The sequence below is a fragment of the Geodermatophilus sp. YIM 151500 genome (assembly GCF_025716945.1).
Lineage (GTDB): Bacteria > Actinomycetota > Actinomycetes > Mycobacteriales > Geodermatophilaceae > YIM-151500.
On sequence record NZ_JAOVZT010000001.1, the window covers coordinates 468,271 to 580,540 of the forward strand.

Annotated in this window: 111 protein-coding genes, 3 pseudogenes and 1 riboswitch (1 of these 115 cut by a window edge); of the genes and pseudogenes, 47 read left to right on the forward strand and 67 right to left on the reverse strand. The window is 74.2% G+C overall.

Annotated elements, in window-relative coordinates:
- Positions 1 to 38 precede the first annotated feature (38 nt).
- Both OF117_RS02120 and OF117_RS02125 read right to left on the reverse strand, forming a co-directional pair.
- Positions 39 to 734, reverse strand: coding sequence for a response regulator (locus OF117_RS02120; protein ID WP_263551137.1), 696 nt, complete (start codon positions 732 to 734; stop codon positions 39 to 41).
- Positions 731 to 2,335, reverse strand: coding sequence for a sensor histidine kinase (locus OF117_RS02125; protein ID WP_263551138.1), 1,605 nt, complete (start codon positions 2,333 to 2,335; stop codon positions 731 to 733). The genes OF117_RS02120 and OF117_RS02125 overlap by 4 nt, the downstream gene beginning before the upstream one ends.
- 182 nt (positions 2,336 to 2,517) lie before the next feature.
- Between OF117_RS02125 and OF117_RS02130 the strand changes: the two genes are divergently transcribed.
- Genes OF117_RS02130 through OF117_RS02140 form a run of 3 tightly spaced genes read left to right on the forward strand, consistent with a single transcriptional unit; the run spans position 2,518 to position 5,626 of the window.
- Entirely contained in the window at positions 2,518 to 3,525 is a 1,008-nt protein-coding gene (locus OF117_RS02130) for a Bug family tripartite tricarboxylate transporter substrate binding protein (protein WP_263551139.1), read from the forward strand.
- Positions 3,525 to 4,040, forward strand: a complete 516-nt coding sequence (locus OF117_RS02135) for a tripartite tricarboxylate transporter TctB family protein (RefSeq protein WP_263551140.1) — start codon at positions 3,525 to 3,527, stop codon at positions 4,038 to 4,040. Before OF117_RS02130 ends, OF117_RS02135 begins: the two co-directional genes overlap by 1 nt.
- Positions 4,040 to 5,626: a tripartite tricarboxylate transporter permease gene (locus OF117_RS02140; protein ID WP_263551141.1), complete on the forward strand. Its 1,587-nt coding sequence runs from the start codon at positions 4,040 to 4,042 to the stop codon at positions 5,624 to 5,626. Before OF117_RS02135 ends, OF117_RS02140 begins: the two co-directional genes overlap by 1 nt.
- Positions 5,627 to 5,696: 70 nt before the next feature.
- Here OF117_RS02140 and OF117_RS02145 read toward each other — a convergent pair whose 3' ends face one another.
- Both OF117_RS02145 and OF117_RS02150 read right to left on the reverse strand, forming a co-directional pair.
- The gene (locus OF117_RS02145) at positions 5,697 to 7,109 is read right to left on the reverse strand and encodes an MFS transporter (protein WP_263551142.1); all 1,413 of its coding nucleotides are present in this window, start codon (positions 7,107 to 7,109) and stop codon (positions 5,697 to 5,699) included.
- A 213-nt stretch (positions 7,110 to 7,322) separates the two neighbouring features.
- Complete coding sequence (locus OF117_RS02150) at positions 7,323 to 8,210, reverse strand: SDR family NAD(P)-dependent oxidoreductase (RefSeq protein WP_263551143.1); 888 nt, start codon at positions 8,208 to 8,210, stop codon at positions 7,323 to 7,325.
- A gap of 277 nt (positions 8,211 to 8,487) precedes the next feature.
- Here OF117_RS02150 and OF117_RS02155 point away from each other — a divergent pair, with 277 nt between their 5' ends.
- Complete coding sequence (locus tag OF117_RS02155; RefSeq protein WP_263551144.1) at positions 8,488 to 8,883, forward strand: spore germination protein GerW family protein; 396 nt, start codon at positions 8,488 to 8,490, stop codon at positions 8,881 to 8,883.
- Between the two features lie 41 nt (positions 8,884 to 8,924).
- On the opposite strand, the gene OF117_RS02160 is transcribed toward OF117_RS02155, so the two are convergent.
- On the reverse strand, positions 8,925 to 9,338 hold the full coding sequence (locus OF117_RS02160; RefSeq protein WP_263551145.1) for a hypothetical protein: 414 nt from the start codon (positions 9,336 to 9,338) through the stop codon (positions 8,925 to 8,927).
- Positions 9,339 to 9,469: 131 nt separating this feature from the next.
- On the opposite strand from OF117_RS02160, the gene OF117_RS02165 reads away from it, so the two are divergent.
- From OF117_RS02165 to OF117_RS02190, 6 genes and pseudogenes are all read left to right on the forward strand, one after another.
- Complete coding sequence (locus OF117_RS02165; protein ID WP_263551146.1) at positions 9,470 to 10,135, forward strand: hypothetical protein; 666 nt, start codon at positions 9,470 to 9,472, stop codon at positions 10,133 to 10,135.
- A 124-nt stretch (positions 10,136 to 10,259) separates the two neighbouring features.
- Complete coding sequence (locus OF117_RS02170) at positions 10,260 to 10,535, forward strand: DUF2277 domain-containing protein (protein ID WP_263551147.1); 276 nt, start codon at positions 10,260 to 10,262, stop codon at positions 10,533 to 10,535.
- 167 nt (positions 10,536 to 10,702) lie between these two features.
- Entirely contained in the window at positions 10,703 to 11,236 is a 534-nt protein-coding gene (locus OF117_RS02175; RefSeq protein WP_263551148.1) for a hypothetical protein, read from the forward strand.
- Between the two features lie 336 nt (positions 11,237 to 11,572).
- Positions 11,573 to 12,301, forward strand: a pseudogene (locus OF117_RS02180) (DUF222 domain-containing protein); the annotation flags it as partial.
- 167 nt (positions 12,302 to 12,468) lie between these two features.
- Positions 12,469 to 12,654: a hypothetical protein gene (locus OF117_RS02185; RefSeq protein ID WP_263551149.1), complete on the forward strand. Its 186-nt coding sequence runs from the start codon at positions 12,469 to 12,471 to the stop codon at positions 12,652 to 12,654.
- Positions 12,655 to 12,719: 65 nt separating this feature from the next.
- Positions 12,720 to 13,208 (forward strand): GNAT family N-acetyltransferase, encoded by a 489-nt coding sequence (locus tag OF117_RS02190; protein WP_263551150.1) that lies wholly within the window; start codon positions 12,720 to 12,722, stop codon positions 13,206 to 13,208.
- A gap of 28 nt (positions 13,209 to 13,236) precedes the next feature.
- Here OF117_RS02190 and OF117_RS02195 read toward each other — a convergent pair whose 3' ends face one another.
- Positions 13,237 to 14,301: a glycosyltransferase gene (locus OF117_RS02195; RefSeq protein ID WP_263551151.1), complete on the reverse strand. Its 1,065-nt coding sequence runs from the start codon at positions 14,299 to 14,301 to the stop codon at positions 13,237 to 13,239.
- Positions 14,298 to 15,374 carry a glycosyltransferase family 9 protein gene (locus tag OF117_RS02200; RefSeq protein WP_263551152.1) on the reverse strand — a complete coding sequence of 359 codons (1,077 nt, stop codon included), beginning with the start codon at positions 15,372 to 15,374 and terminating at the stop codon, positions 14,298 to 14,300. Before OF117_RS02200 ends, OF117_RS02195 begins: the two co-directional genes overlap by 4 nt.
- Positions 15,375 to 15,446: 72 nt before the next feature.
- Between OF117_RS02200 and OF117_RS02205 the strand changes: the two genes are divergently transcribed.
- The 5 genes from OF117_RS02205 to OF117_RS02225 all read left to right on the forward strand — a co-directional run bounded on the left by OF117_RS02205 (position 15,447) and on the right by OF117_RS02225 (position 21,687).
- Positions 15,447 to 16,805, forward strand: coding sequence for a glycosyltransferase (locus OF117_RS02205; RefSeq protein WP_263551153.1), 1,359 nt, complete (start codon positions 15,447 to 15,449; stop codon positions 16,803 to 16,805).
- The gene (locus OF117_RS02210) at positions 16,802 to 18,715 is read left to right on the forward strand and encodes a glycosyltransferase family 2 protein (protein ID WP_263551154.1); all 1,914 of its coding nucleotides are present in this window, start codon (positions 16,802 to 16,804) and stop codon (positions 18,713 to 18,715) included. The genes OF117_RS02205 and OF117_RS02210 overlap by 4 nt, the downstream gene beginning before the upstream one ends.
- Before the next feature lie 103 nt (positions 18,716 to 18,818).
- Entirely contained in the window at positions 18,819 to 19,361 is a 543-nt protein-coding gene (locus OF117_RS02215; RefSeq protein WP_263551155.1) for a DUF6328 family protein, read from the forward strand.
- Positions 19,358 to 20,227: a hypothetical protein gene (locus OF117_RS02220; RefSeq protein WP_263551156.1), complete on the forward strand. Its 870-nt coding sequence runs from the start codon at positions 19,358 to 19,360 to the stop codon at positions 20,225 to 20,227. The genes OF117_RS02215 and OF117_RS02220 overlap by 4 nt, the downstream gene beginning before the upstream one ends.
- Positions 20,228 to 20,247: 20 nt before the next feature.
- On the forward strand, positions 20,248 to 21,687 hold the full coding sequence (locus tag OF117_RS02225) for a glycosyltransferase family 39 protein (protein ID WP_263551157.1): 1,440 nt from the start codon (positions 20,248 to 20,250) through the stop codon (positions 21,685 to 21,687).
- Between the two features lie 9 nt (positions 21,688 to 21,696).
- Here OF117_RS02225 and OF117_RS02230 read toward each other — a convergent pair whose 3' ends face one another.
- From OF117_RS02230 to OF117_RS02255, 6 genes are all read right to left on the reverse strand, one after another.
- On the reverse strand, positions 21,697 to 22,377 hold the full coding sequence (locus OF117_RS02230) for a glycosyltransferase (RefSeq protein ID WP_263551158.1): 681 nt from the start codon (positions 22,375 to 22,377) through the stop codon (positions 21,697 to 21,699).
- Positions 22,374 to 23,279, reverse strand: a complete 906-nt coding sequence (locus OF117_RS02235) for an NAD-dependent epimerase/dehydratase family protein (RefSeq protein ID WP_263551159.1) — start codon at positions 23,277 to 23,279, stop codon at positions 22,374 to 22,376. Before OF117_RS02235 ends, OF117_RS02230 begins: the two co-directional genes overlap by 4 nt.
- Positions 23,276 to 24,106, reverse strand: coding sequence for an aldolase/citrate lyase family protein (locus OF117_RS02240; protein ID WP_263551160.1), 831 nt, complete (start codon positions 24,104 to 24,106; stop codon positions 23,276 to 23,278). The genes OF117_RS02235 and OF117_RS02240 overlap by 4 nt, the downstream gene beginning before the upstream one ends.
- Positions 24,107 to 24,181: 75 nt before the next feature.
- On the reverse strand, positions 24,182 to 25,315 hold the full coding sequence (locus tag OF117_RS02245; RefSeq protein ID WP_263551161.1) for an ABC transporter ATP-binding protein: 1,134 nt from the start codon (positions 25,313 to 25,315) through the stop codon (positions 24,182 to 24,184).
- A 10-nt stretch (positions 25,316 to 25,325) separates the two neighbouring features.
- A complete protein-coding gene (locus OF117_RS02250) occupies positions 25,326 to 26,828 on the reverse strand; it encodes an ABC transporter permease (RefSeq protein ID WP_263551162.1) in 1,503 nt (500 codons plus the stop codon).
- A 98-nt stretch (positions 26,829 to 26,926) separates the two neighbouring features.
- Positions 26,927 to 27,937 (reverse strand): iron ABC transporter substrate-binding protein, encoded by a 1,011-nt coding sequence (locus tag OF117_RS02255; RefSeq protein WP_263551163.1) that lies wholly within the window; start codon positions 27,935 to 27,937, stop codon positions 26,927 to 26,929.
- Between the two features lie 115 nt (positions 27,938 to 28,052).
- On the opposite strand from OF117_RS02255, the gene OF117_RS02260 reads away from it, so the two are divergent.
- The 4 genes from OF117_RS02260 to OF117_RS02275 are packed head-to-tail and all read left to right on the forward strand — an operon-like array spanning position 28,053 to position 30,067.
- Positions 28,053 to 28,508 (forward strand): GNAT family N-acetyltransferase, encoded by a 456-nt coding sequence (locus OF117_RS02260; RefSeq protein ID WP_263551164.1) that lies wholly within the window; start codon positions 28,053 to 28,055, stop codon positions 28,506 to 28,508.
- Positions 28,509 to 28,550: 42 nt separating this feature from the next.
- Complete coding sequence (locus tag OF117_RS02265; protein ID WP_263551165.1) at positions 28,551 to 29,180, forward strand: TetR/AcrR family transcriptional regulator; 630 nt, start codon at positions 28,551 to 28,553, stop codon at positions 29,178 to 29,180.
- 9 nt (positions 29,181 to 29,189) lie between these two features.
- A complete protein-coding gene (locus OF117_RS02270; protein WP_263551166.1) occupies positions 29,190 to 29,696 on the forward strand; it encodes an SRPBCC family protein in 507 nt (168 codons plus the stop codon).
- Positions 29,693 to 30,067: a hypothetical protein gene (locus OF117_RS02275; protein ID WP_263551167.1), complete on the forward strand. Its 375-nt coding sequence runs from the start codon at positions 29,693 to 29,695 to the stop codon at positions 30,065 to 30,067. Before OF117_RS02270 ends, OF117_RS02275 begins: the two co-directional genes overlap by 4 nt.
- A 25-nt stretch (positions 30,068 to 30,092) precedes the next feature.
- Here OF117_RS02275 and OF117_RS02280 read toward each other — a convergent pair whose 3' ends face one another.
- Both OF117_RS02280 and OF117_RS02285 read right to left on the reverse strand, forming a co-directional pair.
- A complete protein-coding gene (locus OF117_RS02280; protein ID WP_263551168.1) occupies positions 30,093 to 31,379 on the reverse strand; it encodes an RNA polymerase sigma factor in 1,287 nt (428 codons plus the stop codon).
- 58 nt (positions 31,380 to 31,437) lie between these two features.
- Complete coding sequence (locus OF117_RS02285) at positions 31,438 to 31,851, reverse strand: YciI family protein (RefSeq protein ID WP_263551433.1); 414 nt, start codon at positions 31,849 to 31,851, stop codon at positions 31,438 to 31,440.
- A gap of 289 nt (positions 31,852 to 32,140) precedes the next feature.
- On the opposite strand from OF117_RS02285, the gene OF117_RS02290 reads away from it, so the two are divergent.
- Both OF117_RS02290 and OF117_RS02295 read left to right on the forward strand, forming a co-directional pair.
- Positions 32,141 to 33,406 carry a cation:proton antiporter gene (locus OF117_RS02290; protein WP_263551169.1) on the forward strand — a complete coding sequence of 422 codons (1,266 nt, stop codon included), beginning with the start codon at positions 32,141 to 32,143 and terminating at the stop codon, positions 33,404 to 33,406.
- A gap of 9 nt (positions 33,407 to 33,415) precedes the next feature.
- Positions 33,416 to 33,928 (forward strand): DUF421 domain-containing protein, encoded by a 513-nt coding sequence (locus tag OF117_RS02295; RefSeq protein WP_263551170.1) that lies wholly within the window; start codon positions 33,416 to 33,418, stop codon positions 33,926 to 33,928.
- Between the two features lie 90 nt (positions 33,929 to 34,018).
- Here OF117_RS02295 and OF117_RS02300 read toward each other — a convergent pair whose 3' ends face one another.
- The 4 genes from OF117_RS02300 to OF117_RS02315 all read right to left on the reverse strand — a co-directional run bounded on the left by OF117_RS02300 (position 34,019) and on the right by OF117_RS02315 (position 36,485).
- The gene (locus tag OF117_RS02300; protein ID WP_263551171.1) at positions 34,019 to 34,252 is read right to left on the reverse strand and encodes a hypothetical protein; all 234 of its coding nucleotides are present in this window, start codon (positions 34,250 to 34,252) and stop codon (positions 34,019 to 34,021) included.
- A 178-nt stretch (positions 34,253 to 34,430) separates the two neighbouring features.
- A complete protein-coding gene (locus OF117_RS02305; protein ID WP_263551172.1) occupies positions 34,431 to 34,847 on the reverse strand; it encodes a hypothetical protein in 417 nt (138 codons plus the stop codon).
- 149 nt (positions 34,848 to 34,996) lie between these two features.
- Complete coding sequence (locus OF117_RS02310) at positions 34,997 to 35,983, reverse strand: ferritin-like domain-containing protein (RefSeq protein WP_263551173.1); 987 nt, start codon at positions 35,981 to 35,983, stop codon at positions 34,997 to 34,999.
- Positions 35,984 to 36,287: 304 nt separating this feature from the next.
- Complete coding sequence (locus tag OF117_RS02315) at positions 36,288 to 36,485, reverse strand: hypothetical protein (RefSeq protein ID WP_263551174.1); 198 nt, start codon at positions 36,483 to 36,485, stop codon at positions 36,288 to 36,290.
- Positions 36,486 to 36,766: 281 nt separating this feature from the next.
- Here OF117_RS02315 and OF117_RS02320 point away from each other — a divergent pair, with 281 nt between their 5' ends.
- Complete coding sequence (locus tag OF117_RS02320; protein ID WP_263551175.1) at positions 36,767 to 42,832, forward strand: DUF4011 domain-containing protein; 6,066 nt, start codon at positions 36,767 to 36,769, stop codon at positions 42,830 to 42,832.
- Positions 42,833 to 42,859: 27 nt separating this feature from the next.
- On the opposite strand, the gene OF117_RS02325 is transcribed toward OF117_RS02320, so the two are convergent.
- The 9 genes from OF117_RS02325 to OF117_RS02365 form a co-directional block, all read right to left on the reverse strand.
- Positions 42,860 to 43,828, reverse strand: coding sequence for a 2-hydroxyacid dehydrogenase (locus tag OF117_RS02325; RefSeq protein ID WP_263551176.1), 969 nt, complete (start codon positions 43,826 to 43,828; stop codon positions 42,860 to 42,862).
- On the reverse strand, positions 43,825 to 44,511 hold the full coding sequence (locus OF117_RS02330) for an RraA family protein (protein WP_263551177.1): 687 nt from the start codon (positions 44,509 to 44,511) through the stop codon (positions 43,825 to 43,827). The genes OF117_RS02325 and OF117_RS02330 overlap by 4 nt, the downstream gene beginning before the upstream one ends.
- 154 nt (positions 44,512 to 44,665) lie before the next feature.
- Complete coding sequence (locus OF117_RS02335) at positions 44,666 to 45,832, reverse strand: iron-containing alcohol dehydrogenase (RefSeq protein WP_263551178.1); 1,167 nt, start codon at positions 45,830 to 45,832, stop codon at positions 44,666 to 44,668.
- Positions 45,833 to 45,882: 50 nt separating this feature from the next.
- The gene (locus tag OF117_RS02340) at positions 45,883 to 47,346 is read right to left on the reverse strand and encodes an aldehyde dehydrogenase family protein (protein ID WP_263551179.1); all 1,464 of its coding nucleotides are present in this window, start codon (positions 47,344 to 47,346) and stop codon (positions 45,883 to 45,885) included.
- On the reverse strand, positions 47,333 to 48,940 hold the full coding sequence (locus tag OF117_RS02345; RefSeq protein WP_263551180.1) for an FGGY-family carbohydrate kinase: 1,608 nt from the start codon (positions 48,938 to 48,940) through the stop codon (positions 47,333 to 47,335). The genes OF117_RS02340 and OF117_RS02345 overlap by 14 nt, the downstream gene beginning before the upstream one ends.
- On the reverse strand, positions 48,937 to 50,223 hold the full coding sequence (locus tag OF117_RS02350) for a TRAP transporter large permease (RefSeq protein ID WP_263551181.1): 1,287 nt from the start codon (positions 50,221 to 50,223) through the stop codon (positions 48,937 to 48,939). Before OF117_RS02350 ends, OF117_RS02345 begins: the two co-directional genes overlap by 4 nt.
- Positions 50,220 to 50,846: a TRAP transporter small permease gene (locus OF117_RS02355; protein WP_263551182.1), complete on the reverse strand. Its 627-nt coding sequence runs from the start codon at positions 50,844 to 50,846 to the stop codon at positions 50,220 to 50,222. Before OF117_RS02355 ends, OF117_RS02350 begins: the two co-directional genes overlap by 4 nt.
- A gap of 8 nt (positions 50,847 to 50,854) precedes the next feature.
- Positions 50,855 to 51,901 carry a DctP family TRAP transporter solute-binding subunit gene (locus OF117_RS02360; protein WP_263551183.1) on the reverse strand — a complete coding sequence of 349 codons (1,047 nt, stop codon included), beginning with the start codon at positions 51,899 to 51,901 and terminating at the stop codon, positions 50,855 to 50,857.
- Positions 51,898 to 52,605, reverse strand: coding sequence for a GntR family transcriptional regulator (locus OF117_RS02365; RefSeq protein ID WP_263551184.1), 708 nt, complete (start codon positions 52,603 to 52,605; stop codon positions 51,898 to 51,900). The genes OF117_RS02360 and OF117_RS02365 overlap by 4 nt, the downstream gene beginning before the upstream one ends.
- A gap of 303 nt (positions 52,606 to 52,908) precedes the next feature.
- Here OF117_RS02365 and OF117_RS02370 point away from each other — a divergent pair, with 303 nt between their 5' ends.
- The 3 genes from OF117_RS02370 (at position 52,909) to OF117_RS02380 (ending at position 55,787) form a co-directional block, all read left to right on the forward strand.
- Entirely contained in the window at positions 52,909 to 53,730 is an 822-nt protein-coding gene (locus OF117_RS02370) for a DeoR/GlpR family DNA-binding transcription regulator (protein ID WP_263551185.1), read from the forward strand.
- A 67-nt stretch (positions 53,731 to 53,797) separates the two neighbouring features.
- Entirely contained in the window at positions 53,798 to 54,841 is a 1,044-nt protein-coding gene (locus OF117_RS02375; RefSeq protein ID WP_263551186.1) for an alcohol dehydrogenase catalytic domain-containing protein, read from the forward strand.
- A gap of 46 nt (positions 54,842 to 54,887) precedes the next feature.
- Positions 54,888 to 55,787: a class I fructose-bisphosphate aldolase gene (locus OF117_RS02380; RefSeq protein ID WP_263551187.1), complete on the forward strand. Its 900-nt coding sequence runs from the start codon at positions 54,888 to 54,890 to the stop codon at positions 55,785 to 55,787.
- A gap of 61 nt (positions 55,788 to 55,848) precedes the next feature.
- Here OF117_RS02380 and OF117_RS02385 read toward each other — a convergent pair whose 3' ends face one another.
- The 3 genes from OF117_RS02385 to OF117_RS02395 form a co-directional block, all read right to left on the reverse strand.
- Entirely contained in the window at positions 55,849 to 56,817 is a 969-nt protein-coding gene (locus tag OF117_RS02385; RefSeq protein WP_263551188.1) for a TIGR03557 family F420-dependent LLM class oxidoreductase, read from the reverse strand.
- A gap of 104 nt (positions 56,818 to 56,921) precedes the next feature.
- On the reverse strand, positions 56,922 to 59,285 hold the full coding sequence (locus OF117_RS02390; RefSeq protein ID WP_263551434.1) for a SpoIIE family protein phosphatase: 2,364 nt from the start codon (positions 59,283 to 59,285) through the stop codon (positions 56,922 to 56,924).
- Positions 59,171 to 59,524, reverse strand: coding sequence for an STAS domain-containing protein (locus OF117_RS02395; protein WP_263551435.1), 354 nt, complete (start codon positions 59,522 to 59,524; stop codon positions 59,171 to 59,173). The genes OF117_RS02390 and OF117_RS02395 overlap by 115 nt, the downstream gene beginning before the upstream one ends.
- A 59-nt stretch (positions 59,525 to 59,583) precedes the next feature.
- On the opposite strand from OF117_RS02395, the gene OF117_RS02400 reads away from it, so the two are divergent.
- Entirely contained in the window at positions 59,584 to 60,036 is a 453-nt protein-coding gene (locus tag OF117_RS02400; RefSeq protein WP_263551189.1) for an ATP-binding protein, read from the forward strand.
- A gap of 124 nt (positions 60,037 to 60,160) precedes the next feature.
- On the opposite strand, the gene OF117_RS02405 is transcribed toward OF117_RS02400, so the two are convergent.
- The 6 genes from OF117_RS02405 to OF117_RS02430 form a co-directional block, all read right to left on the reverse strand.
- Positions 60,161 to 60,829, reverse strand: coding sequence for a hypothetical protein (locus OF117_RS02405; RefSeq protein ID WP_263551190.1), 669 nt, complete (start codon positions 60,827 to 60,829; stop codon positions 60,161 to 60,163).
- Between the two features lie 32 nt (positions 60,830 to 60,861).
- Entirely contained in the window at positions 60,862 to 61,812 is a 951-nt protein-coding gene (locus tag OF117_RS02410; RefSeq protein ID WP_263551191.1) for a D-2-hydroxyacid dehydrogenase family protein, read from the reverse strand.
- 115 nt (positions 61,813 to 61,927) lie between these two features.
- Positions 61,928 to 62,098 carry a hypothetical protein gene (locus tag OF117_RS02415; RefSeq protein ID WP_263551192.1) on the reverse strand — a complete coding sequence of 57 codons (171 nt, stop codon included), beginning with the start codon at positions 62,096 to 62,098 and terminating at the stop codon, positions 61,928 to 61,930.
- An 81-nt stretch (positions 62,099 to 62,179) separates the two neighbouring features.
- Complete coding sequence (locus OF117_RS02420) at positions 62,180 to 62,503, reverse strand: DUF202 domain-containing protein (RefSeq protein WP_263551193.1); 324 nt, start codon at positions 62,501 to 62,503, stop codon at positions 62,180 to 62,182.
- 19 nt (positions 62,504 to 62,522) lie between these two features.
- Complete coding sequence (locus OF117_RS02425) at positions 62,523 to 62,906, reverse strand: YidH family protein (protein ID WP_263551194.1); 384 nt, start codon at positions 62,904 to 62,906, stop codon at positions 62,523 to 62,525.
- Positions 62,903 to 63,703 carry an enoyl-CoA hydratase/isomerase family protein gene (locus OF117_RS02430; RefSeq protein ID WP_263551195.1) on the reverse strand — a complete coding sequence of 267 codons (801 nt, stop codon included), beginning with the start codon at positions 63,701 to 63,703 and terminating at the stop codon, positions 62,903 to 62,905. Before OF117_RS02430 ends, OF117_RS02425 begins: the two co-directional genes overlap by 4 nt.
- Positions 63,704 to 64,149: 446 nt before the next feature.
- A riboswitch (cyclic di-AMP (ydaO/yuaA leader) is annotated at positions 64,150 to 64,305 on the forward strand.
- Between the two features lie 12 nt (positions 64,306 to 64,317).
- Between OF117_RS02430 and OF117_RS02435 the strand changes: the two genes are divergently transcribed.
- Both OF117_RS02435 and OF117_RS02440 read left to right on the forward strand, forming a co-directional pair.
- Complete coding sequence (locus OF117_RS02435) at positions 64,318 to 64,839, forward strand: C40 family peptidase (RefSeq protein ID WP_263551196.1); 522 nt, start codon at positions 64,318 to 64,320, stop codon at positions 64,837 to 64,839.
- Between the two features lie 137 nt (positions 64,840 to 64,976).
- Positions 64,977 to 66,026, forward strand: coding sequence for a transglycosylase domain-containing protein (locus OF117_RS02440; protein ID WP_263551197.1), 1,050 nt, complete (start codon positions 64,977 to 64,979; stop codon positions 66,024 to 66,026).
- 9 nt (positions 66,027 to 66,035) lie between these two features.
- Here OF117_RS02440 and OF117_RS02445 read toward each other — a convergent pair whose 3' ends face one another.
- On the reverse strand, positions 66,036 to 66,623 hold the full coding sequence (locus tag OF117_RS02445) for a TIGR03086 family metal-binding protein (protein WP_263551198.1): 588 nt from the start codon (positions 66,621 to 66,623) through the stop codon (positions 66,036 to 66,038).
- 73 nt (positions 66,624 to 66,696) lie between these two features.
- Here OF117_RS02445 and OF117_RS02450 point away from each other — a divergent pair, with 73 nt between their 5' ends.
- A complete protein-coding gene (locus OF117_RS02450; protein WP_263551199.1) occupies positions 66,697 to 67,611 on the forward strand; it encodes a carbohydrate kinase family protein in 915 nt (304 codons plus the stop codon).
- 40 nt (positions 67,612 to 67,651) lie between these two features.
- Here OF117_RS02450 and OF117_RS02455 read toward each other — a convergent pair whose 3' ends face one another.
- A complete protein-coding gene (locus tag OF117_RS02455) occupies positions 67,652 to 67,813 on the reverse strand; it encodes a hypothetical protein (RefSeq protein WP_263551200.1) in 162 nt (53 codons plus the stop codon).
- A 105-nt stretch (positions 67,814 to 67,918) separates the two neighbouring features.
- Between OF117_RS02455 and OF117_RS02460 the strand changes: the two genes are divergently transcribed.
- A complete protein-coding gene (locus OF117_RS02460; protein ID WP_263551201.1) occupies positions 67,919 to 68,437 on the forward strand; it encodes an HAD domain-containing protein in 519 nt (172 codons plus the stop codon).
- A 3-nt stretch (positions 68,438 to 68,440) separates the two neighbouring features.
- Here the strand turns inward: OF117_RS02460 and OF117_RS02465 are convergent, their stop codons facing one another.
- From OF117_RS02465 to OF117_RS02485, 5 genes are all read right to left on the reverse strand, one after another.
- Positions 68,441 to 68,755 carry a DUF3303 domain-containing protein gene (locus OF117_RS02465; RefSeq protein WP_263551202.1) on the reverse strand — a complete coding sequence of 105 codons (315 nt, stop codon included), beginning with the start codon at positions 68,753 to 68,755 and terminating at the stop codon, positions 68,441 to 68,443.
- Between the two features lie 99 nt (positions 68,756 to 68,854).
- Positions 68,855 to 69,814, reverse strand: coding sequence for a D-2-hydroxyacid dehydrogenase family protein (locus OF117_RS02470; protein ID WP_263551203.1), 960 nt, complete (start codon positions 69,812 to 69,814; stop codon positions 68,855 to 68,857).
- Positions 69,815 to 69,933: 119 nt separating this feature from the next.
- Complete coding sequence (locus OF117_RS02475; protein ID WP_263551204.1) at positions 69,934 to 70,896, reverse strand: histone-like nucleoid-structuring protein Lsr2; 963 nt, start codon at positions 70,894 to 70,896, stop codon at positions 69,934 to 69,936.
- A gap of 40 nt (positions 70,897 to 70,936) precedes the next feature.
- Entirely contained in the window at positions 70,937 to 71,428 is a 492-nt protein-coding gene (locus OF117_RS02480) for an NUDIX domain-containing protein (RefSeq protein WP_263551205.1), read from the reverse strand.
- Positions 71,429 to 71,723: 295 nt separating this feature from the next.
- Positions 71,724 to 72,938: a cytochrome P450 family protein gene (locus tag OF117_RS02485; protein WP_263551206.1), complete on the reverse strand. Its 1,215-nt coding sequence runs from the start codon at positions 72,936 to 72,938 to the stop codon at positions 71,724 to 71,726.
- Between the two features lie 86 nt (positions 72,939 to 73,024).
- Here OF117_RS02485 and OF117_RS02490 point away from each other — a divergent pair, with 86 nt between their 5' ends.
- A complete protein-coding gene (locus tag OF117_RS02490) occupies positions 73,025 to 74,293 on the forward strand; it encodes a hypothetical protein (protein ID WP_263551207.1) in 1,269 nt (422 codons plus the stop codon).
- 304 nt (positions 74,294 to 74,597) lie between these two features.
- On the opposite strand, the gene OF117_RS02495 is transcribed toward OF117_RS02490, so the two are convergent.
- Entirely contained in the window at positions 74,598 to 75,122 is a 525-nt protein-coding gene (locus OF117_RS02495) for an HNH endonuclease signature motif containing protein (protein WP_263551208.1), read from the reverse strand.
- A 934-nt stretch (positions 75,123 to 76,056) separates the two neighbouring features.
- On the opposite strand from OF117_RS02495, the gene OF117_RS02505 reads away from it, so the two are divergent.
- The gene (locus OF117_RS02505; protein ID WP_263551209.1) at positions 76,057 to 77,520 is read left to right on the forward strand and encodes an FAD-dependent oxidoreductase; all 1,464 of its coding nucleotides are present in this window, start codon (positions 76,057 to 76,059) and stop codon (positions 77,518 to 77,520) included.
- Positions 77,521 to 77,590: 70 nt separating this feature from the next.
- On the opposite strand, the gene OF117_RS02510 is transcribed toward OF117_RS02505, so the two are convergent.
- Positions 77,591 to 77,761: a hypothetical protein gene (locus tag OF117_RS02510; RefSeq protein ID WP_263551210.1), complete on the reverse strand. Its 171-nt coding sequence runs from the start codon at positions 77,759 to 77,761 to the stop codon at positions 77,591 to 77,593.
- Positions 77,762 to 77,977: 216 nt separating this feature from the next.
- Between OF117_RS02510 and OF117_RS02515 the strand changes: the two genes are divergently transcribed.
- On the forward strand, positions 77,978 to 78,886 hold the full coding sequence (locus OF117_RS02515; protein ID WP_263551211.1) for a phosphorothioated DNA-binding restriction endonuclease: 909 nt from the start codon (positions 77,978 to 77,980) through the stop codon (positions 78,884 to 78,886).
- A gap of 35 nt (positions 78,887 to 78,921) precedes the next feature.
- On the opposite strand, the pseudogene OF117_RS02520 reads toward OF117_RS02515, so the two are convergent.
- The 7 genes and pseudogenes from OF117_RS02520 to OF117_RS02550 all read right to left on the reverse strand — a co-directional run.
- Positions 78,922 to 79,125 (reverse strand): annotated as a pseudogene (locus tag OF117_RS02520) (hypothetical protein); the annotation flags it as partial.
- Between the two features lie 48 nt (positions 79,126 to 79,173).
- Positions 79,174 to 79,674: a DUF1772 domain-containing protein gene (locus tag OF117_RS02525; RefSeq protein WP_263551212.1), complete on the reverse strand. Its 501-nt coding sequence runs from the start codon at positions 79,672 to 79,674 to the stop codon at positions 79,174 to 79,176.
- Between the two features lie 104 nt (positions 79,675 to 79,778).
- Complete coding sequence (locus OF117_RS02530) at positions 79,779 to 80,468, reverse strand: maleylpyruvate isomerase family mycothiol-dependent enzyme (protein WP_263551213.1); 690 nt, start codon at positions 80,466 to 80,468, stop codon at positions 79,779 to 79,781.
- Positions 80,469 to 80,472: 4 nt separating this feature from the next.
- Positions 80,473 to 81,798, reverse strand: coding sequence for a wax ester/triacylglycerol synthase domain-containing protein (locus tag OF117_RS02535; protein WP_263551214.1), 1,326 nt, complete (start codon positions 81,796 to 81,798; stop codon positions 80,473 to 80,475).
- Positions 81,799 to 81,853: 55 nt separating this feature from the next.
- Positions 81,854 to 82,630, reverse strand: coding sequence for a plasmid pRiA4b ORF-3 family protein (locus OF117_RS02540; protein WP_263551215.1), 777 nt, complete (start codon positions 82,628 to 82,630; stop codon positions 81,854 to 81,856).
- On the reverse strand, positions 82,513 to 82,986 hold the full coding sequence (locus OF117_RS02545; RefSeq protein WP_263551216.1) for a hypothetical protein: 474 nt from the start codon (positions 82,984 to 82,986) through the stop codon (positions 82,513 to 82,515). The genes OF117_RS02540 and OF117_RS02545 overlap by 118 nt, the downstream gene beginning before the upstream one ends.
- 14 nt (positions 82,987 to 83,000) lie before the next feature.
- Complete coding sequence (locus OF117_RS02550) at positions 83,001 to 83,477, reverse strand: GyrI-like domain-containing protein (RefSeq protein ID WP_263551217.1); 477 nt, start codon at positions 83,475 to 83,477, stop codon at positions 83,001 to 83,003.
- A 580-nt stretch (positions 83,478 to 84,057) separates the two neighbouring features.
- Between OF117_RS02550 and OF117_RS02555 the strand changes: the two genes are divergently transcribed.
- From OF117_RS02555 to OF117_RS02565, 3 genes are all read left to right on the forward strand, one after another.
- Complete coding sequence (locus tag OF117_RS02555; RefSeq protein ID WP_263551218.1) at positions 84,058 to 84,819, forward strand: N-acetylmuramoyl-L-alanine amidase; 762 nt, start codon at positions 84,058 to 84,060, stop codon at positions 84,817 to 84,819.
- Positions 84,820 to 85,102: 283 nt separating this feature from the next.
- A complete protein-coding gene (locus OF117_RS02560) occupies positions 85,103 to 85,333 on the forward strand; it encodes a ribbon-helix-helix protein, CopG family (protein WP_263551219.1) in 231 nt (76 codons plus the stop codon).
- A complete protein-coding gene (locus tag OF117_RS02565) occupies positions 85,333 to 85,761 on the forward strand; it encodes a TA system VapC family ribonuclease toxin (RefSeq protein ID WP_263551220.1) in 429 nt (142 codons plus the stop codon). Before OF117_RS02560 ends, OF117_RS02565 begins: the two co-directional genes overlap by 1 nt.
- 47 nt (positions 85,762 to 85,808) lie before the next feature.
- Here the strand turns inward: OF117_RS02565 and OF117_RS02570 are convergent, their stop codons facing one another.
- From OF117_RS02570 to OF117_RS02590, 5 genes are all read right to left on the reverse strand, one after another.
- Complete coding sequence (locus tag OF117_RS02570) at positions 85,809 to 85,949, reverse strand: hypothetical protein (RefSeq protein WP_263551221.1); 141 nt, start codon at positions 85,947 to 85,949, stop codon at positions 85,809 to 85,811.
- Between the two features lie 323 nt (positions 85,950 to 86,272).
- A complete protein-coding gene (locus OF117_RS02575) occupies positions 86,273 to 86,608 on the reverse strand; it encodes a DUF86 domain-containing protein (protein WP_263551222.1) in 336 nt (111 codons plus the stop codon).
- Between the two features lie 43 nt (positions 86,609 to 86,651).
- Positions 86,652 to 87,236, reverse strand: coding sequence for a helix-turn-helix domain-containing protein (locus tag OF117_RS02580; protein WP_263551223.1), 585 nt, complete (start codon positions 87,234 to 87,236; stop codon positions 86,652 to 86,654).
- A gap of 459 nt (positions 87,237 to 87,695) precedes the next feature.
- Complete coding sequence (locus OF117_RS02585; protein WP_263551224.1) at positions 87,696 to 88,253, reverse strand: Uma2 family endonuclease; 558 nt, start codon at positions 88,251 to 88,253, stop codon at positions 87,696 to 87,698.
- A gap of 384 nt (positions 88,254 to 88,637) precedes the next feature.
- Positions 88,638 to 91,886, reverse strand: a complete 3,249-nt coding sequence (locus tag OF117_RS02590) for a TM0106 family RecB-like putative nuclease (RefSeq protein ID WP_263551225.1) — start codon at positions 91,884 to 91,886, stop codon at positions 88,638 to 88,640.
- A 510-nt stretch (positions 91,887 to 92,396) separates the two neighbouring features.
- Between OF117_RS02590 and OF117_RS02595 the strand changes: the two genes are divergently transcribed.
- Together OF117_RS02595 and OF117_RS02600 are read left to right on the forward strand one after the other, a co-directional pair.
- A complete protein-coding gene (locus OF117_RS02595) occupies positions 92,397 to 92,633 on the forward strand; it encodes a ribbon-helix-helix domain-containing protein (RefSeq protein ID WP_318014209.1) in 237 nt (78 codons plus the stop codon).
- Positions 92,633 to 92,950 (forward strand): type II toxin-antitoxin system PemK/MazF family toxin, encoded by a 318-nt coding sequence (locus OF117_RS02600; protein ID WP_263551226.1) that lies wholly within the window; start codon positions 92,633 to 92,635, stop codon positions 92,948 to 92,950. Before OF117_RS02595 ends, OF117_RS02600 begins: the two co-directional genes overlap by 1 nt.
- A gap of 216 nt (positions 92,951 to 93,166) precedes the next feature.
- Here the strand turns inward: OF117_RS02600 and OF117_RS02605 are convergent, their stop codons facing one another.
- A complete protein-coding gene (locus OF117_RS02605; protein ID WP_263551227.1) occupies positions 93,167 to 94,543 on the reverse strand; it encodes a hypothetical protein in 1,377 nt (458 codons plus the stop codon).
- A gap of 418 nt (positions 94,544 to 94,961) precedes the next feature.
- On the opposite strand from OF117_RS02605, the gene OF117_RS02610 reads away from it, so the two are divergent.
- The 3 genes and pseudogenes from OF117_RS02610 (at position 94,962) to OF117_RS02620 (ending at position 99,459) form a co-directional block, all read left to right on the forward strand.
- Positions 94,962 to 96,014 (forward strand): IS110 family transposase, encoded by a 1,053-nt coding sequence (locus OF117_RS02610; RefSeq protein ID WP_263551228.1) that lies wholly within the window; start codon positions 94,962 to 94,964, stop codon positions 96,012 to 96,014.
- Between the two features lie 861 nt (positions 96,015 to 96,875).
- Positions 96,876 to 97,835, forward strand: a pseudogene (locus OF117_RS02615) (DEAD/DEAH box helicase family protein); the annotation flags it as partial.
- A gap of 382 nt (positions 97,836 to 98,217) precedes the next feature.
- The gene (locus OF117_RS02620) at positions 98,218 to 99,459 is read left to right on the forward strand and encodes a DUF3427 domain-containing protein (RefSeq protein WP_263551436.1); all 1,242 of its coding nucleotides are present in this window, start codon (positions 98,218 to 98,220) and stop codon (positions 99,457 to 99,459) included.
- Between the two features lie 18 nt (positions 99,460 to 99,477).
- Here the strand turns inward: OF117_RS02620 and OF117_RS02625 are convergent, their stop codons facing one another.
- From OF117_RS02625 to OF117_RS02635, 3 genes are read right to left on the reverse strand one after another with little or no spacing between them, the layout of a single operon-like run.
- Complete coding sequence (locus OF117_RS02625) at positions 99,478 to 100,299, reverse strand: GIY-YIG nuclease family protein (RefSeq protein WP_263551229.1); 822 nt, start codon at positions 100,297 to 100,299, stop codon at positions 99,478 to 99,480.
- 29 nt (positions 100,300 to 100,328) lie between these two features.
- Positions 100,329 to 100,499, reverse strand: coding sequence for a hypothetical protein (locus tag OF117_RS02630; protein ID WP_263551230.1), 171 nt, complete (start codon positions 100,497 to 100,499; stop codon positions 100,329 to 100,331).
- Positions 100,477 to 101,385 carry a CocE/NonD family hydrolase gene (locus tag OF117_RS02635; RefSeq protein WP_263551231.1) on the reverse strand — a complete coding sequence of 303 codons (909 nt, stop codon included), beginning with the start codon at positions 101,383 to 101,385 and terminating at the stop codon, positions 100,477 to 100,479. The genes OF117_RS02630 and OF117_RS02635 overlap by 23 nt, the downstream gene beginning before the upstream one ends.
- A 28-nt stretch (positions 101,386 to 101,413) precedes the next feature.
- Here OF117_RS02635 and OF117_RS02640 point away from each other — a divergent pair, with 28 nt between their 5' ends.
- The 4 genes from OF117_RS02640 (at position 101,414) to OF117_RS02655 (ending at position 107,669) form a co-directional block, all read left to right on the forward strand.
- On the forward strand, positions 101,414 to 101,572 hold the full coding sequence (locus OF117_RS02640; protein ID WP_263551232.1) for a hypothetical protein: 159 nt from the start codon (positions 101,414 to 101,416) through the stop codon (positions 101,570 to 101,572).
- A gap of 439 nt (positions 101,573 to 102,011) precedes the next feature.
- Positions 102,012 to 103,265: a DNA cytosine methyltransferase gene (locus tag OF117_RS02645; protein ID WP_263551233.1), complete on the forward strand. Its 1,254-nt coding sequence runs from the start codon at positions 102,012 to 102,014 to the stop codon at positions 103,263 to 103,265.
- Positions 103,262 to 105,073 carry a site-specific DNA-methyltransferase gene (locus tag OF117_RS02650; RefSeq protein WP_263551234.1) on the forward strand — a complete coding sequence of 604 codons (1,812 nt, stop codon included), beginning with the start codon at positions 103,262 to 103,264 and terminating at the stop codon, positions 105,071 to 105,073. The genes OF117_RS02645 and OF117_RS02650 overlap by 4 nt, the downstream gene beginning before the upstream one ends.
- Positions 105,074 to 105,080: 7 nt before the next feature.
- A complete protein-coding gene (locus OF117_RS02655; protein WP_263551235.1) occupies positions 105,081 to 107,669 on the forward strand; it encodes a DEAD/DEAH box helicase family protein in 2,589 nt (862 codons plus the stop codon).
- A 267-nt stretch (positions 107,670 to 107,936) separates the two neighbouring features.
- On the opposite strand, the gene OF117_RS02660 is transcribed toward OF117_RS02655, so the two are convergent.
- From OF117_RS02660 to OF117_RS02665, 3 genes are all read right to left on the reverse strand, one after another.
- Positions 107,937 to 108,425 (reverse strand): very short patch repair endonuclease, encoded by a 489-nt coding sequence (locus OF117_RS02660; protein ID WP_263551236.1) that lies wholly within the window; start codon positions 108,423 to 108,425, stop codon positions 107,937 to 107,939.
- 31 nt (positions 108,426 to 108,456) lie between these two features.
- Positions 108,457 to 109,056 (reverse strand): LexA family protein, encoded by a 600-nt coding sequence (locus OF117_RS22205; RefSeq protein WP_411969402.1) that lies wholly within the window; start codon positions 109,054 to 109,056, stop codon positions 108,457 to 108,459.
- 1,034 nt (positions 109,057 to 110,090) lie between these two features.
- Positions 110,091 to 110,282, reverse strand: coding sequence for a hypothetical protein (locus tag OF117_RS02665; RefSeq protein ID WP_263551237.1), 192 nt, complete (start codon positions 110,280 to 110,282; stop codon positions 110,091 to 110,093).
- A gap of 133 nt (positions 110,283 to 110,415) precedes the next feature.
- Between OF117_RS02665 and OF117_RS02670 the strand changes: the two genes are divergently transcribed.
- Both OF117_RS02670 and OF117_RS02675 read left to right on the forward strand, forming a co-directional pair.
- Positions 110,416 to 110,709, forward strand: coding sequence for a DUF1330 domain-containing protein (locus OF117_RS02670; protein ID WP_263551437.1), 294 nt, complete (start codon positions 110,416 to 110,418; stop codon positions 110,707 to 110,709).
- Between the two features lie 2 nt (positions 110,710 to 110,711).
- Positions 110,712 to 110,963, forward strand: a complete 252-nt coding sequence (locus OF117_RS02675; protein WP_263551238.1) for a hypothetical protein — start codon at positions 110,712 to 110,714, stop codon at positions 110,961 to 110,963.
- Between the two features lie 79 nt (positions 110,964 to 111,042).
- On the opposite strand, the gene OF117_RS02680 is transcribed toward OF117_RS02675, so the two are convergent.
- Positions 111,043 to 111,807, reverse strand: a complete 765-nt coding sequence (locus OF117_RS02680; RefSeq protein WP_263551239.1) for a 3-oxoacyl-ACP reductase — start codon at positions 111,805 to 111,807, stop codon at positions 111,043 to 111,045.
- On the reverse strand, positions 111,807 to 112,270 hold the 3' portion of the coding sequence (locus OF117_RS02685; protein ID WP_263551240.1) for an aldehyde dehydrogenase family protein. The gene runs 904 nt beyond the window's last position; only the last 464 of its 1,368 coding nucleotides appear in the window; its start codon lies beyond the right edge, outside the window; the stop codon is at positions 111,807 to 111,809. The genes OF117_RS02680 and OF117_RS02685 overlap by 1 nt, the downstream gene beginning before the upstream one ends.

The following is a 112,270-nucleotide window of genomic DNA, read 5'->3' on the forward strand; positions in this document are numbered from 1 at the left end:
GCATAGGAAGCTTTGCCCCGGGCCGTCCGGCGTCATCGTCAGCCGGGACGGCGGCCGGCGCGGAGCGTGAAGCGGCGTTCGGGCCGACCGGCGGTGCCGTACCGCTGGCGGACGTCGGCCGCCTGCTCGCTGACGAGCTGCTCGAGGTAGCGGCGGGCGCTGACCCGGGCCAGGCCCGTGCGCTCGCTGCACTCGCTGGCCGACAGCCCCTCCGGCCCGGCCTCGGCCAGCGTCCGGCGGACCAGCTGCAGGGTCTCCGGCGCGATGCCCTTCGGCGTCTGGGTGGCCCGCGGCGGTTCGCCGCGGGACAGCCCGAACACCCGGTCGACGTCGCCCTGCCCGGCCTCCCCCAGCTCCGCGAGCTCGCCGCGCAGCGCCGCGTAGTCGGTGAGCCGCGCCTCGAAGGTGCGCCGGTCGAAGGGCTTGACCAGGTAGTGCAGCACCCCGCCGTGCAGCGCGCTGCGGATGCTCTCCACGTCGCGGGCGGCGCTGATGACCATCACGTCGACCGGCGTGCGGGCGCTGCGCAGCCGGTGCAGCACCTCCAGGCCGGTCATGTCGGGCAGGTAGACGTCGAGCAGCACCAGGTCCGGCCGCAGCCGCTCCACCTCCGCCAGCGCCTGGGCGCCGGTCGAGGCGGTGCCGACCACCTCGAAGCCCGCCAGCGCGGCGACGAAGCCGGCGTGCACCTTGGCCACCATGAAGTCGTCGTCCACGACCAGGACGCCGATCACGAGACCACCAGCGTGGGCTCGGCGGGCAGCCGGGCGGTGAACGTCGAGCCGCCGTCGGTGCTGGCCGTCGCCTCGCCGCCGCGCCGCGTGCAGACCAGGTGCACCAGCGACAGCCCGATCCCCCGCTCGCCGTGCGCGCCGCTCTTCGTCGACACGCCGCGCCGGAACACCTCCTTCTCCATGCCCGGCGGCACCCCGTCACCGGAGTCGCGGACGACGACCTCCACCTCGCCGTCCACGAGCCCCAGCGACACCTCGACCCAGCGCTGCGCCGACGCGGCGGCGGCGTCCAGCGCGTTGTCGACGAGGTTGCCGACGACGGTGGCGACGTCGGAGCTCAGCTCGTCGGGCAGCGCGGGCAGTTCGGAGTCGTCGTCGACGCGCAGCTCCACGCCCAGCTCGACGGCCTGGCTGGCCTTGGCGATCAGCAGCGCCGCCACCGACGGGTCCTGCACCGCCGCGGTCACCACGCCGCTGAACTGCGACCGGCTGGAGCTGACCCGGTGCACGAAGCGGACCGCCTCCTCGGCCTCGCCGAGCTCGATCAGCCCGGCGATGGTGTGCAGCCGGTTGCTGAACTCGTGCGCCTGGGCGCGCAGCGTGTCGGTGACGTGCCGGGTGAGGTCGAGCTCGCGGCGCAGCTCGAGCAGCTCGGTGCGGTCGCGGAGCGTGGTCACCGACCCGATCGGCCGCCCCCGGCTGGAGATCGGCAGTCGGTTGACCACGAGCACGCGACCGGCGCTGGCCACCACCCGGTCGCGCTCCTCGTCGCCGTGCAGCAGCGCCTCGCGCACCTCCTCGCCGACGCCGAGCTCGCCCAGCTCACGGCCGAGGGCGTCGCCCGGGATGCGCAGCAGCCGGATGGCCTCGTCGTTCACCAGGGTCACCCGCCCGCGGGGGTCGAGACCCACGACGCCCTCGCGGATGCCGTGCAGCATCGCGTCGCGGTGCTCGACCAGCCCGGCGATCTCCGCGGGTTCCAGGCCGAGGGTCTGCCGCTTGACCCGGCGGGCGACCAGCAGCGAGCCGACGATGCCGATGCCGCTGGCCAGGCCGAGGTAGGTGAGCAGGTTGGGCGCGGCCGCGGCGAGCCCGTCGAGGACGGAGGGCTGCGGACGGCGGACGGCGACGAACCCGAGCGTCGCCCCCTCGTCGGACAGCACCGGCGCCATCGCGACCGCGTAGTGCGCGTCGTCCCGCTCGCGGACGCCGGTCCAGCCGCGCCCCTCCAGGACCGGGCTCTCCCCGACGTCGTACCGGCCGCCGAGCTCCGCGGGATCGGCGCTGGCCAGCACGGTCCGATCGGGGAGCGCCACGACCACCGAGTCCGAGCCGGACGTGCTGCGGGACTGCTCGGCGGCCACGCGCACGTACGTGAGGGCGGCGTCGGAGAGCACGGACCCGCGTGGCTGGATCGCGGTCCGCAACGCCTGGCTGTTGGCCAGGGTCTCCGCCACGGCCTGCGCCCGCCGGCCCTCGGTCTCTGCAGCGCGCTTGGTCGACTGGGCGACGGTCACCGCGGCGACGCCGACGAGGACGACGCAGATGATCACCACCTGCAGCGCCAGGAGCTGGCCGGCCAGCGACAGCCGCCGCTTCACGGTCGCCTCCTGGGGTCGTCGGGCGGGGGGACGCCGCCCAGTCCAGCACGCCGCCGGTGCGCTGTGGCCGTGACCACAACGACCACAACGCCCATTGCGCACGCAAGCGTGACACGCGCCACTCGCCCTCCGCACTGTTCCTCCCGAGCGGCGGGACCCCGCCCGACACCGAGGAGGAACACATGCGCACTGCTTCCCTGTGGAAGCTCACCGCCGGCGGGCTGGCCGCCGGGCTGGTGCTCACCGGCTGCGGCACCACCGCCGAGGGCGGCGCGGCCGCGGGCGGCGGCACCGAGGAGGGCGCGATCACCGGCCTGCAGGTGATGGTCCCCAACTCCCCCGGCAGCGGCTACGACACCACCGCCCGTGCGTGGGCCCAGGTGCTCGAGGACGAGGGCCTGGCCGAGTCGATCGAGGTCTTCAACCTCGAGGGCGCCGGCGGCACGGTCGGCCTGCAGCGGCTGGTCAACGAGGAGGGCAACGCCGGCATGCTCATGCAGATGGGCCTGGGCGTGGTCGGCGCGCAGTACAGCAACAACTCCGAGGCCACCCTCGACCAGACCACCCCGATCGCCCGGCTGATCGAGGAGGCCGAGGCGATCGTCGTCCCGGCGAACTCGGAGTTCCAGACCCTCGACGACCTGATCGCCGGCTGGCAGGCCGACCCGGGCGGCACGCCGGTCGGCGGCGCCTCCAACCCCGGCGGCCCGGACCACCTCACCCCGATGCTGCTGGCCCAGGAGGTCGGCGTGACGCCGACCGACGTCAACTACGTCCCCTACGACGGCGGCGGCGAGCTGCTGGCCGGCATCCTCGGCAACGACGTCGACTTCGCTGCGACGGGGATCGGCGAGGTCGCCGAGTCCGCCGCCGCGGGCGACGTCCGGATCCTCGCCGTCACCAGCGAGGCGCCCGTCGAGGGCGTCGACGCCCCGACCCTCACCGAGGCCGGCGTCGACCTGACCTTCACCAACTGGCGGGGCGTCGTGGCCGCCCCCGGCATCTCCGACGAGGAGCAGCAGCGCTTCGTCGACGCCGTCACCGCCATGGCGGAGAGCGACGCCTGGCAGCAGGTGCTCGAGGACCAGGGCTGGACCGACGCCTTCCTCAGCGGGAACGAGTTCAGCTCGTTCCTGCAGGAGGAGAGCGACCGGGTGGCCGGCGTCCTGGGCGAGCTGGGCCTGACCTGATGACCGCCACCTCCGCGGGAGGCGGCACCCGGGAGCAGGGCCGCTCCGAGTACGGAGTGGCCCTGTTCCTGGGGGCCCTCGGCCTCCTCGTCGTCGTCTCGGCCCTGCTCCTCCCCGAGAGCCGGATCACCCGGGGCCCGGTCGGCCCCGCGGCCGTCCCGATCGTGGTCGGCGGCCTGCTGGTCGTCACCTCCGTGTTCCTCGCCGTCGACGTCCGGCGCGGCGGCCGGGGTGAGCCGGAGGGTGGCGAGGACGTCGACCTCACCGCCCGCAGCGACTGGCGCACCGTCGGCCTGCTGGCTGCGGCGTTCGTCGCCAACGCGCTGCTCATCGAGAGCCTCGGCTGGGTGATCTCCGGCGCCGTCCTCTTCTGGGGCTCGGCCTTCGCGCTGGGCAGCCGGCACTACGTGCGCGACCTGCTCATCGCCGTCGGCCTGTCGGTCGGCTCCTTCTACCTGTTCGCCCTCGGGCTGGGCATCGTCCTGCCCCCGGGCATCCTGAGGGGGATCCTCTGATGGACGCCTTCGCCGACCTGGCCGGCGGCTTCGCCACCGCGCTGACGCCGACGAATCTCGCCTTCGCCCTGCTCGGGGTGCTGCTGGGGACGGCGATCGGCGTGCTCCCCGGCATCGGCCCGGCCATGACCGTCGCGCTGCTGCTGCCGCTCACCCGCGGGCTGGACGTGCAGCAGGCGCTGATCATGTTCGCCGGCATCTACTACGGCGGCATGTACGGCGGGTCGACCACGTCGATCCTGCTCAACACCCCCGGTGAGAGCTCGTCGGTGGTCACCGCGATCGAGGGCAACCGGATGGCCCGCGCCGGCCGGGCCGCCCAGGCCCTGGCCACCGCCGCCATCGGCTCGTTCGTCGCCGGCACCATCGCCACCCTGCTGCTGGCGCTGCTGGCGCCCACCGTCGCCGACCTCGCGGTGCAGATCTCCCCCGCCGACCGCTTCGCGGTCATGGTGCTGGCCTTCATCGCGGTGACCTCGGTCCTCGGCAGCTCCCGGGTCCGCGGCCTCGCCGCCCTGGGCCTGGGCCTGACGATCGGCCTGGTCGGCATCGACTTCACCTCCGGCCAGCAGCGGCTGACCTTCGGCATCGCCGAACTGGCCGACGGCATCGACGTCGTCGTCGTCGCGGTCGGCCTGTTCGCCGTCGGGGAGGCGCTGTGGACGGCGGCCCACCTGCGCCGCCGTCCGCTCGAGGTGATCCCGGTCGGCAACCCGCGGATGAGCCGGGCGGACTGGCGCCGGTCGTGGAAGCCGTGGCTGCGCGGCACCGCCATCGGGTTCCCGTTCGGGGCGGTCCCGGCCGGCGGCGCGGAGATCCCGACCTTCCTCTCCTACGTCACCGAGAAGCGGCTGTCCAAGCACCCCGAGGAGTTCGGCAAGGGCGCGATCGAGGGCGTGGCCGGCCCCGAGGCCACGAACAACGCCTCGGCGGCCGGTGGCCTGGTGCCGCTGCTCACCCTCGGCATCCCGACGACGGCGACGGCCGCGGTCATCCTGTTCGCCATCGAGAGCTACGGCATCCAGCCCGGGCCGCGGCTGTTCGACACCGAGCCGGAGCTGGTCTGGGGCCTGATCGCCAGCCTGTTCATCGGCAACGCGGCGCTGCTGCTGCTCAACCTGCCGTTGGCGCCGCTGTGGGCCAAGCTGCTGCGGATCCCGCGCTCCTACCTGTACGCGGGCATCCTCTTCTTCGCCAGCCTCGGCGCCTACGCGGCCAACGCCAACCAGTTCGACCTGTTCCTCCTGCTGGTCATCGGCGCGCTGGGCTTCATGATGCGGCGCTACGGGCTGCCGCTGCTGCCGGCGATCATCGGCGTCATCCTCGGCCCCTACGCCGAGGAGGAACTGCGCCAGGCGCTGCAGATCAGCAACGGCGACCTGGGCGGGCTGTTCGACCCGATGTCCGTGGTGGTCTACGCGATCGTCGCGCTGGTGCTGCTGTGGCCGCTGGTCCGCCTCGCGCTGCCCCGCAGGGCCACGGTGCCCGTCCTCGGCGAGGCCGTGCACGAGATCGAGGAGGCCCACCACCACACCGGCCTGACCGAGTCGGTCTCGGTCGAGCGGCACACCCGCCGGGAGGAGTGACCCACCCTCCGGAGTGCGGAGTGCCACGGCGCAGGTGTCCTGCGCCGTGGCACTCCGCTGTGCTACCGGGTCACCGCGACGGATCTCCTCCGCTCGGGAGCAGGGTGGTCAGCTCGCGGACGTAGACGCCGGTGCCGTGGCCGAAGCCGGAGACCACGGGCTGCAGCCGCTCGCCGACGCGCGTCACCCGGCGGGTCACCGCCCCGGCCGGCGCGGTGACCAGGACCCGGTCGCCGACGACGGTGAGGACGAGGAAGCCGGCCGCGAGCGCCAGCAGGGCGACCGAGCCCAGGGCGGCCGGCAGGCCGGCGTGCTCGGCGACCAGCCCGATCAGCGGCGGACCGCCGAGCAACCCGGTGTACCCGACGGTCGTGGCCAGCGCGATGCCCGGGGCACCGCCGATCAGGCCCGCGCGGGCGATGGCCAGCGGGAAGACGTTCGACAGCCCCAGGCCGACGACGACGAAGCCGGCGAGCGCGACCCACAGGACCGGGGTGGTCACCGCGACCGTGGCACCGACGGCCGCCAGCAGCGCGCCGCCGGCCAGCAACCGCCGCTCTCCCAGCGTGAGCAGGAGCCAGCCGCCGGCGAGCCGGCCGCCGGCCATCGCCGACGCGAAGCCCGCGTAGCCGAGGGCGCCCAGGGTGGCCGGGGCGCCGAGCTCCTCGCGGAGCAGCAGCGCCCCCCAGTCGGTCAGCGCGCCCTCGCCGAAAGCGGTGCACCCCGCGACGGCGCCGAGCACGACCAGCGCGGCGGTGCGGCGGCGGGCGGCCGGCCCGTCCCCGGGCGCGGCGTCCGGCCCGTCCGCGGGCGCGGCGTCCGGGGCCGGCCCCGGCGCCGGCAGGGGGGCGCGGGGGGCACCCAGCAGGGCGGGGAGCGCCCACGCGGTGGCGGCCAGCCCGGCGGCCGCGACCAGCGCCAGGTGCGGCGCGACGCCGAGCACCGCGGCGGCGGCGCCGCCGACGAGGGCGCCGGCCAGGCCACCGAGGCTGAAGCCGGCGTGCAGGCCCGACAGCAGCGGCCGCCCGACCCGGGCCTCGACCTGGACGCCGAGGGCGTTCGCCGCCACGTTGACCATGCCGGTGGCGGCGCCGAAGACCAGCAACGCGGCGCACAGGACCGGCACGGAACCGGCCAGGCCGGGCAGCAGCGCCGACAGGCAGACGGCGACGCCGGCGGCCGCACTCACCGGGCCGGCGCCGAAGCGGGCGCACCAGCGGCCGGTGAGCCGCATGCAGACCAGCGCGCCCAGCGACAGGCACAGCAGCGCGACGCCGAGCGCGGTGTGGCCGGCGCCGACCTGGGCCGCCACGCCGGGCACGCGGGCGGCCCAGCTGCCGAAGACGGCGCCGTCGAGCACGAAGAGCACGGTGACGGCGGCCCGCAGCCGGGCCGCCGACGGTTCGGGCAGGCGGGCCCGGGTGCTGCGCGCCAGCCCGGCGACCGGCGTGCGGGCACGCGAGAACAGGGCAGGAGTGGACATGGGAGGAAGACCTCGGGGGGACGCCGGCCACCGGCTCGTGCGGTGGCCTCGAGGGGCAGGGAGAAGAGCACACGACCTCGGGCACCCGCGTCCCACCGTGCCAGCCGGGGGCGCGCCCCGCCGTCCGGACACGTCTCCCACCGCCGTGAGAACCGCCACGGCCCGCTGGGCCGGAGCGGGACGGCGGCCGTCCTTCTCCCCGGCGGAGCTCGGTCAGATGCCGCGCCAGCGCCCCTCGGTCGCGTTCCCCTCCGGCCGGCTCCGGAAGACGTTGCCCTCGGACGGCGGGACGTCGTCCCGGGCGAGGGCGAAGACCTTGAGCAGCGGCCCGACCAGCGCGTCGTAGACCGCCGGCAGCAGCCGGAAACCGGCGATGACCAGCGGGTTCAGGACACCGGACTGGGTCAGCCGCCGTGGTCGGTCGAGCCTGGCGACCACGGCGCGGGCGACCCGGTGCGGCGAGTAGACCGGCGGCGGCGGGCGGCCGGTGCTGCCCGCCCACGTCCCGGCCTGGGAGTAGATCGGCGTGTCCGTGCCGCCCGGCGCGACGGCGGAGACCGTGATCCCGGGCACGTCTCGGGTCTCCAGCTGCAGGGTGCGCACCAGCCCGAGCTGCCCCCACTTCGCCGCGACGTAGGAGCCCATGAGCGGGGTCGCCACCGACGCCAGCAGCGAGCTGACGACCACCAGGTGGCCGGTGCCCTGCCGGCGGAAGAGCGGCAGCACCACCCGGGCGACGTTGGCGGTGCCGTGCAGGGAGGTGTCGACGACCGTCTCGAACGCCTCGCGGGGCACGTCCTCGATGCGGCCGTAGGCCATCACCTGCGCCGAGTGGACGACGGCGTCGAGCCGGCCGAAGCGGCCGAGGGCGGCCTCCACGGCCCCGCGGACCGCGGCCTCGTCACCCACGTCGCCGGGGCACACGAGGACGTCGGCGGCCCCGGCCTCGCGCAGCTCCGCGGCGGTCTCCTCGAGCGAGGTGCGGCCGCGGGCCACCAGGACCAGGCGGGCGCCCCGGCGGGCCAGCAGCAGCGCGGTCGCCCGGCCGATGCCGCTGGAAGCGCCGGTGACCAGCACGTTCGAGGAGGGCGTCTCGCTCATCCGGGTGGCCTGGCTCCTGATCGCTCACGACGGGAGGCCGCCGGCCCCGCACCGCCTCGGCTCGGTCGTCGCGAGCGGCCCTACCCGGCCACCCCGGGCGTCATGCCACCCAGCACCCCGTCGTGCGCGGCCGGTCGCCACCGCCCAACGGCATCCGCGAATCCCTGCCCGACCCGGGACGTTCGCCCGTTCTCCCCGGCATCCCCCGCCCGTGAGGCTGTCCCCGGAGCCGTGACGCGACCGGCGCCGCGGTGCCGACCTGCGAGGAGGGACCGACATGCAGCTGAAGGAAGTGCTCTCGACGGCGCAGGACGCGATCGCGGTCCGCCGGGTGTTCGCCGAGCCGTACGAGAAGGACGGGATCACGCTGATCGCCGCCGCCCGGATCGGCGGAGGCGTCGGCGGAGGCGGTGGCCACGACGAGACCGGCCAGGAGGGCGAGGGCGGCGGCTTCGGCATGGGCGGCCGCCCGGCCGGGGCCTACGTCATCGAGGACGGCTCGGTCCGGTGGATGCCGGCCGTCGACCCCGCCCGCATGCTCACCGTCCTGGGCGCGGTCGTGGTCGCGGTCGTGCTCTCACGGGCGCGGGTGGAGACCACGCGCGCCCTCGCGGCCGGCGCCGGGCCGCGCCACCGGAGCCGGCGGCGGCGGCGCCGGGCGCACGTCCGCTGAGGAGCCGCTCCCCCGGAGCCACCAACCGGAGCCACCAGCCGTCAGGAGCGGTCGTCGGGTGCGACCGGCGGCAACTGCTCGAGCAACCACCCCGGCCCGGCGAGCCCAGCGGCCCCGGGCAGCCGGGCCCGGAGACCGCGGTCGGCGGTCACCACCACCAGCGCGGCGCCGTCCGTCGCGAGCCGCTGGGCCTCGGTCACGATGATGTCGTCGCCGCTGCCCGGGGCGCGCACGACCGTGACGCCGTCGACGTCGGCCACGTCGCGGGCCCGGCCCTCGACGACGGCGACCACGGCGGTGCACTCCAGCGGGCCGCCGTCCGGCCCGGGGAGCCGGCGGCCGGGCAGCCCGGCCAGCCGGCCGAGCAGCCGGGCGGTGGCGCCGGCGCGGTCGCGCCACCAGCCGTCGGGCCGGGAGCCGACCACGTTGGCGGCGTCGACGAGCAGGGTGGTCACGACCGGCCGCCGTCCCGCCCGATCGCCCGATCAGGCGACCGAGCAGCCCGTTTGGCCGTGCGCCGGCCGGGAACCCTGCACGGCACACGACGGGGGATCACTGCGGCACGCCCGCACGGAGGAGGCCCACCATGGCGACCGACCGCTCCAAGCACGACCCCACCTCCCAGGACCCGACCTCCTACGACCGCGACGCCACCGTCACCGCCCCGGTCCCGCCCGAGGGCCCCCGCGTCACGCGGGGCGCCGCCCGTGACGCCGTCGCCGCGCAGAAGGCGCGCTTCGGCGGGCTCAAGGTCGGCGCCGCGTTCTTCGGCTGGCTGTCGGCCAACGGCCTCGCCGTCATCCTGCTCGCCCTGCTGTCGGCCGGCGGGGTCGCCCTCGGCCTCGCTCGCGGGGTCGACAGCGTCGACGCCGCCGCGCAGCAGGCCGGGACGGTGGGCATCGGCGGCGCCATTGCCGTGCTCGTCGTCCTGTTCCTCGCCTACCTGGCCGGTGGCTACGTCGCCGGGCGCATGGCGCGCTTCGACGGCGTCCGCCAGGGCGTCGCCGTGTGGGTGATCGGCCTGGTGGTGGTGCTGCTGCTCGCCGTGGCCGGCGCGATCCTCGGCGCCGAGTACAACGTGCTGCAGCAGCTCAACCTGCCGCGGATCCCGGTCGACGAGGGCGCCGCCACCACCGCCGGCATCGTCACGCTGGTCGCGATGATGCTGGTGACCCTCGTGGGCGCCGTGCTCGGAGGCAAGCTCGGCGACCGCTACCACCGCAAGATCGACCGGGCCGGCTTCGCCGTCTGACCCGACCGGCCGCTCCGGCCCGCAGCCCCCGGACGACCCGCCTTCCGGGGGCCGCGGTCCGCTCTCCTCGCCGGCCTGCCGGACGCCGTTCCGCGCCGGGTCGCGCGCTCCTAGGCTTCCGGTCATGTGCCGCAACATCCGCCCGCTGTCGAACTTCGAGCCACCGGCCACGGACGACGAGATCGCGGCCGCCGCGCTGCAGTACGTGCGGAAGATCAGCGGCACGACCCGGCCGTCGAAGGCGAACCAGGAGGCCTTCGACCGGGCGGTCGCCGAGGTCGCGGCGGTCTCGGCGCGGCTGCTCGACTCGCTGGTGACGACCGCGCCCCCGAAGGACCGCGCGGTCGAGGCCGCCAAGGCGCGGCAGCGGGCCGCCGTCCGGTACGGCGCGGCGGTGTAGCCGCCCCGGCATGCGGCGGCGCGGCCTGCTGCGGCCCGCGGCGGCGCGGCCTGCTGCGGTACGGCGGTGGGGCCTGCTGCGGTACGGCGGTGGAGCGGAATCCCGGCATGGCCGGTCGGACGGCGGGTAGGTGCTGACCCCCATCGACCCGACCGAGGAGTCCGACCATGGCTCGCAACACCCTGTCCCGCTCGCTGCACGACCTGGGCCTGGCCGCCTGGTTCGGCGGCACGCTGGCCAATGCCGTCGCGCTGAACGCGGCCGCCGAGGAGGCCGGCGGTGACACGAGCAAGGTGGCCAACGTGGGGTGGGACCGCTGGACGCCGGTCAACGCCGCCGCCATCGGCACCCACCTGGTGGGCAGCTTCGGCCAGCTGGTCGCCAACCGCGGCCGGGTCGCCCAGCAGCAGGGTGTGGCCGGTATGTCGACGCTGAAGACGCTGCTCACGGTCGCCGCCCTCGGTGCCACGGCGTACAGCCGGGCGCTCGGCGCCAAGCTCTCGGCGGCCGGCAACCCGTCGGCGAGGTCGGGCACCAAGCCCACCAAGCTGACCAAGGGCGAGCTGGCCGACGCGATGGACCAGCTCGACCGTCTCCAGTGGGTCATCCCGGCCCTGACCGGAGCCCTCGTCGTGGTCAGCTCCTACGCCGGGGAGCAGCAGCGGCCGAGCGAGGTCGCGCGCGGCGTCGCCAACCGCTGACCCTCGCGGTTCTGGTGGTGGCCGGCCACTGCGGCAGGCGGTGGCCGGCCACCACCGCGGGCCCGCGCCGGGGGCGCCGGTGCGACCTCCCACCAGTCCTCCCGGACACTCCCACAGGGCGCCTGACCTGCGCATTCGCCTTGCCAGGCAGCGCTCCGGCGGCTATCATCGAACACACGTTCGAGTCGTCGGGGAGGTGCCGTGGGCGAACTGGCATCCGCGCTCGACGGGCTCGCCGCCGACGACCTGCACGCCCAGTTCGGCCCGCAGCTGCTCGACCGGCTCGGTCAGCTGCTGGCCGCGCAGAACCGGCTCGCCGCCGAAATCGTCCGCACCGTGCGCGAGGCCGACCTGACGTCGGCCAGCGAGCACGACGGGCTGCCGACCATGCAGTCCTGGCTGCGCGGCCGGGCCCGGATGTCGGCCGCTGCCGCCGCCCGTCTGGTGCGCGGCGGGCGGGCGCTGGAGCACCTGCCTGCGGTCGCCGCGGCCTTCGCGGCCGGACTCGTGTCGGCCGAGCAGGTCCAGGCCGTCGCCCCGGTCGCTACCGAGGAGGCGAGGCAACGCGCCGCCGCGCAGCAGATCGACCTCGCCGAGGTCGACACCACCCTGACCGAGGTGGCCGCCGAACAACCCCACGCCGCCCTGACGCAGGTGGTGACCCACTACCTGGACCGGCTCGATCCCGATGGGCCCGAACCCGACCCCACCGAGGAACGCGCGCTGACCCTGTCCCGGCATCCCGACGGGAGCTGGACCCTCCGCGGCACGCTCGACGGGTTCGGCGGGGAGAAGGTGGCCACCGCGCTGGAGTCCATCGCCGCTGCCGGCTGGTCCGCCGGCGACACCCGCACCCGCGCCCAGCGGACGGGCGACGCGATAGTCCAGCTGGCCGACTCAGCGCTGGCCGCCGGCGACCTGCCGGTGCTGCGCACCGTCAAGCCCCACGTGATCCTGACCCTCGGCGTGGCAGATCTGGCCGATCCGGCCACCGGACCGCACGCCGCCCGGACCGGGATGGGCGCCACCCTGTCGGCCGCCCGGGCCCGCTGGGCCGCCTGCGACGCCACCATCACCCGGATCGTGCTCGACCCCGACGGCCTGCCGCTGGACGTCGGTCGTCGGCCCCTGCGCAGGGGCCCGCCGCGTGCGGAGCGCGTGGCGGGGGGCGCAGGGGTCCTTCAGTCGCCGGCTGTGGCGCGCCGACCCACTGGTGCGACGTCCACCACCTGGTGGAGTGGATCAACGGCGGCGAGACGTCGCTCGACAATTCCGCGCTGCTGTGCGAACGCCATCACACGAAGGTCCACCACGGCTTCCGGGTCGATCGCGACGACATGACCGCACCCGGACGCCGATGGCGCACCTATCGGCCCGACGGCACCGAGATCACGATCTCCCCGCCGCTGCGGATCTGAGCCGCCCCTCGAGCGGCCGGAAATCCGGTGGTGCCCGGCCGGGTCCTTCGCCGACGCTGCACGGCGTGCACACCACCATCCGGCGGCTGGAGGAGGCGGACGTGGCCCCCGTGGTCAGGTTGTCCCTGACCGCTTGGGAGCCCGTGTTCGCGAGCTTCGAAGCCCAGCTCGGTCCGACCGTCTACCGCATGCTGTTCCCGGACTGGCGGAGCGCCCAGGCGCGCGCCGTCGAGACCACCTGCCGGGCACCCGACCACGACGTCTGGGTCGCCGACGCCGACGGGCGACCGGTCGGCTTCGTGGCCGTGACGGAGATCGAGGAGGACGCCGCCCGTGCCGGCGAGATCGTGATGACCGCCGTTGACCCGGCCGTCCAGGGGGCCGGCGTCGGCACGGCCCTCCTGGACCACGCGGTCGGGGAGATCTCCGCGCGCGGTCTCCGGCTGGCGGTCGTGGCGACCGGCGGGGATCCGGGGCACGCCCCCGCCCGGGCGCTCTACGAGCGGCGGGGCTTCCGGCCGCTCCCGCTGGTCCGCTACTACCGGCCGCTCTGACCGCCCTCCACCGGGTCTGCGCCGTCCCTCACGAACGGACGACCTCGGCGAGCACGGCGAAGGTCCGCCGGGCCATGAGCGCCGCGTCGAGGCTCGCCTCGGCCCGCCGCCGGGCGGCGGCCGCCGCGGCCGCCCGGCGCGCCGGGTCGGTGAGCAGCGGGTGCAGGGCCGCGGCGAGCGCGCCGGCGTCCTCGACCGGCACGACGGCGACCTCCTCCCCCACCACCGCCCGGACGTCCCCCACGTCGGTCGCCACGCACGGCAGGCCCTCGGCCATCGCCTCCAGCAGCGCCAGCGGCAGCGCGTCGCGACGCGAGGACAGGCAGAAGACGTCCAACCCGCGCAGGAAGCCCCGGACGTCGTCCACGAAGCCGGTGAAGGTGACCGGCAACCCCTCCGCCGCGGCGCGCAGCGCGGCCTCGTCGCGGCCGGCCCCACCGATGACCAACTCGACGGGCACGCCGTCGTCGACCACCCGGCGGGTCGCCGCGAGCAGCACGTCGAACCCCTTCTGCGCGACCAGCCGGCCCAGCGCGCCCAGCCGCGGCACGGCGGCAGCCGCCGGGCCGGCCGGGTCGGCGGGCAGGTCCACGCCGTTGTGCACCACCCGGGCCCGGTCGGGCGGCACCCCGAGGTCGGCGAGCAGCTGCGCGCGGATGACCGAGGAGGGCGCGAGCACGGCGGCCAGCCGCCGGTAGCGCGCGGCCAGCGCCTCCCGTTCCGCGCCGGACCGGGTGTCGCCCTCCAGGTGCAGCGTGGCCACCGTCGGGGCGACGGCCAGCGCGGCGTCGACCGCCGCGGCGTTCGACGCCGGGTCGACCAGGTTGACGGCGACCACGTCGGGCCGCGAGGCGCCCACGGCGTCCCGGACGGCGGGCGCCTCCCGCGTGTGCCGGGCCAGTGGCACGACCGCGACCCGGTCGGGCGGCAGCAGCCCGGCGAAGCCCGCCGCCACCGGCTCGGCCACCACGAGCGACGCCGTCCACCCGTTCTCGTCGGCCCGCCGCAGGTGGTGGGTCAGGTAGACCTCCGCGCCGCCCCAGGCGTCGGAGTCGCAGACGAACGTGACGCGGCGACGCGCCCGGGCGCTCACCGGGCGACCGGTCCGACGGCGGCCAGCGCGCGGGCGGAGGCGGCGACGTCCTCGGGCCGCACCGACTCCGCGCAGCGGAACTCGATCGGGCAGGCCAGGTGCGGGCACGGCGCGCACGGCACGTCGGCGGCGTGCACCCGGTGCCGCTCCCCGCGGTGCGCCCAGCGGACCGGGTCGCCGGGCAGGAAGACGGTGACGCTGCGGGCGCCCACCGCGGCGGCCAGGTGCGCCGAGCCGGTGTCGTTGCCGACGAGGACGGCGCAGTCGCGCAGCAGCGCGGCCAACCCGCCGAGGCCCGTCGACCCGGTCAGGTCGACCGCCGGCGCCCGCATCGCGGCCACCAGGCGCGCGCCGGTGTCCCGCTCGCCGGCGGTGCCGGTGACGACGACGGCCAGCCCCTCGGCGGCCAGCGCGTCTCCGACGGCGGCGTACCGCTGCACCGGCCACCGGCGGGTCGGCGCCGACGCGCCGGGGTGCAGCACGGCGTACCGCCCCGGCGCCAACCCGGCCGCGGCCAGCGTCGCGGCGTGCTCGGCCTCGTCGTCGGGCCGGATCGGGAAGGAGAGGACGGGCGGCCCGGACGGCGGCAACCCCAGGTGCTCGAGGAGCCGGACGTGCCGCTCGGCCTCGTGCAGGCGCACCGGGTAGCGCAGGTGCAGGTGCTCGGTGCCCGCCGGCGGCCGCCAGCCGGTCGGGGCGAACCCACCGGTGAGCCGCGCACCCACCGCGGCGGCCACCTCGTTGGCCGCGGGCCGGTCGCCGTACACCTGCAGCGCGAGGTCGAACTCCCGCTCGGCGCAGGCGGCGAGGAAGGGCGCCCATCCGGCCGGGTCGGGCGTCCGCTCCGGGATGCCGGCGGCACCGGGGAACGGCAGCAGCTCGTCGACCGCGTCGCCCAGCCGGTCGACCACCGGGGCCATCTCCGGCCAGGTGATCAGGCTGACGGCGAGCTCGGGCCGTGCCTCTCGCAACCGCTGGAGCGCGGGCTGCGAGCACAGCAGGTCGCCGAGGCCGACGCGGAGCCGGACCAGGGCCACGCGGCGGACGGCCGGGTCGGCCAGGGGCGGGTGCACGGCGGGCAGACTGCCCAGGTCAGCACCCTGCTACACCGGCGGGACGGCGGAGGGTGTGCGACCGTGGCGGGCGTGCCGTCCTCGCCCGCCACCGCCGCCGGGCTGCACGTGCTCCGGCTGTGCAGCGTCTTCGAACCGCTCCCGGCCGATCCGCCGCCGTCCCCGGCCGATCCGCCGCCGTCCCCGACCGGCCCGGCGGTGACGGCCATGGACGCCGGGCCGGACCCGGAACCGGACGACGGGCCGGCCGTCCTGCGCGGCTCGCTGCCGCCGGGAACGGCCCGGTTCGACCCGATCGGCGGCATGCAGAACCACACCGCCTGCCTCACCCGCGCGCTCGACGGGCAGGGCTGCGCGCAGACGGTGCTCACCTCCCGGCTGGCCGGTCCCCGCGGCACCGCGCGGCTGGGGCGTGCGGCGCTGGTGCACCGCACGGGGGTGCCGGTGCCGGTGCTGCGCCAGCTGTGGGCGCTGGCCGCGCTCCCCCGGGCGCTGCGGCGCGGGCGGCCGGTCGACGTGGTGCACGCCCACCAGGGCGAGGACGTCGCCACGCTGGTGCTGGGCCGGCTGGCCGCGCACCGGCACCGCTGCCCCCTGGTGGTCACCGTGCACTGCAGCGTCCGGCACACCCTGCGCGGCGGGTCGCTCCGGGCCCGGCTGCTGCGCCTCGTCGGCGGGGAGCTCGAGCGCCGGACGCTGCGGCGCGCGGACGCGGTCGTCGTCCTGACCGCCCGCACCGCGGCCGAGCTGGCGCGCGACGGCGTCCCGGCGGAGCGGATCTCGGTGATCCCGTCCGGCTTCGACCCCGAGCTGTTCGCCGCCGCCGGGCGCGCGGGCGCCCGCGCGATCGCCGGCCGGCCGCGCATCGGCTACGTGGGGCGGCTGGCCGCGCAGAAGCGCGCCGACCTGCTGGTCGAGGCCTTCGGCCGGATGACCGAGGACGCCGACCTGCTCGTGGTGGGCGACGGGCCCGACCGGCCGCGCGTCGAGGCGGCGGCCGCCGCGACCGGCGACGCCGCCGCGCGCATCACCCTGGCCGGCTTCGTCGAGCACTCCGCCGTCCCGGGCGTGCTCGCCCTGCTCGACGTGCTCGTGCTGCCGTCGGCCTACGAGGAGATGGGCTCGGTGCTGGTCGAGGCCATGGCCGCCGGGCTGCCGGTCGTCGCCAGCGACGTCGGCGGCATCCCCGAGGTGGTCGCCGACGGGCGGACCGGCCTGCTCGTGCCGCCCGGCGACGCCGGGGCGCTCGCCGCCGCCCTCGACCGGATCACCGGGGACGCCGGGTTGCGCGCCCGGCTGGCCGCCGGCGCCCGGGCGCGGGCGGCCGAGTACGGCTGGCCGCGGCTGGCCGAGCGGGTCGCGGAGGTCTACGCGCGCGTCCTCGGCGCGGAGGACGCCGTGCCCGGACCGGCCGAGCCCGCGGCCGCGTGACCGCGGCCGCCGGTCGCGCGGGCGGTCCGGACCGGGACGGCGGGACCGACGGGGACGGCGGCGGGCCGGCGCCGGCCCGGGTCGCCGTGCTGGTGCCCGTGCACGACCAGGCCGCGTTCCTGCCGCGGGCGCTGGGCAGCCTGCTCGACCAGACGGTGACCGACTGGGAGGCCGTCGTCCTCGACGACGGCTCCCCCGACCCGGACGCCGTCGCGGCGGTGCTCGCCGGGCTGCCCGACGCGCGGCTCCGGGCGACCGGCTGGCGCGCCAACCGCGGCCTGGGGGCCACCCTGAACACCGGCCTCGACGCGACCACGGCCCCGGTCGTCGCATACCTCCCGGCCGACGACGTCTGGGCGCCCGACCACCTGGCCGCCCTGCTCGCCCGGCTGGCCGACCCGGCGGTGCCGATCGCCTGCTCCGAGCTCGACGAGCCCTCCGGCACCGGGTACGCACAGCTGGTCCAGGTGGCGCACCGCCGCACCGCCGACCGGTGGACCGAGCGGGCGGAGCTGGAGACCGACGACCTCGACCGGCTGTTCTGGCACCGGCTGCGCCGGGGTGCGCCGGCGGCGGGCACCGACGCGCCGGCGGCGGGCACCGGCCGGGTCACCTGCACGTGGACCCGGCACCCCGGGCAGCGCTCCCGGGCGATCCGGTCGGCCTTCGACGGCGGGCTGAACGTCTTCCGCAGCCGTTACCGGGTGCGCGAGCCGCTGCGCCTCGCCTCCACCGACGGTGCCGACGTCGACGAGGTCGCCCGGTACGCCCGCTTCCGCCACCGGCCGTACCGGCCCTCGCCCGACGGGCTGTCGGTGCTCGTGGTCGGGGAGCTGGCCTTCAACCCCGAGCGGGTGCTGGCGCTGGCCGAGCGCGGCCACCGGCTGACCGGGCTGTGGACCCGCGACGGCCTCGGCGACTCCACCGTGGGGCCGCTGCCGTTCGGGCACGTCGCCGACCTGCCCGGAGCCGACGCGCCGGACGGCGACTGGCGCGCCGAGGTCCGGGCGCTGCGCCCGGACGTCGTGTGGGCGCAGCTGAACTGGCGGGCGGTCCCGCTGGCGCACGCCGTCCGCAACGCCTGTCCCGACCTGCCGTTCGTCTGGCACTTCAAGGAGGCCCCGCAGCGCTGCATCGTGCGCGGCGAGTGGCCGCTGCTCGCCGACCTCGTCACCGGCGCCGACGCGTGCCTGCTGGCCACCGACGAGGAGCGGGACTGGTTCGCGGCGGCGCTGCCGGGCCGGGTCGAACCGGCCCGGCTCGGGGTCCTGGACGGCGACCTGCCGCTGCGCGAGTGGCAGCGGGGCACTCCGCGACCGAAGCTCTCCGACGCCGACGGGTGCCCGCACGCGGTCGTCGCCGGCCGCCCCTCCGGCCTGGACGCCGGCTGGCTGGTCGCGCTGGCCCGCCGCGGCGTGCACACCCACCTCTACGGCCAGGTGCGGGCGCCGGGGCCGGCCGCCGGCTGGGCCGCCGAGCTCGACCGGGCGCGCGCGGCGGCCCCGGGCTTCGTGCACCTGCACCCGCCGGTCGGGCCGGAGCGCTGGGTCGAGGAGCTCTCCCGCTACGACGCCGGCTGGCTGCACCGGTTCACCAGCCGCAACGGCGGCGACCTGCGCCGGGCCGGCTGGGACGACCTGAACTCCCCCGCCCGGCTGCCGGTGCTGCTCTCGGCCGGGCTGCCGGCGCTGCAGCAGGCCAACCCGGGTGCGCTGGTCGCGGTCGAGCGGCTGCTGCGCGCCGACGGGACCGGCCTGTTCTACCGGTCGGCCGACGAGGTGGCCGACGTGCTCGCCGCCGAGGTGGCCGGACGCCGCGGTGCGGCCGCGGCGCTGGCCGTGCGCGAGCGGCACACGTTCGACGCGCACGCCGACCGGCTGGTCGAGCTGTTCCGCTCGCTCGCGCGCTGACCGCGGGTCAACCGCGCTCGACCACCCGGAGCGGGGGAAGGACGACGTGTGCCGCGGGCGGGACCGGTCGAAGATGAACCCACGGGGACGGGAGGAGGACGCCGTGAGCGAACTCGGTGCCACACGCCGGCGCCGCGAGGACGCGCCCGAGGAGACCCGCAAGGAGCGCATCGACCGCGAGCTGCTCGAGCTGCTCAACGAGCTGCGGGTGGCCCTCCCCGGGGTGCAGTTCCTCTTCGCCTTCCTGCTCATCGTGCCGTTCCAGCAGACCCGCGACACGTTGGACGACTTCCACCGGGACGTCTACTACGTCGCGCTGCTCGGCGCCGCGGTGGCCACCGGACTGCTGATCGCCCCCGCGGCTCAGCACCGGGTGCTGTTCCGGCAGAAGGACAAGGAGCGGCTGCTGCGGCGCAGCAACCGCTCCGCGCTGTGCGGGCTCATCGCCCTCGTCGTGGCGATCTGCGCCTCCCTGCTGCTCGTCACCGACGTCCTGTTCAGCCGCGGCCAGGCCTGGCTGACCGCCGGTGGGGTCGCCGCGCTGCTCGCCTACTGGTGGATCGCCATGCCCTTCTGGCGCCGCGCGCGCACGGAGCTGGACGAACCGCCGGCCGAGCACCGGGAGCAGGCGCGCCACCGGTCGTGACCGGCCCCCGCGGACCGGACGACCCGCTCGGGGCCGCCGACCTCCTCCGCCGGCCGGTGGCCTATCCCGGCACGGCGCTGACCGGGTCGGTGCTGCTCGGCGTCCCCGCCGACGGCCGGGACGGCGGCCGGTGGGCACCGCTGCTGGCGTTCCCGGAACCCGGCGCGCTGCGCGTCCGGCGAGCCGGCGGGGACCGACCGCTCGACGACGTCCTCCGCGACCACGGCGCCGCGCCGGCCGCAGCCCGGACGCCGGTGGCCGCCTTCGGCAGCAACGCCGATCCGCGGGTGCTGCACCGCAAGCTCGCCGCGGCGGCCGTGTCGACGCTCGTGCCGATGCGCGCCGGAAACCTGGCGGGTGCCCGGCTCGCCGCCTCGGCCCACGTCAGCTCTCCGGGGTACCTCCCCGCAGCGGCGGCTGCCGCCCCGGGCCGGTCGCTCCCGGTCGTGGTCGCCTGGCTCGACGACGACCAACTGCGCTGCGTCGACGCGACCGAGCCGAACTACGAGCGGGTGGTGCTCGACGGCACGGTGCACCCGGTGGTGCTGCACGACGACGGCCGGCCCCGGCGCGAGGTGGCCGTCTACGCGACCCGGTGGGGCGTGCTGCTCGTCGAGCCGGCCGCTCCGGGCCAGATCGCGCTGTGGCAGGCCGTGCTCCGGGCGCAGCCCGCGGTCGCCGCGGTGCTGGGGGCGGCGGTGCCCGTCGACGGCGCCGCGGTCCGCGCGGCGATGCAGCGGCTGGCGGGCGACCCGGCGCTGCGCGGGGCGGTCCGCGAGCTGCTGGCGGCGGCCGCCCGGCCGTCGGGCCTCGCCACCGCACCCGGCACCGGCACCGGCACCGGCACCGGCACCGGCACCGGCTGAGGCTCGCCTAACCTGGCCCGGTGACCTCGTCGGCGATCCGCGTCCGCGTGCCGCCGTCCTCCGGCCCCGCGGCGGCGGTCCGCTGGTCACCCTGGGAACTGCTGCCGGTGGCGGTCGTCCTCGCCCTCGGCGCGCTGCTGCTCCGCCCGGGCCACGGCCTGTGGTTCGACGAGCTGTTCACCGCCGAGGTCGGCCGGCTGCCGCTCGGCGACATCGTCTCGGCGATCGTGCGCGGTGAGGGGACGACGAACTACCTGGCGGGCGTGCCGCCGTCCTACAACGCCCCGTACTACCTCGTCGTCCGGGCCTGGACGGCGCTGCCCGGCCTCGGCGGCGACACCTCGCTGCGGGTGTTCTCGCTGCTGGCGACCGCGGGCGGGCTGGCGCTGGCGACCCGGGCGGTCGCCCGGCTGGCCGGCCGGACGGCGGGCGTGCTGGCCGGCGCCGTGCCGGCCGCCAGCCCGCTGCTGCTGGAGCAGGCCGTCGAGGCGCGCAGCTACGGCCTGGTCGTGCTGGCCACCGGCGGCGCCGTCCTGGGCCTCGTCCGCTGGCTGCAGGAGGCCCCCCGCGGGCTGCTGCTGTTCGGGCTGGCCGGCGCCGGCATGGGGCTGGCGCACTGGTACGCCGTCACGGCGCTGGCCGCGTTCGTCGTCGCCGCCGTCCTGCTGCGCGGCCGGCGGGCGCTGCCGGTGGTGCTGGCCGGAGCGGTCGCCGTGCTGCCGCCGCTGGCGTTCGTCGTCCTCGCGCTGGCCAACGGCACCGGCGACCGCAACGCCGAGCACCTGCGCGGCACGGGTGGCCGGCTCGGCGGCCTGGCCGTCGACGCGTGGGCCGGCGGATCGGCGTCGCTGGTGTTCGTCCTGCTGGCGCTGGCCGGGCTCGGCGCGCTGCGGGCGCGGGGGGCGCGGCTGGTGGCGGCTTCGTGGGCGGGAACGCCGCTGGTGCTGCTCACCGCGGCCGAGCTGGTGCGCCCGGTGTACCTGCCGCGCTACCTGCTCGCCGGGCTGCTCGGCCTCGGGGTCCTCGCCGCGCTGGGCGCCGCCACCCTGCCCCGGGGCTGGCGGGTGCCGGCGGTCGCGCTGCTGTGCGTGACCACCCTCGCGGCGTCCGCGCCGCTGCTCGAGCGGGGACCGCGCGAGCGCGCCGACGAGCTGGTCGACCTGCTCGCCGGGATGCACCGACCGGGCGAGCCGGTCGTGGCCGCCGACCAGCGCTCGGCGATCGGGCTCGACCACTACGTGCGCACCCGCGAGCCGGGCCTGCGCCCGGATCTGGTGCTGCCGCCGGACGACGCCCCGCCGGACGCCGACCGGGTGTGGGTGGTGCGCCGGCTCGTCTTCGGCGTCCCGGAGCCGACGGACGACGACGCGATCCTCCGCGACGCCGGGCTCGGCCAGGCCGGGCAGTGGGAGCTGCCGGCGTCCAAGACCGACCTCGTCCTCCAGCTCTGGACCCGCTGACCGGGGTGGTCAGCGGTGGCGGGCGGCCCAGAGCAGCGAGCGGGCCGATTGGCGCAGCCGGGCGCGCGCCGTCCACGCCGACCGGCCGGCGGGACGGCGGTCCCGCACCACCGGCACGCTGACCGCCGGCCGTCCGGCCCGCGCGACGGCGAGCACCACGCTCGGCGCGCGGCCGGCGAGCACCAAGTCGACGACGGCGTCGCGCACGACCCGGTCCACCGCGAGGAAGGCGCCCGCGTCGGGCGGCAGGCCGGTGAGCGCGGCCGCCACCCGCCGGTGCAGCACGCCGCTGAGCCGCCGGGCCGGCGACTCGTACGCCCCGCGCCGGCCCGCGAACACCGCGCCGACGTCGCCGCGCGCCAGCCGGTCGAGCAGCAGCGGCACCGCCTCGGGCGGGTCCTGCAGATCGGCGTCCAGGCACGCCCAGGCGTCGGCATCCGGTTCGTCGGCCAGGCCGCGGGCCAGCGCGGCGTGCTGGCCGCCGTTGACGGTCAGCCCGGTGACGGCGATCCGTGGCTCGGCCGCGGCGAGCTCCGCGGCGACCGCGGCGCTGTCGTCGGGCGAGGCGTCGATCACCAGCCGCAGCCGCCACTCCCGCCCGGTCAGGGCTGCGGCGAGCCGGACGGCCAGCGGCCGCAGCGTGGCCGCGTTGCCGTGCACCGGGACGACGATGGCGACGCGGCCGGTCACGCCGGCTCCACCGCCGCCCCCACCACCGGCTGCGCCGCGGGCTCGGTCGCCGCCCCGGCGCGCCAGGTGCGCGCCAGGCCCTCGGCGAGGTCGACCGTCGGCGTCCAGCCGAGCAGCCGGGCGGCGGCGCGCGGATCGCACATCCAGTCGGCGGTGTCCCAGTCGCGGCCGGGGTGCGCGCCGGGCGCCGTGGCTATCGGCCGGCCGCTGACCCGCTCGGCCGTGCCGACCAGCTCCTCGGTGCTGGTCTGCACGCCGGTGCCGATGTTGAGCACCGTGCCCCCGGGGAGGTCGTCGGCCAGCGCCGCCCGGACGCAGGCGTCGACCACGTCGCCGACCCACACCCAGTCGCGGCGGCTCACCCGCGTGGGCAGCGGCACGGTCGCCCCGGTGCGGGCGGCCTCGAGGACGACGGGTACCAGCCGGGCCGGGTGGTCACCGGGCCCGTAGACCTGGAACGCGCGCAGCACCGCCGACCGCACCCCGCGCTCGGCGGCCGCGGCCTGCAGCAGCAGCGAGCCCGCGGCCTTGGTGGCGCCGAAGAAGCCGCGCGGGCGCAGGGCGGCGTCCTCGGCCAGCGGGTGCGGCGCGGCCGCGTACTCGGTCGAGGACCCCAACCGGACGACGGCCCGGCAGCGGTCGGGCAGCGCCTCGACCAGCCACGGGCTGGTGTTGACCGCCGTGGTGGCCGCCCGGTCGGCGGCGGTGGCCTTGCGACGGGCCGCGGCGAGGGAGAACACGACGTCCGGGTCGGCGGCCCCCACGGCGGCCGCGCCGGCGACCGGGTCGGCCAGGTCGACGTCGGCCCGGGTCAGGCCGGTCACCGCCCAGCCGTCGGCGCGCAGCCGGGTGACGAGGTGCCGGCCGACGAAGCCGCCCGCGCCGGTGACCAGCGCCCTCATGCGGAGGCGGCGACCGGCACCGCTGGGGCCGGCGCCGCCGTCGCCACCCGGCCGCCCGCGCGCGTGGCGAGCACGCTCGCGACGAAGCGGGCGCGGTCGTCGACCACCTCGGCGGGGTCGGCCCGGCGCAGCCTGTCGAGGGAGGCCAGCAGCCGCGGCACCTCGACCGCGGGATCGCGGCCGGCCATGTCGGCGGTGAAGGAGCGGCGCAGGAACGTGAAGTCGGCGCCCAGCCGCACCAGCTCGGCGGCCAGCAGGTCGCCGGGCACGGGCGCGCCGCCGCCGGGCAGCGTCAGGCCGCCGACGCCGAAGGGGCCGGGCACCGCGGCGCGGACGGCGTCGACGGTGCCGTCCACCAGCGGGAGGAACAGGTTGTCCGAGCCGCGGTCGATGCGCAGGTCGTTGAGCCCGACGTAGATCCGCGACAGCGGCCGGGCGGCGAAGTCGGCGACGCGGACGACGGCATCCTGCGTCTCCACCAGGATCCCCAGGTCGCACCGGCCGGCCACCAGGTCCAGCATCCGGTCGACCTGCTCGGGCGTGCGCACCATCGGCAGCAGCACCTCGTCGGCGCCCAGCGCGACGGCCGCGTCGACCTCCGCGCCGGTCCAGGGGCCGGCCGCGTTGACCCGGCAGAGCAGGCGGCCGTCGGTGGCCGCGCGCATCCGGGCCAGGTCGGCCGGCGTGTCGGCGTTGATCTGGGTGCCCTCGCCGGCCTGTCGGCGCGCCTTGCCGCGGCGCTCCCAGTCCACGACGATCCCGGCCGCCCCGGCGGCCACGACCTCGCGGCCGAAGCGGGGGTCGACGGTGAAGAGGAAGAGCTGCACGAGGGCAGCTTAGGCTTGGCTAACCTGCCTTTAGCAGCGGGCCCCGGTACGCGGAGCGCCGCCCGGCCGCGGCGGTCAGCCGGCAGCCGGGCCGGCCGGCGCGGCGACCGGGGACTCCAGGTGCACGTCGGCGACCGGGCGGGGCGGCGGCCGGTCGTCCTGGCGCGCCGGCCGCGGGCCGGACGGGAAGGGCAGCGCCGTCCCGAGCACGGCGATCGACACGTCGTCCCCCTCGGCGGGCAGGTCGGCGCCCTCCAGCCGGGCGCTCACCGCCAGCCCCCCGGGCAGGTCCAGCCACACCCGCGAGTCGTGGCCGTAGAAGTCGATCCCGCGCACCCGCGCCGACGGCGCGGTGGGTTCCGGCGCGGACAGCCGGAGCTGCTCGGGGCGGAGCAGCACCCGGGCCCGCCCGTCCGGGCAGTCGCGGCCCAGCGGCAGCACGCCGAGGGCGCAGTGCGCGCGGCCGTCGCGCACCTCGGCGTCCAGCACGACGGCCTCGCCGACGAAGGTGGCCACGTCGAGGTCGCCGGGCAGCCGGTAGAGGGTGCGCGGATCGGTCAGCTGCACCAGCCGGCCACCGCGCAGCACGGCGACCTGGTCGGCCATCGACAGCGCCTCGGCCTGGTCGTGGGTGACCAGCACCGCCGTGGCCCCGGCGGCGCTCAGCGCGGCGGCGACGGCGGCGCGGGTCTCCTCGCGCAGCGCGGCGTCCAGCGAGGAGAACGGCTCGTCGAGCAGCACCAGCGAGGGCTCGGGGGCGAGCGCGCGGGCCAGCGCCACCCGCTGCTGCTGCCCGCCGGAGAGCTGGTGCGGCGCGCGGTCGGCCAGGCCGGCGTCCAGACCCACCAGGTCGAGCAGCCCGGCCACCCGGGCCCGGTCGCGGCGGCGCCGCCGCGGCAGCCCGAAGGTGACGTTCTCGGCGACGGTCAGGTGCGGGAACAGCCCGCCCTCCTGCGGCACGAAGCCGATGCCGCGCCGGCGCGCGGGCACGCCGCGGCCCGCGCCGGCCACGACCCGGTCGCCCAGGAGCACGGTGCCGGAGTCGGGGTCGTCGAAGCCGGCGATCAGCCGCAGCAGGGTGGTCTTGCCGCAGCCGGAGGGGCCGAGCAGCGCGGTGAAGCCGCCCTGCGGCACGTGCAGGCTCACCCCGGTCAGCACCCGGGTGGCGCCGAAGGCCTTGGTCAGGTCGTGCACGGTCAGGGCGCTCATGGCGTGCGCTTCATGGGGTGAGGCTCCGTCGGGCGTCGCGGGACAACAGCACGGTCGCGGGGGCCGACAGCACCACCATGACCACGGCGTACGGGGCGGCCGCGCCGTACTCGAGGGCGCTGCTGGCCGACCAGAAGGCGGTGGCCAGCGTGGTGGTGCCGGTCGGCGCGAGCAGCAGCGTGGCGGTCAGCTCGGTCACCACGGCGAGGAACACCAGCGCGGCGCCGGCGCCGAGGCCGGGCGCCAGCAGCGGGAGGGTGACCCGGCGCAGCCGCTCGACGGTCGAGCAACCGAGCGAGGCGGCGAGGTCGTCGTACAGCCGGGGCGACTGCTCCACCGCGCCGCGGACGGTGACGATCGCCCGCGGCAGGAACAGGACGGCGTAGGCCGCGAGCAGCAGCGGCACGGTCTGGTAGAGCCAGGGCGTCGCCCGGATGGCGATCGTCACCAGCGCCAGCGCGACGACGATGGCCGGCACCGAGCTGCCCAGGTAGGTGCTGCGCTCCAGCAGCGTGGTCACCCGCCCGCGGGCGCGCACGGCCAGCCAGCCGGTGGGCAGCGCCATGGCCGTGGTCGCGAGGGCGGCCGCGGCGGCCAGCGCGAGGGTCGTGCCGGTGGTGGTCAGCAGCGCGCCACCGTCCAGGCCGGTGGAGGCGCCGGCCAGCATCCAGTGGGCCAGGCTGTACAGCGGGACGCCGAGCGCGAGGACGACGAGCGCGGCCAGGCCGGCCAGCGCCGGACCGGTGAGCCGCCGCAGCTCCACCGGCCGCACCGGGCGGGCGGCCCCCCGGCCGGTGCGCGCGTAGCCGCGCTGCCCGCGCAGCCGCAGCTCGGCCAGCAGCAGCACCAGGCAGAGCAGCACCAGGACGCCGGCCAGCATGGTGGCGCCGGGTCCGTTGAAGGTGGCCCGGTACTGGTCGTAGATCGCCGTGGTGAAGGTCGCGTAGCGCAGCATCTGCAGGGCACCGAACTCGGCCAGCAGGTGCAGCGCCACCAGCAGGCTGCCGCCGAGCAGCGCCACGCGCAGCTGCGGCAGCTGCACCCGCGCGAACACCGCCCAGCCGGACAGGCCCAGCCCGGCGGCGGTCTCCTCCAGGGCGGGGTCCAGGCCGCGGAACGCGGCGGCCACCGGCAGGTAGACGAACGGGAAGTACGACAGCGAGACGACCAGCAGCGCGCCGGCGTAGGTGTCGACGCCGGGCAGCAGCGAGATCCACGCGTAGCTGTTGACGAAGGCCGGCACGGCCAGCGGCGCGACCAGCAGCACGTGCCAGACCCGCCGTCCGGGCACCGCCGAGCGCTGCACCAGCCAGGCCGCGCCGACGCCGAGTACGGCGCACGCCGCCACCGTGCCGAGCACCAGCCGCCCGGTGTTCCAGAGCAGCTCGGCGACCCGGTCGCGGAGGACCAGCTCCCGCACGCCGGACCAGCCGACGTCGACCGTGTAGCCCGCGATGTAGCCCAGCGGCAGCAGGGCGAGCGCGGCGACGCACGCGGCCAGGGCCAGCGTCACCGGCGACCGGCGCGGGCTCCCGGGTGCGGGCGCACGCCGACGACCCCGGGCGACCGGCGCGGCCGGCGTCCCGGGGTCGACGGGCGGGGCGGCGCTGCTCAGAGCAGGCCCACCTCCTGCATGAGCGCGGTCACCTCGGGCGAGCTGAGCGAGCCCGGGTCGACGTCGGGGGCGCCGAGCTCGGCCAGCGGCGGCAGGACCTCCGCCGAGGCGACCCCGTTGCCGACGGCGTACTCCAGGGCGGTGCTCTCCGCCAGACGCTCCTGCGCGGCCCGGTCGGTCAGGTACTGCACCAGGCGCTGGGCCTCCTGGGGCTGGTCGGACGACGCGAGCACCCCGGCACCGGAGACGCTGACGAACGCGCCCGGGTCGCCGCCGCCGAAGTAGTGCAGGCGCGCGTCGTCGCCGATCAGCCCGTTCTCGGCCTGGTCGCGGTACCAGTAGTAGTGGTACATGACGCCGAGGTCGACCTCGCGCTCGTCGACGGCCTTCATCACCGCCGTGTTGCTGGCGTACACCTCGGCGTTGCGCTCGAGGCCCGCCAGCCAGGCACGGGTGGCCTCCTCGCCCTCCAGCGCGAGGACGGCGCTGACGATGGCCTGGAAGTCGGCGCCTCCGGCGGCGACGGCGACGCGGCCCTCGTACCCCGGCTCGGCCAGCTCGAGGATCGACGCGGGCAGCTCCGCCTCGGGCACGGCCTCGGGGTGGTAGGCGAGCACCGTGGAGCGGGCGGCGAAGCCGACCCAGTTGCCCGACGCGGGCCGGTACTGCTCGCCGACCTGGTCGAGGGTCGCCGGGTCGAGCGGGGCGAGCAGGCCCTCGCGGTCGACGACGTCGATGGCCGGGCTGTTCTCGGTGAGGAACACGTCGGCCGGTGACGCGTCGCCCTCCTGCACGATCTGGTTGGCCAGCTCGGTGTCGTTGGCGTCGCGGAACTCCAGCTCGATGCCGGTGTCCGCGGTGAAGCCCTCGAGCATGGTCCGCACCAGGCTCTCGTGCTGGGCGCTGTAGACGGTCAGCGTGTCGCCGTCCGAGCCGCAGCCGGCGAGCGCGGCCGCGAGGCCGAGGGCGGACAGGACGCCGGTGGCGGCGCGCCCGGACGAGGTCACGAGGGAGATCCTCCGCGGAGAGATAGGCAAGGCAGACCTAACCTTAGAGGTCCACAGGTGGGCCCGGCACCCCGCTCCCGCGTCGGCCGCTCCGCGGTGGGCTAGAACCTTCCGCATGACCGGTGCCGACGCGTCCGTCCCCGTCCTGCGGCGGGCACTGTTCGCCGAGCTCACGCCGTTCGAGGTCTACGCGCTGTGCCGGCTGCGGGTCGACGTGTTCGTCGTCGAGCAGCGCTGCCCCTACCCCGAGCTCGACGGGCGCGACGTGGAGCCGGGCACCGAGCACCTGTGGTTCGAGATCGACTGTGCGGTTGCCGCCACCGTGCGGGTGCTCGACGACGGCGGCAGCCGCGCGATCGGCCGGGTGGCGACCGCGGAGCCGTTCCGGCGGCGCGGGCTCGCGGCCCGGCTGGTCGAGGAGGGCGTCGCGCTCTGCGGCGGCCTGCCGATCACGCTCGGGGCGCAGGCCCACCTGGAGGGCTGGTACGAGCGGCTCGGCTTCCGGCGCAGCGGCCCCGGTTACGTCGAGGACGGCATCCCGCACGTGCCCATGCGCCGCGAGCCGGCGTGACGGTGCCTTGACACCCGTCCAGAGGAGCTACACGCTCTAGCCATGGCTACGGCGTCCAGCCTCACCCCGACCCGGGTGCAACGGCGGCGGGCCGCGGTCATCGAGGAGGCCCTCGACCACGCCGTCGCGATCATGGGCGCGGAGGGCGTCGGCGCGCTGAGCGTCTCGGAGGTCGCGCGCCGGATGGGCATGCGGGGCCCGTCCCTCTACAAGTACTTCCCCTCGCTCCACGCGCTCTACGACGCACTGTTCGCCCGCGGGCTCGCCGGCGAGCTGGCCGCGGCCGAGGCCGCTGTGGCCGGGCTCGGACCGGGCCTGCCGCGCATCCGCGCCGGCGCGATCGCCGTCGTCCGCTGGGCCGTGGAGAACCCGGCCCTGGCGCAGCTGCTGCACTGGCGACCGGTGCCCGGCTTCGAGCCGTCGCCGGAGACCTTCGCGCCCAGCCGGGACGACATGGCGCAGGTGCGTGCCGACTGCGCCCAGGCGGCGGCGCTCGGGCAGGCGGCACCGGCGTTCGACAGCGACGCCGCCGTCCGCCTCCTCACCGTCGTCCTCTCCGGCCTGATCTCCCAGCAGCTGGCCAACGAGCCCGGGGCGTCCTTCGAGGACGGCGCCTACAGCCGGCTCACCGGCCTGGCCATCGACCAGTTCCTCGCCGCCTACGCACCCTGAGGAGTCGCCATGCAGACGCTCGACCACGACGAGGTCAGCGCCGTGATCGCCGCACCACCGGAGACGGTCTACGCCCTCGTCGCCGACGTCACCCGCACCCCGGACTTCAGCCCCGAGATCGCGAGCTGCCGGTGGCTCGACGGCGCGACCGGCCCGGCCGTCGGCGCCCGCTTCGAGGCGGTCAACGAGAACCGCGCCGGCCAGCGGTGGAAGAACCGTCCGGTGGTCACCGTGGCCGAGCCCGGCCGGGAGTTCGCCTTCGCCCGGACCGAGCCCTTCGCGGGGACGATCACCTGGCGGTACCGGTTCGACCCCGTCGAGGGGGGCACCCGGGTTGCCGAGAGCTACGTGGTGGAGCGGCCGGTCACCCGCATCGGCTGGTTCGTCATCGAGAGAGTCTTCAAGGGCGGCAACCGGCGGGAGGAGCTGCGCGACGGCATGCGGACGACGCTGGCCCGGCTCGGGGCCGCCGCCGAGGCGAGCCGTCCGACACGGTCGTCCGCGGACCCGCGATGACCGCGGCGGCGCGGCGGCCCTTCGCGCACGAGGCCGTGCTGAGCCTGGGCTCCGGGACCGACGACCGCGCCGCGGGCGGGGCGATCACCACCGCGCTGTGCGGCAGCTGGTCGCACGAGCCGCCCTGCCCGCTCGCCCCGCACCACACGGCGGTCGAGCGGACCGGGGACACGCTGCGCGTCCGCGTCCTCTTCACCGCCGCCCCCGAGGACGAGCCGCGCGTGCGCTCGCTCGTCGAGGGGGTGCTCGCCGCGGGCGGGACGGAGGGCCCCGACGGCGTCCGGGCCGCCTGGCGGCTGGTCGAGGCCGGGCCGTCCGCCGTCCGCGCCGAGGAGCAGGAGCACGCGGAGCGCCTCGTCGCCGCACCCTGACCGCCTCGTGGGGCCTCCGCGGCGCTCAGGCGGGCCGATCGCCGTCCGGCCCGGCGGGGGCGGCGCGGGCGCGCAGGACGGCGCGCTCGCGCTCGTTGCGGGTCAGCCCGGCCGCCCGCGCGAACTCGGCGCGGGCCTCGGCGCCGCGCCCGAGGCGTGCGAGCAGGTCACCGCGGGCGGCGGGCAGCAGGTGGTAGCCGCGCAGCGCGGGGACGTCGGCCAGCGCGTCGACGATCTCCAGCCCGGCCGCCGGCCCGTACGCCCGTGACACCGCCACCGCGCGGTTGAGCTCGACCACCGGTGAGGGCATGAGCTCGCCGAGCACCTCGTACAGCGCCGCGATCTGCGGCCAGTCGGTCTCCGCGGCGGTCCGGGCCCGGGCGTGGCAGGCGGCGATCGCGGCCTGGACGGCGTACGGGCCGAGCGCCGCGCCCGCGGCCCGGGCGGCGAGCTCGGCCCGCTGCAGCGCGGCCAGTCCCCGGCCGACGAGCACCCGGTCCCACCGGCTCCGGTCCTGCTCGTCGAGCAGCACCGGCTCGCCGCTCGCCGCGACGCGGGCGCGCAGCCGGGAGGCCTGCAGCTCCATCAGGGCGACCAGCCCGTGCACCTCGGACTCGCCCGGGGTCGCCGCGGCGAGGACCCGGCCCAGCCGCAGCGCTTCGGCGCAGAGGTCGGGCCGGGTCCAGTCGCTCCCGGCCGTCGCGGAGTAGCCCTCGTTGAAGACCAGGTAGAGCACCTCGAGCACCGAGGCGAGCCGGGCGGTGAGGTCGGCGCCGGCCGGGACCTCGAACGGGACCTTCGCCGCGCCGAGGGCCCGCTTGGCGCGGACCACGCGCTGGGCCACGGTCGACTCGGGAACAAGGAAGGCGCGGGCGATCTCGTCGGTGCGCAGGCCCCCGACCAGCCGCAGCGTGAGCGCCACCCGGGCCTCGCGGGACAGCACCGGGTGGCAGGCGATCAGCACCAGCCGCAGCACGTCGTCGTCGACCGGCTCGTCCAGCGCGGCCGCCCGGTCCGGCTCCTCCAGCTGGCGGGACGCCAGGTCCCGGCCGATCTCGGCGGTCCGGGCGCGGAGCCGCTCGGCGCGCCGGAAGCCGTCGATGGCCCGGTTCCGGGCGGCGGCCGTCAGCCAGGCGCCCGGCCGGTCGGGGACGCCGGTCACCGGCCACTGCTCCAGCGCGGCGACGAGCGCGTCCTGGGCGAGCTCCTCGGCGAGGCCGACGTCGCCGACCACGCGGGTCAGCGCGCCGACGAGCCGCGCGGACTCCATCCGCCAGACCGCGTCCACGACGCGGCCGACGTCCGCCGTCACGCCGTCCCCCCGCGGCGGTGACGGCCATCACCGCCGCGGGGAGCCGGCCGGGGCGGCATCAGCCGTGCTGCGCTTCGACGGTCGCCCGCAGCCGGTCCTCCTGCTCGCGCAGCTCGGGGGTGAGCGCGTCGCCGAAGTCGTCGCTCTCGAACACCTGCCGCACCTCGACCTCGCCGCCCCGGAACGGCGCCTTGCGCACCCACTCCAGCACCTCCTCGCGCGAGGAGACCTGCAGGATCCAGAAGCCTGCGATGAGCTCCTTGGTCTCGGCGAACGGCCCGTCGACGACCGTCGTGCGGCCGTTCTCGTCGAAGCGCACCCGGGCACCCTTCGAGCTCGGGTGCAGGCCCTCGCCGGCGAGCATCACGCCGGCCTTCACCAGCTCCTCGTTGTAGGCACCCATCTCGGCGAGCTCCTGCTCGGTGGGCATCACGCCCTTCTCCGAGTCCTCCGACGCCTTGACGATCACCATGTACCGCACCGCTGCTCTCCTTCGTCGGATCGGGAACCGGTCGGCCGACCGGCGCGTGGGCCCTCTCCCATCTCCCCGTCGAACGGGCACCGCCGGGATCGACACGTCCGGGGACGTCCCTCGAGATTTTTTCGAGACGGCCGGCGGCGGGGCCGGACCTGCCAGCGGCGAACCTAGCCGGGGCGGGACCGGGGGCGGGAGGGAACTGCGTCCCGCAGCGGTCCGTCGGTCGGATGACGGTTCCGCAACGCCGGAGTCGCGCGCCCGGCCCCGGGTACCCGGGGCCGCCGTGACCATCGACGTGCTGCTCCTGACCGGCGGCCTGCTGGCCGTGGCGGTGGCCGCGCTGTCGGAGCGGCTGCGCCGCCTCCCGGTCTCCGAGCCGCTGCTCGGCCTGCTCGCCGGCGTCGTCCTGGGGCCGGCGGTCTCCGGCGTCCTGGACGTCGCCCCGCTGACCGAGGACGCGCACTGGGCGCACACCACCACCCGGCTGCTGCTGGCCGTCTCGGTCATGTCGGTGGCGCTGCGCTACCCCCTGCGGACGGCGCGGACGCGGCTGCGGCCCGTGGCGCTGCTGCTCGCCGTCGCCATGCCGGCCATGGCGCTGGTGACCGCCGGCCTGTCCGCCGGGCTGCTCGGCGTCGGGGTGGGCACGGCCCTCCTGCTCGGCGCGGCGCTCTCCCCCACCGACCCGGTGCTGGCCTCCAACGTCGTCACCGGCCGACCGGCGGAGGAGGACCTCCCCGGCCGCGACCGCCAGCTGCTGTCGCTGGAATCGGGGGCGAACGACGGGCTGGCCCTGCCGCTGGTGCTGCTGGCGGTCGCCGTCGCCGGCGCGACGTCGGTCCCGCAGGCGCTGCTGGAGTCGCTGTGGCAGGTCGCCGGCGCCGCCGTCGTCGGGGCCGGGCTCGGCTGGCTCGGCGGCCGGGCCCTGCGGGCCGGCGAGGCCCACGGCGCCACGGACCCCGGGCCGCTGGCGCTGTTCACCGCCGTGCTGGCCTTCGCCGTCCTGGGGCTGTCCGGCCTGCTGCACGTCGACGGCATCCTGGCCGTCTTCGTCGGCGGGCTCGCCTTCAACCTGGCCGCCAGCGGTCACGAGCGCACCTCCGACGTGCCGATCGACGAGGCGGTCAACCGCTTCCTCGTGCTGCCGCTGTTCGTGGGCATCGGTGCCGCGCTGCCCTGGTCGGCGTGGGGCGACCTCGGCTGGCGCGGCGTCGCGCTGGCCGCCGCCGTCCTGCTGCTGCGCCGGCTCCCGGTCGCGCTGCTGCTGGCCCGGCTGCTGCGGCTGCGGTTCCCGGACGCGGTCTGGGTGGGCTGGTTCGGCCCGATCGGCGTCTCGGCGCTGTTCTACCTGGCGCTGGAGGCCGAGCGCCTCGGGCTCGACCCGGCCGTGCTGGCCGCCGGGACGCTGGTCGTCGCCGCGAGCACCGTCGTCCACGGCGTCACCGCGTCGCCGGGCCGCGTGCTGTTCCGACGCGCGACGCGGAGCGGCGATCCGGAAGGTGACCGCGCCGCCGGCGCGGATCGGGACCGCGCCGGGCGGTCGGGATAGGAGACGGACGTGTGGTTCGACAGCTGGTCCGACCTGGGCCGAGTGCTGGCCGTGGGCGCCACCGCCTACGCGACGCTGGTGGTGGTGCTGCGCCTCTCCGGCAAGCGCACGCTGGCCAAGCTCAACGCCTTCGACCTCGTCGTCACGGTGGCGTTCGGCTCGACGCTGGCGACGATCCTGCTCAGCGCGACGGTGTCGTGGTCGGAGGGTGCGACGGCGCTCGCGCTGCTGGCCGCGCTGCAGTTCGCCGTCGCCTGGACGAACTCGCACTGGCCGGCCAGCCGGGCGGTGGTCACCTCGGAGCCCACGTTGCTGCTTGAGGACGGCGAGCCGCTGCACCACGCTCTGGCCGCGCAGCGGGTGGACATGGCGGACCTGCGCCAGGCCGTGCGCTCCTCCGGCGCGGGCTCGCTGGCATCCGTGGCGGCGGTGGTGCTGGAGACCGACGGCTCGCTGAGCGTCGTCCCCGCCGCGCAGGCGGGCGACCGCTCGGCGCTCCGGGGCGTCCGCCGCGCCGGCTGACGCACCCGTTCCGACCGGGCCGTCGGCCACCGGACGGACGGGGAGGGGTGGACGCCGCGTCGCGGCCTCCGCCCCTCCCCTGCGTGCGTCTCAGCGGAGGCGGGACGCCAGCATCTGCTTGCCCATCTCCGCGCCCTTGCGGCTGTCGGCCTGCGCCTTGCGGAAGAAGTCGGCCAGCTCGTTGTCGCCCGCCCGCTCCGCGTCCTGGATGTAGATGTCCAGCCGCATCGCGTTGCTCAGGCACTGCTCGGTGTACCAGATGATGTTGTAGTCCTTGTCCTGGGTGCCGGTGACGTTCCCGGTCTCGCTGGACATGGTCGTCATGGCGCGTCTCCTTCGCGGCTCGCTCGGTCGCATCGCCGCCGGTGCCGCCCGCGGCCCGCTGCTGAGCCCGGCCCCGGCACCCCCAGTGCTAGCGCATCCGGCCGCCGTCCGCGACCGGGGGCCCGCCGAGCGGAGGGGATCCGCGCGGGTCACGCGCACGGATCCACTCCGCTCGGGATCATCGCGCCGGCCGGCCCCCCGCCAGGTCCCGCGCCGAGGCGGCGGCGTCCTCGGTGAGCTCGGTGGCCTCGATGGCCCGGTGGTAGGCGTCCCAGGCCTCGGCCGGGGTGATGTCGAGCGCAGCGGCGATCTGCTCCCAGCTCGCGCCCTCGCGCAGCGCCGCACGCATGCCGATCAGCTGGCTGCCGTGCGCCTTGCGGGCGACCACCTCGCCGAGGGCGAGCAGTTCGAGTGCCTCGAAGACGTCGAGGTTCGTGCCGACGCGGCGGACGAGCGAGCTCCAGTCGTCCTCGGCCGGGTCCACGACGGTGTTGAGCGTCGTCTCGCCGCTGTCGCGGCGGCCGAGGAAGTCCAGCCGGGTCGCCGCGGTGGTCAGCGAGAACTCCTCCGCGAGGGCGTCGGGCGTGATGTCCATGGTCCGAGACTGTCGCAGGCAGGCGCTGGGCGCACCGCGTCCGGGTCGGGATCACACCGTCGGGCGTCGGACGGCGTGGACGCCCCGCGACCGCGGACGCACGAAGGGCCCGCCCCGACGGGGCGGGCCCTTCGGCGTGCGGCGGGCGGTCAGCTGCTGGTGACGCCGACCGCCTCCTTGGCCAGGGCGGCCAGCTGGGTCTGCGCGGCGCTGGCGACGTTGGCCCGCTTCTTGTGCGTCTCCTCGTACCGGATGACGACGTTGATGTCGTGCGCGGTCTTGAGCTGCTTGATCTCCTTGACCGCGTCGTTGACCGACAGCGAGTCGTACCCCTTGATGGGCAGCTCGTCGGCGCTGACGTCGCCGAGCTCCTCGCGGGCGGCCTTCGCGGCGTCGGCGGCCGCCACGTCGCCCTCGCGGCGGGCGACCTGCTCGGCGCGGCGCAGCGACGCGCTGCGGCCCGCGGTGAGCACCTCGCGCAGCGCGGCGCCGTAGGCGGCGGCGCGGCCGGCGAGCCCGCGGGCCTCCTCGCGCGCCTCGTCACCGACGCTCTCGGCGGTGTGCTGCACGGTGTCGACGGCGCGGTTGACGGTGTTGGCGACGAAGCGCACCGGCGCGCTCACCACGCGGGTGGCCCCGCCGGCGACCTTCTGGAACGGGGTGGCCTGCAGTGCGGCCGGACCGCCGAGGGCCTCCTCGGCCAGCACCACGGTCAGCCACTCGACGGTGGCCTCGTGCGCGCCGATCAGCCGCTCGGCCAGCGCCTTGACCTTCGCCTGGCCGGCGGTGTCGGCGAGGACCTTGAGGTAGGTGGCGCGGTCGAGCAACTGGTGCTCGAGCTGCAGGTCCTGCAGCAGGGCCTCCTCGATCGGCTCGGCCTGCTCGAGGGTGGCCTTGACCAGGGCGCCGAGGCGCCCGACGGCGGGGGTCACCACGTCGGGCACACCACCGAGGGCGCGCAGCTGGTCGGCGATGGCCTTGCTGCGGTCGGCCGCGTTGTCGGCGTTCTGGTTCAGCTCGCGGCGGACGGCGTCGGTGCGCGCCTGGGCGATGCGGATGCGCGCGATCTGCTCCTCGGTCTGGGTGAGCAGCAGGAGGGCGCGCAGCTGGTTGATCAGCTTGGCGTTGTCGGTCATGAGGTGTCTCCAGACATCGGGGCGTGACCTGACGGGTCCGGTCATGCCCCTCGACGGGCCGGCGCTAACTCCTGCAAGCAGATTGCTTGCCGTGATCCGGGTCACCCCACCACCGCCCGGGGGTCGTGGGTGGCGGTACCGCTCTCCCACGCCCACCCCGCTCGGCCGACCTCCCGCCCCGGGGAGGGCGGCGTCCGGTGGCCTCCTCGTCGAGGCCGCCGGGCGCCGCCGGTCGGGGTGCCGCGCCCGGTCGGCGGTCGCGCCGCGCGGTTGCGGGAGGGGCGGTGGCGGGAGGGGCGGTGGCTCAGGGTGCGACGACCGGTACGGCCGCGCGGTGGGACGGCGGCACCTCGAAGCGCAGCACCGGCTGCGTCTCGTCGAGCGCGCGCGGCGCGGGGATGCGCGCCGGCCGGACGGGGCGCAACGCGAACGGCAGCTTCCGCCCGCAGCCGACGCAGAACCGACCGCGCTGGCCGGCCGCACTGCAGTGTGCACACGTCATGTCTGGCCTCCTGGACCTCGTCGACCGGGATCGGCCGCCCGGTGGCCGAACCCTGGCAGGGATCTCGGCGGCCCGCGCTGCGACGTGCGCCCGATCCGGCGACTCGTCACCAGACCGTCATCGACCCCCACCCGCCCGGCCCGACCGGCGGTGACGGCCATGACCGCCGTTCGAGGGCGGCGGATGTGACACCGGGCATCGATCAGGACCACCTGCCCCACGCGTCACAGCAGTCGGGTGCGTCCGGCGTGGCGGATCCCCCCATTCGGTAGACAGGAACCGTGGGGGAACCAGCGGACGGACGGCCCGGCGACGCGGTCGCCACCGTCGCGCTGCCCGCGGACGGTGCCGCGCCGGCGTCGCCGCAGGTGACCGTCGAGGTCACCGCCACGCCCGTGCTCGGGCACGCGATGGCGCACAACCGCGTGCCGGTCGTCCCCCGGCTGGCGATCACGCCGGGCGAGTCGGTGCGCGCGGCGGGCGTGCGGCTGACCGTGCGCGACGCGGAGGGCCCGATCGCGACCACCGCCGAGCTGCTGGTCGACCTCGACGCCGGCCGGACGACGGTGCTCACCGACGTCGACCTGACCGTCGACCCCGCGGCGGTGGCCCAGGTGGAGCACCAGCGGCCCGGCGTGGTCGAGGTCGAGGTGACCGACGGCGACCGCGTGCTCGGCGGCGCGCGGGTCGGCGTCTCGGTGCTGGCCGCGCAGCAGTGGCTGGCCAGCCCCGTGCCGCTGGCGCTGGAGATGCTGGCCGCGCACGTGCTCCCCCACCACCCGGCGATCCCCGTGCTGCTCGACGAGGCCGCCGACCTGCTCGAGCAGCGCACCGGCAGCCGCGCGATCAGCGGCTACGCCGCCGGGCCCGAGCGGGTCGACCAGACCGTCCGCGCGCTCGCCGACGCGGTGCGGGCCCGCGGCATCGGCTACAGCGAGCCCCCGGCCAGCTGGGTGCACCTGGGCCAGCAGGTGCGCACGCCGGGCGACGTCCTCACCTGGCGGGTCGGGACGGCGCTGGACCTGGTGCTGCTGCTGGCCGCCGCGCTGGAGCGGGCCGGCATCCGGCCGCTGGTGTGGCTCGCCGACGGCCTGCCCGGCCCCGGGGGGCACGGCACCGCCGCGCACGGCGCCGCCGATCCGGGCGGCACCGGCGCGCGGCTGGGCGCCGGTGGTCACGCCTTCCTGGGCTACTGGCGCGACGAGCGCAGCGCGGAGAGCGCGGCCACCACCGACGTCGCCCCGCTGGCCGAGCTGGTCGAGGCCGGCCTGGTCGGGCTGGTCGAGACCACGCTGCTCACCGCGCTCGGCGAGCCGGGTGCCGACCTGCACGAGCCTGCGCACGCCGCGTGGCTGGCCGGCGGGCCGGACCGGGTGCTCGGCGTCACCGACGTCCACCGGGCCCGGCGCGACGGCATCCGGCCGCTGCCCGCCCGCGCCCGGGACGCCGAGGGCGTCCTCCACGTCGTCGAGTACGCGGCCGCCGAGCACGGCGGGCCGGCCCACCCGGCACCGCCCCGGGCTCCGGGGTCGACCCGCCCGGAGCCGCCGCCACGCGTGCAGCAGTGGAAGAACGCCCTGCTCGACCTCTCGCTGCGCAACCGCCTGATCAACTACACCGAGCGCTCCGGCCTCGGCCTGGCCGTGCCCGGCCCGGCGCTGGGCATCTTGGCCAACTTCGTCTCCGACGGCACGCCGATCACCCTGCTGCCCGCCGACCGGCTGACGCCCGAGCAGCAGGAGGGCGGGCTCGCCGACGCCCGCCAGCTGCCCGCCGAGCAGCGCACCCAGCTGCTCGTCGACCGCCGCGAGGTGCACGCCGGCATCAGCTCCGGCGGGTACCTGCCGCGCCTGCGCGCGCTGGCGCACAAGGCGCGGACGGTGGTCGAGGAGACCGGCGCCAACAACCTCTACCTGGCCCTGGGCAGCCTGGTCTGGGAGCTCGACGGCCGCCCGCTGCGCTCGCCGCTCGTGCTGGTGCCGGTCACGCTGACCGCGACCGTCCGCGAGGGCACCTACCGGCTGGCCCTCGACGAGTCGGGCACCAGCACGCCGAACCACTGCCTGCTGGAGAAGCTGCGCCAGCTGCACGGCCTCGCCGTCCCGACGCTCCCCGAGCCGGCCGACGGCAGCCTCGACGTCGCGTCGGCGCTGGAGGCCGTGCGGCTCGCCCTGGTCGGCCACCGGCTGCCCTTCCGGGTCGAGGAGACCGCCGACCTGGCGATCCTGCAGTTCGCCAAGTTCCGGCTGTGGAAGGACCTCGACGAGCACTGGGCCGACCTGGCCAGCAGCCCGCTGGTCGCCCACCTGGTGGAGCAGCCGCCCGCGGACCAGCCGTCCCGGGCCTTCGCCGATCCGGTGCCCGAGCCGGGTCCGGTCGACCTCGACGAGCTGGCCGCCCGCTGCCCGGTGCCGGCCGACGCCTCCCAGCTGCGGGCGATCGCCGAGGCGGCCGCCGGCCGCACCTTCGTGCTGGAGGGCCCGCCCGGCACCGGCAAGTCGCAGACCATCACCAACCTGCTCGCCCGGGCGGTCGCCGAGGGCAAGCGGGTGCTGTTCGTCGCGGAGAAGCGGGCGGCCCTCGACGTCGTCGCGCGGCGGCTGGAGGCGGTCGGCCTCGGCCCGTTCGCGCTCGACCTGCACGACAAGGCGGCGCGGGCGTCGACGGTGCGAGCCCAGGTGCGGGCGGCGCTCGAGCACGCCACCGACGTCGACGAGCAGGCCCTGGCCGCGGACGCGGGCGCGCTGCGCGCGGCCCGCGGGACGCTGGACGACTACGCCGAGCAGCTGCACACCCCCAATGCCGCCGGGCTGTCGCTGTACTCGGCCCGGACGGCGGAGCTGGCCGCCGGCGCCGACGTCGTCCCGCTGCCGGTGCCCGCCGGCTTCGTGGCCTCCGCACCGGTGGAGACGCTCACCGCCGTCCGCCGGGCGCTGGGGCTGCTGCCCGACATCTCCGACCTGACCCGGCCATCGCCGCGGCACCCGTGGGCGTTCGTCGACACCCCGGACGTCGACCTGCCGGCCGCGCAGGCCGCCGCCGTGGAGGTCGACGCCGCCGTCCGCGAGCTGACCGGCTTCCCCGCGCTGGCCCAGGTGCTCCGCCACGCCCGGACGCCGGAGGACCTCGACGCGCTGGGGCACCTGCTGGCCGGCCCGCCGGTGGGGCTGGACGTGCTGGACGAGACCTTCGCCGAGATGTGGACGGCGGCGACCAGCGCCGTCCTGGGCGAGGTCGCCGCGTTCACCGCGTTCCGCCACCCCGGGCTCGACGTCTGCGAGCCCGGCGTGCTGGCGCTGCCGCTGGCCGAGGTCTACGTGGCCGCGCAGACCGCGGCGGCGTCCGGCTGGGTCGGCCGGCAGCGCCGGCTGACCGCCGTCCGCGACCGGCTGGCCCCGCACGTCCGGACCGGGGCGACGCTGCGGCCCACCGACGTGCCCGCCGTGGTCGAGGCGCTGTGGCGGGTGCAGACCGCGGTGCACCAGATCGCCGCCCGCGCGGCGTCGGTGCCCGGGCTGGTCGTGCCGCCGGACTGGAACCCGTTCAACGACCCGGGCCTGCTCGACCGGCAGGTGCAGTGGCTGCGGCGGGCCGGCGCGGCCGTCGACGGGGCGACCCCCTTCCACGTGGCGCTGCGCCGGCTGGTGGTGGCCGGCACGTCCGCCGACCCGGCCGCGGCCCGCGCCGGGGCACGGCTGCGCGACGCGCTGACCGCGCTGCTCGACGTCTGCCGGTCGACGCCGGAGCGGCTGGCCGCCTGGGCCGGCGACGACGGGTTCCTGCTGCGCTGGTCGATGACCCGGCCCGAGCGGGGGGTCGAGCACAGCGGGCTGATGTCGCTGCGCCGCTGGGTGAGCCTGCTCGACACGCTGCAGCCGCTGCGCGCGGCCGGGCTGGACGACGCCCGGCGGATGCTGGTCCGCGGCGAGGTGCCCGCCGGCGACGCCGTCCGGGCGTTCGACCGCGGCGTGGCGGCGGCCTCGATCGCCGAGCGGCGGGAGGCCACCGGCCTGACCGGGTTCGCCGCCGAGGAGCACGAGCGGGTGATCGGCCGGTTCACCGCCACCGCCCGGGCGGTGCGGGCACGGTTGGCCGCGGCCCTCCCGGCGGCGGTGATCGCCGGCCGGCCGGCCGGGGCCACCTCCGGCGACGGGCCGGTCGACGCGCTGACCCGCGAGCTGGCCGCGCAGCGCCGCGGCCTGGGCGTGCGCGCGCTGCTCGCCGAGCACGGCGAGCTGATCACCTCCGTGATGCCGTGCGTGCTGGTGTCGCCGGACTCGGTGGCCCGGTTCTTCCCCGCGCGCGCCGGCCTGTTCGACCTGGTCGTGTTCGACGAGGCCTCGCAGATCCGGGTGGCCGAGGCGGTCGGCGCGCTGGGCCGCGCCAGGGCGGCGGTGGTCGTGGGCGACAGCAGGCAGCTGCCGCCGACGACGTTCTTCGCCGAGCCGTCGAGCGACGACGAGGCGACCGACCTGGACGGCGTCGCGGTCGAGGACGAGGAGTCGATCCTCTCCGAGTGCGTGCAGGCCGGCGTGCCGCGGCAGTGGCTGACCTGGCACTACCGCAGCCAGGACGAGTCGCTCATCGCCTTCAGCAACGCCGCCTACTACGGCAACCGGCTCTCGTCGTTCCCCGCGCCCTCGCACGGCCGGGCCTCCGCCGACCCGACCGGCCGCGGGGTGGCGCTGGTGCGGGTGCAGGGCACCTTCCACCGGTCGGGCGCCGGGCGGCTGCTGCGCACCAACCCGCTGGAGGCGCGGGCGGTGGTGGCCGAGATCCGCCGCCGCTTCGAGCTGTCGCGGGGCGCGCCGCCGTCGATCGGCGTGGTGACCTTCAACGCCCAGCAGCGCTCCTACATCGAGGGGCTGCTGCGCGACGCCGACGACGCGCGGCTGGCCGAGGCGCTCGACCGCACCGACGGCGAGGGCATCTTCGTCAAGAACCTGGAGAACGTGCAGGGCGACGAGCGTGACGTCGTGCTGTTCTCGACCGGCTTCTCCCCCGACGAGTCCGGCCGGCTGCCGCTGAACTTCGGCCCGCTCAACCGGGTCGGCGGCGAGCGGCGGCTCAACGTGGCCGTCACCCGCGCGCGGCGACAGGTCGTCGTGTTCTCGTCGTTCGACCCCGAGCAGCTGCGCGCCGAGGAGACCTCGTCGGTGGGCGTCAAGCACCTGCGGGCCTACCTCGACATGGCAGCGCACGGCACCGACGTGCTGCCCAGCGACCTGCGGCCCTCGCCGGCGGTCGACCGGCACCGGGAGCAGCTGGCCGCCGCGCTGCGGGCGCGCGGGGTCGTCGTCCGGACGGCGGTCGGCCTGTCGGAGTTCAAGGTCGACCTGGTCGTCGCCCGGGCGGCGGATCCGGACGTGCCGGTGATGGCCGTGCTGCTCGACGGGCCGGCCTGGGCCGGGCGCGGCACCGTCGGTGATCGCGACGGCCTGCCGGTCGAGGTGCTGGGCGGGATGCTCGGCTGGCCGGTGGTCGAGCGGGTGTGGCTGCCGGCGTGGCTGGCCGACCCGCACGCGGTGCTCGACCGGCTGGTGGCGCGGCTGCACGGCCCGCCGGTCGAGGAGCGGCTGGCCGAGGTCGTCGAGCTGCCGCGGCCGCGCCGCAGGTCGTCGTCCGGGTCGGCGTCGTCTGGGTCGGCGTCGTCCGGGTCGGCGTCGTCCGGGTCGGCGGCCCCGGAGGCGGGCCGGGTCGCCGCGCTGCGCGCGGTGGTGGGCGACGTGGTCGCCGCGCCGGTGCCGAAGGCGAAGCCGTCGCCGCGCACCCGCAAGGCCCCGACGCCCGCCCCGGCCCTGGACGGCGAGACGCCGTTCGTGCCCTGGACGCCGAGGACCGCCGGCGAGAAGGCGGTGCTCGACGCGCTGCCCGAGGCGAAGGCGGCGCGTGCTGTGCGGCGCGTGCTGGCCGCCGGCATCAAGGCCGAGGGGCCCGTCCACGTCGACCGGCTCGCGAAGCTGACGGCGGGCGCGTTCGGGCTCTCCCGGGTGACCGACGCGCGCCGGGCGGTGTTCCTGTCGCTGCTGCCGCCGTCGGCCGTGGAGAACGACGTCTGCTGGCCCGAGGCGCTGGAGCGGCCGTGGACCGGCTTCCGCCGCCAGGCCACGTCGGCCGAGCGGCCGCTGGACCACGTGCCGGTCGAGGAGGTCGGCAACGCGATGGTCGCGCTGTGCCGGGCCTCGACCGGGATGGCCCGCGACGAGCTGCTGACCGCCGCCGCGCAGGTGTTCGGCTACAAGCGGCGGACGCCGACGCTCACCCCGGCGCTGGAGCGTGCGCTGCACCGGGTGCTCGAGCGCGGCCGGCTGGTGGAGCAGTCCTCCGGCCTGTTCACCGCCGGCTGACGGCCGCCGGCTCGGCGCGGCCCACAGTCAGGCCTGGACGGGCGTCCGCGGCGGTTCGCCGGCCAGCACGGCCCGGACGTTGTCCACGGCCAACCGCCCCATCGCGTCGCGCGTCGCCCGGCCGGCGCTGGCGATGTGGGGCAGGACCACGACGCTGTCCATCTCCAGCAGCGCCGGGTGCACGCGCGGCTCGTCCTCGAAGACGTCCAGCCCCGCTCCGGCGATCTCCCCGCGCCGCAGGGCGTCGACCAGGGCGCTCTCGTCGACGATCGGCCCGCGCGCGGTGTTCACCAGGATGGCCGTCGGCTTCATGGCGGCCAGCTCGTCGGGGCCGATCAGGTGGCGGGTGTCCGGGGTCAGCGGGCAGTGCAGCGTGACGACGTCGCTCTCCGCCAGCAGTCGGGGCAGCTCGACCTGCTCGACGCCGTACGCGGCCGCCTCCGCGCCGGCGGCCCGCCGCCCGGTGGCCAGGATGCGCATGCCGAAGGCGGCGGCCCGGCGGGCCACGGCCAGGCCGATCCGGCCGAGCCCGACGATGCCGAGCGTGGCACCGGCGCTGAGGTCCAGTCCGACGAACAGCTGCGGCCCCCAGATCCAGTCGGTCCCGGCGCGCAGGAAGCGGTCGGCCTCGACCAGGCGGCGGGCGGTGGCGAGCACCAGCCCGAAGGCGCAGTCGGCGGTCGCCTCGTCGAGCACCCCGGGGGTGTTCGTCACGACGATCCCCCGCGCGTGCGCCGCCGCGACCGAGACGTTGTCGTAGCCGACCGCGCAGTTGGCGACGATCCGCAGGTCCGGGCCGGCCGCGTCGAGCAGCTCGTCGTCCACCCGCTCGGTCAGCAGGGTGATCAGGGCGGACGCCCCGGCCGCGTCGCGCAGCAGCCGGTCGCGGGAGGGGGGCCGGTCCGGGTCGTCGTGCACCACGACCGGCAGGTCCAGCGAGCGCAGCGCCGCCATCGCGCCGGGGGTGAGCTCGCGGCTCAGGTAGACGTGGCTCATCCGCCCTCGACCTCGACGACCTTCAGCGACGCGTCGACCCAGGACCGGTCCCACGTGCCGGCCCGGATGGCCCGCATCTGGTCGGCCTCCTTGGCGACCACCTGCTCGGCCGCCTCCAGCGCCTGCCGCGCCCGGGCGCGCGGCACGACCGCCACGCCGTCCGCGTCGCCGAGGACGACGTCGCCGTCGTTGACCGCGACGCCCGCGATCGAGACGGGTCCGTGGATCTCACCGGGTCCGTTCTTGTAGGGCCCGAGGTGGGAGAAGCCCCGGGCGAAGACCGGGATGCGTCCCCCGGACAGCGAGTTCTGGTCGCGGACCGCCCCGTCGACGACCAGCCCGGCGATGCCGCGGGTGGCGGCGTACTCGGCCATCAGCTCGCCGAGGATCGCGTTCACCAGCTCACCGCGCGCGTCGACGACCAGCACGTCGCCGGGCCGGGCGAGGTCCAGGGCCTTGTGGACGACGAGGTTGTCACCGGGCCGGGTGCGGACGGTCAGCGCGGGGCCGACCATCGCGCGGCCGCCCAGCGAGGACAGCGAGCCGCCGACCGGCTGGATGCCGGGGAAGCCGGCCATGCGCTCTAGGACGTCGGAGAGGTTGGAGACCGGGATCCGGCTGAACCGCTCGACCAGCTCGGGATCCAGGGGTTCGGTCGGCGGGAACAGGCGGACCTCGCTCATCGCAGCACCTCGTTCATCGCAGCACCTTGCTCATCACAGCACCTTCCAGGTGCAGCACCTTCCAGGTGCAGCACCTTCCAGGTGTCGTTCCGGGGCGGGAGGCGACGGGGTCCCCGGTCCCCCCGGGACGACGGGCCGCCGGTCGTCGCGCCGCTCACAGCGACCGGCGCATGATGCCGACCAGGTCCGCGCTCGTCGTCGCCCGCGGGTTCACGACGATGTTGCCGGCGCCGGACTTCATGGCCGCCTCGGCCAGCTCCGGCAGATCGGCCTCGGTCACCCCGTAGTCGCCCAGCTGGCGCGGAGCGGCGACGTCGGTGACCAGCCGCTCGACGGCGGCCACGCCCGCGTCGGCCGCGGCGCGCAGCGACAGCCCGTCGACCGGCTCGCCGAAGATGCGCGCGATCCGGGCGAACTTCGCCAGGTTGCCGACGACGTTGAACCGCATGACCTCGGGCAGCAGGATCGACACGACGTCCCCGTGCGGGATCTTGGCCCGGGCGCCGAGCGGCATGGCCAGCGCGTGCGCGAGACCCAGCCGCGTCGAGTTGAACGCCGCCGCGGCAAGGGTGGAGGCCATCAGCATGTCCGCCCGCGCCGCCGGGTCGTCCCCCTTCCACACGGCGTCCCGCAGCGATTGCGCGACCAGCTCCATCGACTTCTCCGACATCGCCTCGGAGAACGGCTGGGTGGCCTTGTTGACGTAGGACTCGAGCGCGTGCGCGAGCGCGTCCAACCCGGTGACCGCGGTCAGCCGCGGCGGCAGGGTGACCGACAGGTCCGGGTCGAGCAGCGCGAGGTCGGCGGTCATGTGCGGGCCGCCGACGCCGTACTTGGTCCTGCTGGCCTTCTCCGAGATGACCGCCCAGATGGTCGCCTCGCTGCCCGTGCCCGCGGTGGTCGGCACGGCGATGATCGGTACGCCCTCGCGGCTGTCGACGCCGAGGCCGGCGTAGTCGCGGATGTGCCCGGGATTGCGGCTCATCAGGGAGATGGCCTTCCCGGTGTCGAGCACGCTGCCGCCGCCGATGGCCACGACCAGGTCGCAGCCTTCGCCGGCCAGCAGCTCGGCGCCGGCCTGCACCCCTGCGGCGTCCGGCTCCGGCTCGACGGCGGTGAAGAGGACGTGCTCGATCTTGGCGTCGTCCAGGACGGAGGTCACCCGGTCTGCCATGCCGATGGCGGCCAGGACCTCGTCGGTGACCACGAGGACACGGGTGCCCCCGAGGTCGGTGACGCGCTGCCCGAGGTGGGCCAGCGAGCCGGATCCGAACTCGATCCGGGTCGGCAGCTCGAAGACGAAGTGGCTGTGGGCGCCCACAGTGGTTCCTTCCAGGGTCGGGTGGGTCCGGCGGCGTCAGCGACGCGCGGTCACCGGCGGTACATCGAGTAGACGGCCTTGAGGGAGGTGAAGAAGTCCTTGGCGCTGTCGCCGATGCCGTAGGCCCCCTGCCCGGACTGCTTCATGCCGCCGAAGGGGACCTGCCCCTCGCTGTTGGTGCCGTGGTTGACGTGCACCATGCCGGTCTGCGAACGGCGGACGAAGGCGTGCGCGGCGTCCATGTCGTCGGTGAAGATCGCGGCCGTGAGGCCGTACCGGGTCTCGTTGGCCACGTCGATCGCCTCCTCGAGGTCGTCGACCGGGACGATCGACAGGACGGGCCCGAAGACCTCCTCCACCGCCAACGCGCTGCCGCGCGGGACGTCGGTGACCACGGTCGGCGCGTAGTAGTAGCCGTCGTCGTACCCGCCGCCGGTGAGCGGGCCGCCGCCGGTGAGGACGCGGGCTCCGTCGCGGACGCCCTGCTCGACGTAGCCGTGGATCTTGGTGAACTGGTCCTTGCTGACGATCGGCCCCATGACCGTGTCGGTGGCCAGCCCGTGGCCGACGCGCAGGGCTGCGGCCTTCTCGACGAGCACCCGTTCCAGTGGCTCCCGGACGTCGGGGGTGACCACGACCCGGCTGATCGCCGTGCACCGCTGCCCGGCGACGGCGAACGCCGCGGCGGAGATCTCCGCGGCCGCGCGGTCCACGTCGGCGCAGCGGGTGACGACGGCGGCGTTCTTGCCCCCCATCTCCAGCTGCAGCCGCACGTTGCGGGCGGCCGCGTCGCCGGCGATCCGGAGCCCCACGTCGGTGGAGCCGGTGAAGGTGATGCCGGCGATGGCGGGGTGGCCGACCAGGGCGGCACCGACGTCGGAACCGCCCCCGATCAGCAGGCCGAAGACCCCCGCCGGCACGCCGAGCTCGTGCAGCATCGCGGCGATGTGCACCGAGGCCCCGGGCGCCTGCAGCGCCGGCTTGAGGACCACCGGGCACCCGCTGACGAGGGCGGGCACCACCTTGCGCAGCGGGCTGAGGATGGGGAAGTTCCAGGGCGTGATCCCGGCGACCGGCCCGATCGGCTCCCGGATGGTGGCGATCTCGGTGTGCGGGCGCGCGCTGGGGAAGGTGCGGTCGCCGAGGCGGAGCGCCTCCCCCGCCCAGAAGCGCAGCTCGGCCACCGCGCGCGAGGCCTCGCTGCGCGACTCCGCGAGCGGCTTGCCCATCTCCAGGGAGACGATCTCGGCGACGGTCTCCATGCGGGTCTGCCACAGGTCGACCAGGCCGTACACCAGATCGCTGCGCCGGCCGGCGGTGGTCTCCGCCCACGCCGGGAACGCGTCGCGGGCGGCGGCGGCCGCCCGCTCCGCGTCCTCCGGCGTGGCCAGGAGGTAGCGGGAGACGGTGTCCCGGGTGCGGCCGGGGTCGACGATCTCGTAGTGCCGGGCGTCGGGGCCGGCGGTCCACTGACCGGCGACGTAGCTGCGCCAGGGGGCGTCAGGCAGATCCAACACAGGAAGGGTCCCTCCGTGGGTGCGTGCGGTCGGTCGTGCGGGGTCCGGCACCGCGGCCGGCCGCGAGCCGGGCCGCCCCGGCCAGCGGGGCCAGGTACGGCTGCAGGGCCGGGTACAGGTGTTCGTAGACGTGGTACAGGCGCTCGTAGACGGCGCTGGTCTGCGCATCGGCCGTCGGCTCGACGCGGGTCGTCGCCACGGGGACGGCGGCGCGGGCGGCGGCGGCCGGGCCGGGGTGCAGGCCCGCCGCGGTGGCCGCCAGCAGCGCGGCACCGCGCGCAGCGACGTCGCCCTGGCGGGCGCGCAGGAAGACCCGGCCGGTGACGTCGGCCTTGACCGCGGTCCAGAAGGCGCTGCTGGTCCCGCCCCCGACGGACACCAGCTCGGGGAGCGGGTTGCCGCTGACCCGCCCCTCGAGCTCGATCAGCTGCCGCAGGCCGTAGGCCGACCCCTCGAAGACCGACCGCGCCAGGTCGGCCGGCCCGGTGCCGAGGGTCATGCCGAACCAGACGCCGCGCGCGTGCGGGTCCCACACGGGGCTGCGCTCCCCGGCGAGGTAGGGCAGGAAGACCAGGCCGCCGCTGCCGGGCGGCGCGGAGGCGGCCAGCTCACCGAGCGCCGCCATGCTCGACGCTCCCGGCGCCTGCGCCAGCACGTGCTCGCGGAGCCAGGACACGCTCGCCCCGCTGGAGGACATGGCGGCGTGCGACAACCACCGCCCGGGGATCACGTGCGGCCGGCTCATCGCGTGCGCGGCCGGCAGCGGGCGGTCCCGGCACACGGTGAGCACCCCCGACGTCCCGACGGACTCGAAGGCGTCCCCGTCGTCGACGCAGCCGACGGCCAGCGCGGAGGCCGCCGTGTCGGCGCAGCCCGCGGCGACGCTCGTCGCCGCCGGGAGGCCGAGGACGTGGCGCGCCTCGTCGGTGACCGCGCCGACGCGCTGGGCGGACGGCACCAGCTCGGGGAGTCGCAGCCGCTCCAGCCCGAGCACCGCCGCACCCTCGGCGGACCACCGCTCCGGAGACGAGACGTCCAGCGCCCCGGTGTAGGCGGCGTTCGTCGGGTCCATCACCCAGCACCCGGTCAACCGGTGGACGACGAACGAGGCCAGGTGCCCCAGCACCGCCGGGCCGCCGGTCGCCGCGGCGAGCCGCCGGGCGGTCAGGGCGGAGCACGTCGACACGGCCACCGGGTTGCCGGTCATCCGCTCGAACGCGCCCTCGGGCAGTCGCGTCCGCAAGGCGTCCACGTCGTCGGCGGCGCGGGCGTCCGCGAAGGTGCAGACCGCGGAGAGCAGCCGTCCGTCCGGATCGGCGACCAGCGGCGTCGGGCAGGCGGCGGCCACCCCGACGCCCGCCACCGCCACGCCCGGCACGTCGTGCAGCAGCGCCCGGGTGGCCGCGACGACGGCCGCCCAGACGTCCTCGGCGTCGACCTCGCTGTGGCCCGGATGGGGGGACCGCACGGCGAGCGCGACGCGCCGCAGGCCGAGCTGCACGCCGTCCGGGGTGTACAGCCCGGCCTTGACCGCGCTCGTGCCGACGTCCAGGCCGAGCAGGACGTCGTCGGTCCCGGGCCGACCGGTCACGGCACTCCCCGGTCGGTCAGCAGCTCGACCGGCCAGAGGGTGACCTGCGGGACGACCGCGAGCACGACCAGGGCGACCAGCATGATCAGGTAGTGCGGCCGGGAGGCCCGGGCGATGCGCTCGATCGGCAGACGGCTGACGTAGGAGGTCGCGAAGAGGCAGACGCCCACCGGCGGGGTCACCAGCCCGAACGAGAGGGCGGCGACGAGGAAGACGACGAAGTGGATCGGGTCGATGCCGACCGCCAGGGCGGTCGGCATCAGGACGGGCACCAGGATCAGGATCGCCGCGATGATGTCCATAACCGTGCCGACCAGCACCAGCACCACGCCGAGCAGCAGCATCACCACCGTCGGGTCGTCCGACACCTCGGCGACGGCCGTGCTGACCCGCACCGGCAGCCCGTCGATGGTGAAGATGTAGGACGCCGCGCTCGCCACCATGGCGATGAACAGCACGGTGCCCGTGCTCACGCCCGAGCGGATCAGCATGCCGGGGATGGCGCGCACCCCCAGGTCCCGGTAGAGCAGCACGCCGACCGCGAGGCTGTAGACGACGGCGAGCCCGGCGGCCTCCGTGGGCGTGACGAACCCGCCGAAGATGCCGCCCAGGATCACCACCGGCCCGCCGAGGGCGGGCAGCCCGACCGCGATGGAGCGCACGGCGGCGCGGAGCGAGGTCCGCGACACCTCGCCGTAGCCGCGGCGCACCGCGGTGACGTAGTTGAGGACCATCAGCGAGACGATGAAGACCACGGACGGGCCGATCCCGCCGGCCAGTGCCGCGCCGATCGACTCCCCTGCCGCCGCCGCGGCGACGATCATGAGGATGCTCGGCGGGATGACCGAGGACAGCGTCGAGGTCACCATCGTCATCGCCGCCGCGTAGTCCCGCGGGTACTTGTGGTCGGTCATCGCCTTGATCTCGATCTGACCGAGGCTGGCGACGTCGGCCACCGACGAGCCGGAGATGCCCCCGAAGACGGCGCTGCCCAGGATGTTCACCTGGCCGAGGCCGCCGCGCCAGCGGCCGACGACCGCCTCGGCGGCGTGGAATATCCGGTCGGAGATGCCGCCGCCGGCCATGATGTTGCCGGCGAGGATGAACAGCGGGACCGCGACGAGCAGGAAGCTGTTCATCGACGTGTACATCGACTGCGGCACGAGGTCCAGCGGCAGGTCGAAGACCAGCAGCGTCGCGATGACGCCCAGGCCCAGGGCGACCGCCAGCGGGACGCCCAGCGCCGCGAGGACGAGGAAGACGGCGAGCAGCGTGTAGCTCATGACGCGGTCATCTCCCCGCGCTCGAGGCGCCGACGGATCTCGACGGAGCGGTAGACCGACTGCAGGTGGCCCAGGACCGCCAGCACGGCCGAGACGATGATGGGCAGCGTGGCGATCCACATGCCGATGCCGAGGGCGGGCGAGGTCTCCTCGCTCTCGTACTGCTGCACGACCAGCTCCCACCCCTGGTAGCCGACGACGACGAAGAACGTGACGCCGGCGGCCACGTAGAGGTGGACGGCCGCCCGCTGGGCGAACCGGGGCAGCTTGGCGACGACGAAGGCGATCCGGGCGTGGTCGGCGTGCCGGAAGCCGGCCGCCATGCCGAGGAACGCGGTGTAGATGAACAGGAAGCGCGTGAGCTCCTCGGTCCAGGGCACGGCCGCGCCCAGCGACCGCGAGACGACCTGGAGGCTCACCGTGAGGACCATCCCGAGCACGCCCACCAGGACGACCGCGTCGACGACCTTCCAGAGGGGTCCGTGCGGCTCGAGCCGGGCCGAGGCCGGGACGTAGTGCTCGGCCGACTCCACGAGCGGCACGTGCCCGCCGGCGACGGGGCCCGCGGGGAGCGCCGGGTCCGGGGCGCCTCCCCGGCCCGGCGTGCCCCGGCGGCCCGCCATGCTGAGCCTCATCCCTGCTCGACGAAGGCCAGGGTCTCGGCGACGAAGTCGGCGCCGACGAGGTCCTCGAACTGCGGGTAGAGCTTCCGCGCCTCCTCCTGGAAGGCCGCCATCTGCTCCGCGGAGAGCTCGTTGACCTGCATGCCGTTGGCCTCGAGGTCGGCGATGGCCTTGTCGGCCTGCTCGTCGTCGTACTGCCGCTTGTACTCGGCGGTCTCGGCGGCGGCGTCGCGCAGGATCTGCTGGGCCTCCTCGTCCAGACCGGCGAACTTGTCGGCGTTGAAGCCGAGGATGTACCCGTCGACGATGTGGTTGGTCAGCGACAGGTAGTCCTGGACCTCGTAGAACTTGTTCGCCAGCGGCACCTCGACCGGGTTCTCCTGGCCGTCGATGACGCCGAGCTGCAGGGCCGTGTAGACCTCGGTGAAGTCCATCGGGGTGGGGTTGGCGCCCAGGGCTCCGAAGAACTCCACCCACAGCTCGTTGTTGGGCACCCGCAGCTTCAGCCCCTGGAGGTCCGCCGGGTCCTCGATCGGCTGCTTGGAGTTGGTCACCTGGCGGAAGGTCCGGGTCATCATCGCCAGGCCCTCGGTGTTCACCTTGTCCAGCGAGTCGAGCAGCGTCTGGCCGGGCTCGCCTTCGAGGTAGGACACGTACTGGTCGAAGTCGTCGAACAGGTAGGGCAGGCTGATCGCGTTCATCCGCGGCTCGAACGACGCGTAGACCGACGTCGAGAGGATGGTCCCGTCGATCGTGCCGTTCTGGACCTGGTTGACCGCCGCGTTCTGGTCGCCGCCGAAGAGCGTCCCGTCGGGGTAGACCTCCACGGTGATCCGCCCGTCGCTGCGCTCGGCCACCTCGTCGGCGAAGTGCTCCGCGGTGACGCCGACCGACGACGTGGCGGGGTCGCCGACGGCGAGCCGCAGGGTCACTTCCTCACCCCCGCCGGCGCCTCCACCGGCGCCCCCGGAGCCGGCGGAGTCGCCTCCGCCACCGCCGCAGGCGGTCAGGGTGAGCGCGGCTGCGGCGACGGTGCTGATGACGCGGACGTTCATGCGGATTCCTCCGGATCGGTGGTGCGCAGGTCGGCCGGGGCGGCCGAGGCGTGGACGGTGGCGACGAGCGTGTCGCGCGCCGAGAGGATGTGGGCCACGAGCGCGTCGGTCGCCCCGGGGACGTCCCGGCGGGCGAGCGCGCCGCAGATCGCGCGGTGCTCGCCGAGGCTCTGGTCGACGCGACCCTCGTAGCGGTACGAGGTGAAGTGGCGGAACCGGCTCAGCTCCCGGGACAACAGGCGGTAGGCGTGCGCGAGCCGGCGGTTCTCGGCCGCTCCGACGATCGTCGCGTGGAACTCGTCGTCGACCCGTAGGTAGCGGGCGATGTCGTCGGTGCCCATCGGCGTCGAGAAGTCGTCGAAGAGGGTCACGAACCGCCGGAGGCGGTCGTCGTCCCAGGACGCGATGCGCGGCACGCCGGCCGGCTCCAGCAGGCACCGGAGGTCGAAGAGCTCCTCGACGTCGCGCACCTCGACCCGGGTGACCGACCAGCCCACCCGGCCCCGCCGCTCGACCAGGCCGGTCGACTCGAGCTGCCGGAGGGCGTCCCGCACGGGCGTACGGGAGACGCGGAGCTCCTCGGCGAGCTGACGGTCGCTGAGCGCCGCACCCGGTTCGATGCGGCACTCGACGATGGCCCGCTCCAGGGCCTCGAAGACCCGGGAGCTCACCCGCTCGACGTCGAGCGGCTCGAGACTGCTCATGTACTGGGTATACCGAATACCGGGCTGGGGCGGAAGAGCGTCGACCTCAACTCCGCTCATCACCTGCCCTCCCTCCGACACCGGACCGGACGCTATGGCGTGGGTCACTGCCGGGATGCTCCAACCGCTCACGGGTTCGTGTCAAGAGGGCGCCATGGGTGCACTTTCCGCTCACCGGTTGCGCGAGTCGCTCATGCCGTTGCACGAGTCGACCGCTCGCTGGCCCGTCCGCCCCGCGGTTCTTGACGGCAGAAGGCATGAGCGGTTCAATCATCGTGTGATCAGTTTGCTCATCGAGTTGACATGAGCGGTCCCGAGGGCCGGCTGCCGGCACACGTGCGGCGGGAGCAGATCGTCCAGCTGCTCGTCCGCCGCGGGGACCAGCCGCTCCCCGTCGAGGAACTCGCCGCGACGTTCGGCATCTCCCCGGCGACGGCCCGCCGCGACCTGGAGCAGCTCCGCGGCGAGGGCCGCATCACCCGGACCTACGGGGGCGCGGTGCTGGGCGCGGCCTCGGCCGAGCAGTCCGTGCGGCAGCGGGAACTGAGCCATGCGGCCGAGAAGGACGCGATCGCCCGGGTCGCCGCGGACCTCGTCCAGCCTGACTCCGTCGTCCTGCTCGACGCCGGCAGCACCACGGAGCGCCTGGCCCGGCAACTGCGCACCATCCCCGGGCTGACCGTGGTCACCAACGGCGTGGCGGCGACGACCACCCTCCTGGAGTCCGGCGACACCGAGATCGTCGTGCTGGGCGGCCGGCTGCGACGGATCAACCAGACCATCAGCGGATCGACGGCCGAGCAGATGGTCCGCGGTCTCTACGCGGACGTCGCCTTCATCGGCGCCGACGCGGTGGACCCGCGGCGCGGGATCGCCTCGCGCACGCTGGAGCAGAGCGTCCTCAAGTCCGTGATGGCCGAGCACGCCCGCACCGTCGCCGTGGTCGCCGACTCGACCAAGCTCAGCGGCGGGTGGACCTCCTACTGGTCACCCCTGCAGCGGCCGTGGCTGCTGCTCACCGACGACGGCGCCGATCCCGGCGTCCTCGAGTCCTTCCGGACGGCGGACCCCCACGTCGAGGTCGTCGTCTGCCCGGTCGCCACGACCGGGACCGCCACCGGCTGAGGCCGGCAGCGATCGAACCCGCCGCGCGCGCGAGCGCCCGTCCCCGGCCGAACTGGAGTCGCGAAGCATGAAGCAAGCCGTCCTGCACGCCCCGCTGGACCTCAAGGTGGAGGACGCGGACGTGCCCGCCCTGGAGTCCGGCGACGTGCTGCTGCGCGTCGAGAGCGCCCTGGTGTGCGGCACCGACGTCCGCATCTTCGAGGGGCGGAAGAAGCGCAACGTCACCTACCCGACGGTGATGGGCCACGAGTTCTCGGCCACGGTCGTGGACTCGGCCGGCGTGCTGCCCGACGGCGTGTCCGAGGGAGCCCTCGTCTGCGTCTACCCGCTGCTCCCGTGCGGCGAGTGCGTGGCCTGCACGCGCGACCACCCGAACATCTGCCGCAACCGCGTGGCCTTCGGATACCAGCTGGCGGGTGGCTTCTCGCAGTACGTGCGCGTGCCCGCCGCCGCCGTCCGCGCGGGGAACCTCGTGCCCGTCGGGACCGCCTCGCCGGGTGCCGGTGCCCTCGTCGAACCCCTGGCCTGCGCCTACAACGGGCAGCGGCTCGCGTCCGCGGCAGGAGCGCCGTCGATGCTGGTGAGCGGCTGCGGCCCGCTCGGCCTCATGCACATCCGGCTGGCCCGCCAGCTCGGCGTGCAGCGGATCGCCGCCGTCGACCCGATCGAGCAGCGCCGCGCGGCCGCCGCGACCTCCGGCGCCGAGCTCACCCTGGCCCCGGGCGAGGACGCCGCCCGGCAGGTGCTCGACTGGACCGGCGGTGCCGGTGTCGACGTCCTGGTGATGGCCGTGGGCCGCACGGACGCGCTGCACCCCTACCTGGGCGTCCTCGCCCCCGGCGCCCGCGTGAGCGTCTTCGCCGGCTTCAGCGGCGAAGGCACCGCCCTGGAGATCCCGGCCAACGACATCCACTACAACGAGTGGACCGTCGTCGGCGCCTCGTCCTGCCGGCTCGACGACTTCCAGCAGGTCGCCGGCCTCGTCCGGTCCGGAGCGCTGCAGGTGGACGACCTCGTCGGCGCCCAGCTGCCGATCGACGAGGCCGTCGGTGCCATCGAGCTCGCCGCCTCCGGCCGGGACATGCGCGTCGGCATCGCCCCCTGGGCCTGAGCCTCCCTCCCCTCCATCCCACCCCTGCGACGACTGAGGACCCCGCATGACCGCCACGTTGAACCCGGCCGCCCCCGCCGGCTCGTCCACGTCCCTGCCCGACGGTCGCCTGCCCCGCGGCCCGCTGCAGATCACCCCCTACGGCAGCACCGCCGCCCTCGGCCGGGCCATCCGGCTGCGCCGGATCTTCGGCGAGAGCGGGCGCACCGTGACCGTGGCCCTCGACCAGGCCGTGCCGCGGGGCGTGGCACCCCGGCTGGCCGACATCGGGCCGACCTACGCCGCCGTCGCGTCCGCGCGGCCCGACGCGATCACGATGTTCAAGGGCCTCGCCGCTGCGGTGCTCGCGCACAACACGACGCCCGTGCCGTTCATCATGAAGGCGTCCACCTTCTCCGTGGACTTCCACCTGACCCGCGAAGCGACCGTCGGCACGGTGGACGAGGCGCTCCGGCTGGGTGCCGACGCCGTCGCCGTCGGCATCAGCGCCGGCTCCGCGCACCAGGTCGAGGGCTTCTCCGAGCTGGCCGCGATCACCGCGCGCGCCTCCGAGGTGGGCCTGCCGGTCGTCTGCCACGCCTACCCGAGCGGCGAGCTCTGGGCCGAGGACAAGAAGGGCAGCACCGAGGCGGTCCTGTACGCCGCACGGGCGGCCGCCGAGATGGGCACCGACATCGTCAAGACCTGGTACACCGGCTCGACGGCCGAGTTCGCCAAGGTCGTCGAGGGCGTGCCGGCCATCGTGGTGGCGGCCGGCGGGGCCAAGGCCGACAACCCGCTGGACGTGCTGCGCCAGGCCGCCTCCGTCGTGGAGGCGGGGGGCTACGGGGTGACCACCGGACGCAACGTCTGGGGAGCGGCCGACCCGGCGAAGATGGTGCGTGCGCTGCGGGCCGTCGTGCACGAGGGCGAGCGGCCCGAGACGGCGGCCAAGCTGCTGGACTGAACGACCGACGGACCCGCCCCCCGGCCGCGTGGTGCCCGGCCGGGGGTCGGGTCCGTCCGCGTCACGAGGACGGCGTCAGCGACCGCACGCGTTCGATCAGCTCCTTCTCGCAGACGTCGAGGAAGCCGTCCGGGTCCGGCCCGGCGTTCATCAGCACGACGTGGTCGAAGCCGGCGTCGACGTAGGGCTGCGCCTGCGCGACGTGCCGGTCGAGGTCCGGGCCGCAGGAGAACTGCTGCTTGATGTCATCGAGCTTCACCGTGCTGCTGGCGGCGTCGAAGTTCACCGGGTTGGGCAGCTCGCTCATCACCTTCCAGCCGGTGAGCGCCCACCGGGTGGTGTCGAGCGCGGCCTGCGCCGCGGTGTCCTCGTCGGGCGCCCAGGCCATCGGCACCTCGGCGTACGTGGGCCCGTCGCCGCCGGCGCCGGTGTAGGCCTCCACCAGGTCGCTGCGCGGCTCGGTGGCGAACAGCCCGTCGCCGAGCTCGGCGGCGATGGTCGAGGCCATCTCCCCGCCGGTGGCCACCGCGATGACCGGCGGGGTGTCGGGGAGGTCGAAGACCCGGGCGTCCTCGAGCTGCAGGTACTGGCCGTCGTAGGACTGGTAGCCGCCCTGCCACAGCAGCTTGATGATCTCCAGCGCCTCGCGGAGCATCCGGTGCCGGATCCGGACGGCGGGCCAGCCCTGCCCCACCACGTGCTCGTTGAGCCGCTCACCGGCACCGATGCCCAGCGTGAACCGGTTGTCCGACAGGATGGCGACGGTCGCCGCGGCCTGGGCGACGATCGCCGGGTGGTACCGGATGATCGGGCAGGTCACGCCGGTGGCCAGGCCGATGCGCTCGGTCCGCGCGGCCATCGCACCCAGCATCGACCAGGTGAAGCCGCTGTGGCCCTGGTTGTCTAGCCACGGGTGGAAGTGGTCGCTGAGCTCGACGAAGTCGAACCCGGCCCGCTCGGCCCGGACCGTCTGCTGCACGATCTCGGCCGGGCCGAAGGCCTCGGTGGCGAGCTTGTAGCCGACCTGCATGACGATGGTTCCCTCCGCCGGTGGGTGCACGGGCGCCGGCCGGCGACCGCGGTGCACCCCGGCGGTGCCCGACCGGCGCGCCGGGAAACCGGGCGCGGGCGGGGTCAGCTGCGGCCCAGACCGACCAGCGTCACGTCGTCGGTGTCGGGCGGGTCGAGGGCGGCGAGCACGTCGTCGAGCAGCTGCTGCGGCTCCGCGGACGCCGTCGCGACGGCGGCGCGCAGCGCGTCCAGGCCCTCGGTGAGGCTCGCGCCGCGCCGCTCCACCAGGCCGTCGCTGTACAGCAGCAGCCGGTCGGCCGCGCGCAGCCGAACCCGCGACGCGGTGTAGCCGGCGGTGTCGAGCAGGCCCAGCGCCGGGCCGCGGCCGTCGGTGAGGTAGTCCGCGCCGTCCGGCGTGCGGCGCAGGACCGGCAGGTGGCCGGCGCTGGCGACGGCCACCTCGCCGCTGGACGGGTCGAGCTCGGCCACGACGGCGGTCGCCAGCTCGCCGGGCAGCAGCGCGGCGACCAGCTCGTTGAGCGCCTGCAGGGCCGCGGCCGGGCCGAGGTCGCGCAGCAGGTGGGCGCGCAGCGCGTGGCGCAGCTGGGCGGTGACCGCCGCGGCGGCCAGGCCGTGCCCGGCGACGTCCCCGAGCACGACCGACAGGCGCCCGCTGGGCAGCGGCACCAGGTCGTACCAGTCGCCGCCGACCACGTCGGCGGCGCTCGGCCGGTACCGCGCGGCCAGCCCCACCCCCGGGACCTTGGGCAGCTCCTCCAGCAGCAGGGTGCGCTGCAGGGTGACGGCGAGCCGGTTCTCCTCGTGCGCGCGGGCGCGCGCGGCCTCGGTCACGGCGGTGGCCAGGGCGCGGGCGGCGGTGACCTCGTGCGCGCGCCACGGGCCGGCGGTGCCGCGGACGGTCTCGCTCCACCGCTCGAACGACCGCCGCGGGGACAGCCGCGGGCCCTCGGCGTCCTCGGTGACCTCGCCGTCGTGCGGATCGCCGCCCCAGACGACCTCCCGCAGCGTCTCGGGCCGGAACCAGGCGAGGAAGTCACCGGGCCCGCCGCCGGCCCGGACGACGAGCACGCCGCTGGCGGTGGCGGCCAGATCGGCCGCGTCCGGCACCACCTGACCCAGCGCGTCGGTGACCCGGACGCCGGGCTCGTCCTCCGCGCCCGAGGCGAGCAGCGCGGTGACCAGCGGCGCCACGCGGTCGGCCGGCGGCGTCTCGCCGAGCAGCACCAGCCGCCCGTCGAGCCGCACCGCGGCGCCTCCCGCGGGCAGCAGGTCGAGCACGGTCGGCCCGCCCTCGGTGAGGGCCCGCGCCGGGGCGCGCGGCGAACGGCCGACGGCGGCGACGAGCTCGGCCTGCCGCCGGGCGACGCCGACGACGTCACCCGTCTCGACCTCCGCGACCTTCGTGTGCAGCAGCAGCGACGCGGTCCGGCCGAGGAACTCCGCCGCCGTGCGATCCGCGTAGGACGGCCGATGCGGGCCGCTGTAGGAGTGGCAGGCCACCAGGCCCCAGAGCCGGCCGCGATCGATCAGCGAGATCGACATCGAGGCGACCACGCCCATGTTGGCCAGGTACTCCAGGTGCACCGGCGAGACGCTGCGCAGCATCGCGCCGGAGAGGTCCAGCGGACGGCCGGTCAGCGGGTTGGTGGCCGGGTGCAGCGGCACCGGCGCGTAGCCGGCGTCGGGGATGAGCCGCAGCCAGTTGATCGCGTACAGCGCGCGGGCCTGGGCCGGGATGTCGCCGGCCGGGTAGTGCAGGCCCAGGAAGGGTTCGAGGTCGGCGCGCCGGCTCTCGGCGACGACCTCGCCGTTCCAGGCGGCGTCGAACCGGTAGACCATCACGCGGTCGAAGCCGGTGAGCGCCCGGACGTCGCCGGCCAGGACGTCGGTCAGCTCCGGGAGCGTCTCGGTCGCCGAGAGCCGCTGCAGCACCGTCGGCAGCCGCCGGTGCCAGGCGACACCGACCTCCTCCGCGCCGAGCACCGGCTCCCACTCGGTGATCAGCAGGCCGTCGGCGCGGTGCAGCACCAGGTCGACGTCGGTCTCCCCGACACGGAGGCGCACCGGGTTGACCTCGGCCAGGTCGCCCGGCAGGACCACCCGCAGCCGGGCGCGGGCGGCGGGGGCGAGCAGCTCGTCGAGCCGCCGGCCGGCGGGGTCGGTGCCGAACAGCGCGCCGGCGTTGGCCGAGGTGACGACGACGGTCAGGTCGGGCTCGGTGACCGCCAGCAGCACGCCGTGCGGCTGGACGGCGCCGGGTACGGCGATCGGCTCGTCGGCGCAGCGGAGCAGTGCCTCGTCGGGGATCCGACCGGCGCCGCCGGTGCCCCCGCCGCCGGCTGGCCGGCCGGCTATGACGGGTCCCCGTGCCGCCGGCCCGGTGGCAGGCTCTCCACGACGGGCACGACGGAATCGACGTCGAGCAGGTCGAGCACCAGCCGCACCGGCCCGTTGTCGCGCGGGCAGAGCAGTTGCACGGTCACGCCGTCGGCCTGCCCCTGCCGGCCCAGCCGGACCAGCTGCCGGGCACCGGAGGAGTCGAGGAACGTCGTGGCGGAGAGGTCGACGACCAGCGCGGCGGGCCGTCCGGCCAGCTCGGCCGCGCCGGCGGCGGCCAGGACGGGCGCCGTGGCGATGTCGAGCTCGCCGCGGACGACGAGCGCCGGGCGGCCGGAGACCGTCGTCCGCTCCACGTCGAACAGCACGACCGTTCCCTCCTCCCGCCGGCTTCTGGGAGAGTAGCCGCACCCGTCTGCGAGGTCCCATGAAGATCGACTTCACCGTCACCCTGCCGGTCGACGTCCACAGCGTGCCGTTCGTCCGCGGGTTGTGCCGGGAGGCGCTCGAGCACATGGCGGTGGAGCGCCGCACCATCGACGAGGTCGTGCTCGCACTGACCGAGGCCTGCGCCAACGTGGTCGACCACGCCGGCGGCGGGGCGTACGAGGTGCGGGTGCGGATCGGCGACGACGCCTGCCGGATCAGCGTGCTCGACGCCGGTGCCGGCCCCGACGCGGCGGAGACCCGCGACCCGCCCGGTGCCGACGCCGACGGCGACTCCCGGGCGGAGCGCGGGCAGGGCCTGCTGCTCCTGCAGGCGCTGGTCGACCAGCTCGACTTCGTCCGGGAGCCCGACGGGCGGCACCGGGTGATGCTGGAGAAGCGGCTGACGCCGCGCGCGCCGCTGCGCCTGCTCGACCGGCCGGACCCCTCCTGACGTCCACCGGCATGGCGACGTCGGAGGCGGCACGACGGCTGCGGACGGTGCTCGCGGGCGGCAGCTACGTCGAGGGGCCGCGCTGGCACGCCGGCTCGTGGTGGGTGTCGGACTGCAGGTGCTGCTAGCGGTCACGCGCGGCGGGAGCGCCCCCGGACGGGCCGGCGGCGTCGTCCGAGCCCGCCTCGTCATCGGCGTCGGCGCCGCTGCCCCGGTCGCGGGCGAGCAGGAAGGTGGCCCCGCCGAGGAGCAGGCCGGCCAGCACGGACGCGCCGACGATCGCCGGCGTCCCGACGTCGCCGAGCAGGTCGGTGAGCAGCACCCGGGACTCCGACGTCGGGTCGGCGAGCACGACCCCGACGAAGACGGCGACCAGCAGGCCCGCGGCCACGGCGAAGACGTGCGAGAAGCGGCCGGTGAACCCGAACCGCTCGCGGACCTCGCGGGCGGCCCGGACGATGCGGCGGGCACGCAGCACGCGCAGGGCGCCGACGGTGCGCACCAGCCGCAGCACCTGCACCGGCCCGACGGCGAGGACGACGGCGACGAGCACCACGACGGTGAGCGCGATCAGGCCGACGTGCCCGCGGATCCACGCGCGGCGGTCCTCGGCGACGGCGACCAGGACGACGGTCTCGGCGACGAGCACCACACCGCTGGCGATGTCGACGACGCGGCCGGTCGCCCCCCACACGCCCGGGGCGATCGCCAGGAACATCGCCGGGATGCTGGTGAGCGCGGCGACGAGCACCGGCAGGGCGAGCCGCCGCTGCCAGCGCTCCTCCCGGCTCACGGCCGCCACGCTAGTGCGCCCCGGCCCGACCCTCAGGCGAGGCGGCGGACCGGGTCGCCGGCGAGCCAGGCGGCGACGTCCTCGACGGCCTCGCGGAAGTAGACCGCGTACGAGCCCGTCGTGACGTAGCCGAGGTGCGGGGTCAGGACGGCGTTGCGCAGCTGCCGGATCGGCGCGTCGGGCGGCAGCGGCTCGACGTCGTACACGTCGACGGCCGCGCCGGCGATCCGCCCGCCGCTCACGGCCTCGACCAGCGCGGCCTCCTCGACGATCGGGCCGCGGCTGGTGTTCACGAGGTACGCGGTCGGTTTCATGAGCGCCAGCTCGTCGCGACCGATCAGCCCGCGGGTGCGGTCGGAGAGCTTGAGGTGGATCGTCACGACGTCCGAGGTCGACAGCAGCTCGTCGCGCTCGACCCGCCGGACGCCGACCTCGGCCGCGCGCTCCTCGGTGAGGTTCTGGCTCCACGCGACGACGTCCATCCCGAAGGCCCGGCCGACCTGGGCCACCTTCCCGCCGAGCCGGCCCAGGCCGACCACGCCGAGCCGGGCCCCGGCCAGGTCGGTGCCGACGGTGTGCTGCCAGCCACCCGCCCGCACGGCGGCGACCTCCTCGGGCACGTGCCGGACGGCGGCGAGGATCAGCGCCCAGGTGAGCTCCACGGTGCTGCGCGCGCTGGAGCCGGTGCCGCAGACCACGACGTCGTGGTCACGGCAGGCGTCGAGGTCGATCGAGGCGTTCTTCTCCCCCGTGGTCACGAGCAGCTTCAGGTTGGGCAGCCGGGCGAGCACGCCGCGCGGGAAGGGTGTCCGCTCGCGCATGGCCACGACCACGTCGAACGGGTCGAGCCGGGCGACCAGCGCGTCCTCGTCGGCGACGTGGTCGGCGAAGGCGACCACCTCGGCCTTCTCGGGCAGCGCCGACCAGTCGGCGTGGTCGGCGGAGACGGACTGGTAGTCGTCGAGGACGGCGATGCGCAGCACGCCGCCGTGTGTACTGCACCCCGTGACCGGGCGCGGACCCGGGACGGGCGCGGACGCGACCGCGCCCCCGCCCGCGGCGTGCGGGACGGGGGCGCGGTGAGCCGGGCGGGAACCCTCAGACGCGGCCGCTGCGACCGGGCGGCGGGGTGCCGGGCCCGTGGCCCCGGTTCTTGCTCGTCAGGTCGTTGACGAACTTCTTGATCTTGGCCTGGTTGTGCGGCTTGCGGGCCTCGTCGATGACCTTCTTCGCGATGCCGGCCTTGGCCGCCTTGCTGAACAGCCCCATGTCGGCCTCCTTCCGTCCGTTCCGGGCCGCTGACATGCCCGGAGGGCGGCGGTGCCAACCGTGACCGTCACCTCTCCGTGATCAACCGACCGCGCGGACGGCGACCAGCGCCAGCGCGGCCACCCCCAGGGTCACCGTGGCCGCGGTCAACAGCAGCACCGCGCCGGGGGCCGCCCGTACCCGCCCCTGCCGGAGCCGCTGCTCCTGGACCCACGAGACCCCGAGCGCGCTTCCCGCGCCGAGCACCGTGACCGCGACGGCCCCCGGCCCGTGGTCGGCGGTGAGCCGGAGGGCGAGCAGGGCGCAGGCGGCGAGGGCGAGCGAGGTGCGGGTCCACGCCTTGTGGGTGCGCTCGGGCTGGGCGCCCGGGTCCCACAGCGGCCGGCCGCGGCCGAGCACCTTCACGACGACGCCCGCGACGCGGTCACGCCGGGGTGAGCAGGCCGACGAGCAGCACCACGCCGGCGACCGCCAGGGCCAGCGCGAGCACCGGACCGATCGCCAGGCCGGGCAGCGACCGGCCGTCCCGCAGCGCCCGCTCGCTGAGCAGCCACCGGCGGAAGGCGATGACCGCCAGCGCCGCGCCGAGCAGCAGCAGCCCGGCCGCCAGCCCCTGCCGCACGCCGGGGCGGAGCACGTCACCAACGAACGCCTCCAGGCCGATGCCGGCGGCGAGCAGGGCCAGCGCGGTCCGGATCCAGGCGAGGAAGGTGCGCTCGTTGGCGAAGGTGAAGCGCGGGTCGGGGTCGGTGCCGCGGGCCATGAGCCGGCCGACCCAGCCCCGCGGCCGCCGATCCGGACCGGTCACCGACCCTTCCACCGCGGCGCGCGCTGCTCCAGCCGGGCGGCGATGCCCTCGGCGCGGTCCTCGCTCGTGTAGGGGTCCGGGCCGACCTCCAGCCGCAGTGCCTGCCACAGCGGCATGTCGGCGGTCTTGACCACCGTCTCCTTCATCCGGCGGACGGACACCGGTGCGTTGGCGGCGATCCGCCGTGCCAGGTCGAGCGCGGCGTCCAGCAGCTCGGGCGCCGGGACGACGCGGTTGACCAGCCCGTGCCGGACCGCCTCGTCGCTGGTCATCGGGTCGCCGGTGAACAGCAGCTCCAGCGCCAGACCGCGCGGGACCAGCTTGGGCAGCAGCACCGAGCCGAAGTTGGCGCCCATGCCGATCTTCGCCTCCGGCAGGCCCATCGGGATCCCCGGTGCGGCCAGCCGGATGTCGCAGGCCAGCGCCAGCTCGAAGCCCCCGGCGACGGTCGCGCCGTTCAGCGCGGCGATCGTGGGCTTCGGGCACTCGGTGACCACCTCGAGGAACGACCGGGTGGTGCGGTGCATCGGCGAGCGGAACCGCTCGCCGCGCGCGTCGAGCTCGCGGATCTCCTTGAGGTCGAGGCCGGCGCTGAACGCCGGCCCGGTGCCGGTGAGGACGACGGCACGCACGTCGGGGCTCTCGCCGGCGTCGAGGAACTCCTCGACCAGGTCCTCCTGCAGCGCGGTCGACAGCGCGTTGCGCCGCTCCGGGCGGTCGAGGGTGAGCAGGCGGACGTGCTCGCGGCTCTCGACGACGAGTCCGGACGTACGGCGCCTCGGTTCGGGGTCGGGCATGGCTCTCCTCGGGGTCGTCGTCCGGTCGGCCCATCCTGGCGCGTGCCCGGGACCCCGTCCGGCCGGACCCACCTGCTGTGAGATCGACCACGTAGCGTCACCGGCCGAGGGGGGCGTCGTCCACGGCCCGCTCGCGGCCCGCTGGCAGTGGTCGTGAGACCTGCGTCACTGACGCAACGCCAATCGCGCTTTACACGGAGTCATGCCGTGCGGCGTGTCGCGATGTTACGCAGCGTCATGTCGTTACCTGACCGAGACCTGGCCGCCCGGTGACGAGTTACGGAACTCCACTGGTGGAGCGCGCAATCATCTCCCTTCACCGGGCGTGACCGGATTGCGCACAACTCCCTCGATCGTCGTCCGGTGGCGCTCGCAACCTCATCGCTCCACCCCCTACGGTCGTCGCCGTCCGTGCCGGGGTCCTCGCCGCCGAACCGTGGTGGCACCCGCCGGACCCGCCGAACCGGGGCGACGACGACGTCCGCCCGGACCGGGGACCCAACCGCAGCACTGGGGTGAAGCGCGCCCGCACACGGGCGCGCCGGGCGACTCCCCCGCCCGAACCCGTCAGCTAACTCGGTAGGCGGCCGTGGAGAACAGGAGAACCCGTCGTCTTGACGACCCCCCGTACCACCCCTGCTCGTCGCACCGCCCGCTTCGCGCGCCGCGCCGCGCTCGCGCTGGCCGCCGGCACCGGCATCGCCCTCGCCCCGATGCCCGCGCAGGCGGCTCCGCTCGCCCAGGCCACCGCGCCGTCCGCCGAGCTGCCGTGGGCCCCCACCCACCAGGCGCAGGTCGCCGTCCAGACGGCGCTCGCCCAGCAGGGCGACCCGTACGTGTGGGGCGGCGGCGGCCCGAACTCCTTCGACTGCTCGGGCCTGACCCAGTTCGCCTACGGCACCGCCGGCGTTGGGCTGCCGCACTCGTCGCGGATCCAGGGCACCATCGGCCGCGACGTGGCCAAGCGGGACCTGCTGCCCGGCGACCTGGTCTTCTTCTACAGCCCGATCGGGCACGTCGGCATGTACATCGGCAACGGCCAGATGGTGCACTCGCCGTCCGCCGGCAAGTCCGTGCACATCACCAGCGTCGACAGCGTCCCCGGCTTCAACCACGCCCGCCGCATCGTCGGCTGATCCGCCGCGGGGTGCCCCGACCGCTCGGGGGGTCGGGGCACCCTCGCCGCGCCGTTCCTCCGCGGCGGTGACACGGCCGGTCCGGCCGGTCGCCGACCTACGATGACCCTTCGCGGCGTCGGCGGGAGGGGCACGGGGTGACGCACGTACCGCCGGGACGGTCGACCGGTCCGTACGGGTACGGGCCGCCGTCCGACCCGCCCACCCGGGTCTTCCCGCCGGCCGGCCCGGCGGGCGAGCCGTATCCACCCGGGCCGCCGTACCCGCCGGGTGCCGGGCAGCCGCCCGCGTACCCGGAGCCGGAGGAGCGCCGGCACCGCCGGTTCGGCCGGCGCGGGCGCGGGATCGACGTCGAGGAGCGGCCGCCGCGCCGCCGGCGGCGCCGGGGGCTGCTCCGCCGGGTCGCCAAGCTCCTCGTCCTCGTCCTGGTGGTGCAGGCGCTGGTCGTGCTGTCCCTGCGCTGGATCACCCCGCCGACGACGGCGTTCATGTGGGCCAACCCGGCCGGCGCGGTGTACGAGTTCGTCGCCGTCGAGCACGTGTCGCGCAACTTCCTCGCCGCGGTGATCGCGCACGAGGACCAGCAGATGCCCTACCGCGAGGGCGCCTTCGAGTGGGAGCAGCTGCGTGACCGCGCCACGGCGCACCTGGCCGGCCAGGAGGACCCGCACGGTTCGACCATCCCGCAGCAGCTGGCCAAGAACCTGTTCCTCAACTCCGAGATGAGCGCCTGGCGCAAGGCCGTCGAGGCCGGCCTGTCGGTGGAGGTCGCCGCCATGCTCGACGACCGCCGGGTGCTGGAGCTGTACGTCAACTACGCGCAGCTCGGACCCAACCTGTACGGCATCTGCGCGGCCAGCTGGTACTACTTCGACACCCCGCCCTCGACCCTGCTGCCCGAGCAGGCGGTGCAGCTGGTGGGGCTGCTCCCCTCCCCCGGCCACGTGCAGCGGGCACCCGGCGGCGGGCTGGACTTCGAGGTCGACGACGGCCTGGGCTGGCTGTCGCGGTCGCACGTGATCAACGCCCAGAACCGGGTGCCCCGGCACCTGGCGGAGCGGGGTTTCCAGCCGGTGGAGGACGCCGGCATCCCCGGCCTCGCGGCCGACCAGCCGCCCTCGGACGACGACTGCTCGGCGCGGCCGGACGAGGTCGCCGAGCTCGTCGCGGCACAGGGCACCGCCTGACCGACCCTGTCACGCCGGCGGGGTCCAGGCCGGGTCGCGACCGGTCTGCCCGAGCAGCCGGTCGAGCACCGGTGCGTCGTCCGGCACGGGGACGACGGGCCCGTACATTCCCCTGCGGGCCTCCGGGTCGCCGCGGCCGAAGTCGCTCGCGAAGTCGAGGCAGACCCGGGCGTCGGCCGGGTCGACCGAGTAGGGCTGTCCGGTGGCGACGGCGAGGTCCCAGCCGTGGACGACGACCTCGTCGAGGGCCACGACGCCCATCGCGCCGGCCGGCATGCGCACGCCGCCGGCCTCGGTCGTGCCCTCCCACGCCGCCGGGTCGCGCCACGCCTCCGCGAGCGCGTCGAGCTGGGCGGGCAGCCGCTCCCGCCAGTCCGGGGCGAGGTCCTCGGCGGAGAACGACGCCCCGCCGGGCGCCGGCTGCTTCTCCGCGGCGAGCCGGAAGGCCAGGGTCAGGCCGACGAGGTGCTCGAGCAGCCCGGCCACCGACGTCCCCTCGTCCGGCGTCGGCGCGGTGAGCTGGTCGTCCCGCACGCCGGCCACCACGCGGGCGACCTCCGTCGTGGCGCGCGTCAGGTCGAGAGTCTTGGTCTCCACGCCGGTACCGACCGGTCGCCGTGCTCGGACTCATCGGTCGGCACCATCTCGGCGGTCCGGGCACCCTGTCCCCGTGGCGCCCGAGCCGCTGCCCGGCTGGCCGCGCCCCGCCGGCCGGGGGCCGGTGGTGGCGCTGGGCAAGCTCGTGGCCGACTCGCTGCTGGAGCTGTCCGCGCCGCTGGTGGTGGGCGGGCAGCAGCGCGTCGTGCGGACGACGACGGCGGGTGGCGCGCCGGCCAACGTGACGGCGAACCTGGCGCGGCTGGGCGTGCCGGCGCGGCTGGCCGGCTGGGCCGGCGCGGACCCGCTCGCCGACGGGCTGCTGGCCGCGCTGGCCGGGCGCGGGGTGGAGACGGCGGTGGTGCGCCGCGGCCGGACGCCGCTGTCGACGGTGCTGGTGCACCCGGACGGCGAGCGGACGCTGCTCACCGACCGCGGCGAGGGCGGGCTCGAGCCGGCCGACGTCCGCCGCTCGTGGCTTGCCGGGGCCGCCGTCGTGCACCTGGACGGCTACGACCTGCTGCCCGGCCGGTTCCCCGAGGCGGTCTGGGCGGCGGCGTCCGTCGCGCACCGCGCCGGCGTGCCGGTCGGCGTCGACGTGGCCGCGGCCTCCCGGATCCGCGACCACGACGCGGAGGCGTACGTCGAGCTGCTCGCCGGGCTGCGGCCCGACGTCCTGTTCTGCAACGCGGCCGAGGCCGCGGCCCTGGGGCTCGACGGTGACCTGCCCGGGTGGGCGCCGGAGCTGCTGCTGGTGCACGCCGGCGCGGAGCCGACCCGGGTGCTGTCGCGGGCGGGCGTGGCCGAGGTGCCGGTGGATCCGCTGCCGGAGGGCCTGCTGCGCGACACCACCGGCTGCGGCGACGCCTTCGCCGCCGGTGTGCTGGCCGGGTGGCGCTCCGGGTCGTCGGTGCTCGACGCCGTCCGCGCCGGTCACGCGGCGGCCGCGGTGGTGGCCGGCGTGGTCGGCGCCCAGCCGCCACCGTGACCGCGGGGACGTCAGCGCGTCGCAGGACCTCCGTGCCGGCTCACAACCACTCGACCAGGCCGGGCTCTGCCCAGTCCGCGGCCTCCCGGTTCGCGTTGGTCTCCAACCAGCTGCGGAGGGCTGCGGCCACACGCGGGAGGCCGCTCGACGTACGGGGCCGGCGCCGGGCGTTGACCAGCAGCAGCCCGGCAGGCGACGGCATGGACTCCACGCGTCGGCACGAAGCCGACGCCCGCCGTCCGGTCCAGGACGCGCACGCGGTGGCAGTCTCGGACGTCGTCCGGCCCGCCACTCCGAGGAGCTCCGCATGACGCCGAGCAGCGACGTCCCGATCCTGCTGCTGGACGTCGACGGCGTGCTGAACGCGGCCAGCCTCGACCTGCCGGAGGGCTGGGAACGCGGGATCTTCAACGGCTTCCTGCTCTCCTGGGACCCGTCGGTCACCGCCCGGCTGCGGGAGCTGCACGAGTCCGGCCGGGTCGAGATCCAGTGGCTCACCACCTGGGCGGAGAACGCCGACCGGCTGCTGGCCGAGCCGATGGGGCTGCCGCGCGGGCTGAAGGTGCACGCGCGGCAGGGAGCCGCGCCGACCGGGTTCCTCGGCCGGCTGGGCGGCGCGTCGGGGTGGTGGAAGCTGGCCGCCGCCCGCGCGGTCGCCGAGGCCGAGCCCGACCGGCGCATCGTGTGGATCGACGACGACCTGGCCGAGCAGGCCGCCGACACCGGGGACTGGCTGGCCGCGAACCCGCACGTCCTCGTCGTGGCCCCGAACCTGTACGCCGGGCTCACCCACGAGCAGCTCGACGAGATCGAGGCGTGGCTGTGAGCGCTATCCGCTGCGCAGCGAGTCCCGCCATTCGATGCCGCGCGTCTCGGCGGCGACGGCGTCCATGACGTCGAGCACCGGCTCCACCGTGAAGGCGAACGGCGCGTAGACGGTGGTGAGGTAGTGCAGGTCGGCCGGCTCGTCGGTCTCGATGACGGCGTAGCCGCCGAACTCGCCGACGCGGACGACGAACTGGTGGAAGACCAGGCTCTTCGGCATCTCCCACACCGCGAACACGCCGAGGATGCGCTTCTGCGCCGCCTCGTACTCCGCTGCCGACCCCGTCGGTCGCTCCCGCCAGGTGACGACGTACTTCATGCCGCTCTCCCCTCGGACCCCGTGGACGGGCGGAGGGTCCCGACGCGCGGAGCCGGCACGCAAGGAGAACTGCTCCGTCCGGCGCGGTGGTCCGGCCGGTCAGGCCGGCGACATCACCCGGACCGGCGCGCCGGCCAGGAACGCGAGGACGTCCTCCACGGCCTCGCCGTGGTAGATCGCGTAGCTGCCGCGCGTGCCGAAGCCGATGTGCGGGGTGAGCACGACGCGGCGCAGTTCGCGGAGCGGGTGCTCGACCGGCAGCGGCTCCACGTCGAACACGTCGAGGCCGGCGCTGGCGATGCGGTTCTCGCGGATCGCGTCGACCAGCGCCCGCTCGTCGACGATCGGGCCGCGCGAGGTGTTGACCAGCACCGCGGTGGGCTTCATCAGCGCCAGCTCGTCGCGCCCGACGAGCCCGCGGGTGCGGTCGGAGAGGACGACGTGGACGGTGACGACGTCCGCCGTCCGGAACAGCTCGTCCTTGCCCACGCGGCGGACGCCGACCTCCGCGGCGCGCTCGTCGGTGAGGTTCTGGCTCCAGGCGACGACCTCCATGCCGAACGCCTGGCCGATGCGGGCCACGCGCTCGCCGAGCCGGCCCAGTCCGATGACGCCCAGCGTGGCGCCGTCGAGGTCGCCGCCGACCGTGTGCTGCCACCCGCCGGCGCGCACCGCGGCGTCCTCCTGCGGGATGTTGCGGACGGCGGCGAGGACCAGCCCCCAGGTGAGCTCGACGGCCGGGGTCGCGAGGTTGCCGGTGCCGCAGACGGTGACGCCGCGTTCGTTCGCGGCGGCTACGTCGACGGACTTGTTGCGGACGCCGGTGCTGACCAGCAGGCGCAGGTTCGGCAGGCGCTCGAGCAGGGAGCGCGGGAAGGGCGTGCGCTCGCGCATCGCGACGACGATGTCGAACGGGGCCAGCCGGGCGGCGAGGGCGTCCTCGTCGTGCACGTGGTCGGCGAAGACGACGACCTCGGCGTCGGGGACCTGCGACCAGTCCGCGAAGGTGGTGGCGATCTGCTGGTAGTCGTCGAGGACGGCGATGCGATGCACCGCCACGGTTTACTACAGCGGAGCTCCCTCCTCAGCGGCGGCTCCGCCGGGTCGGTCCAGGAGGTTGGTGGATACCGGCGAGGGGGACGGCCGAGACCGACGGCGTGCTGAGTCGGGCTGTCGCTTCAGGCCGACTCGTCGTGGAATCGGCGCAGCAGTTCGGCCGGGATGCGACCGCGGTCGCTGACCTCGATGCCCTGGGCCCGGGCCCACGCGCGGACCTCGGCCGGCGACGCCGGTGCGTCGGGCACCGCCCCGCCGGGCGCGAAGGACGCTTCGAGGTCTTCGGTGGACCGGGCCGCGCCCACCTCGGCGAGACAGGCCCCGAGCCAGCGGTAGGTCCACTCCTGGGCGAGCGGCCGGCTCTCGCAGAAGACGATCGGCACGGCCGGGAAGCGGGCCTGCGCCTCGGCCAGCACCTCGGCGAGGCGCGCGCCGGGCTCGTGCGGCAGCTTGAAGAGTCGGCTGTAGCGGTCCTCGACGACGACGGCGGCCCGCGGGAGCGCGGTGAGGTCGGCCAGCGCGTAGGTCAGCTTGCCGGAGAGGAGGCTGCCGGCGAGGTCCTCGAGGGTCTTGCGCTCGACGGCGGCGACCACCCGTCCGCCGAGCTCGACCGCGTAGTCGCCCGCGGCCAGCCGCTGGCGCCTCGTCGTGGCCTGCTGGGAGCCGAACGCGTAGGGGTAGCGCTCGCCGGTGTCGACGAGGATGTCGAGCACCTGGCCGTGCGCGCGGGCGGTGGGCAGGTGGACGCCGGGGCGGGCCTGCTTCGCCGTCCGGGGCGACTGCCAGAAGATGACCTCCCGGCCGCGGGCGCGGGTGATGACGAGCTGGGAGCGGTTCTCGCGGGCGCGGGTCAGCACGAGGTCGATCGCCGGGCCACGGCGGGAGCAGGACCGGACGGTGTGCCGCTCGAGGATTTCCGCGTCGTCCGGCCAGCCCTCGGCGCGGTGGCAGTAGACCTTGCTCGCGCGTGGCCACGGCTCCCTGGCCTTGAGCACGACGCCGGTCGGGCCGAGCGGCACGCGGACCAGGTAGGGCAGCCGCGAGTCGGGGTCGGGGTTGCGCGCCACGATGAGGTCGTCGACCACGCCGCCAGGGTGGCACGCCGCCCGGGCTCGACGACGCCGGTCAGCTCGTGTCCTCGGACGCGCGGACGGCCGCCAGGTGCTCGAGGAGGCGGTCGAGCAACGGGACCTGTCCCGCGACGAGCTTGCCGCGGGCCTCGTCGACCGGGAGCCAGGCGGCGCGGTCGACCTCGGGGAACTGTTGGATGCGGCCCGACCGGGGCGGCCATTCCAGCTCGAAGGTGTTGCTGGACGTCGTGGCGGCGTCGAGGTCGCCCTCGGCGGCCCAGACGGTGAGCACCTTGCCGCTGCTCTGCCGCACCTCTCCGAGCGGCACCAGCTCGGCGGCCGGGACGGGTGAGCCGAGCTCCTCCTCGAACTCGCGACGGGCGACGGCGAGCGGGTCCTCGTCGGGGCCGTGCTCGCCTTTCGGGATCGTCCAGGCGCCGGCGTCCTTGCGGGCCCAGAACGGCCCGCCCATGTGCCCGATCAGCACCTCGGGGTGGCCGGCGGGACCGATCCGGTGGAGCAGGATCCCGGCGCTGCGTCTCGGCACGGCACCAGCCTCCCGGACGGCCTGGGACGTCGCGCGATCGGCTGGCGGTCAGCCGCCTCGTGCGAGACGTCTCACCGTGCCGAACACGTAGATGACCGAAAGCACGAAGAACAGCGCGCCCACCGCAGCTCGCACCTGGTCGTCGGTCATACCTGAGTGCCTGGCGATCGGCCCGGCGACGGCATCTCCGACCTTCGCTCGCCACCCTTGGAGGCCGGCCTTGCCGAACGAGACTGGGTCCATGGACACCTACTACCCGTCGGGGCCCTCGGAGTAGACCGCGCCGTCCCCCGTGTCAGCGGAGCCTGACCGGTAGGTGGGTGAGGCCGCGCATGAGGATGCTCCGGCGCCAGGTCAGCCCGTCGGGGTCCGCGGCGAGGGCCAGGTCGGGGAAGCGGCCGAGCAGCGTCCGGAACGCGACCTCGCCCTCGAGCCGGGCCAGCGGAGCGCCCAGGCAGTGGTGGATGCCGTGCCCGAAGGCCAGGTGGCCGGCGTCGCGGTGCAGGTCCAGCTCGTCGGGCGCGGGGTAGCGGTCCGGGTCGCGGTTCGCCGACGCCAGGGACACCAGCACCACCTCGCCCGCCGGGATGGTGCTGCCGCCGACCTCGACCGGCTCGGTGGTGTGCCGGAACGTGGCCAGGTTGACCGGCCCGTCCAGACGCAGGAACTCCTCGACCGCGGCGGGGACCAGCGTGGGGTCGGCGCGCAGCTCCGCGAGTCGGTCGGGACGGCGCAGCAGCGCCAGGACGCCGTTGCCGATGAGGTTGACCGTGGTCTCGTGGCCGGCCACCAGCAGCAGGAACGCCATCGCGACGGTCTCGTCGGCCGACAGCCGGTCGGCGTCCTCGGAGGCGGCCACGATCGCCGAGAGCATGTCGTCGGCCGGCCGGGCCCGCTTCTGCGCGACGAGGGTTGAGAGGTAGTCGGCGATCGCCAGCCCGGCGGCGGTGCGGTCGGCGGCGGTGCCGTCCGAGGCGAGCAGCGTGTTGGACCAGCGGCGGAACGACGTCCGCTCGCCCTCGGGCACGCCGAGCAGCTCGCAGATCACGGCCATCGGCAGCGGGAAGGCGAAGGTGTCGAGCAGGTCGACCTCGGCCGGCCCGGCGGCCATCCGGTCGGCGAGGCCGGCGGCGATCTCCTCGATCCGCGGCCGCAGGGCGGCGATGGCCCGGACGGTGAAGGCCCGGCCGACCAGCTTGCGCAGGCGGGTGTGGTCGGGCGGGTCGGAGCTGAGCATGTGCCGGGTGAGCTCCTGGGCGAACACGGCGCGGGCCTCGGGCGGCACCGGCTGGCGTTCCAGCGCCTGCGCGAACCCGTCCGCGTCCTTCGCCAGCCGGGGGTCGGTGAGCAGCTGCCGGACGTCGTCGTAGCGGGTCACCAGCCAGACCGGCAGGCCGACCGGGGTGACCGCGCGGGCCACCGGCTGCTCGACGCGCAGCCGCGCGTAGAGCTCGTGCGGATCGGCGAAGAAGGCCGCGTCGAGCGGGACCACCGGGGTGGAGACGTCCATCGCCCGAGGCTGGCGGCAGTGTGCGCCATCCACCAGGTACGGAGGTCCCGGACCGGCGACGGGTGAGGCGCACTAGCCTGCGGTGGATGGCGAAGCGGGCGAAGCGCAGGGGCGGCGCGGGCAAGGGTCCGCGCCGGGCCGGCCGCGGTCGCCGTCCGCAGCAGCGCCGGGCTCGGGAGTCGTCGGCCGACGGCCTGCTCACCTCGATCGAGGCAGCCCTGGACGCCGACGAGCCGCTGCCGCTCCTCGGCCTCGCCAGCACCGCGCTGCACTTCCTCGACCCGCGCAACGACCTGCTCCGGCAGGGCCGGACACCGGACGAGTCGATGGACACCCTGCTGGCCAACCTGTTCGCCGCGCCCATCCCCGAGACGTCGGCCCTGCTGACCGCCGTAGCGACGCTGGCACGGGACGACGAGCTCCGCCGGCGGGTGCGCCGCGAGGTGGCCGATCGCGGGGACGTCCTCCCCCGCTGGCTGGTGCAGCTGGCGACCTCGCGGCCTGCCCGGGTGCTCACCGTCGAGCACGTGCTGGGCGACGGCGACCAGTTCCTGCTCGGCGTCGAGCTGCCCGACGGCCGCCCGCTGACCGCGTCCGTCTACGTCGACCACAACCTGGGCACGGTCGTGAAGGACGCCTTCGTGCTGCCGGCCGGGCCGGACGCCGTGGTGGACGTCCTGCGCGACGAGTTCGACGCCGACACCACCGTGCGCGAGCTCGACCCGGCCGACGCGCGGGCCCGGCTGACCGAGGCGATCGACCACGGGGCGCACGTCTACCCGCCGCTGGAGAGCGACACGTGGCCGAGCAGCCGCCCGCTCATCGAGTGGATGGTGGGCCTCCTGCCGGAGGGCGGCACGGGCTACTCGCGTCCGGAATCGACGCCGGAGCAGCGGCAGGAGTTGGCCGCCCGGTTCCTCGCCTCGCCGTTCGCGGCGGACCTGACCGTGGACGACGACCTGCGGGAGCTGCTCGACGACCTTCTTTGGTTCGGCACGGACTACGGCCCCGGCGACCCGCTGCGCTGGAGCCCGGTCAACGTCGAGATCCTCCTGGCCGACTGGATCCCGAGAAAGATCATCGCGGAGGTGTCGCGGCTGGAGCGGGCCCCGGAGTTGTTGCGGGCGCTGATCCGCTACAGCCATGACGAGCGCGGCATTCGCGAGGAACTGACCACCGAGACGCTGGACGCCGTCGACGAGTGGGAGACGGAGTACCAGGAGGCGATCCGGACTCCCCGGCTGCAGGGCCCCGAGGCTCTGCTCGCGCGGATGGGCATGCTGGACGAGGACGAGGCCCTGGCCGCTCGGCAGGAGGACACGGATGCGGACGACGAGTCGCCCGACCGCGGATAGCGCTCCGCGTGCGCTGTGGACGAGGCAGCGCATCCCACAGCGCCGTCGACGTCCTCGACGAGGTCAGTGAGGCGATCCTGGTCGTGCGCCGAGGGACCGCTGCCCTGCGCTACCTGCGGACCGCCGGCCACCCGGCAGGCTCGCGCGGCCGCCTACGGGCGCGGACGCAGGCATGCGCAGCCGCGGACCACGGCTCGTGCGGACGCAGGCAGCCGCGGCCGCTGGCAGGCGGGGATCCCGGCCTCCGGGGAGCGGGCTCGTCGGCCGGTGGTCTGACCGGGGGGAGGGCGCCGAACGGCGGAGGTCAGACGAGCAGCGGTGGGCTGATCGTGATCTCGGTGCCGTCGGGCCGGTAGGTGCGCCATCGGCCGCCGGGATCTCGCTGGACCCGGAAGCCGTGGTGGACCTTGGTGTGGTGACGCTCGCAGAGCAGCGCCGAGTTCCCGACGCTGGTCACGCCTCCGAGCACCCATTCGATCAGGTGGTGGACGTCGCACCAGTGCTTGGGCGCCGCGCAGCCGGCGAACACGCAGGCCCGGTCGCGCAGCTCGACCGCCTTGCGGATGTGCGGCGGGACGACCCGCATGGTGCGCCCGACGTCCAGCGGGAGCCCGTCGGGGTCGAGGAGGACGCGGATGACGCTGCCGTCGCACGCGAGGCTGCGCGCACCTGCGGCGGAGAGCGGGCTGCCGAAGGCCGTCGTCGCGGCGCCCGGCCCGGTCGTCGCGTCGAAGAAGTCGACCGCCGGCACGGTGACGACGATGGTGGGCTTGACGGTGCGCAGGATGGGCAGGTCGCCGGACGCCAGCTGGTTGTCGGCCAGCTGCACCAGCGCGTCGGCGAGCTGCGCGCCCGGGTGCGCCCGTCGCCCTTGGGTCGGTTGGCCTGCACGATCGACTCGATCGCGGCCATGAGCTTCTCCCCGCCGATGGCGTCGAGCTGGCCGCGGATCAGCACCATGCCGTCGCCGTAGGGGGCGATGGACAACGCGCGGCATTCGGTCGGGTCGGGTTCGGGACCATCGGTGTCGAGGCGCGCGAGGTAGTGCCGGACCGCGCCCTTCAACCGGGCGACCGACCCCTCGGCGGCGAGCGTCGCGAGCGTCCGGTCGACGTCGCCGAGATCGACGCCCTGCTCGCCGGCGGCCGTTCTCCTCGCCTCGTCGGCGATGGGTGCGACGACGTCGACCTGGTCGGTCGTGACGGCACCAGCGGCGTAGGCGGCAGCGACCGCCGGCAGGTGCTCCAGCGCGCGGCCGTTGCGGACGAGCTGGGCGGCCGTGCCGGGCGCGGCGTGACCTCGGCCGCGCAACCACGACTGCATGGTGGCCATGCCGTCGAACTCGGCCGCCGAGGTCATGTCGGCCTCGCGGATGGTGCGGGTCAGCTCCGCGTCGAGGCGGTTGCGCGCGGCGAGCAGCTGGGCGGCGCGCTCGAGCAGCTGGGGGCCGAACATGCCGTGGAGGTCGTCCGCGGCGAGCGCGTCGAGTGCCGACTGCAGTTCGCCCACGACCCCTCCTTGCTTCGATCGAATGTTCGAACGATACCCGCCCGCAGGAACGCTCGCAACGCGAAACTGCAGGTCAGGGCGCCCTGTGGACGACGTGGTCGATCGAGACCCGCGCGTGGTAGCGGGCGCCCTCCGCCCGGCGGGACCCCCGGGCAACGCGTGACTCCGCCCGGCCCGCTCGACGGTGGTCATGCTGGATGCGGAACCGCCGGGTGCGCCGGCGGCCGGACCCGACTTCCCGGGGAGGACCAGCAGTGCTCAGGAGGACATCCGCCGCCGGCACCCAGCCCGCCGACACGGGGTCCGGCAGCGCCCGGCCCGCGCCCACGCGGCGGGCCGTCGTCGTCGGCGCCAGCATGGCCGGACTGCTGGCGGCGCGCGTGCTCGCCGACCACTTCGAGCAGGTCTTGGTCGTGGAGCGGGACCGGCTCGCCGACGCGCCGGAGCACCGCCGGGGCGTGCCGCAGGACTGGCAGCCGCACCTCGTCCTGGGGCGCGGACGACGGGTCATCGAGCGACTGCTGCCCGGCTACGGCGACGAGCTCCGCGCGGCGGGGGCCGTGCCGATGCGGCTGCCGGCCGACCTGCTCATGCTCAACCCCTGCGGCTGGGTCGACCGCCGGGCGCCCGGCTGGGAAGCGCTGTCGGCCAGCCGCCCGCTGCTGGAGGCGACCGTGCGCCGCCGGCTGCGAGCGGAGCCCCGGGTGGCCGTGCTCGACGGCCACGACGTCACCGCGCTGATCGCGTCGCCGGATGGTCGCGCGGTCACCGGGGTGACCGCCCGGCCGGTCGACGGGCCGGACGGCGCGATCGAACTGGACGCCGATCTGGTGGTCGACGCGTCCGGGCGCGGGTCGCGCGCCGTGGCCTGGCTCGGGGACCTGGGCTTCGCGGCACCCGCGCGGGAGCACATCGGATCGGGCACGACCTACAGCAGTCGCCTCTTCCGGATCCCGGACGACTTCGCCGCCGACTGGAAGGCGGTGATGCTCACCACCCGGCCGCCGTCGATCCGGCGCAGCGGCTCCCTGTTCGCCGTCGAGGGCGGCCGCTGGCTGGTCACGCTGACGGGTACCGGCGGCGAGCGGGCGCCGTCCGACGAGGACGGCTGGCGCGCCTACGCGCGGAGCCTGCGCGATCCGGTCCTCGCCGAGGCGATCGAGGACGCCGAACCGCTGTCGCCCGTCCGGGTCCACCGCGGTACGAGCAACCGGCGGTGGCACTTCGAGCGGATGCGGCGCCGTCCCGAGCGCTTCGTCGTCCTCGGTGACGCGGCGTGCGTCTTCAACCCGGTCTACGGGCAGGGCATCACCGTGGCCGCCCTGGCGGCCGAGACGCTGGACGCCTGCCTCCGCCGGCGCGGTCCGGCGGGGCTTGACGCGCTGGCCGGCCGGTTCCAGCGCCGGCTCGCCCGGGTCACCGCCTCCCCCTGGATGCAGTCGACCGGTGAGGACCTGCGCTTCCCGACGACCACCGGCACGCGACCCAACGCCCTCTTGCGCGCCCAGTACCGCTACCTCGACCGGCTCGGCCTCGCCGTCACCCAGGACCCCTCCGTCGCCGACGTCTGCATCCGGGTCTACGGGATGCTCGAGCGGCCGTCGGCGCTGTTCGGCCCCCGGCTGCTGCTCGCCGCGGCCCGCGCCCGCGTCGGCGACGTCCCCGCGATGCCGCCGTCACCACCACGGGACGCCGTGGGAGCTGCGACCCTCCCCTGAGTGAGGCGACGTCCGTCGGCGGTGGTACCGCGGGCACCGGTCGCAACCGGTGCCGGCGAGTGCGCCGCGGTCAGCGCGCCTCTGCGTCCTCGCCCTGCCGAGGTGCGGGCGCGGGACGCGGCCGCTGTCGGCCCGAGTCGAACCGCTGGGTGATGTCCAGCTCGCCCGTCTCCGGGGCGGCGTGCCGCGCCAGCCGGGGCATCGTGAACTCGGCCGTCTCGTCGAGCAGGTGCTTACTCACAGGCGCGTCCCTTCCATGGTGGTCCCGACCCAGCGTAAGGACGCGTGACGGCCCCTCGTGGGACTCACGAGGATTCTCAGGTCGCCGGTTGCGGATGGGGCGATTGTGGCGATCGAGAGACCGATGTCGGCCACCGCCTCGTGCAGTGGCGCTCTGGCACGTCGTCGACGAGGCGCGTCGGCTTGCCGCGATGACGAGGGCAGGCATGGTGAGCGCGTGACGGACGGCGTCGTCGTGGTGGCGGACGTGCTGGACCGGTTGTCGTCGCTGCGGCAGCACCAGCGGGACGGCAAGCGGTCGCCGCACAAGCCGCTGCTCGTGCTCCTCGCGCTCGGGCGGCTCGCCGCCACGGGGTCGAGCCGGCTGCCGTGGTCGGCCGCGGAGACGCGGCTGGCCGAGCTGATCGGCGAGTTCGGTCCGCCGTCGAAGACGGGCGCGGCGCAGAGCGCCGCCTACCCGTTCACCCGGCTGCGTGCCGACGGCGTGTGGACGCTGGACCGGGACGTCGAGATGGACAACCTGCGGCCGCTGCGGGCCGGCGCGGTGACGGGTCAGTTCGAGGCGTCGCTCGAGGCCGCGCTGCGGAGCCGTCCCGAGGTCGTCGCGACGGTCGCCCGGGCGCTCGTCGACAGCCACTTCCCCCCGACGGTCGGGGCGGACGTGCTCGCCGCGGTCGGCTTCGACCCGGAGGCGCCGGCCTTGTTCCCGGCCGCGGAGACGGCGACGGAGCGCAGGCGGCGAGCGACGTGGCGAGCCGACGTCCTGGAGGCCTGGGACCGGCAGTGCGCCTTCTGCGGCTACGACGGCCAGGCGGCCGGGGTGCCCGTCGGCATCGAGGCCGCCCACGTGCGCTGGTTCGCGGTGGACGGCCCGGACGACCTGGACAACGGGCTGGCGCTGTGCATGCTGCACCACAAGCTGTTCGATCGCGGGATGCTCGGTCTGGACGACGACCGGGCGGTCGTCGTCTCGTCCAGCTTCTCGGCGCGCACCCCGGCCGGCCGGGCGGTCTACGACCTCCACGGACGACGTCTGGCCGCACGGCCGGGCACACCGCTCCCGGCCCATGCACACGTCTCCTGGCACCGTGACCAGGTGTTCAAGGGCATGGCGCTGGCGGTGTGACCGGGCGTCGTCGACGGTTCGCCCCCGGATGCCGATCAGGGCCACAGTTCGCTCCGCGAGAGGGCGAACCAGGGCAGCACATCCTCGCCGTGCAGCACCTGCTGACCGAGCAGCACGGTGGCCCCGTCCGGCCGGTACCCGGTGACGGTGGGGTTCTCCGGATCCACCACCCAGACGAGCCGCCCCCCGGCGTCCAGCCAGGACAGCGCCTTGCCCGCCACCTCGACCGCACGGTCGCTCGGACTGACGACCCCCGCGGGTCCGCTCGGCCGGGCGCGGACGGACGGTCAGCCGGTCAGGGCCAGCGCGAGCAGCAGGACGACGACGGCGGCCGCGACGGTGCGGACGGCGTTCCAGCGGCGCCACCGCGGCTCGAAGGCGCGGCGTTCGCGCTCGGTCCCGGCCGCGTCGAGGGCGCCCACGTCGACGGCCTGCAGCCGGTTGTTCAGCGGGACGTTCACCGCGACCGTCGGAGCGTGGACGCCGATCAGGGAGAGGGCGGCAGCCGCGACCAGCAGGCCCAGCATGGGGCCGCTGTCGGAGAGCAGCCGCACCACGACCGCGACGAGCGGCAGGATCGCCGAGCCGGCCCACACGGTGATGAAGAGCGGCTGCCCCCGCTGGATGACCCCGTCCACGGCGCGGAACGCGCGCAGGTACTCGGAGTCGCCGAGCCCGCCCAGACCCGGCATCACGACGACCGCGAAGGCGAACAGCAGGCCCGCGACCAGCGCGCAGCAGAGCACGGCCGCGAGCACGATCGGGTCGACGGGCAGCGTGAGATCCATGGGTCCTCCCGGCGGTCTGCCGGCCGGCGGCCGCCTCCGTCCGCGGGCGGCGCCCATCGCACCACGCGTCCCCGGGCTCGTGTTGTCGCGGGGTCGCCGTCCGTTCAGAGCCAGGCGGGCAGCTCCGGGCCGTCGCCGGTCAACCCGTCGGCGCGCGACCGGGTCAGCCAGGCGGCGACCGCCGACACCGGGCCCTCGAGCCGGGCGGCTCCCGCGCCCCAGGTGCGCTGGACGTCGGTGGCGACGAGGGTGACGTCGGGCGTCTGGTCCCGGGAGGCGAACAGCGCGAGGACGTCGTCGACCAGGGCGACGAGGGCGTCGGCCGGCGCGTCGGTGAAGCCGAGGCCCGCGTCGAGGTCGACGCCGTGCACCCACAGCTCCTTGGCCCGCATCCACGGGATCTCCCGGGCGGCGATCGACCGGCCCTGACCGTTGCGGACGGGCGCCGTCCAGGCGTCGTCCGGCAGGGTCGCGACGGCCTCGGCGAGCCGGGCCTCGCTGTCGCGGAAGTCGGCGCGCAGGTCGTCGGCCGGCACCGCGGCGGAGGTCTCGATGCCGGCGTCGCGGGCCTCCCGGGAGGGGTACATCGGCGTCTCGACGCCGGTGCGCGCCCAGGCGCACAGGTTGAGCAGCGCGTCGGCGTTGCGGGCTAGATGGGCGACGACGTGCGCGCGGGTCCAGCCGGGCAGCGCCGACGGCCGGCCGAGCTCGTCGTCCGTCAGCTGGTCGAGCGCGCCGGTGACGGCCCGCGCGCCGTCGGCCCACCAGCGGCGGGCGGTGTGCAGGTCGGTCATCGGGTCATGATGGCGCGGCCGCGCGGACCAGCTCGGACGCCTCCCTTTCGAGGGCCGCGGCGAGCACGTCGACGTCGTCGACCACCGCGGGGTCGGCGACGAACCCGAAGCACAGCCGGTCGGCGACCGACACCACGGCCACCCGGAGGGCGTGGTGCTGGGCGACCTCGGCGAGCGAGTGCATCGTGTCGACGGGCGCGCCGAGCACGGTGACCGGCCGGTCGGGACCCCGCACGTTCGACACGTTGAGCGCGAAGGCCCGCCCGCTGCGCTGCAGCCGCTCCGACCAGCGCGCCAGGTGCGGCGAGAAGCGCGCCAGCCGGGCCATCAGCTCGTCGAGCTCCTGGGCGTCGTGCCGGGACTTGCGCAGGGCGGTCTCCGTGCGGACGGCGGCCAGCCGCGCGCCGACGTCCGGCTCGTCCACCGGCAGGTCGACCCGGAACCACGAGTCGCGGTTGCCGGCGGCGTCGCCGGGGTGGTGCAGGGTGACCGGCACCTTGACGCGCAGGGCGTGGATCGGCCCGTGCCGGTGCTCCAGCCAGCGGCGCAGCGCGCCGGCCAGGACGGCGAGCACCGCGTCGTTCACCGTCGCGCCGGCCAGCGTGCGGGCGGCGTCGTGCAGGTCGGGCAGCGGGGCCGCGGCGAAGGCGACCGCCCGGTCGCGGCCCACCCGAGCGTCGAACGGGGAGCGGCGCAGGCCGGGCAGGAGCTCGCCGCTCAGCAGACCGGCGAGGTCGTGCCGCCGCGGCTCGCCCGCCGGGCTAGCGGGCCCGGCCCCCGCCGGGCTAGCGAGCTCGGCCCCCGCCGGGCTAGCGAGCTCGGCCCCCGCCGCGGTCGCGGGCTCGGGCGCTGCGCGGGGGGCCGGCGCCGGGGCGGGGTCCCAGAGCACGTCCCGGGCCAGGCGCACGACCGTCGTCCCGTCGGCCAGGGCGTGGTGCACCCGCCACACCAGGGCGGCGCCGCCGCCGGCCAGCGGCCCGACGAGGTCCATCCGCCACAGCGGCCGGCTGCGGTCGAGGTGCTGGACGAACAGCCGCGCCACCTCGCGGCGCAGCCCGGCCGCGTCGAGCGGTGCGTCCGTGCGGACAGCGCCCACGTGGGCGGCGACGTCCACCGCCTCGTCCGGGAGCCACACCGGCGCGTCGGCGGCGCCGGAGAGTCGCCAGGTCAGCCGCGGCGCGGCCGGCAACCGGCGGGCCACGGCGTCGCGGAGCTCCGCCACGTCGGGGGCGCCGGCCGGCAGGCGGATCACCTTGCACGTGTGCCCGACCAGCTGCGGGCCCTCGAGGGCCAGGATCGCCCGGTCCTCGGCGGTGAGCGGTACCTGCACCGGGGCAGCGTGTCGCCTCGTCGTCGTCCCGGGCAAGCCACTGGCATGCGGCCGATCAGCGGCGGAGGCGCTGCCGGGTGTGCCGGTCGTAGAGCTCGAGCAGCTCGCTGGTGGCGGCGGCGTCGAAGGCGTCGGGGTCGAACTCCCCGCCGACCCACTCCAGCAGCTCGTCGTGGTCGGGGTCAGCGGGGTCGGCGAGCACCGCGAGCAGGCGCGCGTAGCCGTGCGGACCGCCGCAGTCCTCCGGCGGGCAGGCGCGGGCACCGTCGAGGCACCGCGGCGTCCCGGAGCCCACGGCGGCGAGCCGCTGGCCGAGGCGGACGTCGTGCTCCCAGCCGTCGCCGAAGTCGTACTCGTACGTGAATTGCTGGGCGACGGCCGCGGCGTCAGCGACGGTGAAGGTGTCCTCGTCGCCGAGCGGGTCCGGGAAGTCTTCGACGTCGCCGTAGCGGACGCCGGCGACCTCGAACATGTGCAGGTGGGCGTCCTGCCAGCCCATCGCGGTCTGGAGCACCGCGTGCAGCTGCCGCAGCGTCAGCGAGGCCGGGACGAGCAGCCGGCGCCAGACCGCTGGCTCGGTGTCGCGAAGGACGACGGTCAGCTCGACGGTCTCGTCCCGCCGGGTGCCCGCCGGCGATGGGTCGGTGGGGACGGCGGCCGGCTGCGGGGCGCCGGTCCCCTGCCCGGCGGGCCGGTCCGGGGCGCCGTGGCCGATCAGCGCGGCGCGGGCCAGCTGGACCGCACCGGGGCCGGGCCGGCGCTCGGTGTAGCGGCGACCCTCGAGCAGGCCCAGCTGGTCGAGGACCGCGGCAGGCGCTCGGCGAGGTGCCACCACAGCCCGACCGGGTCGTCGGTGAGCCGCCGTCCGGCCACGGTGCGCAGCAGGACGCCACGGGAGGTGCGCAGCAGGCCGAACCGGCGGGCGAAGTCGCGGAGCAGCAGGACGGGGAGGGTCTGGTCCTCCCGGTTGTGCTTGCCGATCCAGCGGTCCTCCCAGCCGAGGCTTCGCATCGTCTCAGTGACCATGGCGGGCGGCAGGTAACCGGCTTGGGTGAGCCGGACGCCGTCCCCGACCCGCGCGAGCAGCCACCGGTAGGGCTCGACGGCGGCCGGGTCGGGCGCCGGCGGCGGGGCGGTGTCGAGGCCCGCGCCGTCGAGCAGCCGGAGCAGCCGCCATGCGCTCCGCATGGCACGCGACGCCGTCAGCCGGACAGGGGCATGTTGAGTTCGGTCCGCAACGTGGCCGGGTCCATGTCGGGTGACGGCCGGGTGAGGTAGACCTCCCAGAACACCTCGCCCGGCGTCAGGCCCTGTTCCTGCACCCACGTGGCGAGCCTGTCCCACGAGGCCCCGAGCCCGTCGAAGCCGCCGACGTGCACGAGCCGGGCGACGCGGCCACCGGGCAGCGAGCCGGGCACCACGTCCCCGTCGGGCCCTACCGCGCGCTCGACGACGAAGCCGACCTCGAGCTCGACGGTCGCCGACGGCGCCCGGTGGTAGAGCCCGAACGCCGCACTCGTCGGACGAACTCCCTGTGCGGCCAATGCCCGGGGCAGGCGCTGGAACGCACGGTCGAAGAACTCCGGCAGCTCGTCGGCCGGCACCTCACCGCGGACGACGGCGGTCGGTACCGCTGCCACGGTGACCACACCGGGCTGCTCCACGTCGGTCCCGCTCATGCGTCCTCCTCGGTCGGGGCCACGGGTTCCGCCGTGCAGACTCCCGCGGCAGGAGGAAGTCATCCTCAGCCGGCAATTCGTGTACGGACACGTCGGTCGGCGCCGTAACCGGCACGTGGGGCGCACGAGCCGCTCGACGGCGCAGCACCTGCCTACCCCGGGCGTGCACCGGGACGAAAGCCGGTCCACAGCCCTACCAGTAGCCGGGCACGGCTACGAGGAGTTCCACGCCGCGAGCTGGTGCAGCCCTCTCCAGGACGGCGCGGGCACCGGCTGCCTCGACACACCGTGGAGCACTCGGACGAGGGCTACCCGCAGCGGGCTCCGGATGATCGACTTGGACTCTCCGACGCCGTCACGACCCGGCGTCCCGGCTGTCATCGGAGGCGACGTGGCGCACCACGGCCGGCGGCACGCGTGCCGCTCGACGTTGGCCGCGGCCGCCCTTCTCGTCGTGGTCAGCGGCTGCGGGATGGCCGCCGGACCCTCCGAGCGCGGGGAGCGAGCGGCAGTTGCCCGGCAACCGATCGCCGGCACCGCGCCCACGGTCCCATCGCCCTCGGCGTCCGCAGAGCCGTCCGTGCCCGCCGAGCCGTCCGTGCCCGCCGAGCCGTCCGCGCCCGCCGAGCCGTCCGCGCCCGCCGAGCCGTCGGCGTCGCCGCTGGCGTTGGCGTCGTCGGATGCTCCGCTCGCCGGCAGGATCGTGGTGCTCGATCCAGGGCACAACCGGGACAACGGGCGCTACCCGTCCGAGATCAACCGTCCGGTCGACGCCGGAGGCTTTCCCAAGCAGTGCAACACCACGGGCACCGCCACCGACTCGGGTGTCGCGGAGTCGACCGTCAACTGGCTGCTCGCGCTGGCCCTCCGCGACCGTCTGCTCGCGCTGGGGGCCGATGTGCAGCTGACCCGTCAGGCCGACGAGGGCTGGGGGCCGTGCATCGACGAGCGCGCGGCGATCGCCAACCGCGCAGGAGCGCACCTCCTGCTGTCCCTGCACGCCGACGGCGCGGCGCCCGGGGCGCGTGGCTTCCACGTCATCACCCCCGGCCTGATCGAAGGCTGGACCGACGACATCGCTGCTGACAGCCAGCGGCTCGCGATCGCCGTCCGCGACGCCCTCGTCGCCGCCGGCCTACCCACGTCCGACTACCTGGGCGAACAGGGCATCGACGTCCGCAGGGACCTGGGGACGCTGAACCGCGCCGACGTGCCCGCGGTCATGCTCGAAGCAGGCAACCTGCGGAATGCCGACGACGCGGCGCTCCTCACCAGCGATCAGGGACGACGGGCGATCGCGGAGGGGCTCAGCTCGGCGGTCGTGGCGTTCCTGCACGGCTGACCCACCACCTCGCGCCGGCGGCCGCGACGGGGCGGACGGCGTGCCAGCGCCGCCACCGCGGCTCGAGGCGCTGCGCTCACGTTAGGCGCCGGCCTCGTCGAGAGCGCCCACGTCGAGACCAGCGCGGACGCCTCCGCTCCGGTCGCTGCGGCGAGCACGTCGGCGCCATCTCCCCGCGTTCGCGACAACCTGGGAGCACAGCCGGTTGGGAGGGGCACCACGGCCACCACTGGTCGCGCACGTGCGTGCGTGGTTCAGCGCACGTGCGCGCTACCCTTGGCGCATGAGGACGACGGTGGAGTTCGACGCCGACACCACCCGCGCGATCGAGGCCCTCCGCCGGGAGCGCGGCATGGGCGTGTCCGAGGCGGTGAACGAGCTGGTCCGCCGTGGGTTGCTCGCCCAGCCGGCCAGGCCGCCGTTCCGGCAGCGCACTGCCTCGCTCGGGGTGGGTATCGACGTCTCCAGCGTCGCGGACGCCCTCGAGGTCCTCGACGGCCCCACGAGCCGGTGATGCTGGTCGACGCCAGCGTCCTGCTGTACGCGGTCGACGAACGCGCGCGGGCCCATGCCGCCGCGCGCGACTGGCTCGAAGGAGCCCTCAACGGCTCGCGCCGGGTCGGGTTGCCGTGGCAGTCCCTGATCGCGTTCGTGCGCATCGTGACCCACCCGCGGGCGCTGCCGGCACCGCTGGCACCGGCCGAGGCGTGGGCGTTCGTCACCGACTGGCTCGAGGCACCCGCCGCGTGGGTGCCGGAGCCGGGCCGCGGATACCGGGACATCCTCGGGCAGCTCGTCAGCGATCTGGACCTGCGCGGCAACCTGGTCACCGACGCGGCGCTCGCCGCGCTCGCCCTCGAACACGGGCTGGCCGTCGTCAGCGCCGACTCCGACTTCGCCCGCTTCCCCGGGCTCACCTGGATCAACCCGGTCGCACCCTGACCACGGCACAGGAGGCGCCGGCCGACACCGCCGGCGCCCCGGCGGGGTCACCCGAGGACGGTGGCCATCTCCACCAGCCGGCACAGGGCGTTGACCTGGCGCAGCTGCCCCGGCGTGCGGACGGCGGCGTCGAGCAGCCTCTCGCACAGCACCACGACCGCCAGCCTCTGCCCCTGGAACTCGTCCACGGTGCCCACCCGCGCGCCGTCGGGCAGCAGCCGGCGGATGAGCCCGACCTGGTTGTTTCCGGCGCGACCACCAGCACGTCGTCCGCACCGATCAGCGAGCGGTCACCGGCGGCGTACACCCAGCCGACCCCTTGGAGCGACCGCCACAGCTCTGCCACGGCAGCTGCCTCCTCGGCCGACGCGGCCGCCGAGGGCCGGGTGTGCCGGACGAACCGGACGGCGAGCCCGCTGGTCCACCCGTCGACGGCGATCCGCTCCCGCCCGGGTGCCGACTCCAGCCGCCCCTCGTAGGCCAGGTCGGACACGAACGCGGTCAGCGCGGGTCAGCTGTCCCCGACGGCGCCGAGCAACCGGGTGAGGGCTTCACGGAGGCGTGGCAGGTCCTGCGTCACGGTGCTGGCGACGATCGCGTGCGTCGTGTCGAAGTAGCGGCGCGCGAGTTGGTCGCGCATCCGCGCGATCTTCGACCAGGGGAGGTCGGGCTCGGAAGCCAGGAGGTCGCGCGGCAGCGCCTTGACCGCCTCGCCGATTTCGATCAGTCGCACGCGGACCGCGTCGAAAACCATGCCGTCCGAGAGATCACCGCGGCCGACGTGGGAGTCGATGGCATCGAGAGCGGCCAGCACGTCGAGCAGGCGCTGACGGCGGTACCGCGTCACAGCGCGACGATTTCGGCCGCGATGCGGTCGTACACCTCCGGTTTCAGCCCCCCCGCGGGCACCACGTCGACTCGGGCGGACAAGAGGTCTTCCAGATCCCGACGCAGACCCCCAGCGTGAACAGGCCGGTGCCGAGGGGCAGATCGACCAGGACGTCGATGTCGCTGTCGGGCCGCTCGACACCCCGGGCGACGCTGCCGAAGATCCGCACGTTCCGGGCGCCGTAGCGCTCGGCGATGCCCACGATCTCCCGGCGGTGCCGGCGCACCCGTCGCCCGAGCGTTCCGGCGAGCGGCACCGGCTGTCCGCGCTTCGTGGCCACCAGGCCGCCCTCGAGCGCGTGCCCGGTGGCGGCGATCAGTCGTAGCAGGACCGGCAGGGACGGCTGGCGATGACCCGACTCGTAGGCGCTGACCACGCTCTGTGTGGTGTCGGCTCGCGCGGCCAGTTCGGCCTGCGTCATGCCTGCCCGGCTGCGCGCCTCCCGCAGCAGGCTGCCCGCTGACGCGATGACCGGCACCGGTGGGTCATAGCGGATCGTCGATACGGCAGGTCGGCACCAAACTCGGCGAGCAATGCTCAGCCGTCGCCGCACATCGCGGAGGCTGTCAGCTGGGCGCGCCGTCACCGACCTGCTCCTTCGCGAATCTGCACCACGCCTCCCCGTAACCTGCCGCAGCAAAAGGTGCCGGTGCACCGACGCCCGGCGCGGCACACGGCGCCTCGTGTCCGCCGCACGGGGCAGGTGATCCCTCGGCCGGGAGGCCGAGCGACCACGACGACGTCGACTGGGGCCTCGAAGGCGTCGTCTCGGGGTTCGGCGCCGACGCCGAGCCGCGGTCGACCACTCCCCCGCCGCGGACGGTGCCGCGGGAGGGGGTGCCGACGTCCGCGCCGTCGGGCAACGGGTTCCGCGACCGGGGAAGCCCACGCCCTCGGCCTGCGCCACCGGCGCATCCCGGGTGGCCGGTGACCATCGGACCGGCGCGCTCCGGGGCCCGCCCAGCACTCCACGTCCGGTCGGTGGGTGGGGCGACAGTCCGGGCCGCGGCAGTCTGCCGGATCAGCTGTGTGACGCGGAGGTCGATCAGGTCCACAGCTCGCGCAGCGGCAGGGCGAACCCCGGCAGCACGTCCTCGCCGTGCAGCACATCCTGAGCCCGCAGCACGCTGGCCCCGTCCGGCCGGTGCACGGTGACCGTGCGGTTCTCGGGATCGACCACCCAGACGAGCCGCACCCCGGCATCCAGCCAAGACAGGGCCTTGCCTGCCACCTCGACCGCGCGGTCGGTGGGACTGACGACCTCGGCGACCAGGTCGGGCGCCAGCGGCACGAAACCCGGGACACGGGCGTCGGGCACGCGGTCGGCACGGACGAAGGCCACATCGGGCGCCCGCACCGTGTCCGGGTCCCGCGCCAGCCAGAACCCCGTCTCGGCCGTGAACACCTCACCCAGCTGCTGGGCCTCCACGAACACGCCGACGCGGATGAGCAGGCGTGCGCCGATGCGCCCGTGCTCACCTCCTGCTGGCGTCATCGTGCGCAGAGTCCCCTCCACCAGTTCGTGACGCAGGCCGTCGTCGGGCAGGTCGATCAGCTGCGCCGCGGTCACCGGCGGAGCCTGCTGGTTCGGCGCACTCGCCATGCGATCAGCCTACGAAGATGCGCGGCCGCCGCGGCCCTGCTCGCGGCCGGCCGGCCGGCAACCGGCCGTGGCGCACCAGCCTTCCGGATGCCGAAGCGTGCCAGGGGTGGCCGCCCGCCGGGAGTTCCAGCGGTGGGGCGAACGGATGAACCGGTCGAGCGATCGACTGGGAGCGCTCTCCAGGCACCTCGACGCCGGACGCTGACCGGCCGCTACGGGCGGCACGCGGCGGTCCGGCTCCGACGACCCGAGGTGGCACCCAGCTCGCCGTCGTGCTCGAGCGCCTCGGGGAGCTCGTCGGCCGCGTGAGCGGCCGGAGACTGCAGGACATCGACGACGCCCTGCTCCTGGTGTTCTCGCTCGACTGACCCGCGTCCGGCCGGGTCACCCGACGAACGTGGCCATCTCCACCAGCCGGCACAGGGCGTTGACCTGGCGCAGCTGCTCCGGCGTCCGGACCGCGGCGTCGAGCAGCTCCTCGCTCAGCACCACGACGGCCAGCGCCTTCGCCCGGGACACCGCGACGTTGAGCCGGTGCAGGTCGTAGAGGAAGTCGATGCCGCGCGGGGCGTCGTCCGCGCTGGACGACGTCATCGAGTAGACGACGACCGGCGCCTCCTGCCCCTGGAACTTGTCCACGGTGCCCACCCGGGCGCCGTCGGGCAGCAGCCGGCGAATGAGCCCGACCTGGTTGTTGTACGGCGCGACCACCAGCACGTCGTCCGCACCGATGACCGACCGCTCCCCCGCGGCGTCCACCCAACCGACCCCCTGCAGCGACCGCCACAGCCCGGCGACGGCGGCAGCCTCCTCGGCCGACGCGGCCGCCGAGGGCCGGGTGTGCCGCACGAACTTCACGGCGAGCCCGCTGGCCCACCCGTCGACGGCGATCCGCTCCCGGCCGGGAGCCGACTCCAACCGCCCCTCGTAGGCCAGGTCGGACACGAACGCGGTCAGCGCCGGGTGCATCCGCCAGGTGCGGTCGAGGAAGACGCCGCGGTCCTCGGGCACGGTCGGGTGCCCCTCGAGCAGGTGCTCCAGCGCCGAGAGCCCCGACTCGCCGGGGTGCACGGCCTGCGTCGGCTGCGCCAGCTGCTGCGGGTCGCCGAGCAGCACCAGCGAGCGGGCCGACCGGGCGACGGCGACCGCGTTGGCCAGCGAGAACTGCCCCGCCTCGTCGTCCACCAGCACGTCGACGGCCCCGGCCAGCTCCGGGCGGCACCAGAACCACGCCGTCCCGCCGACGAGCGACGCCGACCCGTCGAGCAGCCGGGCGGCGACGTCGCCGGAGTCCTTGGACCACTCGACGCCGGGCGCCCCGCACGCCTGGTGCTCGTCGCACTTCTGCAGCGCCGGCCGCCCGACCGCGCTGAGCACGTTGCCGATCACCGCGTGGGAGGTCGCCGTGACGCCGACCTTCTTGCCGGCGTCCAGCAGCGCGCGGATCAGCCGCGACGCCGCCCGCGTCTTGCCGCTGCCGGGCGGCCCCTGCACGGCGAGCACCTCGCCGTCCAGCGTCAACCCGAGCCGGACGACGGCGTCGCCGGCCTCCTCCCCCGGCAGCCGCCGGGTGCCGGCCGGGACTCGACGGTCGAGCAGCGCCTGCCCCAGGCATGGCCTCCCGGCGAGGACGTCGTCCGCCGTCGCGGCGATCGACTCGCGCATCGGCCTGTCGTCCAGCGGTCCCTCCGGGCCGAGCCCGCGGACGGCGTCCGGCGCCTTCGTGCTCTTGACGACGACCCGCCCGGCGACGGCGTCGATCTCGCGCACCTCGCCGACGCGCGCCTTGGTGTCGACGTCGAAGGCCTTCGACCCGACCGAGAGCTTGGTGTCCTGCGGCGAGAAGTCGAAGGCGTAGAGCTTGCTGCGCTTCTCGGTGCCGACCTCGGCGCCGCAGGAGAGCCCGCCGAGCGCGGTGCGGTCCTCGACGAGCTGCTCGTCCTCCAGCTCGCCGCGGGCGAAGAACTCCCACCAGCCGGGCCGGGCCTCGCGGCGGTGCCACTGCACGAGGTCGCCGAGCAGCGGGTGCCCGGCGTCGGCCAGCCGGTCGACCAGGGCCAGCTCGGCGAGCTCGGCGTCCGACCGCTGTACCGGCGCGTCGACGTCGGAGACGATCGGGCGCGCCAGCTCGCCGTGCTCGGCCGCCAGCTCGGCCCGCTGGGTCTCCAGCCAGTCGTGCAGCTCGCGGGTCGAGTCGACGTCGTCCCGGTTGTAGTCCTCGATGGCCTGCAGGCGGGCCGGGTCGCGGTCGATCAGCCACTTCTCGTACTCGACGACACTGGACATCGCGTCGGCGACGTCGCCGGTGTGCTCGCGCCCGTAGAAGGCCTCGACCTTCTTGATCGAGTACGACTCCTTGCTGATCCGCATCGACTGGCAGACGACGGGCAGCAGGTCGACGAACCGCTCGGCGCGCAGCAGCGCGTCGAGCTCGGCCTCGCGGACGCCGTACCGGCCGGTGAGCCGCTTGAGCGCACTGACCTCGTAGGCGGCGTAGTGGTAGACGTGCATGCCGGGGTCGGCCCGCCACGCCGCGACGAGGCGGTCGACCAGGTCTTCGACCATGCGCTTCTCCTGCTCCGCGTCGTGCGCCCAGAGCGCGGTGAAGCGGCCGGCGCGGTCGCCGAGGCCGGCCAGGTACTCCAGGCCCTGGCCGTCGCCGGAGAGCGGGTCACCCTCGAAGTCGAGGTAGAGGTCGCCGGGGCTGGGCGCGGGGAGGCGGGCCAGCCCCTGGGCGGGCGCGGGCGCGAGGAGCGTGCGGGTGGGGCGGCCCTCCCGTCGGCCGCGGAGCTGCTCGCGGGCCTGGTCGCGGAGGCGCTCGCGGGTGGCCCGGCCGATGCCGGTGGTCTTGAGGACGTCGTCGGTCGCGCCGGCGAGCTGCTCGAGGGTGGCGACGCCGGCGTCGCGGAGGGCGGCACGGTGGTCGCGGCGCATGCCGGCGACCAGGCTGAGGTCGTCCTGCTGCCGGAGCTCGGCGTCGCACCTCGGCTGCCAGGTGCAGCGGTCGCAGGCCGCGACGGGGACGGGTTCGGTGATCGCCGGGTGCTCGATGAAGGCCTCGAGCCGGGTGCGGGCGCGGCGGGCGTAGGCGGCGACGTCGACCAGCCGCCACGGGCGGGTCTCGCCGTCGCCGGTGACGACGCAGATGCGCTCGGGTGCGCGGCCCTGGAGGGTGGTGAGCCGGTCGGCGTAGGTGGCCATCTGCAGCAGGGCGGGCACCTTGACGCGGCGGGCGAGCTTGGCGTCGGCGACCTCGTAGGACCAGTCGCCGAGGTCGGACGGCGCCGGGGTCTTGAGCAGGAAGTCGGCCTGACCGCCCCAGGTGCCGTCGAACAGGGTGGCCTGGTGGACGACGTCGACGCCGGCGCGCATCGCCTCGAGCGTGGCTGCCTCGCTGCGCCGGCCCTGGAGGCGGACGACGTCGAGGCCCTGCTCCTCCAGCGACTCCAGGTAGCGCAGCTCGTGGGCGATGCCGAGGTCGGCGACGAGCACGGTCTGGTCGCTGACGCCCTCGGCCGGCGGGTCGAGCACGCGGTCGGCCACCTGCAGGTTGAGCGCGGTGAGGTGGGTGCACTCCTGGTGCCGGGTCAGGTCACTGGGGCTGAGCACCAGCCGCCCGTCGACGCGGTACACCGCCTCAGCCCCTCATCGAGCGGACGACGACCTGCAGGACTGAGTACGGCAACGTTCCCCCGTGGTGCGGCGTGCAGAGCCTCAGGAGGGTGTCACGGACGACGCCGTCCCGGAACCTCCCGCGCCGACCAGCTCTCCGTGCAGGGGTGCGGCAGCGGCGCTGGCCAGCTCAGCGCACGTCGGCGGCATCGGCTGGGACTGCAGGTCGATTCCTGCGCGGCACAACACAGACGAGCGCAGATTCTCACCTTGTCCACTTGGCCACGGCCGAGCCGCTCGGACCGGAGCTGACAGACTTCGTCACCTGCGGCTCCAAGCTGGCCACCGCGGCGACCGAGGTGGCCTTCCCAAGACGTCACCGTCCTGACCTGGTGTGCCACCGACCGAAGCGGCGTCCCGCGACGTGTTACGCGATGACCCTGGCGAGTAGCGGGCAGCCGGAGAACCACGGTGCTGTCAGGCCCTGCGCGTGTGGTAACAATGTGCATCCCACAGCGGTACCATGGCTGGATGAGCACGCAGATCGCCATCCGGCTCCCCGAGGAACTCGTCGAGTTCATCGACCGACTGGTGGCCGACGGCCGCGCTCCCTCGCGCGCCGCGGTCGTCAGTCAGGCGCTCCAGCGGGAGCGGCGCCGTGAGATCGCCGCGCGCGACGCGGCCATCCTGGCCACCGCCGCCGAGGACGACGATCTGGACGCACTCGCCGAGCACGCCGCCCGGACGCCGCTCGACGACCTCGACTGATGCGTCCGATCCATCTGGCTCACCTGGACAAGACCCGACCCGTGCTGGTGCTGACCCGGGAACTCGTGCGCCCGCATCTCTCACGGGTCACCGTCGCGCCCATCACCAGCACCATCCGCGGCCTCTCGACAGAGGTGCCCGTCGGCCCGGCCAACGGCCTCGACCATCCGAGCGTCGTCAGCTGCGACAACGTCGTCACCGTGCCGAAGTCGGCGCTCGGTCGGCAGATCGGCCGACTGCGCCCGGAGCAGGAAGCGGCTCTCACCGCGGCGCTGCATGCCGCCTTCGACCTCGAGGACCTGCCCGGTCCTCGCTGAACAGCTGCGCGCCCATCCCCTGCAGGGCTCGAGCAGTCACCCACCGGCCGCCCGGTGCGGCTGTTCCGACGTCCGGCACCGTGGCGCCGGTGGTACCGCGCGAGTCAATGTGAGAACGCGGCGTGGTCAAGCCCGCGGCGGACCTGTTGCCGCCGTCACGCTTGCGAGCGACGAGCGCCCCGACCGCGAAGGGAGCCGCAACTCGGCTCCGAGCCGTCATGCAGCGACGGCGGGAAACACCACCAGCGATCCATCGCTACGCCGCTCGATGTCGATGGCGACGTCGGACCGGCCGGTCCCACCGGCGACGCCCTCACCCAACGCACGAAGGCGGTAGGCGCTCCTGAGCAGATCGTCCACGGCTCCCTGGGTCCACATCAGGCTGTGGAACCCACCGGAGGGCTTGAGCTTCAGGCTCGACAGCCGCAGGAGCACCGACGAGATGCCGCGCTCGAGCTCGTCGACGCGTCGCTCGTCGCCCTGCAGGGTCTGGAGGAAGGCCTTGAAGGGGTGGTTGGCACCCTCCTGCTGCGAGTGCTCGACGGCCTGGAGGACGAGCACGCGTCGCTTGAGCGCGATCGCCAGTCTCGCGATCTCCAGGTGGGCGCGGAAGGCGCCGCCGTCGCCGTCGATGCCAGGGAAGGCCTTCGTCAGGGACGCGATGTCGACCGGCCCGTCCGGCAGATCGGCGAGGGCGGTCTGCCACTTCCTCAGCCGGCTCCGTGTCTTCTCGATCGACGTGCCGATCGCGTGCACCGCCGAGTCGAGGCCGAGCGATGCTCCGATGCGGCCCTGGTCGAGCAGGACGGAGGTGGCCTTGTCAATGGCCTCGCGGCAGCCGCCGAGCTCGTCGCGCTCGTCGTCCAGCCGCGCCTCGTGCAGTCGCTCCAGCAGGTCGGTGATGCGTTCGACGGCCGCCTGCCGCTGGTGGTCGGCGTGCGCGCTGACGGCGACGGCCACGGCCATCAGCACCAGCGGCGCAGCCACCGTCGCGGCCCCCGCGCCGGCTGCGGCCACTCCTGCCGTCGCGGCCGAGCCCCCCGCCGCACCGGCCGCCGCCGCCTTGCCTGCGACGGGGACGAAGGTGGCGTGCGCTGCCACTCCGGCGGGTCCCATGAGAGCGCTGCGGACACCGCCGGCCACCTGCTTCGAGGGCATGGAGCGGATGAGCCCCTCGCCGAACTGGGCCGCCACCTTCGCCGGCACGACCATCCGGAAGAGCACCTCGCCGCTGCCCGAGACGACGTCGCGAGTCGGCGACGACGTGGCGGTCCGCGCCACGAGCTGCGACAACTCCTGCGCGAGCGGGCTGACCGCGGTCAGCGCGATGCCACCGGAGCGTTCACGCTGCTCGGCGATGGGACGCGCTTCCAACGTCGCGATCGGGGTGTCCGCCATGGCCGCCAGGGCCGTTCGCAGCTCGGCGAGGCGCGCCGGTGTCATCACCTCGTCGGTCATCAGATCCGGGACGTCCACCTCCTCGGTGGCGAGCGTCCACACCGGCACGGGCTGGTTGCTGGCGGCAGTCATGTCGTGGTCCTCCCCCGTGCGGACGCCGTGCGCGAGCGAGGCAGCAGGTGGCGTCACGGTCATCGGGGGTTGACGCTAGGTGCTCGCGCGGACGGCGGTGGGATCCCCAACCGCCGTGCAGGCGTGGCGACCTCGTGCGTCTCCGATGCCCCAGGCTCCCCGTCCGGGTGCGACGTCGTCGGGCTACCCACCTCCGGAGGTGAGCCGCCGGACGACGACCTCCTCTGACTGTGAGGCTGGCCGGGTCGGCTCACGGGTGATGGGCTGACGGTCGGCAGCAGTGGGCGTGACCCTTCGTCTGACTGGCTTCGTGCCTTTGACCGGACTTGTCCGCCTGCTGCTGCCGGCACCGGCCCGGCCGGAGACGTTGGCCTGATCAGGAGCTTGACCGCCAGTAGGCGCTGGCGTGTCTCATCACAGTCCTGCCATCTCCGCACCGGACCGGGACCTGCTGCGTCCCCCCGGTCAAGGAGAAGAACGCATGACCATGCTGGCAGAGCTGGTCGAGGTCGTCATCGGCGTCGACACCCACAGCCAGACCCACACCGCCGCGGTCCTCGACGCCCGCACCGGCGGCGTGCTGGCCCGCGCGACGGTGCCCGCCGATCCCGACGGCTACACCGCACTCGTCGCCCTGGCCGAGGCGCACGCCGGGCTGCGCGCCTGGGCGATGGAGGGCACCGGCGGCTACGGCGCCGGCCTGGCCCGGCACCTGGCCGACGCCGGCGAGCTGGTCGTCGAACTCGACCGGCCCAAGCGCCCGGCGCGGCGGGCCGGGGCGAAGTCCGATCCGATCGACGCCGAGCGCGCCGCCCGCGACGCCCTCGCCCGCGGCCGGCTGGCCCAGCCCAAGACCGGCGCCGAGCGGGCCGCGCTGCAGATGCGCCTGACCGCCCGCCGCGCCGCGGTGGAGGCCGCCACCGCCGGCCAGCGGCAGCTGCTGGCGCTGGTCATCACCGCTCCCGAGGTGGTGCGGGCGCGGTTCCGCGGGCAGACCACCCGCGCCATGATCGCTACCGCTGCGCGGCTGCGCCCGGGCGCCAGCAGCGGGGACGTCGAGGCCCTCACCGCGCTGACCGTGCTGCACGACCTCGCCGGGCGCATCCGCTTCCTCGAGGCCGAGGCGCTCGACCACGAGAAGGCCATCCGCGCCATCGTGCGGTCCTGGCGGCCAGACCTGCTCGAGCTGACCGGAGTCGGTCCGATCGTGGCCGCCACCGTGCTCACCGCCTGGTCCCACCCCGGCCGCTGCCGCGACGACGCCGCCTTCGCCATGCTCGCCGGCACCGCCCCCATCCCGGCGTCCTCGGGCAAGACCGTGCGCTACCGGCTCAACCGCTCCGGTGACCGCCAGCTCAACCGGGCCCTGCACACCGTCGTCCTCACCCGGCTGCAACGCGACGAGCGCACCCGCGCCTACGCCGACCGCCGCCGAGCCGACGGCAAGACCGACCGCGAGATCAAGCGCTGCCTCAAGCGCTACATCGCCCGCGAGCTCGACCGACGCCTCGAATCACCACCGGAAGCGGCTTGACGTGTCATAGGAGCGTCCCGCCGGATCAGGTCCAAGTCGCCCAATACGACGAGCAGGTCCCGCGCCCGCGACAGCCCGACGTAGAGCATCTTCCTGGCCAGCTCTTCGTCGCGAAAATCGTCGACGGCGAGCGCGACGGCCGACCACGGTGACGTCCCCGCTGGTCGTGAAAGTCCCGAAGGCAACAGCCGCAACGCCTTCCACGCCGAGCTGACAGAGGTTCGTCGACGCGCGGTCGCCACCGCGAACGCACTACCCGTGGTGCCCGATTCGCGCGTCGGTGGCCGCTAGCCGAGTGGCGATACCAGCCGACGGTGGCGTTCCGGTTACGGTCCGTCCGTGGGAGACCTGGCGCCAGGGCTGTACGAACACCTGCTGACGGCGGCACTGCACGGTCGGTTAGCGAGCACGGACCCGGAGCTGGTGTCCCTCGGCGAGCCCGACCCGGTCGATGCGCACGAGGCGCTCACCCGCCACGTCGCCGCGCTGGTGTCACGGGCCCTGCGCATCGCCGGCGGCAATGACCGGGCAGCGGTCCAGCGACAGGTGCACCTGGCCAACGAGATGGTCAAGGCCATCACCGCCCTGGCGCCCGACGCGGCCACCGCGAGCGACGACATCGTCGAGTCGCCGCGAACGCTCCTCGCCATCGCCCCGCCCGCGACCACGCCCGGGCCGACGTCCTTCCCCGAGCGGCCCGCCGTCCCCCTGTCCACCAGCGCCCTGCTGGTCAACGGTCGCGGTCAACCGGGCATCGGCTTCGAGGTCGCCCGCGAGCTCGCCTCCGCGGACTCGGTGGACCTCCTCTGCGCCTTCATTAAGTGGCAGGGCCTGCGCGTGATCGAGAAGCAGCTTGGCGACATGCGCGAGCGCGGCGGCCGACTGAAGGTCATCACCACCACGTACCTGGGCGCGACCGACCAGCGGGCGCTCGACCGCCTCGTCGAGCTCGGCGCCGAGGTCAAGGTCTCGTACGAGACGCGCACGACGCGGCTGCACGCCAAGGCCTGGCTGTTCCACCGCGCCACGGGTCTCTCGACGGCCTACGTCGGCTCGTCCGACCTCTCCCGCAACGCGCTGACCGACGGCCTCGAGTGGAACGTGCGGCTGTCCAACGTCGAGCAGGCGCACCTGCTCACCACCTTCGCCGAGACCTTCGACTCCTACTGGCTCGACCCGTCGTTCGAGACCTACGACCCGCACCGCGACGGCGACCGGCTCCGCGAGGCACTAGCCGCCGAGCGCGGCGGCCCATCGGACCTCCCGATCGAGATCACCACGCTCGACGTCCGCCCCTTCGGCTACCAGCGGGAGATCCTCGAAGCGCTCGATGCCGAGCGCAGCGTCCACGACCGGTGGCGCAGCCTCGTGGTGATGGCGACCGGCACCGGCAAGACGATCGTCTCCGCGCTGGACTACCGGCGGCTGCGGGACAGCGGCACGGCCGACCGCCTGCTGTTCGTCGCCCACCGCGAGGAGCTGTTGTCCCAGAGCCTGTCGACGTTCCGGCACGTGCTGCGCCAGGGCGACTTCGGTGAGCTGTTCGTCGGCGGGCAGCGTCCGCGCGAGTGGCGCCACGTGTTCGCGTCGATCCAGTCGCTTCACCAGATCGACCTCGCCGACCTCGACCCGCGCCATTTCGACGTGGTCGTCGTGGACGAGTTCCACCACGCTGAGGCGGTCACCTACCGGCGGCTGCTCGAGCACATGCAACCCGCCGTCCTGCTCGGGCTGACCGCGACGCCCGAGCGCACCGACGGCGCCGACGTGCGGACTTGGTTCGACGGGCGCATCGCCGTCGAACGGCGGCTCTGGGAGGCGCTGGAGCAGGGCTTGCTCGCGCCGTTCCAGTACTTCGGCATCCACGACGACGTCGCGCTCGACCAGCTGCGGTGGAAGCGCGGCCGCGGCTACGACGTCGCGGAGCTGACGAAGGTCTACACCGGTGACGACCACCGCGTCCGGCTCGTCCTGCAGGCGGTCAAGGACAAGGTCGAGGACGCCGGCAGGATGCGGGCGCTCGGCTTCTGCGTCAGCGTCCAGCACGCGCAGTACATGGCCGAGCGGTTCTCCCGGGCCGGCATCCCCAGCCGCGCGGTGACGTCGAGTCGACCCGCGAGGAGCGCGCGGCGGCGGGGCCGCTCTGCGCGACCGGACGGTCAATGTCCTGTTCACCGTCGACCTGTTCAACGAGGGCCTCGACATCCCGACCGTCGACACGGTGCTGTTCCTCCGCCCCACCGAGAGCGCGACGGTGTTCCTGCAGCAGCTGGGCCGCGGGCTGCGGCTGGCCGAGGACAAGGCGTGCCTGACCGTGCTGGACTTCATCGGCGCCCAGCACCGGGAGTTCCGCTTCGACCTGCGCTTCCGTGAGCTGACCGGCAGCTCGCGCCGAGGTCTGCAACGCGACGTCGAAGCCGGCTTCCCCACCCTGCCGGCGGGCTGCCACATTGAGCTGGACCGGGTGGCGCAGCAGGTCGTCATCGACAGCATCAAGCAGTCGCTCACCGTGTCCTGGAAGGGGCTGGTCAGCGAGGCCACGAGCCTGCAGTCGCCCTCGCTGGCCGAGTTCCTCGAGGAGACCGGGGTCGAGGTGGAGGACCTGTACCGCGGGAACGGCCGCAGCTGGCTGGACCTCAAGCGGGCCGCCAGCTGGGACGAGGAGGAGCCGGGCCCGGACGACGCGGCGCTCGGTGCCGCATTCGGCCGCATGCTGCACGTCGATGACCTGGAGCGACTGCAGCTCTTCCGGTCGCTGACGCGGGACGACGCCGCGGGGCAGCGGAACGCTCGCCTCCGCCGCCTGGTCGCGATGCTGCACTTCTCGCTCTACGGCTCGCGGACGCCGTTCAGCAGCGTCGAGGCGTCAGTCGCGCGGTTGCTCGCGAACCGGGGCCGCGCCGACGAGCTCGTCGAGCTCAGCGGTGTGCTGCACGAGCGCATCCAGCGCGTGACCCCGCCGCTGGGTGAAGCGAGTGACCGGCCCCTGCACGTCCACGCGCGGTACAGCCGCGACGAGGCCCTGGCGGCCTTCGGGTTGGAGAACCTCAACGGCACCTGGGGCTCGGGCGTGCGCTGGGTGAAGGGCGACCGGGCCGACGTCTTCTTCGTGACGCTGGAGAAGACCGAGGCGCACTTCTCCCCCACCACGATGTACGCCGACCACGCCATCACTCCGACGCTGTTCCAGTGGGAGTCACAGAACGCGACGGCCGCGGTGTCCCCGACCGGGCAGCGCTACGTCCACCACCGGGAGATGGGGTCGTCCGTGCACATGTTCGTGCGGGAGACCAAGACGGCGGACGGGACTCTGGGCACGCCGCCATACCTCTACGCCGGGCCCATGTCCTACCTGTCCCACACCGGCGAGCATCCGATGCGCGTCCTCTGGCAGCTGGACCATGCCCTGCCTGCAGACGTCTTCCACGCCGCCAAGGTTGCGTGAGCTAGTGCTGCGGCTGCACTAGTTGGCGTTGAGGCCGAACCGCCGCGTGAGCAGCTTGAACTTCCAGTACGACTCGATCTGCTCGATGGTGTCGTCGGGGGTATTGCCGTCGACGACTTCCAGCACCGACACCTGGTAGTTGCGGCGGCCGTGCCGGGCTACGGCCTTGAGGCGGACGTCGCCGCCGTCACCGCCGTTGGCGTACTCCAGCCAGCGGCCGAGCAGGCTGTCGGCACCCTTCGCCGAGCCGACGTACTGTAGTCCGGACTCGACGTCGACCAGCAGGTACACCCCCTTCACGGTGCGCAGCACCTGCTGCCAGCCGTGCGGGAGGGTGGGGATGTCGTCGACCGGCCGGACGAACTCGCGGAACCCAGGGAAACGGGGTTCGTACTGCTCGGCGATCTCGAGGACCGGCTTGGGCTGGTTGGCAGCTCGCTGGACCCAGCTTCGAGTGCCGGCGCCCCAGTCGATGACGATCTTGTCGGTGTAGTCGCCGAGTCGCCCGAGCAGCCGCAGGTCGTAGTCGTGGTAGCCGGACACGTCGCCGCCGGTCAGGACGTCGACGGTGCCCGCCGGGCAGGTGGTGACGCCGGCGACCTTGTAGAGGCCGACGAACACGGTCTTCCGGGCCTCGGTCACGATGAAGCTGGCGAGCAGGTCGCCCACGTCGAACAGGTTGCGCTGCTGGACGCTCTGGTACCGCTCGAACGCGGATCTGTCGCTTCGCCAGGCCTCGTAGAGCCGGCCGGGCTTCAGCCGGTTGTCCTGGTGCCGGACCAGGCGGACCTGCGCCGACTTTATGCCCTCGAGGGACAGCAGGTCGTTGAACGTCAGCATCGGCATCCCCCGGCTGGGCCGCGCCTGGGTCAGCGGCTCTCGTCGTCCCGCGGAGAAACTGCCGGCACCGCGGGCCGCCGGCGCGAGAAGCCGGGGTCGAACCGCTGGGTCATGTCCAGCTCGCCGGGGTCGGCGGCAGCGTGCCGCCCGGGCACGGGCATCTTGAACTCGGCGGTCTCATCCGTGAAGTGCTTGGCCACGGCCCCACGCTACGAAGCGGAACCGGTTCAGTGCGGTAGGCGCGAGAGGCGTCCCGCGCGGCTGGGACCAGAAGGGCGCCTGTGGTCGATTTGTCGACTTGTCCCCGGGTCGATCGGCCAGCGGCAGCGTGATCAACGAGGGTGCGGCGCCCCCGTGGCTGATCCGATGGTGGGTCGGCAGCCCGTGCGAGGACTGACCGACCGGCTCGCCGGTGCCGAGATTGCGCGCGTACCTCCGGATGGGCACCGCCGGAGACCTGCAGCCGGACCCGCCGCCGGCCCGGAAGTGCTGCGCGGTGTCGGGCAGCGTCGTCTCCACCACCCGCTCCCCCTTGACCGGCTCCTCCCCCGGCGCGGGGTCGAGCCGGACCAGCCGGTCGGTGATGTTGACCGACTTCCCGTTCAGGCCGACGTCACACAGACGCACGAACACGTCGGCGTACGGGTTGTCCGACTCGACGAACAGCCGGACACGCACCTCGACCGGTTTTCGGAGCGGCGGCGTGGTGAAGCTGCGGACGTCGTCGCGCGCCTCCAGCTCCGTGTTGTCACGCGGGCCGGCGCCCCGCGCGAGCACGCGGCCGCCAACCGACGGCGTGGGGTCCATGGGGTCGTAGCGGAACGTCGTGGCCGAGGCCTGGGCCGGCGGGTGGTCCTGCAGACGTCCGTCCGACGCCAGGAACCAGGTGCGGTCGGTGGTGGCCGACGGCCAGTCGGGCAGCTTGCGCCAGGTGCGCGCGACGGTGACGTAGACGCGGACGCGGCTCTCTCGCGGCGGCACGGGGTCGGCCCCGGAGATCGGCAGGTGAGTGTTCAGCCAGGCGAGGCTCTTGACCGCCGACACCGCCGGGTCGATGGTGAGGTGCGCCCACGGGAGGATCGTCATCCCGACGTCGACCCCGCGGTCGCGCAGCGTGCCGCGCGGCTGGCTGGCGCGCGAGAAGGGGATGTCGGTCGAGGAGGCAACGGCGCTCGTGGCCGAGCGCTGGCCGCACCTGGGTCTGTGGAACCAGAGCTTCACCGCCGCGCTCGAGCGCCTTGCCACGCAATCCCACGACGACGGGCAGCGATGAACGCCATCGACTTCGCGAGGTCTGCCGGCAGATCACCGTACGCGTCGCCGAGTGGACGACTGCCTCCAGCGGCTGATGCCACTCTGTCGGACCCCTCGCCTAGCCTTAGCCGCGGCCACTTGATCGCGCCGGCAGAACGATGATCCACTGCCTCAGTCAGGCGTCCGTCCGCGCTCCGACCCGCCGACACCCCCGGAGACCACCCCTCCCTCACGACTGAAGGAAGCGAGCAGCACGAACACGGAGTCGGCGGCGGCGCAACGACCGCCGGCCAACGCAGGTCACAGCATGTGTGGCTGCAGACGAGACGGCGGGTCCCCCACAGGGCGACCTAGGCCTCGACTACGTTGGACACCGTGCACGGCCGACCGTTTTCCGTAACAGACGAGATAAGCAATCCCCACCGTGCCATTAGTTTGTCATAGTCGAGGGGAATACGGTGACAAACGACCTTACGTACATCAGCCTCTTTAGCGGCATAGGCGGCCTGGAACACCCCGAGGCAGCACCTGTGCTGGTTTGCGAATCAGACCCCGATTGCCAGGTTGTACTCCGGCGACAATACCCAAATAGCGAGATTTGGCCCGACGTCGAAACGCTCGATCCCCCGCCGGCACAGATGATCGTGGGCGGATGGCCATGTCAAGACCTCAGTTCCGCTGGGCTGCAGACCGGACTATCCGGTGTGCGCTCGAGTCTTTTCTTTGAAATGCTGCGAGTGGCCAAGGATAGTGGTGCCGAGACAATAATCGGGGAAAACGTTCCGAATCTCCTCTCCCTGAAGAAGGGGGCAGACTTCGCGGCGCTTCTGCGCGCCCTCACTGACGGCGGATACCCCTTCGTCGCTTGGCGAGTGATCAATGCGCGCTCCTTCGGCCTGCCTCAGGACCGTAAGCGCTTGTTTATTGTCGCCTCCAAAACAAGGGAATGCGCTGAGGCCATCCACGCGCGCCTCCCCCACCAGCCGCAGTCCATCGCCGCTTTCGAGGGCGGGCCAGCGGGATTCTACTGGACTGGCGGTAAGAGGTCGATCTGCTTTTCTGAGGGTTTTGTCCCTGCCCTCAAGATCGGCGCCACGGACGATGCCGGCCGCTCCCCAGTTGCCGTCCTCATCGACGGACGTGTCCGGAAACTCAATCTGCCTGAAAGCCTGCGACTTCAGGGGCTTAGCCACCTGCGCCTGACAGGAGTGAGCCGATCCGCCGCTTTGCGGATGACCGGCAATGCCGTTGCAGCCCCCGTAGGACGTTTCGTCGTGGAGTCGGTCAGCCAATGCGCATCACCCGCGGGCAACCCAACAAAGACCGCAGCATTTACCCCGTCGGGACTTCTCCTGCGTAACGGCGAAGTACTGTCCGTGCAGCACAAGAGTGGTCCGATGGCCAGAAACTTGGACGACTTTCTGGACCGTGCCGACAAGGGTAGCCTCAGCGCACAGGCCGCCGCTGGACTCATCGTTCGTTCAGTGCGCTCCGGACTACCCATGCCGCGCGAATTGTTCGATGCTCTGGCCGACACGGCCATGGATCGCGAAGGTGGCCTCCGGCCGTCGCGGTCTGATAGCTTCGCCGCACTTGACGGCATGCAGGCACACGTTAGTAGCTACGCACAGCACCTTCCACGCATGATCGACAGCCGTCGGGGGCGGTCGCGCTTGTTGCGCACCAAAGAACTGTACAGGAGCGCAAGTTGAATTACTCTGGCGAGCCCTCCGGCCCGCAGTCACCGCTCGCGTATCGCCTTGCGTTGCTCCAGGAAGCGTTTCCCGAAGCCTTTCTCGACGGCCAGCTTGACGTCGCCCTGATCGCGGACTTAGCGGGAACCGAAGAGGCCACGGCAAGCGAGGAACCGGTCGGATTCTCCTGGCCCGGGCGCACGGCGGCGCTTCACAGCCTGCGTCAGAAGCCAGCATCTGCCCTCGCGCCGACGGCCTCCGTGGTGGGGGCGGCTTGCCACGTCTTCGTCACCGGCGACAACTACGAAGTTATGAAGCTGCTCCAACCCGCCTATGGCGGCGCGGTGAAGATGGCTTTCTTGGACCCCCCATATAACAATGGCCAAGATGAAGTGTACGTGGACGATTTCGACGACGCCTGGACTCGATACTCGGAGCACGAGGCAGCTGTCGATGACGGTCGCCGGTCGCCAGCGCTAGCGTCGAGCGGCGGGCGCGGCCGCCATAGTCGCTGGTTGACCATGATGCTGCCGCGTCTTTACGTTACACGGAACCTTCTGAGTGAAGATGGGGTCGCCTTCGTCGCGATCGACGACCACGAGGTACACCGCCTGCGACTTCTCATGGATGAGGTTTTCGGACCCGAGAACTTCGTCTGTAACCTTGTTTGGGAGAAGCGCTATTCGCCGGCTCCGGACGCCAAAGACGTGGGTTACGTCCACGAGAACATCCTGTGCTATCGGAAGTCCGCGTCCTTCGGCGCCTCGCTGCTACCCATGTCCGAGGCGCAGCGGAGCCGGTACCAGAATCCCGACAATGACCCCCGCGGGCCCTGGAAGTCGGCCGACTATACTTGCCGGTTCACAGCCGACGAGCGGCCAAATCTGTACTACCCCATCAGTCACCCACAGACCGGCCAGGAAGTATGGCCGAAGAGGAGCCGTGTTTGGGCGTGCACCAAAGAGGAACACGAGCGCCAGAAGGCTGAGGGCCGGCTGTGGTGGGGGCTTGACGGAAGCAACTCGGTGCCTGCACGGAAGGCGTACTTGTCAGAGATCCGCCAGGGCCGTATGCCTTCGACTCTTCTACGACACACGGACGTTGGCCACACGGATGATGCGGCTAAGGAGATCCGCAGATTCTTTCCCGACCTTCGGTACAGCGGGAAGCCTGTAGCGCTGATCAGGCAGTTGATGCAAATCGCGGGAGTAACTCACGGCGACGTAGTCCTTGATCCTTTCGCCAGGACGGGGACAACGGCTGAGGCAGTGATCGCCGAACGGCTCTCGACCGGGAGTTCGGCACGATTCCTGCTTATTGGGCTACCTGAACCCGTGGGCGGTGCTGGACCCTCGCGAACCCTACCTGAGGTTGCGCTCGCGAGGGCTCAGAGTTGCTTGACGGCCGGAGGAGAACCCGCAGGCAGACTCCGCGCATTCCGTCAAAGGCGGGGCATCTTCCTTCCCGCGCTTCCGCAGACCGCAACTGAAGAAGCCCAGGATCATCTTTTCGAAGGCGTTCGATACATTGACCGGACAGCGACCGACGAGTCCTTGGCGGTGAATATCGCGCTTGCCGACGGTATCCCCTTGGACGCTGTCGTCGAGGCCCACTCGCTCTCTGGGGGTTCCCAGGCGTACGTATTCGGCGGCGAGCTTGCAGTGTGTGTCGCAACGTCTCTGACGTCCTTCGCCGTTGATGCGCTCAGCGCATTGACGGTTCATCGCATCATCTGTCTTGAGGAGAGCTTCACCGGACAGGACGAGCTGTTGATGAATACGAGACTTCGAATGAAGGAGCGCTGGATCTCCTTCGAGACACTGTAGGAGCGAAGTGTCACTGAAGTTTGATGCGAGTCAAGCCCATCAGCTTGCCGCGATCCACGCCGTAGACGCGGTCTTTCATGGGCAGGCCGCCGACATCGCTGCCGGGGCCTCCACACTGCGTGACGACGATGCCATCATCGTCGGAAACTCCCTCATCCTCAGTGCGGATGAAGTCTTGGCAAACTTGAGGGACGTGCAGGTATCCCAGGGGCTTCCACCTTCTGACGGCGTTGGATCCCGGCTCGACCTGACCGTCGAAATGGAAACCGGGACGGGGAAGACCTACACCTACCTGCGCACGATCCATCACCTATACCGCACGCGTGGCCTACGAAAGTTTGTTGTCGTCACCCCGTCGGTGGCGATTCGGGAGGGCGTCGCCAAGTTCGAAAACATGACGCGGTCGCATTTTGCGTCGTTGTTTGGCCCTGACCGGGCGACGTTTCGCGTCTATGACTCGTCTAGACCTTCTTTGATTAGACAGTTCGCAACTTCTGACCGTGCAGAAATCTTGCTTATCGGCCTCGACTCTTTCAACCGAGTTTCTAATCTGATGTTTCAGGAGGCGGAGGCACTTGACTATAGTCGACCGATAGATCTCATCAGCTCGTGCATGCCAGTCGTAATACTTGACGAGCCGCAGAATATGGAGGGCGATGCAGCGAGGCTAGCAATAAGCCGACTGCGTCCGCTGATTGTACTTAGATACTCGGCTACCCACCGGGAAGTTGTTAATCCAATCTATAGGCTGGGCCCAGTCCAAGCATACGAGCGCGGTCTCGTCAAGAAGGTCGATGTTCTGTCGGTAACCGACGCAATGACGGGTGCCGCCCGTATTGAACTTGTCTCCGTAGACGTTCGCCCACATAGTCCGCCCAGGGCAGTTGCTAAGATTTGGGTGAAGACGGCCGCTGGTGTAACGCAGAAGAGCATCCGACTCTCCGTTAATGACGATCTAAGAGACCTGAGCGGAGGTCGGGACGAGTACCGGGGCTACGTTGTGTCCCGGGTCGATGGTGGCCGATCCGCTATTCACTTCGCAAATGGCACCTCGATCCGTGCCGGCGAGAGATACGGTGTAGACCTCGCCGCTATTCAACGCGCACAGATAGCTGAGACGATTCGCGAGCACCTGGAGCGCGAGCTGCTACACCGGGAGCACGAACTCCCGCTCAAGGTGTTAAGCGTCTTCTTCATAGATCGGGTTGCGCGATATGCGGCTTCCGAGGGGGATATCCGGACACACTTTGTGCAGGCTTATAAGGAGCTTGCGGCCGAACCACGATTTGCCGGCTTGCACCTTCCGTCAGTGGAGCATGTGCATCGCGGCTATTTTGCGTCACGCCGCGGCGTTGCTGTGGACACGACCGGCGACAGCAAGGCCGATCGGGACACCTACGAGCTCATCATGCGGGATAAGGAGCGCCTGCTCAGCCTTTCAGAACCGACGCGCTTTATTTTTTCACATAGCGCACTGCGCGAGGGCTGGGACAACCCGAATGTGTTCCAGATCTGTACGCTCAACCAGACGAAGAGCTCTCTGAAGAAGCGGCAGGAAATCGGGCGGGGGCTTCGGCTGCCCGTGCTGGACGACGGCAGTCGATGCGTGGATCCAAACATTGCGCGGCTCACGGTAGTTGCAAACGAGTCCTATGAAGAGTTCGCAAGGGAACTGCAGCGCGAGTTCGAGGAAGACTGTGGAGAATCCTTCCACGGGACCACGAATCGACGCGAACTAATAGATATTAACCTGATAGACGGTTGGAGGCAGAGTCCACTGCTGCGGAAGCTGTGGCGAGGGATCTCACGCGAGGCTACGTATAGTGTGGTGCTCGACGAGGAGGCGCTCATCAGGGAAGCCGCAGATTCAGTCAAGCACCTGGACGTCGAAGAGGGTCGGTCAGTTGTGTCCACGAAGGCGTCCCTAGACATTGGAACGCAGGGTGTCGTCCCAGTAGTCAGCGCTATCAGCACGTCGGCTCGGGAAACATCCCGGGCTGGCAGTGACATTCGGAGTTTGTTGACTGCTTTGCACGCACGGACGGGTGTGACCCGCGATGCTCTACTTCGAGTTCTGCAAACGTCCGGGCGTACTCGAGAACTGCTCGAGTATCGGAGGTCGGTGTGGGACCGCCTTGCCGAAGAGATCAACGGCGCCGTAGCGCGAGTGATTCTTGATGGGCTCAACTACACGCAAACGAGGACGGCCAAGCCCCTGGCCCTTCTCGAGCGGCCCGGTAGAGCGATTGCTTCGAAGACGGTCGTCTCTACAAAGTCTCTTTATGACCGAACCCCCTGGCAATCCGAAGTTGAGAGAGACTTCGCTGTTGGCCTGGAGGCGCGTCAGGACGTTAAATATTACATCAAGTTGCCTCAGGCCTACACGGTGAGCACAGTGCTTGGACCACATACGCCGGACTGGGCCATTGTGCTGGACCGAAACGGCGAAGAGGTTGTCGTTATTGCCGAGACGAAGGGCGATCCAAGTCAGTTGCAGCTCCGCGAGGCCGAGTGGATGAAGATTCGTTGCGCGGAGGACCACTATCGTGCCTTAGGCGTGGAGTACCGGGTGCTGTCGAGCATCTCCAATCTCTAGACGCGGCGGCATGGCGGTGGTGTGGCGAGAGCCTGAGCGACGGCTTGCAACTGCTGCTCGTGCACGGTAGATGCTTGTCTTCAGTGCTCAGGAGATTGCGCGCATTAGGCCTGCGACGGAGCACGTCTTCAGTTAAAATTGCGCCTCCGGCGAACTAGGCCGATGAGCGCTCCCTCGCAAGCCTGAACCCACCGGCACTCTTGTCTCTTTGCTAATGTCAAGGGAGCAAGCGGACAGTCGTCGGAAAGAGGGCGCACCAGGGCATGCCTAGTCGATGGCATGCTTCTGTGGCGTCGACTGTTGCTTCCTAGTGCGCCTTTTGTGCACCACGCGATATATCTGGGTGGCAACAGAGGCGGGTTCCTCGTGGGCCCAGAATCTTAACGCCACCCATCCCGCTTGGTCGAGCAGTTCGTTCGTTTCATTATCGCGGAGCCTATTGGCTGCAATCTTGTTGTCCCAAAAGTCTCTGTTCGTCTTCGATGCAACGTAGTGCCGCGGGCACCCGTGCCAAAAGCATCCGTCAACGAACACAGCTACTCGTTGCCCGGGAAATACCAGGTCGGCGGTGCGTCGGACGCCAGCTAGGGGCGCCGTCGCGACTCGGTAGCGCAAACCGAGTGCGTGCGCCGCTCGCCGTACGGCGAGCTCCGGACGCGAATCCCTGTGTCGGTTTCCGCGCATGACTCGTTGCGCGGCAGCACTTGAGGCCCATGAGGGTTTGCCGCCGCGTGAGGGCGGGAGGTTGTCAGTCACTCAGGCTCAGCTTCGCTGCCGCAGTTTCTGCCTACTTCAAGCTTCGCAGAACTCCCACCACCCTGCCTAGTGCTTGCGTCTCGGCACCGGCCTGGTGCGACTCAGGCTCGCAGGAGTTGTCTGGATAGTAGCCGGCCTGGACTCGCCCTCCGCACACGAAAGCGTAAAGGCGTCCTACTTGGGGCGTTCTCTCCGAGATGACGAGAAGGTCTCCAGCCAGAATGGCGGCGGCAGGAAAGGGGTCATCGGCTCGGACCAGGACGGCATCGACCGGAACGAGGGCATCAGGCAGAGCCAGGACGCGACGCTCTCGAGCATTGCTCCCACGTCTATTCATTATCGCTTCCGCGGACATAAGGGGCGTGTAGTTAAGCGTGCTTTCGAGATTTGATGACACGCCAGCTAGCTGGAGCGAAGTAGCTCTGGGTCTGCGCGCTTCACGCTGCACTGCACCGAGAGCTTGTAGGGCACGCAGGTGTGCCAGAACCGTCCCCGGACTCTTATATCCGAGTCTTGAGGCCAATTCGCGCATGGATGGCGGATAACCATCGCGGTTGAGCAGATCTTGGAACGCGTCGAGAACTGCACGCTGCTTGGGGGTGAGCAGTGCTTGTGTCGATGCGCCAGTCACGGCTTCCTCACGATCACTGTACGTCTCCCATGCAGTGACCCGAACAAAGATGGGTCTTGAGTCCCGCGACGGATGTCGTCACTGAGGCGCAGTAGCCCAGGCGTCGGCACACAGAGCCGGCGCTGCTCTCGTGCGATCGGGTGTGCTCATCCGGCTGAAAGACGTCTGCTCCACCTTCGAGTTGGGCGCTGCTCCGCGGGTGACGTTACAACGTACGCTGGGCGTTGACTGTCTCTCCAGGGCGGCTCGCTGCGTCCGCAAGGAGCAGCGACTGGAGGCCTCAAGAGTCCCACGCTTGAGCATTGCAGAGGTCCCGCTGCCGGTCACGCTTGCTGCTATGGCTGGGCGGGCGAGCGAGGCTCACCCGCGCGATCGCACAGGGCCGTTGAGGCGCTGCGTTACAGCGATCCAACGCCCGGTCGCGGGCCTGCAAACTGCCGTGGAAGAGATCGCAGCCGTACGGGTCTTCCTGCCGTCCCATCGGGGCATCATGGCTCTGTTCCGCCGTCTGCCGTAGGCCGCTGAGGCCGCGCACGAGGCGACGCGCCTAGCCGCGAGAGCGGCCACCGGCGCTGCATCGCGGCAGACGTCGATCACAGCCAAGGTGAGCCCGTTAGCGACGTCGCCGGGGCGCCGCCACGAGCGGAAGGTGCGGCGGCATGCACGCTCGATCCCTCGACGCCGGCATCGCCTTCACACGTGACGAGGTGATGCCGGCGATCCAGCAGATCGACGGCTGCATCGGCCTGTCCATGCTCACCGACCGCGAGAGCGGCCGCTGCCTCGTTACGACGTCCTGGGCCAACGCCGACGCCATGCGCGCCGCCACCGAGGACGTCCACCCCATCCGACTCATGCAGGCCCTCGGCGCCCAAAGCCTCGACATTTTAGGAGTGGGAGATCGCCGTCCTGCACCGGGAACGCCCGGCCGGGGACGGCGCCGGCGCCCAGGTCACCTGGGCCCGCATCCCGCCGACCACCTGAACGAGCTCCTCGACGCCTACCGCCACAACCTAATGCCGCGACTGCAGGACCTAATGGGCTTCGACAGCCTGAGCATGCTGGTCGACCGGCGCACCGGTCGCACGGTCAGCGTCACCGCCTTCGAGACCCGCGACGCCCTCGTGCTGGTCCGCAAGCAGGCCAAGCACCTGCGCGAGCAGTTCGCCCAGGCCATGGGCGCTCGCATCACCGACATCGCCGAGATGGACCTCGCCGTCGCCCACCTGCGGGTCCGAAAACGATCTGACGGACGTCGCTGCCCGAGGAGGAGCGCCAGTAGCGTCAGCGCATGGCGATCGTCCCCGCGGTGCAGACCTCAAGCGCTACCTCCAGGAGGACCCCGGCGGTCCCGTGGTGATGCTCAACCTGCTCCGCTTCGCGGAGGGCGGCCGCGAGTCCTACGACCAGTACGCCAAGGCCCTGTCCGAGACCTTCCTCCCCCGCCACGGCGGCGAGGTCCTCTACGCCGGGGACGGCGGCACGCCGCTCGTCGCCGAGCAGGGCCAGGACTGGGACGCCGTCCTGCTCGTCCGCTATCCCTCCCGCGAGGCGTTCAGCCGCATGGCCGCCGACCCCGAGTGCCAGGACGTCACGCACCTGCGCACCCAGGCGCTCACCGAGGCCGTGCTCCAGCCGACGACACCCTGGTAGCCGTGCCCGATCAGGACGAGGGGACGCCGGCGCGGGGCCGCCTCGCCCAGACGGTCCGTCTCGCCGCACTGCCGGACGCCTACGCGGGCCGCACCGCCCTCGGTCTCGGCAAGCGCCTCGGCGGCCGCCCCGCGGAAGTGGTCGCCGAGCAGGTCCAGCAGCGCACCACCGAGCGGCTGTTCGCCACCCTCGGCCATCTCAAGGCGCCGCAGAAGTGGGCCAGGCGTTCTCCGCCATGGAGGCAGTTCTCCTGAGCAGATGGCCGGCCCCCACCGCGAGACGCTGGTCAAGCTGCAGGAACGTCGACCGCCGGAGCCACCCGTCCATGTGCCGTCACTCCGGCGTCACGTACGCCCCCGAGATCCCGCCGTCCACCAGGAACGTCGAGGCGGTCATGAACGACGAGTCGTCGCTGGCCAGGAAGGCGACGGCCGCGGCGATCTCCTCGGGCTCGGCGAAGCGGCCCAGCGGCACGTGCACCAGCCGGCGCGCTGCGCGCTCCGGGTCGGTCGCGAACAGCTCCTGCAGCAGCGGCGTGTTCACCGGCCCTGGGCACAGCGCGTTGACCCGGATCCCCTCCCGGGCGAACTGCACCCCGAGCTCCCGGCTCATCGCCAGCACCCCACCCTTGGAGGCGCTGTACGAGATCTGCGACGTCGCCGCGCCCATCACCGCCACGAACGACGCGGTGTTGATGATCGAGCCCTTGCCCTGGCGCTGCATGTACGGGATCGCCGCCTTGCAGCACAGGAACACCGACGTCAGGTTCACCTCCTGCACCCGGCGCCAGGCGTCCAGGCCGGTCACCAGGATGGAGTCGTCGTCCGGCGGCGAGATGCCCGCGTTGTTGAACGCCACGTCCACCGAGCCGTAGGTCTCGTGCGCCGCCGCGAACAGCGCCTCCACGTCCGACTCGCTCGTCACGTCACAGCGCACGAACGTCCCGCCGCACTCGTCGGCCGCCCGCTTGCCGGCGTCCTCGTCGACGTCGGCCACCACCACCCGGGCGCCCTCCGACGCCAGCCGCAGCACCGACGCCAGCCCGATCCCGCTCCCCCCGCCGGTCACCACCGCGACCCGGCCGCTCAACCGCTCCATCAGCGCTCCTCCGTCGCCAGGAAGACGTTCTTCGTCTCGGTGAACGAGGCCAGCGCGTCCGGGCCCAACTCCCGCCCCAGCCCCGACTGCTTGAACCCGCCGAACGGCGTCGCGTACCGCACCGACGAGTGCGAATTCACCGACAGGTTGCCGGCCTCCACCCCCCGCGACACCCGGAAGGCCCGGCCGACGTCCCGCGTCCAGATCGAGCCGCTCAGCCCGTACTCGCTGTCGTTGGCGATCCGCACCGCGTCGTCCTCGTCGTCGAACGGCACCACCGCCACCACCGGGCCGAACACCTCCTCGCGCAGCAGCGGGTCGTCCGCCCGCGACGGCGTCACCACCGTCGGCGGGAACCAGAACCCCGGCCCCTCCGGCGCGCTCCCCCGGAACGCCACCGGCGCATCCGACGGCACGTACGAGGCCACCTTCGCCCGGTGCTCCCCCGAGATCAGCGGCCCCA

Excerpts from the sequence above, each read along its gene's own strand:
- OF117_RS02130 (WP_263551139.1), top strand. The coding sequence starts at position 2,518 with ATGCGCACTGCTTCCCTGTGGAAGCTCACCGCCGGCGGGCTGGCCGCC.
- OF117_RS02135 (WP_263551140.1), top strand. The coding sequence starts at position 3,525 with ATGACCGCCACCTCCGCGGGAGGCGGCACCCGGGAGCAGGGCCGCTCC.
- OF117_RS02140 (WP_263551141.1), top strand. The coding sequence starts at position 4,040 with ATGGACGCCTTCGCCGACCTGGCCGGCGGCTTCGCCACCGCGCTGACG.
- OF117_RS02145 (WP_263551142.1), bottom strand. The coding sequence starts at position 7,109 with ATGTCCACTCCTGCCCTGTTCTCGCGTGCCCGCACGCCGGTCGCCGGG.
- OF117_RS02150 (WP_263551143.1), bottom strand. The coding sequence starts at position 8,210 with ATGAGCGAGACGCCCTCCTCGAACGTGCTGGTCACCGGCGCTTCCAGC.
- OF117_RS02155 (WP_263551144.1), top strand. The coding sequence starts at position 8,488 with ATGCAGCTGAAGGAAGTGCTCTCGACGGCGCAGGACGCGATCGCGGTC.
- OF117_RS02165 (WP_263551146.1), top strand. The coding sequence starts at position 9,470 with ATGGCGACCGACCGCTCCAAGCACGACCCCACCTCCCAGGACCCGACC.
- OF117_RS02170 (WP_263551147.1), top strand. The coding sequence starts at position 10,260 with ATGTGCCGCAACATCCGCCCGCTGTCGAACTTCGAGCCACCGGCCACG.
- OF117_RS02175 (WP_263551148.1), top strand. The coding sequence starts at position 10,703 with ATGGCTCGCAACACCCTGTCCCGCTCGCTGCACGACCTGGGCCTGGCC.
- OF117_RS02235 (WP_263551159.1), bottom strand. The coding sequence starts at position 23,279 with ATGAGGGCGCTGGTCACCGGCGCGGGCGGCTTCGTCGGCCGGCACCTC.
- OF117_RS02245 (WP_263551161.1), bottom strand. The coding sequence starts at position 25,315 with ATGAGCGCCCTGACCGTGCACGACCTGACCAAGGCCTTCGGCGCCACC.
- OF117_RS02260 (WP_263551164.1), top strand. The coding sequence starts at position 28,053 with ATGACCGGTGCCGACGCGTCCGTCCCCGTCCTGCGGCGGGCACTGTTC.
- OF117_RS02265 (WP_263551165.1), top strand. The coding sequence starts at position 28,551 with ATGGCTACGGCGTCCAGCCTCACCCCGACCCGGGTGCAACGGCGGCGG.
- OF117_RS02270 (WP_263551166.1), top strand. The coding sequence starts at position 29,190 with ATGCAGACGCTCGACCACGACGAGGTCAGCGCCGTGATCGCCGCACCA.
- OF117_RS02275 (WP_263551167.1), top strand. The coding sequence starts at position 29,693 with ATGACCGCGGCGGCGCGGCGGCCCTTCGCGCACGAGGCCGTGCTGAGC.
- OF117_RS02285 (WP_263551433.1), bottom strand. The coding sequence starts at position 31,851 with ATGGTGATCGTCAAGGCGTCGGAGGACTCGGAGAAGGGCGTGATGCCC.
- OF117_RS02300 (WP_263551171.1), bottom strand. The coding sequence starts at position 34,252 with ATGACGACCATGTCCAGCGAGACCGGGAACGTCACCGGCACCCAGGAC.
- OF117_RS02305 (WP_263551172.1), bottom strand. The coding sequence starts at position 34,847 with ATGGACATCACGCCCGACGCCCTCGCGGAGGAGTTCTCGCTGACCACC.
- OF117_RS02310 (WP_263551173.1), bottom strand. The coding sequence starts at position 35,983 with ATGACCGACAACGCCAAGCTGATCAACCAGCTGCGCGCCCTCCTGCTG.
- OF117_RS02315 (WP_263551174.1), bottom strand. The coding sequence starts at position 36,485 with ATGACGTGTGCACACTGCAGTGCGGCCGGCCAGCGCGGTCGGTTCTGC.
- OF117_RS02325 (WP_263551176.1), bottom strand. The coding sequence starts at position 43,828 with ATGAGCCACGTCTACCTGAGCCGCGAGCTCACCCCCGGCGCGATGGCG.
- OF117_RS02330 (WP_263551177.1), bottom strand. The coding sequence starts at position 44,511 with ATGAGCGAGGTCCGCCTGTTCCCGCCGACCGAACCCCTGGATCCCGAG.
- OF117_RS02350 (WP_263551181.1), bottom strand. The coding sequence starts at position 50,223 with ATGAGCTACACGCTGCTCGCCGTCTTCCTCGTCCTCGCGGCGCTGGGC.
- OF117_RS02355 (WP_263551182.1), bottom strand. The coding sequence starts at position 50,846 with ATGGCGGGCCGCCGGGGCACGCCGGGCCGGGGAGGCGCCCCGGACCCG.
- OF117_RS02360 (WP_263551183.1), bottom strand. The coding sequence starts at position 51,901 with ATGAACGTCCGCGTCATCAGCACCGTCGCCGCAGCCGCGCTCACCCTG.
- OF117_RS02365 (WP_263551184.1), bottom strand. The coding sequence starts at position 52,605 with ATGAGCAGTCTCGAGCCGCTCGACGTCGAGCGGGTGAGCTCCCGGGTC.
- OF117_RS02370 (WP_263551185.1), top strand. The coding sequence starts at position 52,909 with ATGAGCGGTCCCGAGGGCCGGCTGCCGGCACACGTGCGGCGGGAGCAG.
- OF117_RS02375 (WP_263551186.1), top strand. The coding sequence starts at position 53,798 with ATGAAGCAAGCCGTCCTGCACGCCCCGCTGGACCTCAAGGTGGAGGAC.
- OF117_RS02380 (WP_263551187.1), top strand. The coding sequence starts at position 54,888 with ATGACCGCCACGTTGAACCCGGCCGCCCCCGCCGGCTCGTCCACGTCC.
- OF117_RS02385 (WP_263551188.1), bottom strand. The coding sequence starts at position 56,817 with ATGCAGGTCGGCTACAAGCTCGCCACCGAGGCCTTCGGCCCGGCCGAG.
- OF117_RS02400 (WP_263551189.1), top strand. The coding sequence starts at position 59,584 with ATGAAGATCGACTTCACCGTCACCCTGCCGGTCGACGTCCACAGCGTG.
- OF117_RS02415 (WP_263551192.1), bottom strand. The coding sequence starts at position 62,098 with ATGGGGCTGTTCAGCAAGGCGGCCAAGGCCGGCATCGCGAAGAAGGTC.
- OF117_RS02430 (WP_263551195.1), bottom strand. The coding sequence starts at position 63,703 with ATGCCCGACCCCGAACCGAGGCGCCGTACGTCCGGACTCGTCGTCGAG.
- OF117_RS02455 (WP_263551200.1), bottom strand. The coding sequence starts at position 67,813 with ATGCCGTCGCCTGCCGGGCTGCTGCTGGTCAACGCCCGGCGCCGGCCC.
- OF117_RS02460 (WP_263551201.1), top strand. The coding sequence starts at position 67,919 with ATGACGCCGAGCAGCGACGTCCCGATCCTGCTGCTGGACGTCGACGGC.
- OF117_RS02465 (WP_263551202.1), bottom strand. The coding sequence starts at position 68,755 with ATGAAGTACGTCGTCACCTGGCGGGAGCGACCGACGGGGTCGGCAGCG.
- OF117_RS02485 (WP_263551206.1), bottom strand. The coding sequence starts at position 72,938 with ATGGACGTCTCCACCCCGGTGGTCCCGCTCGACGCGGCCTTCTTCGCC.
- OF117_RS02490 (WP_263551207.1), top strand. The coding sequence starts at position 73,025 with ATGGCGAAGCGGGCGAAGCGCAGGGGCGGCGCGGGCAAGGGTCCGCGC.
- OF117_RS02525 (WP_263551212.1), bottom strand. The coding sequence starts at position 79,674 with ATGGATCTCACGCTGCCCGTCGACCCGATCGTGCTCGCGGCCGTGCTC.
- OF117_RS02530 (WP_263551213.1), bottom strand. The coding sequence starts at position 80,468 with ATGACCGACCTGCACACCGCCCGCCGCTGGTGGGCCGACGGCGCGCGG.
- OF117_RS02545 (WP_263551216.1), bottom strand. The coding sequence starts at position 82,986 with ATGCGGAGCGCATGGCGGCTGCTCCGGCTGCTCGACGGCGCGGGCCTC.
- OF117_RS02550 (WP_263551217.1), bottom strand. The coding sequence starts at position 83,477 with ATGAGCGGGACCGACGTGGAGCAGCCCGGTGTGGTCACCGTGGCAGCG.
- OF117_RS02560 (WP_263551219.1), top strand. The coding sequence starts at position 85,103 with ATGAGGACGACGGTGGAGTTCGACGCCGACACCACCCGCGCGATCGAG.
- OF117_RS02565 (WP_263551220.1), top strand. The coding sequence starts at position 85,333 with ATGCTGGTCGACGCCAGCGTCCTGCTGTACGCGGTCGACGAACGCGCG.
- OF117_RS02585 (WP_263551224.1), bottom strand. The coding sequence starts at position 88,253 with ATGGCGAGTGCGCCGAACCAGCAGGCTCCGCCGGTGACCGCGGCGCAG.
- OF117_RS02595 (WP_318014209.1), top strand. The coding sequence starts at position 92,397 with ATGAGCACGCAGATCGCCATCCGGCTCCCCGAGGAACTCGTCGAGTTC.
- OF117_RS02600 (WP_263551226.1), top strand. The coding sequence starts at position 92,633 with ATGCGTCCGATCCATCTGGCTCACCTGGACAAGACCCGACCCGTGCTG.
- OF117_RS02605 (WP_263551227.1), bottom strand. The coding sequence starts at position 94,543 with ATGACCGTGACGCCACCTGCTGCCTCGCTCGCGCACGGCGTCCGCACG.
- OF117_RS02610 (WP_263551228.1), top strand. The coding sequence starts at position 94,962 with ATGACCATGCTGGCAGAGCTGGTCGAGGTCGTCATCGGCGTCGACACC.
- OF117_RS02625 (WP_263551229.1), bottom strand. The coding sequence starts at position 100,299 with ATGCTGACGTTCAACGACCTGCTGTCCCTCGAGGGCATAAAGTCGGCG.
- OF117_RS02635 (WP_263551231.1), bottom strand. The coding sequence starts at position 101,385 with ATGACGATCCTCCCGTGGGCGCACCTCACCATCGACCCGGCGGTGTCG.
- OF117_RS02670 (WP_263551437.1), top strand. The coding sequence starts at position 110,416 with ATGCTCAACCTGCTCCGCTTCGCGGAGGGCGGCCGCGAGTCCTACGAC.
- OF117_RS02680 (WP_263551239.1), bottom strand. The coding sequence starts at position 111,807 with ATGGAGCGGTTGAGCGGCCGGGTCGCGGTGGTGACCGGCGGGGGGAGC.